Origin of the sequence: Mesorhizobium sp. WSM3860 (assembly GCF_002294995.1) — a bacterium.
GTDB lineage: Bacteria > Pseudomonadota > Alphaproteobacteria > Rhizobiales > Rhizobiaceae > Mesorhizobium.
In genome coordinates this window covers 1-115,343 of the sequence record NZ_NSGF01000008.1, presented here as the reverse complement: position 1 = coordinate 115,343, position 115,343 = coordinate 1, and the positions used below count along the sequence as shown (strand labels likewise).

General features: G+C 64.7%; 99 protein-coding genes, 5 pseudogenes and 1 riboswitch (1 of these 105 running past the window's edge). Of the genes and pseudogenes, 50 read left to right on the top strand and 54 right to left on the bottom strand.

Features of this window, described 5'->3' with window-relative positions; all coding sequences use genetic code 11:
* A protein-coding gene (locus CK220_RS15295) for an ABC transporter substrate-binding protein (RefSeq protein WP_095812329.1) crosses the window boundary here: on the bottom strand, positions 1-1,025 show its 5' portion. It extends 538 nt beyond the left edge of the window; only the first 1,025 of its 1,563 coding nucleotides appear in the window; the start codon lies at positions 1,023-1,025; its stop codon lies beyond the left edge, outside the window.
* 104 nt (positions 1,026-1,129) lie between these two features.
* Here CK220_RS15295 and CK220_RS15290 point away from each other — a divergent pair, with 104 nt between their 5' ends.
* Positions 1,130-1,945, top strand: coding sequence for a helix-turn-helix transcriptional regulator (locus CK220_RS15290; protein WP_095812328.1), 816 nt, complete (start codon positions 1,130-1,132; stop codon positions 1,943-1,945).
* Here the strand turns inward: CK220_RS15290 and CK220_RS15285 are convergent.
* Positions 1,926-2,054 (bottom strand): annotated as a pseudogene (locus tag CK220_RS15285) (LysR family transcriptional regulator); the annotation flags it as partial. The gene CK220_RS15290 and the pseudogene CK220_RS15285 sit on opposite strands and share 20 nt — an antisense overlap.
* A gap of 169 nt (positions 2,055-2,223) precedes the next feature.
* Complete coding sequence (locus tag CK220_RS15280) at positions 2,224-2,763, bottom strand: Lrp/AsnC family transcriptional regulator (protein WP_095812441.1); 540 nt, start codon at positions 2,761-2,763, stop codon at positions 2,224-2,226.
* 48 nt (positions 2,764-2,811) lie between these two features.
* Here CK220_RS15280 and CK220_RS15275 point away from each other — a divergent pair, with 48 nt between their 5' ends.
* Together CK220_RS15275 and CK220_RS15270 are read left to right on the top strand one after the other, a co-directional pair.
* Positions 2,812-3,993 (top strand): MFS transporter, encoded by a 1,182-nt coding sequence (locus CK220_RS15275; RefSeq protein WP_095812327.1) that lies wholly within the window; start codon positions 2,812-2,814, stop codon positions 3,991-3,993.
* Between the two features lie 59 nt (positions 3,994-4,052).
* Positions 4,053-4,475 (top strand): GNAT family N-acetyltransferase, encoded by a 423-nt coding sequence (locus CK220_RS15270; RefSeq protein ID WP_095812326.1) that lies wholly within the window; start codon positions 4,053-4,055, stop codon positions 4,473-4,475.
* On the opposite strand, the gene CK220_RS15265 is transcribed toward CK220_RS15270, so the two are convergent.
* On the bottom strand, positions 4,472-5,587 hold the full coding sequence (locus tag CK220_RS15265; RefSeq protein ID WP_095812325.1) for an anhydro-N-acetylmuramic acid kinase: 1,116 nt from the start codon (positions 5,585-5,587) through the stop codon (positions 4,472-4,474). The two genes, CK220_RS15270 and CK220_RS15265, sit on opposite strands and share 4 nt — an antisense overlap.
* A gap of 189 nt (positions 5,588-5,776) precedes the next feature.
* On the opposite strand from CK220_RS15265, the gene CK220_RS15260 reads away from it, so the two are divergent.
* From CK220_RS15260 to CK220_RS15250, 3 genes and pseudogenes are all read left to right on the top strand, one after another.
* Positions 5,777-6,466, top strand: coding sequence for an SDR family NAD(P)-dependent oxidoreductase (locus CK220_RS15260; protein WP_095812324.1), 690 nt, complete (start codon positions 5,777-5,779; stop codon positions 6,464-6,466).
* A gap of 25 nt (positions 6,467-6,491) precedes the next feature.
* A pseudogene (locus CK220_RS15255) lies at positions 6,492-6,716 on the top strand (ABC transporter permease); the annotation flags it as partial.
* 230 nt (positions 6,717-6,946) lie between these two features.
* The gene (locus CK220_RS15250; protein WP_095812323.1) at positions 6,947-7,966 is read left to right on the top strand and encodes an isopenicillin N synthase family oxygenase; all 1,020 of its coding nucleotides are present in this window, start codon (positions 6,947-6,949) and stop codon (positions 7,964-7,966) included.
* Positions 7,967-8,216: 250 nt separating this feature from the next.
* Here the strand turns inward: CK220_RS15250 and hpaH are convergent, their stop codons facing one another.
* The 5 genes from hpaH to CK220_RS15220 all read right to left on the bottom strand — a co-directional run bounded on the left by hpaH (position 8,217) and on the right by CK220_RS15220 (position 13,067).
* Complete coding sequence (hpaH, locus tag CK220_RS15245; protein WP_176479098.1) at positions 8,217-9,020, bottom strand: 2-oxo-hept-4-ene-1,7-dioate hydratase; 804 nt, start codon at positions 9,018-9,020, stop codon at positions 8,217-8,219.
* Complete coding sequence (locus tag CK220_RS15240; protein ID WP_095812322.1) at positions 9,017-9,892, bottom strand: fumarylacetoacetate hydrolase family protein; 876 nt, start codon at positions 9,890-9,892, stop codon at positions 9,017-9,019. The genes hpaH and CK220_RS15240 overlap by 4 nt, the downstream gene beginning before the upstream one ends.
* A gap of 243 nt (positions 9,893-10,135) precedes the next feature.
* Positions 10,136-11,116 (bottom strand): 3,4-dihydroxyphenylacetate 2,3-dioxygenase, encoded by a 981-nt coding sequence (gene hpaD, locus CK220_RS15230; protein ID WP_095812321.1) that lies wholly within the window; start codon positions 11,114-11,116, stop codon positions 10,136-10,138.
* Between the two features lie 12 nt (positions 11,117-11,128).
* Positions 11,129-12,646 (bottom strand): 5-carboxymethyl-2-hydroxymuconate semialdehyde dehydrogenase, encoded by a 1,518-nt coding sequence (gene hpaE, locus CK220_RS15225; protein ID WP_095812320.1) that lies wholly within the window; start codon positions 12,644-12,646, stop codon positions 11,129-11,131.
* 34 nt (positions 12,647-12,680) lie between these two features.
* The gene (locus tag CK220_RS15220) at positions 12,681-13,067 is read right to left on the bottom strand and encodes a 5-carboxymethyl-2-hydroxymuconate Delta-isomerase (protein ID WP_095812319.1); all 387 of its coding nucleotides are present in this window, start codon (positions 13,065-13,067) and stop codon (positions 12,681-12,683) included.
* A gap of 224 nt (positions 13,068-13,291) precedes the next feature.
* On the opposite strand from CK220_RS15220, the gene hpaR reads away from it, so the two are divergent.
* Positions 13,292-13,696 carry a homoprotocatechuate degradation operon regulator HpaR gene (gene hpaR / locus CK220_RS15215; protein WP_245429218.1) on the top strand — a complete coding sequence of 135 codons (405 nt, stop codon included), beginning with the start codon at positions 13,292-13,294 and terminating at the stop codon, positions 13,694-13,696.
* 5 nt (positions 13,697-13,701) lie between these two features.
* On the opposite strand, the gene CK220_RS15210 is transcribed toward hpaR, so the two are convergent.
* Together CK220_RS15210 and CK220_RS15205 are read right to left on the bottom strand one after the other, a co-directional pair.
* The gene (locus tag CK220_RS15210) at positions 13,702-14,211 is read right to left on the bottom strand and encodes a flavin reductase (RefSeq protein WP_095812317.1); all 510 of its coding nucleotides are present in this window, start codon (positions 14,209-14,211) and stop codon (positions 13,702-13,704) included.
* Between the two features lie 21 nt (positions 14,212-14,232).
* Positions 14,233-15,768, bottom strand: coding sequence for a 4-hydroxyphenylacetate 3-hydroxylase N-terminal domain-containing protein (locus CK220_RS15205; protein ID WP_095812439.1), 1,536 nt, complete (start codon positions 15,766-15,768; stop codon positions 14,233-14,235).
* Between the two features lie 95 nt (positions 15,769-15,863).
* Here CK220_RS15205 and CK220_RS15200 point away from each other — a divergent pair, with 95 nt between their 5' ends.
* A complete protein-coding gene (locus CK220_RS15200) occupies positions 15,864-16,736 on the top strand; it encodes a helix-turn-helix domain-containing protein (RefSeq protein WP_095812316.1) in 873 nt (290 codons plus the stop codon).
* A 56-nt stretch (positions 16,737-16,792) separates the two neighbouring features.
* Here CK220_RS15200 and CK220_RS15195 read toward each other — a convergent pair whose 3' ends face one another.
* From CK220_RS15195 to CK220_RS15180, 4 genes are read right to left on the bottom strand one after another with little or no spacing between them, the layout of a single operon-like run.
* A complete protein-coding gene (locus CK220_RS15195; RefSeq protein WP_095812315.1) occupies positions 16,793-18,148 on the bottom strand; it encodes an aminotransferase class III-fold pyridoxal phosphate-dependent enzyme in 1,356 nt (451 codons plus the stop codon).
* A 24-nt stretch (positions 18,149-18,172) separates the two neighbouring features.
* Positions 18,173-18,838, bottom strand: a complete 666-nt coding sequence (locus CK220_RS15190; protein WP_095812314.1) for an HAD-IA family hydrolase — start codon at positions 18,836-18,838, stop codon at positions 18,173-18,175.
* Positions 18,835-20,094 carry a Tm-1-like ATP-binding domain-containing protein gene (locus CK220_RS15185; protein WP_095812313.1) on the bottom strand — a complete coding sequence of 420 codons (1,260 nt, stop codon included), beginning with the start codon at positions 20,092-20,094 and terminating at the stop codon, positions 18,835-18,837. Before CK220_RS15185 ends, CK220_RS15190 begins: the two co-directional genes overlap by 4 nt.
* 27 nt (positions 20,095-20,121) lie before the next feature.
* Entirely contained in the window at positions 20,122-20,889 is a 768-nt protein-coding gene (locus CK220_RS15180; RefSeq protein WP_095812312.1) for an IclR family transcriptional regulator, read from the bottom strand.
* A 177-nt stretch (positions 20,890-21,066) separates the two neighbouring features.
* Between CK220_RS15180 and CK220_RS15175 the strand changes: the two genes are divergently transcribed.
* The 4 genes from CK220_RS15175 to CK220_RS15160 all read left to right on the top strand — a co-directional run bounded on the left by CK220_RS15175 (position 21,067) and on the right by CK220_RS15160 (position 25,798).
* Positions 21,067-22,512, top strand: a complete 1,446-nt coding sequence (locus CK220_RS15175; RefSeq protein WP_095812438.1) for an APC family permease — start codon at positions 21,067-21,069, stop codon at positions 22,510-22,512.
* A gap of 60 nt (positions 22,513-22,572) precedes the next feature.
* A complete protein-coding gene (locus CK220_RS15170) occupies positions 22,573-23,760 on the top strand; it encodes a cytochrome P450 (RefSeq protein ID WP_095812311.1) in 1,188 nt (395 codons plus the stop codon).
* Between the two features lie 2 nt (positions 23,761-23,762).
* Positions 23,763-25,253 carry an aldehyde dehydrogenase gene (locus tag CK220_RS15165; RefSeq protein WP_095812310.1) on the top strand — a complete coding sequence of 497 codons (1,491 nt, stop codon included), beginning with the start codon at positions 23,763-23,765 and terminating at the stop codon, positions 25,251-25,253.
* A gap of 158 nt (positions 25,254-25,411) precedes the next feature.
* Complete coding sequence (locus CK220_RS15160) at positions 25,412-25,798, top strand: VOC family protein (RefSeq protein WP_095812309.1); 387 nt, start codon at positions 25,412-25,414, stop codon at positions 25,796-25,798.
* A 168-nt stretch (positions 25,799-25,966) separates the two neighbouring features.
* Here CK220_RS15160 and CK220_RS15155 read toward each other — a convergent pair whose 3' ends face one another.
* Together CK220_RS15155 and CK220_RS32475 are read right to left on the bottom strand one after the other, a co-directional pair.
* On the bottom strand, positions 25,967-26,479 hold the full coding sequence (locus CK220_RS15155; protein ID WP_245429216.1) for an IclR family transcriptional regulator C-terminal domain-containing protein: 513 nt from the start codon (positions 26,477-26,479) through the stop codon (positions 25,967-25,969).
* A 131-nt stretch (positions 26,480-26,610) separates the two neighbouring features.
* A pseudogene (locus CK220_RS32475) lies at positions 26,611-26,712 on the bottom strand (helix-turn-helix domain-containing protein); the annotation flags it as partial.
* Positions 26,713-26,873: 161 nt separating this feature from the next.
* Here CK220_RS32475 and CK220_RS15150 point away from each other — a divergent pair.
* From CK220_RS15150 to CK220_RS15125, 6 genes are all read left to right on the top strand, one after another.
* Positions 26,874-28,265, top strand: coding sequence for a transaminase (locus tag CK220_RS15150; RefSeq protein WP_095812308.1), 1,392 nt, complete (start codon positions 26,874-26,876; stop codon positions 28,263-28,265).
* 174 nt (positions 28,266-28,439) lie between these two features.
* Positions 28,440-29,840, top strand: coding sequence for an SWIM zinc finger family protein (locus CK220_RS15145; protein ID WP_095812307.1), 1,401 nt, complete (start codon positions 28,440-28,442; stop codon positions 29,838-29,840).
* Positions 29,837-31,282, top strand: coding sequence for a DUF5691 domain-containing protein (locus tag CK220_RS15140; RefSeq protein WP_095812306.1), 1,446 nt, complete (start codon positions 29,837-29,839; stop codon positions 31,280-31,282). The genes CK220_RS15145 and CK220_RS15140 overlap by 4 nt, the downstream gene beginning before the upstream one ends.
* A gap of 19 nt (positions 31,283-31,301) precedes the next feature.
* Positions 31,302-32,381: an AAA family ATPase gene (locus CK220_RS15135; RefSeq protein ID WP_095812305.1), complete on the top strand. Its 1,080-nt coding sequence runs from the start codon at positions 31,302-31,304 to the stop codon at positions 32,379-32,381.
* Between the two features lie 3 nt (positions 32,382-32,384).
* Positions 32,385-34,643, top strand: a complete 2,259-nt coding sequence (locus CK220_RS15130; protein ID WP_095812304.1) for a DUF5682 family protein — start codon at positions 32,385-32,387, stop codon at positions 34,641-34,643.
* Entirely contained in the window at positions 34,636-35,868 is a 1,233-nt protein-coding gene (locus CK220_RS15125; protein WP_095812303.1) for a VWA domain-containing protein, read from the top strand. The genes CK220_RS15130 and CK220_RS15125 overlap by 8 nt, the downstream gene beginning before the upstream one ends.
* Before the next feature lie 23 nt (positions 35,869-35,891).
* Here CK220_RS15125 and CK220_RS15120 read toward each other — a convergent pair whose 3' ends face one another.
* From CK220_RS15120 to mtnK, 5 genes are all read right to left on the bottom strand, one after another.
* Positions 35,892-36,554, bottom strand: a complete 663-nt coding sequence (locus tag CK220_RS15120) for an MgtC/SapB family protein (RefSeq protein ID WP_245429214.1) — start codon at positions 36,552-36,554, stop codon at positions 35,892-35,894.
* A gap of 242 nt (positions 36,555-36,796) precedes the next feature.
* Positions 36,797-37,861 (bottom strand): class II fructose-bisphosphate aldolase, encoded by a 1,065-nt coding sequence (fba, locus tag CK220_RS15115; protein ID WP_095812301.1) that lies wholly within the window; start codon positions 37,859-37,861, stop codon positions 36,797-36,799.
* A gap of 158 nt (positions 37,862-38,019) precedes the next feature.
* Positions 38,020-38,487, bottom strand: a complete 468-nt coding sequence (locus CK220_RS15110; RefSeq protein WP_095812300.1) for a 6,7-dimethyl-8-ribityllumazine synthase — start codon at positions 38,485-38,487, stop codon at positions 38,020-38,022.
* Positions 38,488-38,564: 77 nt separating this feature from the next.
* A riboswitch (FMN riboswitch) is annotated at positions 38,565-38,713 on the bottom strand.
* Positions 38,714-38,868: 155 nt separating this feature from the next.
* Positions 38,869-39,963, bottom strand: coding sequence for an S-methyl-5-thioribose-1-phosphate isomerase (gene mtnA / locus CK220_RS15105; protein ID WP_095812299.1), 1,095 nt, complete (start codon positions 39,961-39,963; stop codon positions 38,869-38,871).
* Positions 39,960-41,228, bottom strand: coding sequence for an S-methyl-5-thioribose kinase (gene mtnK, locus CK220_RS15100; RefSeq protein ID WP_095812298.1), 1,269 nt, complete (start codon positions 41,226-41,228; stop codon positions 39,960-39,962). Before mtnK ends, mtnA begins: the two co-directional genes overlap by 4 nt.
* Positions 41,229-41,365: 137 nt before the next feature.
* Here mtnK and CK220_RS15095 point away from each other — a divergent pair, with 137 nt between their 5' ends.
* The 3 genes from CK220_RS15095 (at position 41,366) to CK220_RS15085 (ending at position 45,044) form a co-directional block, all read left to right on the top strand.
* Positions 41,366-42,877, top strand: a complete 1,512-nt coding sequence (locus CK220_RS15095; RefSeq protein ID WP_095812297.1) for a sugar ABC transporter ATP-binding protein — start codon at positions 41,366-41,368, stop codon at positions 42,875-42,877.
* 78 nt (positions 42,878-42,955) lie between these two features.
* Positions 42,956-43,951, top strand: coding sequence for an ABC transporter permease (locus tag CK220_RS15090; protein ID WP_095812296.1), 996 nt, complete (start codon positions 42,956-42,958; stop codon positions 43,949-43,951).
* A gap of 40 nt (positions 43,952-43,991) precedes the next feature.
* On the top strand, positions 43,992-45,044 hold the full coding sequence (locus tag CK220_RS15085) for a substrate-binding domain-containing protein (protein WP_095812295.1): 1,053 nt from the start codon (positions 43,992-43,994) through the stop codon (positions 45,042-45,044).
* A 348-nt stretch (positions 45,045-45,392) separates the two neighbouring features.
* Here the strand turns inward: CK220_RS15085 and CK220_RS15075 are convergent, their stop codons facing one another.
* The 4 genes from CK220_RS15075 to CK220_RS15060 form a co-directional block, all read right to left on the bottom strand.
* Complete coding sequence (locus tag CK220_RS15075; RefSeq protein WP_095812294.1) at positions 45,393-46,469, bottom strand: D-alanine--D-alanine ligase family protein; 1,077 nt, start codon at positions 46,467-46,469, stop codon at positions 45,393-45,395.
* A 17-nt stretch (positions 46,470-46,486) separates the two neighbouring features.
* Positions 46,487-47,101, bottom strand: coding sequence for a hypothetical protein (locus CK220_RS15070; protein ID WP_095812293.1), 615 nt, complete (start codon positions 47,099-47,101; stop codon positions 46,487-46,489).
* A gap of 216 nt (positions 47,102-47,317) precedes the next feature.
* On the bottom strand, positions 47,318-49,372 hold the full coding sequence (locus tag CK220_RS15065) for a bifunctional aldolase/short-chain dehydrogenase (protein ID WP_095812292.1): 2,055 nt from the start codon (positions 49,370-49,372) through the stop codon (positions 47,318-47,320).
* Between the two features lie 84 nt (positions 49,373-49,456).
* Positions 49,457-50,422: a sugar-binding transcriptional regulator gene (locus tag CK220_RS15060; protein WP_095812291.1), complete on the bottom strand. Its 966-nt coding sequence runs from the start codon at positions 50,420-50,422 to the stop codon at positions 49,457-49,459.
* Between the two features lie 202 nt (positions 50,423-50,624).
* Here CK220_RS15060 and CK220_RS15055 point away from each other — a divergent pair, with 202 nt between their 5' ends.
* The 5 genes from CK220_RS15055 to CK220_RS15035 all read left to right on the top strand — a co-directional run bounded on the left by CK220_RS15055 (position 50,625) and on the right by CK220_RS15035 (position 59,128).
* The gene (locus tag CK220_RS15055) at positions 50,625-52,265 is read left to right on the top strand and encodes an acyl-CoA synthetase (RefSeq protein WP_095812290.1); all 1,641 of its coding nucleotides are present in this window, start codon (positions 50,625-50,627) and stop codon (positions 52,263-52,265) included.
* A gap of 175 nt (positions 52,266-52,440) precedes the next feature.
* Entirely contained in the window at positions 52,441-53,547 is a 1,107-nt protein-coding gene (locus CK220_RS15050; protein WP_095812289.1) for an IS481 family transposase, read from the top strand.
* A 360-nt stretch (positions 53,548-53,907) separates the two neighbouring features.
* Positions 53,908-54,513, top strand: coding sequence for a TetR family transcriptional regulator (locus CK220_RS15045; protein ID WP_095812288.1), 606 nt, complete (start codon positions 53,908-53,910; stop codon positions 54,511-54,513).
* 55 nt (positions 54,514-54,568) lie between these two features.
* Entirely contained in the window at positions 54,569-55,735 is a 1,167-nt protein-coding gene (locus CK220_RS15040; protein ID WP_095812287.1) for an efflux RND transporter periplasmic adaptor subunit, read from the top strand.
* 243 nt (positions 55,736-55,978) lie between these two features.
* Positions 55,979-59,128 carry an efflux RND transporter permease subunit gene (locus CK220_RS15035; protein WP_095812286.1) on the top strand — a complete coding sequence of 1,050 codons (3,150 nt, stop codon included), beginning with the start codon at positions 55,979-55,981 and terminating at the stop codon, positions 59,126-59,128.
* Positions 59,129-59,229: 101 nt separating this feature from the next.
* On the opposite strand, the pseudogene CK220_RS15030 reads toward CK220_RS15035, so the two are convergent.
* Both CK220_RS15030 and CK220_RS15025 read right to left on the bottom strand, forming a co-directional pair.
* A pseudogene (locus CK220_RS15030) lies at positions 59,230-59,816 on the bottom strand (sarcosine oxidase subunit gamma family protein).
* A 199-nt stretch (positions 59,817-60,015) separates the two neighbouring features.
* A pseudogene (locus CK220_RS15025) lies at positions 60,016-60,636 on the bottom strand (XRE family transcriptional regulator); the annotation flags it as partial.
* A gap of 10 nt (positions 60,637-60,646) precedes the next feature.
* On the opposite strand from CK220_RS15025, the gene CK220_RS31935 reads away from it, so the two are divergent.
* Positions 60,647-60,859, top strand: a complete 213-nt coding sequence (locus tag CK220_RS31935; protein ID WP_176479095.1) for a hypothetical protein — start codon at positions 60,647-60,649, stop codon at positions 60,857-60,859.
* 78 nt (positions 60,860-60,937) lie between these two features.
* Here the strand turns inward: CK220_RS31935 and CK220_RS15020 are convergent, their stop codons facing one another.
* From CK220_RS15020 to CK220_RS15000, 5 genes are all read right to left on the bottom strand, one after another.
* Entirely contained in the window at positions 60,938-61,723 is a 786-nt protein-coding gene (locus tag CK220_RS15020; protein WP_095812285.1) for a glucose 1-dehydrogenase, read from the bottom strand.
* Between the two features lie 12 nt (positions 61,724-61,735).
* On the bottom strand, positions 61,736-62,500 hold the full coding sequence (locus CK220_RS15015) for an SDR family oxidoreductase (RefSeq protein WP_095812284.1): 765 nt from the start codon (positions 62,498-62,500) through the stop codon (positions 61,736-61,738).
* Between the two features lie 108 nt (positions 62,501-62,608).
* Entirely contained in the window at positions 62,609-64,117 is a 1,509-nt protein-coding gene (locus CK220_RS15010; protein ID WP_095812283.1) for a sugar ABC transporter ATP-binding protein, read from the bottom strand.
* Between the two features lie 26 nt (positions 64,118-64,143).
* Positions 64,144-65,082, bottom strand: a complete 939-nt coding sequence (locus CK220_RS15005) for a sugar ABC transporter substrate-binding protein (RefSeq protein WP_095812282.1) — start codon at positions 65,080-65,082, stop codon at positions 64,144-64,146.
* Between the two features lie 113 nt (positions 65,083-65,195).
* Entirely contained in the window at positions 65,196-66,182 is a 987-nt protein-coding gene (locus CK220_RS15000) for an ABC transporter permease (RefSeq protein WP_095812437.1), read from the bottom strand.
* A gap of 239 nt (positions 66,183-66,421) precedes the next feature.
* On the opposite strand from CK220_RS15000, the gene CK220_RS14995 reads away from it, so the two are divergent.
* Entirely contained in the window at positions 66,422-67,384 is a 963-nt protein-coding gene (locus CK220_RS14995; RefSeq protein WP_095812281.1) for a sugar-binding transcriptional regulator, read from the top strand.
* Here the strand turns inward: CK220_RS14995 and CK220_RS14990 are convergent.
* From CK220_RS14990 to CK220_RS14955, 8 genes are all read right to left on the bottom strand, one after another.
* Positions 67,374-68,873, bottom strand: a complete 1,500-nt coding sequence (locus tag CK220_RS14990) for an FGGY family carbohydrate kinase (RefSeq protein ID WP_095812280.1) — start codon at positions 68,871-68,873, stop codon at positions 67,374-67,376. The two genes, CK220_RS14995 and CK220_RS14990, sit on opposite strands and share 11 nt — an antisense overlap.
* Positions 68,874-68,996: 123 nt before the next feature.
* On the bottom strand, positions 68,997-70,319 hold the full coding sequence (locus tag CK220_RS14985) for a homoserine dehydrogenase (RefSeq protein ID WP_095812279.1): 1,323 nt from the start codon (positions 70,317-70,319) through the stop codon (positions 68,997-68,999).
* Between the two features lie 323 nt (positions 70,320-70,642).
* Positions 70,643-72,664, bottom strand: a complete 2,022-nt coding sequence (locus tag CK220_RS14980; protein WP_245429211.1) for an ABC transporter ATP-binding protein — start codon at positions 72,662-72,664, stop codon at positions 70,643-70,645.
* A complete protein-coding gene (locus CK220_RS14975; RefSeq protein WP_095812436.1) occupies positions 72,657-73,541 on the bottom strand; it encodes an ABC transporter permease in 885 nt (294 codons plus the stop codon). Before CK220_RS14975 ends, CK220_RS14980 begins: the two co-directional genes overlap by 8 nt.
* Positions 73,538-74,476: an ABC transporter permease gene (locus CK220_RS14970; RefSeq protein ID WP_278055482.1), complete on the bottom strand. Its 939-nt coding sequence runs from the start codon at positions 74,474-74,476 to the stop codon at positions 73,538-73,540. Before CK220_RS14970 ends, CK220_RS14975 begins: the two co-directional genes overlap by 4 nt.
* Positions 74,477-74,561: 85 nt before the next feature.
* Positions 74,562-76,226, bottom strand: a complete 1,665-nt coding sequence (locus CK220_RS14965; RefSeq protein ID WP_095812276.1) for an ABC transporter substrate-binding protein — start codon at positions 76,224-76,226, stop codon at positions 74,562-74,564.
* Positions 76,227-76,548: 322 nt separating this feature from the next.
* Positions 76,549-77,652, bottom strand: coding sequence for a mandelate racemase/muconate lactonizing enzyme family protein (locus tag CK220_RS14960; protein WP_095812275.1), 1,104 nt, complete (start codon positions 77,650-77,652; stop codon positions 76,549-76,551).
* 27 nt (positions 77,653-77,679) lie between these two features.
* A complete protein-coding gene (locus tag CK220_RS14955; protein ID WP_095812274.1) occupies positions 77,680-78,372 on the bottom strand; it encodes a GntR family transcriptional regulator in 693 nt (230 codons plus the stop codon).
* A gap of 14 nt (positions 78,373-78,386) precedes the next feature.
* Here CK220_RS14955 and CK220_RS31930 point away from each other — a divergent pair, with 14 nt between their 5' ends.
* Positions 78,387-78,548, top strand: a complete 162-nt coding sequence (locus tag CK220_RS31930; protein WP_176479097.1) for a hypothetical protein — start codon at positions 78,387-78,389, stop codon at positions 78,546-78,548.
* On the opposite strand, the gene CK220_RS14950 is transcribed toward CK220_RS31930, so the two are convergent.
* The 3 genes from CK220_RS14950 to CK220_RS14940 are packed head-to-tail and all read right to left on the bottom strand — an operon-like array spanning position 78,532 to position 83,131.
* The gene (locus CK220_RS14950; RefSeq protein WP_095812435.1) at positions 78,532-79,689 is read right to left on the bottom strand and encodes an efflux RND transporter periplasmic adaptor subunit; all 1,158 of its coding nucleotides are present in this window, start codon (positions 79,687-79,689) and stop codon (positions 78,532-78,534) included. The genes CK220_RS31930 and CK220_RS14950 overlap by 17 nt on opposite strands.
* Positions 79,690-79,703: 14 nt before the next feature.
* On the bottom strand, positions 79,704-82,898 hold the full coding sequence (locus tag CK220_RS14945) for a multidrug efflux RND transporter permease subunit (protein WP_095812273.1): 3,195 nt from the start codon (positions 82,896-82,898) through the stop codon (positions 79,704-79,706).
* Positions 82,892-83,131 (bottom strand): hypothetical protein, encoded by a 240-nt coding sequence (locus tag CK220_RS14940; RefSeq protein WP_095812272.1) that lies wholly within the window; start codon positions 83,129-83,131, stop codon positions 82,892-82,894. Before CK220_RS14940 ends, CK220_RS14945 begins: the two co-directional genes overlap by 7 nt.
* A 252-nt stretch (positions 83,132-83,383) precedes the next feature.
* Here CK220_RS14940 and CK220_RS14935 point away from each other — a divergent pair, with 252 nt between their 5' ends.
* Positions 83,384-83,965 (top strand): TetR/AcrR family transcriptional regulator, encoded by a 582-nt coding sequence (locus tag CK220_RS14935; protein ID WP_095812434.1) that lies wholly within the window; start codon positions 83,384-83,386, stop codon positions 83,963-83,965.
* Positions 83,966-84,375: 410 nt separating this feature from the next.
* Here CK220_RS14935 and CK220_RS14930 read toward each other — a convergent pair whose 3' ends face one another.
* The 5 genes from CK220_RS14930 to CK220_RS14910 all read right to left on the bottom strand — a co-directional run bounded on the left by CK220_RS14930 (position 84,376) and on the right by CK220_RS14910 (position 89,698).
* Complete coding sequence (locus CK220_RS14930) at positions 84,376-85,398, bottom strand: LacI family DNA-binding transcriptional regulator (protein WP_095812271.1); 1,023 nt, start codon at positions 85,396-85,398, stop codon at positions 84,376-84,378.
* Positions 85,399-85,456: 58 nt separating this feature from the next.
* Positions 85,457-86,251, bottom strand: coding sequence for an ATP-binding cassette domain-containing protein (locus CK220_RS14925; protein ID WP_095812270.1), 795 nt, complete (start codon positions 86,249-86,251; stop codon positions 85,457-85,459).
* A 4-nt stretch (positions 86,252-86,255) separates the two neighbouring features.
* Positions 86,256-87,242: an ABC transporter permease gene (locus CK220_RS14920; protein WP_095812269.1), complete on the bottom strand. Its 987-nt coding sequence runs from the start codon at positions 87,240-87,242 to the stop codon at positions 86,256-86,258.
* A gap of 96 nt (positions 87,243-87,338) precedes the next feature.
* The gene (locus tag CK220_RS14915; protein WP_066988900.1) at positions 87,339-88,271 is read right to left on the bottom strand and encodes a substrate-binding domain-containing protein; all 933 of its coding nucleotides are present in this window, start codon (positions 88,269-88,271) and stop codon (positions 87,339-87,341) included.
* A 269-nt stretch (positions 88,272-88,540) separates the two neighbouring features.
* On the bottom strand, positions 88,541-89,698 hold the full coding sequence (locus tag CK220_RS14910) for a fumarylacetoacetate hydrolase family protein (protein WP_095812268.1): 1,158 nt from the start codon (positions 89,696-89,698) through the stop codon (positions 88,541-88,543).
* 195 nt (positions 89,699-89,893) lie between these two features.
* Between CK220_RS14910 and CK220_RS14905 the strand changes: the two genes are divergently transcribed.
* The 6 genes from CK220_RS14905 (at position 89,894) to CK220_RS14875 (ending at position 96,046) form a co-directional block, all read left to right on the top strand.
* The gene (locus tag CK220_RS14905; protein WP_095812267.1) at positions 89,894-91,177 is read left to right on the top strand and encodes an FAD-dependent oxidoreductase; all 1,284 of its coding nucleotides are present in this window, start codon (positions 89,894-89,896) and stop codon (positions 91,175-91,177) included.
* Between the two features lie 104 nt (positions 91,178-91,281).
* Positions 91,282-92,169, top strand: a complete 888-nt coding sequence (locus CK220_RS14900; RefSeq protein ID WP_095776234.1) for an ABC transporter permease — start codon at positions 91,282-91,284, stop codon at positions 92,167-92,169.
* Complete coding sequence (locus CK220_RS14895; RefSeq protein ID WP_095812266.1) at positions 92,166-93,017, top strand: ABC transporter permease; 852 nt, start codon at positions 92,166-92,168, stop codon at positions 93,015-93,017. Before CK220_RS14900 ends, CK220_RS14895 begins: the two co-directional genes overlap by 4 nt.
* Positions 93,014-94,084, top strand: a complete 1,071-nt coding sequence (locus tag CK220_RS14890; protein ID WP_095812265.1) for an ABC transporter substrate-binding protein — start codon at positions 93,014-93,016, stop codon at positions 94,082-94,084. The genes CK220_RS14895 and CK220_RS14890 overlap by 4 nt, the downstream gene beginning before the upstream one ends.
* A gap of 278 nt (positions 94,085-94,362) precedes the next feature.
* Entirely contained in the window at positions 94,363-94,971 is a 609-nt protein-coding gene (locus CK220_RS14880; RefSeq protein WP_095812264.1) for a cupin domain-containing protein, read from the top strand.
* Entirely contained in the window at positions 94,961-96,046 is a 1,086-nt protein-coding gene (locus CK220_RS14875) for an ABC transporter ATP-binding protein (RefSeq protein ID WP_095812263.1), read from the top strand. Before CK220_RS14880 ends, CK220_RS14875 begins: the two co-directional genes overlap by 11 nt.
* Positions 96,047-96,055: 9 nt before the next feature.
* Here the strand turns inward: CK220_RS14875 and CK220_RS14870 are convergent, their stop codons facing one another.
* A complete protein-coding gene (locus tag CK220_RS14870; RefSeq protein WP_176479096.1) occupies positions 96,056-96,757 on the bottom strand; it encodes a GntR family transcriptional regulator in 702 nt (233 codons plus the stop codon).
* A gap of 222 nt (positions 96,758-96,979) precedes the next feature.
* Between CK220_RS14870 and CK220_RS14865 the strand changes: the two genes are divergently transcribed.
* The 9 genes from CK220_RS14865 to CK220_RS14825 all read left to right on the top strand — a co-directional run bounded on the left by CK220_RS14865 (position 96,980) and on the right by CK220_RS14825 (position 106,026).
* A complete protein-coding gene (locus CK220_RS14865; RefSeq protein WP_095812261.1) occupies positions 96,980-98,020 on the top strand; it encodes an ABC transporter substrate-binding protein in 1,041 nt (346 codons plus the stop codon).
* Positions 98,021-98,097: 77 nt separating this feature from the next.
* Complete coding sequence (locus CK220_RS14860) at positions 98,098-99,177, top strand: ABC transporter ATP-binding protein (protein WP_095812433.1); 1,080 nt, start codon at positions 98,098-98,100, stop codon at positions 99,175-99,177.
* Positions 99,174-100,097, top strand: a complete 924-nt coding sequence (locus CK220_RS14855; RefSeq protein ID WP_095812260.1) for an ABC transporter permease — start codon at positions 99,174-99,176, stop codon at positions 100,095-100,097. Before CK220_RS14860 ends, CK220_RS14855 begins: the two co-directional genes overlap by 4 nt.
* The gene (locus CK220_RS14850; protein WP_095812259.1) at positions 100,094-100,894 is read left to right on the top strand and encodes an ABC transporter permease; all 801 of its coding nucleotides are present in this window, start codon (positions 100,094-100,096) and stop codon (positions 100,892-100,894) included. The genes CK220_RS14855 and CK220_RS14850 overlap by 4 nt, the downstream gene beginning before the upstream one ends.
* Before the next feature lie 24 nt (positions 100,895-100,918).
* Positions 100,919-102,505 carry a gamma-glutamyltransferase gene (ggt, locus tag CK220_RS14845; protein ID WP_095812258.1) on the top strand — a complete coding sequence of 529 codons (1,587 nt, stop codon included), beginning with the start codon at positions 100,919-100,921 and terminating at the stop codon, positions 102,503-102,505.
* Positions 102,506-102,555: 50 nt separating this feature from the next.
* Positions 102,556-104,085, top strand: a complete 1,530-nt coding sequence (locus tag CK220_RS14840; RefSeq protein ID WP_095812257.1) for an acyl--CoA ligase — start codon at positions 102,556-102,558, stop codon at positions 104,083-104,085.
* Entirely contained in the window at positions 104,085-105,077 is a 993-nt protein-coding gene (locus CK220_RS14835; RefSeq protein WP_095812256.1) for a 2-dehydropantoate 2-reductase, read from the top strand. The genes CK220_RS14840 and CK220_RS14835 overlap by 1 nt, the downstream gene beginning before the upstream one ends.
* 116 nt (positions 105,078-105,193) lie before the next feature.
* Positions 105,194-105,547, top strand: a complete 354-nt coding sequence (locus CK220_RS14830) for a SnoaL-like domain-containing protein (RefSeq protein ID WP_095812255.1) — start codon at positions 105,194-105,196, stop codon at positions 105,545-105,547.
* A gap of 125 nt (positions 105,548-105,672) precedes the next feature.
* A complete protein-coding gene (locus CK220_RS14825; protein WP_095812254.1) occupies positions 105,673-106,026 on the top strand; it encodes an ArsC family reductase in 354 nt (117 codons plus the stop codon).
* A gap of 223 nt (positions 106,027-106,249) precedes the next feature.
* Here the strand turns inward: CK220_RS14825 and CK220_RS14815 are convergent, their stop codons facing one another.
* The 3 genes from CK220_RS14815 to CK220_RS14805 all read right to left on the bottom strand — a co-directional run bounded on the left by CK220_RS14815 (position 106,250) and on the right by CK220_RS14805 (position 108,884).
* Positions 106,250-106,606 (bottom strand): DUF488 domain-containing protein, encoded by a 357-nt coding sequence (locus CK220_RS14815; RefSeq protein WP_095812252.1) that lies wholly within the window; start codon positions 106,604-106,606, stop codon positions 106,250-106,252.
* Positions 106,607-106,628: 22 nt separating this feature from the next.
* Positions 106,629-107,885: an aminopeptidase gene (locus CK220_RS14810; RefSeq protein ID WP_095812251.1), complete on the bottom strand. Its 1,257-nt coding sequence runs from the start codon at positions 107,883-107,885 to the stop codon at positions 106,629-106,631.
* An 84-nt stretch (positions 107,886-107,969) separates the two neighbouring features.
* Positions 107,970-108,884 carry a LysR substrate-binding domain-containing protein gene (locus CK220_RS14805; RefSeq protein WP_095812250.1) on the bottom strand — a complete coding sequence of 305 codons (915 nt, stop codon included), beginning with the start codon at positions 108,882-108,884 and terminating at the stop codon, positions 107,970-107,972.
* A gap of 98 nt (positions 108,885-108,982) precedes the next feature.
* Between CK220_RS14805 and CK220_RS14800 the strand changes: the two genes are divergently transcribed.
* The 3 genes from CK220_RS14800 to sbmA all read left to right on the top strand — a co-directional run bounded on the left by CK220_RS14800 (position 108,983) and on the right by sbmA (position 111,794).
* The gene (locus CK220_RS14800; protein WP_095812249.1) at positions 108,983-109,180 is read left to right on the top strand and encodes a hypothetical protein; all 198 of its coding nucleotides are present in this window, start codon (positions 108,983-108,985) and stop codon (positions 109,178-109,180) included.
* 71 nt (positions 109,181-109,251) lie between these two features.
* On the top strand, positions 109,252-110,412 hold the full coding sequence (locus CK220_RS14795; protein ID WP_245429210.1) for a YbfB/YjiJ family MFS transporter: 1,161 nt from the start codon (positions 109,252-109,254) through the stop codon (positions 110,410-110,412).
* A 122-nt stretch (positions 110,413-110,534) separates the two neighbouring features.
* Positions 110,535-111,794, top strand: a complete 1,260-nt coding sequence (gene sbmA / locus CK220_RS14790; RefSeq protein WP_095812248.1) for a peptide antibiotic transporter SbmA — start codon at positions 110,535-110,537, stop codon at positions 111,792-111,794.
* A gap of 81 nt (positions 111,795-111,875) precedes the next feature.
* On the opposite strand, the gene CK220_RS14785 is transcribed toward sbmA, so the two are convergent.
* Positions 111,876-112,880, bottom strand: coding sequence for a polysaccharide deacetylase family protein (locus CK220_RS14785; RefSeq protein WP_095812247.1), 1,005 nt, complete (start codon positions 112,878-112,880; stop codon positions 111,876-111,878).
* 202 nt (positions 112,881-113,082) lie between these two features.
* On the opposite strand from CK220_RS14785, the gene CK220_RS14780 reads away from it, so the two are divergent.
* Both CK220_RS14780 and der read left to right on the top strand, forming a co-directional pair.
* Entirely contained in the window at positions 113,083-113,748 is a 666-nt protein-coding gene (locus CK220_RS14780) for a tetratricopeptide repeat protein (RefSeq protein WP_095812246.1), read from the top strand.
* 6 nt (positions 113,749-113,754) lie between these two features.
* Positions 113,755-115,185, top strand: a complete 1,431-nt coding sequence (gene der / locus CK220_RS14775) for a ribosome biogenesis GTPase Der (RefSeq protein WP_095812245.1) — start codon at positions 113,755-113,757, stop codon at positions 115,183-115,185.
* The last annotated feature ends 158 nt before the right edge of the window (positions 115,186-115,343 follow it).

The window sequence follows — 115,343 nt, the reverse complement described above, 5'->3', positions numbered from 1 at the left end:
CGCTGCTCTATGTCGGCAGGCGCGAGAGCATAGTTGGCGTTGATCGGGTAATCGTTGCCGATGGTGCCGAACCCGCCCAGAACCCGCTTGAGGATACCCTCGCGGTCCACCGCATATTTGAGCGCCAGACGAAGATCGTTGTTGTCGAACGGCGCGGTGTCGCAATGCATCAGGAAGGAGTAGAATCCTTTGCCAGAGGCGCGCAGGATGTTGACACCCGGAACCCGCTCCAGAAACGGCACGATCTTCGGCTCGACAGTGCTGATGAAGTCGACCTGACCGGACCGCAGGGCGTTGGTCCGGGCAGTCAGGTCATTCGTTACGGTAATGAGGACGCTGTCAACGTAGCCCCGGTCCTGATGCCAGTCGTGAGTGTTCTTTTCGAAGGCGGCGCGAATGCCCGGCTCGAACGCAACCAGTTTGTAGGGGCCAGTGCCAATTGCGGCGGCCGGTTTTTCCATCCCGCCGCCTGGCTGGATCTGAAGATGATAGTCCGTAAATATCAGCGGTAGGTCGGCATTGGCCTCCTTAAGAGCCACCACCATGTCGCCCGAGCGTTCCTCGATGCGGTCTATCCCGGACAGCAGGCCAAACGCGCCCGATTGCGATTTCTTCCCGGCGTGGCGACGCAACGTCTCGACAGCATCGGTAACGGTAAACTCCTTGCCGTCGTGAAAACGAACGTCCTTGCGCATCTTGAACGTCCACTCCTTGGCGTCGGCCGACGGGGACCATGATTGAGCCAGCGAGGGAACCGCTGCGCCCGTCTCGGGATCGGATTCGACCAGCGTATCGCCCCAGCAATGCGCGATCACAAAACTGACGCTGCCGGACGCCAAAGCCGGGTCAAGCGTATCGGCTGAGCCGCCGCCATCGAGTCCCAGCCGCAACTGTCCGCCGCGCACCGGCGTTGCCGCCACGGCCGGCGGCGCCAGAGAGCCGGCGGCTGCGACAAGGCCCAGAGCGGCCCCCGCTTGAAGGAGATCACGGCGTGAGAGACTCGATAACCTGCTGGAAGCGCTCATTGGGTTCCCCTTGGGGTGAAGCCTTTCGGCCCGATACTAGGCTTAGCCCGGGGCAGCGCAATTTCGTCGCTTGAAGCGTTTTTAAGCGAGTTTATACTGTCTCCATGAGCAAGCCATGCGCCAATTTCAGCAACAACCTGAACCTTGCCTGCAGCACCCACAGATCGGTGTCCGATTTGTGTCGCACCATCGGCATCAACCGGCAACAGTTCAACCGCTACCTCAATGCAGGAACCCTTCCTTCCGCTCATAATCTTCTGACGATCGCGGCAGCTTTCGGCCTCGAACCAGCGGATTTCGACCTTTCCCCGGGCGTCTTTCGCGGCAAATTGGACGAGCGGCGCCGACAAACCGCCCTGCAATGGCCGTTGGCCGACGCCTTTCCAGGTGACCTGCATGCACTCGGACCATATCTCGGATTCTACCAGGCATGGCACACGTCGTTGTCCTGGCCTGGCCGGATCGTCTGCGCCTGCTCTCACCTGCGCGAGAGCGGCGGACAAATTCTGGTTTCCACGCTTGAGCGCATCGAAGATGCCGAAAACGGCATCGTGCAGCGTTCACGCTATACGGGGCTCGCGGCGTATCGCCACCAGCGCATCTTTTTGACGGAACTGACGCGCGGTGAGGCACCAACCTTTGGACAGACGATCCTCATGCCATTCGAAACGTATCAGCGGCGCTACCTGCGGGGCGTCACCATGGGTATATCGTGGCGCAACAACAACCTGCCCTACGCCACCCGCACCGTCTGGCACTTTCTGGGGAAACGTGTCGACAAGAGAAGTCTCATATCGCGTTGCGGCATCTATGCGCTCAATTCCGCAGCGCTACCCTCCGCCGTGCTGTCTTTCCTGACCGAGGCCCAGCCGGTCACTGCCGCGCCTGTGCAGGCATTAAGTCGCCGAGCGCCTCCCTGAGCCGCGACAGGGTGCGGCTCATCGCCGAGGTGCTGATCGCTGCCAAAGTCACGCTGCGTTCCTGGAGCAGGACATCGGGGGCGATGAGCAGATTCAGATCGATGTCCAAGCATAGCGCTTAACGCAAGGTCAATTGAGTTCGTTGCGTCTGGCGCAATTTCAGGCGGCGCCACATCAGGACGGAGCAACAAAGGAAAGCTGCCATATCTCAGACGATATTTGAACCCTATGGCCTTCTATCTGCTAGAGCGTTCCAGGCGCCATCAGTTGGCGGCGCCCTAATACATGGGGGTCGCCATATGCTTCGGCGTCGGCCACTCGCTCGTTATCTCGGGCTGCACCGGCCGTTCGAGATAGGTCGACAGCACCACATAGCTGCGCGTCGAGACCACGCCCGGCGTCTCGTAGATACGCGACAGCAGGCCTTCGAGCGCCCTTGTGTCCTCGGTGCGTACCTTGAGCAGCATGCAGGTGTCGCCGGCGACCGAATGGATCTCTTCCACCTCCGGGCATTCCGAGATCGCCATCAATTCCGGCGTCTTGCCCCAGCCCCTTGTGTCGATATGCACGAAGGCGAGCAGCGGCTTCTTCATGGCCTTCGGATCGATGATCGCCGAGGTGGCGCGAATGGCGCCGCTGCGCCTGAGCCGCTTCACCCGCTCATGCGCCGCCGGCGGCGACAGGCCGACGCGATCGCCGAGCTCGGCATAACTGATGGTCGCATCGTCCACCAGAACGCCTAATATCTTTCGGTCGATCGGGTCGACCTCACGGGTTGGCTGCTTGTTCCGCTGAACGTCATCTGTTTCTGCGTCCATATGGAAATTCTCCATTGATGCTGAATTCAATTCGGCCATTATGGAGATATGTCGAACAGTGATCAATCAGCAATTCTGACCGCGGTGGCCCGTGCACCGATCCCGGCGGCAGCCTACCTGCTCACCGGCTGCATTGCCGTCATCGGCTCCAACTCGCTGGTTCTCGGGCCGATTGCACCCGCCGTCGCGGCATCGTTCGGGGCCAGCGTGCCGGCCGTGATGACGGCCGCCGCGGCCTTCGGCCTCGGCACCTCGGCGAGCGCGCTTTTCCTTGCCCGTTATATCGACCGGATCGGCGCCCGCCGCATGCTCCAAGGCGCATTGCTGTTGCTTGCGCTGGCGCTGGTGGGCAGCGCGCTCGCGCCGACGGTGGCGGCGCTGGTCGCGGCCCAGCTCGTCGCCGGCATCGCTGCTGGCGTCGCCATGCCGGCGATCTACGTCAGCTCCGCGGCGATCGCGCCGGCTGGCCGCGAAAGCGGAACGATCGGCGTCGTGCTGACCGGCTGGACGCTCTCCATGGTCGCCGGTGTGTCGCTATCGGCGGTGCTTGCCGATCTCATCCATTGGCGGGCGGTCTTCGCCGCTGTCGCGCTTCTCGCCGGAACCGCCGTCGCCGGCCTGTCGGTCAGCTCGCTGCGCGACACCAGGAAAAGCGGTCCGGCGCCGTCGCCGCTCGGCGCGCTGACTGTGCCCGGAATCCTGCCGCTGCTGATCGCCTGCGGCGCCTTCATGACCGCCTTCTATGGTGTTTACGGCTATCTCGGCGATCATCTCCATGCAGGTCTCGGCGAGCCGGTCAGCGCCAACGGGCTGGCGGCGATCGCTTACGGGCTCGGCTTCGGCGCGGCGGCGCTGCTCGACGGCGTCATCGATCGTCTCGGCGCCCGTCGCGTCATGCCCTTTGCCTATCTGCTGGTTGCCGTCGTCTACGTCGCGATGGCCTCGGCCAGCGGCAGCTTCGGCCTGCTGATGGCGACGATCGCCGTCTGGGGCCTTGCCAACCATTTCGGGCTGAACGTTCTGGTGATGCGGCTCACCGCGCTCGACCCCGCGCGGCGCGGCACCATCATGGGCCTGAACAGCGCAGTCACCTATCTCGCCGTAACCGTCGGCACCGCCGGTTTCGGTCCGCTCTACACGGACCTCGGCTTCGCCAATTGCGCCCTGATCGCCGCCATGCTGATGCTGGTGGCGGCATCGGCCGCGGCATGGCGATCTGCCCGGCAATAAGCTTGCGTCCCGCTTCGCTCCCCGGCTAAGGCTGGCTTCCGAACCGTACCGGAGCCACCATGCAGACGACGCTCGAGATCACCGCCGAGCCCTTGCCGCAGGATCTCGCCCGTGTCGGCGAGGGCCTGTCGGCCTTCAACGACGGCGATGTCGGCGCTTCGGGCAGGAAGACGCTCGCCGTCTTCGTTCGCGACGACGCCGGCGCGATCGTCGCCGGCATTTCCGGTTACACCGCATGGGGCTGGCTGTATGTGCAATGGCTCTGGGTCGACGAAACCCTGCGTGGCCGGCGCATCGCCGCCAGCATGCTGGACGCGGCCGAACGGGAAGCGCTGGCGCGCGGCTGCCAGGCCGCGTGGATCGACACTTTCAATCCGACCGCGGCCAAGGTCTATCAGCGCCAGGGCTACCGGCCGTTCGGCACGCTCGCGGATTTTCCGGTCGGCCGCAGCCGCATCTTCCTGCAGAAGAAGTTGTCTTAACCCGCGAGCTTTCCGCCGCGCATCGGCTGCGGCACCCCGGTGGTGCTCGGAAAGCTGATCGGCAAGCCGCGCAGCACGCGCACCGCGAGGAACGCGAAGCATTCCGCTTCGACCGCGTCGCCCTTCCAGCCGAGCGCCTCGGCTTGCACCACTTCGACGCCGGCGCGCTGGCCAAGCATCGCCATCATGGTCGGGTTGCGGCGGCCGCCGCCGCTGACCGCCAGTCGTCTTGGCCGGCGCGGCAACAGATCGAGCGCCTTGCCGACCGCCGAGACCGTGAAAGCCGTCAGCGTCGCCGCGCCATCCTCGGCGCCGAGCCCGTCCGCCATGGCCTCGCTGAAGTCGAAGCGATCGAGCGATTTCGGATAGGGTTTGGTGAGATACGGATGCTGCAGCAGCCGCTCTAGCCTTGCCTCGTCGACCGTGCCGGCGGCAGCCAGTCTGCCGTCGCGATCCATCTCGCCGAGGCCCTTCGCCTTGATGAAATCATTGACCGGCGCATTGGCCGGCCCGGTGTCGAAGGCGACAATATTGTCTTTGCCGTCCCACCAGGTGATGTTGCCGACGCCGCCCAGATTGAGCACCGCGGTGTCGCCGCTGGCATCGGCCTCTTTGAGCAGCGCCGCATGGTAGGCGGCAGCGAGCGGCGCGCCTTGTCCGCCGGCCGCCACATCGGCCGTGCGGAAGTCATAGGCGATCTTGGTGCCGAGCAGGGCGGCCATCAGCTCGCCGTCGCCGAGCTGGCGCGTGCGGCCGATCCGTCCCGGCTGCGGGGCGCGATGCAGCACTGTCTGGCCGTGGAAGCCGACGACGCCGATGTCCCCCATGCTCATGCCCTGGCTTACGACCAAATCCCTGACCGCCGCCGACTGCGCGCGCGTCAGCGCCTCCTCCGCCTCGCGAAAAATCGCCGGCTGCGGCCCCTCGAAATTCCAGACGCGTGCCTGGCGCAGCGACTCTTCGAGCAGCGCGCGGATCGATTGCGGGTAGGGGGCCAGTTTGTATGTGCCGGTGTCGGCGATGCGCTCGCCGTCGGTTTTAATCAGCGCCACGTCGATATTGCCGTCAAGCACCGTGCCGGTCATCAGGCCGACGGCCCAGATTGGTTCCATGGTCGTTCCTCGAATCGCCGCTGGACCACGTGTCGGACGGATCGGTCCGGCAGGCAAGTCTTTCACCCCACCATTGCTGGCCGCCTTTTGCGCCAAATGGCTAAAATCGAGCAACCACGTTCTTGCCTCTTGTCACCGAAGGCGCGAGCCTGCGGGCTGGAAATCAAAGTATTTCAAGGAGGAAACGGCATGGCCGCCAATGTCGCAGTGATCGCAGGCGCTGGAGCTGGCCTCAGTGCTTCGCTGGCGCGGCTCCTCGGCAAAGAGGGTTTTCGCGTCGTGCTCGCCGCCCGCAATGTCGACAAACTGGCCGCGCTGGTCAAGGAAACCGGCGCGTCGTCCGTGGAAACAGATGTGTCGGACGCTGCCTCCGTCGAGCGGCTGTTCGAAGCGGCCGATAAGGCCGGCGCCCTCGAAATAGCCGTCTTCAACGCCAGCGGCCGCACGCGGGGCCCGATCGGAGAGCTCGATCCCGAGGCGGTCAAACAGGCCTTGCTCGTCGGCGCCTATGGCGGCTTCCTGGTCGGCCAGCAGGCGGCGTGCCGGCTTGCTGAGCGCGGCTCCGGCTCGATCCTGTTCACCGGCGCCACCGCGAGCCTCAAAGGCTTCTCCGGCTCGGCCGGTTTCGCCATGCCGAAATTCGGGCTGCGCGGGCTGGCGCAGTCGATGGCGCGCGAGCTAGGTCCGAAGAACATCCATGTCGCCCATTTCATCATCGACGGCCAGATCGAGCCGCCTGGACAGGCGGCCGAGCCAGACCGGCCGGATCGCCGCCTCTCGCCCGACGCGATCGCCGAGACCTATCTCGCGGTCCACCGCCAGCATCGCAGCGCCTGGAGCTTCGAGGTCGAGCTGAGGCCCTGGGTCGAGACGTTCTGACGATCCGCGCCGAGGTGGCGAGTCGGGCATCGTCGCCGGCTTCACGGTGACACTGGTCACGCTGGCCGGCGCCTCGGCCATGGCCGGCGCCATCGGCGCCGGCGGTCTCGGCGATCTCGCCATCCGCTACGGCTACCAGCGCTTCGAGACCAGCGTCATGGTTGCCGTGGTCGCGGTGCTGATCGTGCTGGTCTGCGGCATTCAATGGGTCGGCGACCGGCTCGTCGTGCGGCTGGACCATCGCGGATAAGCGAAGCGCGAGAAGCGGTGGGCGAGTGGAACGCAATTTGCCGCAACGGCCGGGAATTGAGCGGTGGCTTGCTCCGTTTGCAACGAGATTGGTCGGCCCGTTTCTTCACCTGCAATAACGCGCATGTCATCGTGCGGCGGGGTCGCCAGAGCAATTCCAGGAAAAGTGCGCAGCGGTTTTCCGTCCGGACTTACGAAAACCAAAGAGTTACCGCCAAGAGGAAGCTGTCCATGGCCAGAATAATTCCGGTGCTCGATCTCGACCGCCTGGAACAGGGCGAGTCGGAACTGCGGCCTTTCTTGTTTGATCTGCGCACGGCCGCCCGCGACATCGGCTTCTTCTACCTCAGCGGCCACGGCATTACGCAGCCGGACATCGACGCGGTGCTCGATGCGGCGCGACGCTTCTTTGCTCTGCCGGAAGCCGACAAGCTTGGCATCGAAATGGCGAAGTCTCCGCAGTTCCGCGGCTACACGCGCGCCGGCGGCGAGCTGACCAGGGGCAAGGCCGACTGGCGCGAGCAGCTCGACATCGGCGTCGAGCGCGCGACCATTTCGCAAGGGCCGAGCGTGCCGGCCTGGACGCGGCTGCAAGGCCCGAACCAGTGGCCGGCTGCGTTGCCCGAACTGAAGCCGGCGCTGCTTGCCTGGCAGACCAAGGCGACGGAGGTGGCGATCCGGCTCCTCAAGGCCTTCGCGCTGTCACTCGCTCAGCCGGAGGACGCCTTCGACCCGATCTATCGCGGCGAGCCCAACCACCGCATGAAGATCGTGCGCTATCCCGGCCGCGACGCCGCCGGTGACGACCAGGGCGTCGGCGCGCATAAGGACGGCGGCTTCCTCACCCTTCTGCTGCAGGACGAGAACAAGGGGCTGCAGGTCGAATATGATGGCAGCTGGGTGAATGTGGATCCGATTCCGCAAACGCTCGTGGTCAATATCGGCGAGCTGCTCGAGCTGGCTTCGAACGGATATCTGAGGGCAACCGTGCACCGCGTCGTCACGCCGCCGGCCGGTGTCGAGCGGATTTCGGTGCCGTTCTTCTTCAGCGCCCGGCTCGACGCGACCATTCCGCTGCTCGATCTGCCTGAGGAACTGGCGGCCGAAGCGCGCGGTCCGGCGAGCGATCCCGACAATCCGCTGTTCCGCAATGTCGGAACCAATGTGCTGAAGAGCCGGCTGAGATCGCATCCGGACGTGGCGCGCCGGCACTACGCCGATCTGCTGGAAAAAGCAGCGGCCACCCGCTGAACATTTGCACTGCCTGAGCGAGATTTTTTCACGTTTTGCACAGATTTTGGAATTCTGTTCGTCGCAAACCGACCGGCCAAAGCCCACATAACGAACATCGTCCGGTGTTTTCCTCCCATTGCGCCGGGCGATGTTCCCCTCTGAAGGTTATGACCTTCATTTCTTGGCCGGGCCGCTTTCGCGCCCGGCCTTTTTCTTTTGGGACATCGCAGCCGCGCAGCTTGCAAATTCGCGAAGCGAGGATTGCCGGTTAGGCGAAAGCGATGCGGATCGCACCAAAGAGCCCGAAATCCGAGACGATTCGATCGCCATGCCGGCATTCGACCGGCCGTATGAAGGAGCCCGACAGCACCACCTGTCCGGCCTCGATTTGCATGCCGTATTGATGCAGCCGGTCGGCGAGCCACACAATGCCCTTGGCCGGATGATCGAGCACGCCGGCACCGAGCCCCGTCTCCTCCACCTCGCCGTTGCGCGACACGATGGCGCCGATCCAGCGCAGGTCTGCCTCGCGCGGGCTGGCGGTGCGGCCGCCGACGACGATGCCGGCATTGGCGGCATTGTCCGAGATCGTGTCGAAGAATGTCCTGATCTTGCCCGTCTCTTTGTTCGCCCGCTCGATGCGGGTGTCGAGGATTTCCAGCGCAGGGGTGATGTAATCGGTGGCGTCCAGCACGTCGTCGATCGACAAGTCGGGACCGGCGAGCGGCGCCTTCATGACGAAAGCGATCTCGGCCTCGATGCGCGGCTCGATGAACCGGCCGGCCGGCACCGTGCCGCCATCCGCGAAGAACATGTCGTCGAACAGAATGCCGGAATCCGGGATGTCGATGCTGAGCGCCGACTGCATCGCTTTCGAGGTCAGGCCGATCTTCCAGCCTTTGACCGTGAGCCCTGCTGCGACCTTGCGCTTCACGAGTGCTGCCTGCACGCGATAAGCGTCGTCCATCGTCGCTTGCGGAAAGTCGAGACTGAGCAGCCTGATCTGGCGGCGGTCGCGCTCTGCCTCGAACAGCCTGCGGGCCGCGTCCTCGACTTCGCTCTCCGTCATCATCGGTGAGCCCCTTCGTCGACCACGCCATTGCGCAGCAGGCCAATCCCTTCGGCCTCGACCTCGATCATGTCGCCCGGCTTCAGCCAGACCGGTGGGTCGAAGCGGGCGCCGGCGCCGGTCGGCGTGCCGGTGACGATGACATCACCGGGTTCCAGCGTGGTGAAGGTCGAGATGTAGTTGATGATCTTGCGGAAGGAAAAGATCATGCGGCTCGTGCGGTCCTGTTGGCGCACCTGGCCATTGACGCGTGTGACAAGCGAAATGTCGGCGATCTGCGCCTCGTTCGTGAACGGCACCAGCCACGGCCCAATGGAACCGCTGCGGTCGAAATTCTTGCCCTGTGTGACATTGAACTTGGCGTGCCGCACCCAGTCGCGGATGGTGCCTTCGTTGCAGAGCGACAGCGCCGCGATATGGCCCAGCGCGTCGGCCTCGGCGATCCGCCGCCCGCCTTTGCCGATGACGATGACGATCTCGCCTTCATAGTCGAGCTGCGGCGATTCCGGCGGCCGCACCAAGGGCGCGCCGTGGCCTACAAATGAGCGCGGGAAGCGGATGAACAGCGACGGGTTGGCGGGCGCTGCCTGCCCGTCCTTGTACTCCTCGTTGCGGTCCGGATAGTTGACGCCGACGCAGATGATCTTTTCCGGGAAGGGGACCGGGATCTCGTAAGCGATGTCCTCGACGCGGAAGTCGGCGGTGAAGCCTTCGGCCTCTTCGGCGAGCTTCATGAGCGCGCCGGCCTCGATCACCTGGCGCAGCGTCGTCCATTCGCTGTGGCGCGCCGAAAGGTCGACGACGCCCTTGTCGGTGATCGCGCCATAGCGTGTCTCGCCGCCGGCGATGAAGGTGGCGAGACGTCCCGCGCTCATGCTGAAACTCCGCGATCGGTTCTGATGGCTAACCGGAAGCGTCGAGCTCTACGGCGCCCCCCTCTGTCCTGCCGGACATCTCCCCCACAAGGGGGGAGATTGGCCGGCCGCGCCGCCGGCGCTTGCCTTGCAACATTGAAGATTGGCGAAAGTCGGCGTGACGTCTGATCTCCCCCCAAGTGGGGGAGATGTCCGGCAGGACAGAGGGGGGCGCGAAGGAACGCTATCATCGGAATATCAGGCTCAAGGCGCCACGATCGGCGAGGCCGCCAGATCCGACTGGCGCGGCTCCACGCCGGCAAAGACGCTGCCTTCCTCGAACCAGCTTCTGGGCGCGGGCGCGCCCCACAGCGTCTGGCGCTGCGGGTCCTTCAGGTCCCATTTGATCGGTTCGAGATCCGGGTCGACCGTCTGGTAGTCCGAGCAATAGATCTCGATGCGATGGTTGTCGGGATCGCGGATGTAAAGGAAGAAGGCGTTGGAGATGCCGTGCCGGCCAGGGCCGCGCTCGATGTTGCCGACATAGCCGGTGGTCGCCATCAGGTCGAGCAGGTCGATGATGTTGAGCGGTGTCGGTACCCAGAAGGCGACATGGTGCAGGCGCGGGCCGAGCCCGTTGGTGAAGGCGATGTCGTGGACGCCGCCCTTGCGATGCGTCCAGGCGGCCCACAGCTTCCCAGTCTCGGCGTCTTCGGTGTATTCGGTCACGCGGAAGCCGAGCTCGTTGTAGAAGGCCACCGATTCATCGACATTCGGCGAGAAGCAGTTGAAGTGGTCGATGCGCAGCGGCTTCACGCCCTTATAGAGCGCGTATTTCTGGTGGATCGGCGGCAGCCGCTCCATCCTCGAATAGAATTCGAGTGGAATGCCGTGTGGGTCGCGGGTGCGGAAGGTGCGCGACTGATAGGGCCGCTCGACCCACTCCACAGGCAGGTCCTTGCCCTTGAAGAGATGCGCCGCCTTGTCGAGGTCCTCGTCGGAGAAAACCTTGAAGCCGAGGTCGCGGGCCTCGGGCGTCGTGCCCTTGCGCAGCACGATGCAGTGATGGCCGCGCTCCTCCAGCGCGCGCAGATAGATCGCGTCGCTGGTCTCGTCGGTCACCTGCAGGCCGAGCGTGTCGACATAGAACGCGCGCGATTTCGCCAGATCCGTCACAGCCAGTTCGACATGGCTGAGCCGCACGATGTTGAAGGCAGGGTAGAGGTTGGGTTGGGGCAGGGCCATGAATGTCTCCGGTCAGCCGCCGAGCTTTTGGATCGAATGCGGCGCCGTGGCGAACGCGATGTTCTTGGTTTCCATGTAGAAGTCGCACGACCAGTCGCCGCCGTCGCGGCCGATGCCCGAGCTCTTGACGCCGCCGAAGGGGGTCGGCAGGTGGCGCACATTTTCCGAATTCACCCAGATCATGCCGGCGTCGAGCGCGTCGGTAAAGCGCAACGCGCGGGTCACGTCCGAAGTCCAAAGGTAACCGGTCAGGCCGTATTGCGTGTCGTTGGCCAGAGCCAGGGCCTCGGCCTCGTCCTTGAACGGAATGGCGGTCAGCACCGGGCCGAAGATTTCTTCCTGGGCAATGCGCATCTTGTTGGTGGCGCCGACGAACAGCGTCGGCCTGACATAGCAGCCGCCGCCAGGACCGGCGAACTTGGCCCCGCCCGCGGCGACCACCGCGCCTTCCGACTTGCCGATCTCGATGTAGGAAAGCACCTTTTCTTCGTGCACCGGATGGATCAGCGGCCCGACCACGGTTTCAGGATCGAGTGGATGGCCGATCCTGATGCGCTTGGCCTTCTCCGCCACCAGATCGGTGAACTTGTCGTGCACGGACGCCTCGACCAAAAGGCGCGACGACGAGGTGCAGCGCTCGCCGTTCAGCGAATAGATCATGAAGACGGCAGCGTCGGCGGCGCGCTCCAGATCGGCGTCGGCGAATACGATCACCGGGTTCTTGCCGCCGAGCTCGAAGTGCACCCGCTTCAGCGTTTCCGCGCCTTGGCGCATGATCATCGAGCCGGTGCGGCTTTCACCCACGAAGCCGATCGCCTTGATATCGGGATGCTCGGTCAGCGCGCGACCGGCATCCTCGCCAAAACCGTTGACGAGGTTCCACACGCCCTTGGGAAGACCCGCCTCCTCGGCGATCTCGACCAGCAGCCTTGCGGTGAGTGGCGACAGCTCCGCGGGCTTGTGCACGATCGTGCAGCCTGCTGCGAGCGCCGGCGCGATCTTCCAGGTCGACAGCATGAAGGGCGTGTTCCACGGCGTGATCACGCCGACCGGGCCGATCGGCACGCGCGTCGTCACATTGAGCTGGTTTGGCGCTCTCAGCGAGCGGCCGTCACGCGCCTCCGGCGCGCGGTCGGCATAGAAGCGAAAATTCTCGGCACCGCGCAGCGCAGCCTTGGCCATGAACTTCAGCGACTGGCCGGTGTCCATGCATTCGACGAAGGCGATCTCCTCGGCACGCGCGACGATGGCGTCGGCGATCTTGTGGAGCAGCTTCTTGCGCGCCTCACCCGGGATCGCGGCCCAGTCCTTGAACGCGGCCTTGGCAGCCTTGGCGCCGCGATCGATGTCGGCTGCCTTGCCGCGTGCTACCGCGGCGAGCGGCTTGAGGTCGACGGGCGAGAGCGTCTCGAACGTCGAACCGTCCGCGGCAGGCGCGGCCTCGCCGCCGATCTGGTTGAGCACGCCGTCCTTTCGAAAGCGTTCGAGATAGGCCTCGGCCTTCCTCAGGTTGTCGTCCACAGCCGCCATGATTTTTCCCGTTCCAGATCGTTTGTCGCGCCCGTTACTTGCTGCGGAGTCGCGGATGGATGGCGTTCTTCTTCCAGCTCAACTCGGCGTCGATCTCGCGGATCTCCAGCGACAGCGCAAAATGCGGCGTGGCGAACAGCGATGCGAGATGATCCGTGACTGCCGTGAAGATCGCCTCGCCGGCGCGCTCCTTCTCCTCCGTGCTGCGGCCCTTGCCGATGCGGAAGTTCATGTCGATGAAGCTGTTCTCGGGGAGCCGGTCCGCGATCGCATAGGCATCGGCACGGACGGCGCGCACCCGCACGGCGCCTGGCTCGAACAGGCCGGTTTCGAGGATGATGCGTGAAACCAGCGCGCAAAGCTCGCTCATCTCGACCTTCGCGTCGAGATTCGCCGAATACTCGATCGCCATGTGGGGCAAGGTTTCCTCCCTCTTTTAGTTAACATGTGAATTACATCTTGACGACCAAATGTCAAGCGCTCGTTCTCCTGTCGACGGGGTCGTCGGAGGCGGGATTGCCGCTCTCGGCAAAATCGCGGATATAGCTGCGATCCCGAGCGTTGTTTTTTGTTGCGAGTCGTACTGGACTGGAATTTTTCGGAGACTTGGTTTTGCTGCCGCCCAGCACCCGCCGTTCCCTGCCCATGGCTCTGCTTCGCGCCCGCGAAGTGATCATGGCGCATTTCCGTCCGATGCTTGCTCGCCACGACATCACCGAGCAGCAATGGCGCGTGCTGCGTGTGCTGGCCGAGACCGGTCCGCTGGAAGCGACCGAACTCGCCAACCGCGCTTCGATCCTGCCGCCCAGCCTCACCCGCATCATCAAAGCGCTGGACGAGCGCGAATTCATCACCCGCAACAAGGTCAAGGATGACGGCCGCCGCGCTCTGCTCGCCATCAGCCCGGCCGGCGTGGCGCTGATCGAGGAGCTGGCGCCTGAGCGCACCGCCATCTACGATGCCATCGAGAAGCGTTACGGCGCCGCGCAGCACGAGCGCCTGCTGGACATGCTGGAAAGCCTGATCGAGTCGGAGTCAGCGCCGGACTAGCCCGACTAGCCGCCGAAACTCCCCAGCGCGCTGGGCTGCATGTAGTTGCGTCCGACATAGAGCAGCGCCGCCTCGTCGCTGCCGTGGCGGATGTCGACGACGCGGCCGAACATCACATTGTGCGTGCCGACCTTGTTCACCGCGCCGATCTCGCAGTCGAAGCTGACGATGGCATCGAGCAGTGCCGGCATGCCGGACGGCATGGTCTGCCAGCGCGCCGCGCTGTAACGCTCGGTCATATCGCGGATCGCGCCGGCGAATTTTGCCGCAAGATGCATGTGCGACTGGGTCAGCACGTTGACGCAAAAACGCTGGTTGTCGAGGAACATGCCGGTCTGCGCCGAGCGTTCGTTCATGCACACGAGCAGCGTCGGCGGATCGTCGGACACGCTGCACATGGCGGTCGCGGTGAAACCGCCGCGCCCCGCCGGACCGTCGGTGGTGACGATGTTGACCGGCGCGCAGACCCGCGCCATGGCCTCGCGAAATTCCAGCCTCGCAACCTGCGCCTCCATGCCGGCCCCTCGTCAGTTGGCCTAGGCGGCAAGCGGCGGCAGCCAGGTGTCGCCGGTCCAGCCCTTTTCGTCATAGTCGGCCATGCATTGGTCGACGAGTTCCTCCATCTGCTTCAGCCGGCCACCGCGCTCGGCGCCCTTCAGCACCTGCAGCCTCACCTCTTCCGGCGCGCCGGCATAGTTGAGCTCGTAGAGCGCGTGGCGGCCGCCGAATTCGGTGCCGGTGGCGTCCCAAAGGAGCTTCATGATCTTGATGCGCTCGACATGGCCCATGTCGTTGGAGCCGCGCACATATTGTGCGAGGTAGCGATCAACCTCCGGATTGTCGAAATCGCGCGCCGAGGAGGGCAGATAGATGAGACCCGAGGCGATCACCCGGCGCACCGTGTCGATGACGCGCGGATAGGCCTCCGACATGAAGGTCCGGTAGGCGAGCGCGGCTTCGAGATTGGGCAGCACCGCGCCGTTGGCCCATGGAATGGGATTGTGCGCCATCGCATTGGAAAAGCTCCAGAACATATGCCGCAGCGCAATCACCTCGCCGAGTGCTGCCTGGTTGCCGCGGAAGGCATCGCCGCCGGTCGCGCGCAATGCCTTGGCGAGCAGGCCGGCGAGGAAGTCGAGCTTGACGGCAAAGCGCGTGCAGCCCTGGAAGCAATAGCCATGCATGAAGCCGGACGCCGGATGGAAGGACAGGATTTTTTGCGCGTCGCGCAGCACCAGCACGTCCTCCCAGGGGATGAAGACATTATCCAGCACCAGGATCGCGTCGTTCTCGTCGAAGCGCGACGACAGCGGATAATCGAAGGGATGACCGACGCTGTTGGCTGTCTGCTCGTAGGAGACGCGGCAGAACATCTTTATCCCCGGCGCATTCATCGCCACGATGAACATCACCGACAGCGAGGGGTCTTCGGTCACGGTCGCCGAGCTCTGCGCCAGGAAATTGTAGTGGGTGAGGGCCGACGACGTCGCCACCACCTTGGCGCCCGACACCCAGATGCCGGCATCGTTCTCCTTGGTGATGTGCACGAACACGTCCTTCACCTGCTCGGCCGGCTTGTGGCGGTCGATCGGCGGGTTGACGATCGCGTGGTTCATGAACAGGACGGCTTCCTGCGCGCGTTTGTGCCAGGCGCGCGCATTGTCCTTGAAGGGACCGTACCATTCGGCATTGGCGCCCAGCGTGTTCATCAGCGCCGCCTTGTAGTCGGCGGTGCGGCCCATCCAGCCATAGGTCATGCGCGCCCAGTGCGCGATCGCGCTCTGCTGTGCTGCAAGCTCGGCGGCGGAATGCGCGACGCGGAAATATTTGTGGGTATAGCCGCCCGAGCCGGTATCGGTGGACGAGGTGAGAACCGCTTGCTGGGCGCGATCATGCAGCGCGTCGTAGAGACGCGCCAGCGAACGCACGGAATTGCGCATCGCCGGATGGCTGGTGACGTCGGCCACCCGCTCGCCATTGATGTAGACCTCGCGCCCGTCGCGCAGGCTCGCCAGATATTCGGCGCCCGTGAACGGCCGCGACTTGTCGGCCCGGAAATCTTCCGATCGCATCATGATCCTCCCTTGGATTGGTAGAGAGTAGCCGCAAGCCGCTTGATGGTTTATGGACGAAAGCGCAAAACCGCTTGGACTTTTTCCGGCACTCCATGAGCCAGATCGCCATTCCGGAATTCTTCGTCTACGGCGAGCCGGCGCGGGCGCTCGACGTCGGCTTCCTGCATGTCGAGACCGTGCAAGCCCGTGCTTCCGTGCATCGCGGCCGAGTCCTCGCGCACAAACATCCGCAAATGGCGCAGATCACTTTCTGGACAGGCGGACAGGGTGTCTACCGGATCGAGGACAGGACATGGAGTTTTTCGGCGCCGACGGTGAGCTTCATGCCGAGCGGTGTCGTGCATGGTTTCGACATCGAGCCGGGCACTGACGCCATCGTCGTTTCGGTCGCGGACGCGGCGCTTGCGGCGATCGCGGAGCATTCCGCGCTGCCGCTCGAGCAGCCGGTCTTCGTCACGGGGCGGGGCGAGGCAGCGCTTTGGCAAAGGCTTGGCGATACGATCAGAATGATCCAGATGGAATATGCCGAAGCGCAGGCCGGCGCGGAGAGGATCCTGCCGTCGCTGATCGCAGTGGCGCTGTCAGGCATCGCCCGGCTCGACGCGCAATCGCATGCGGTGACGGTGCCGGCCGCGGTCGCGCTCGGGGGCCGGCTGAGGCGGCTGATCGATCGGCATTTTCGCGAGGATTGGCCGGTCGAGCGCTATGTCGAGGAACTCGGCACCACGCGCCATCTGCTCGACAAGGCTGCGCATCAGGTGCTGGGTTCCGGGGTGCGCCAGGCGATCGGTGACAGGCGTTTGGTCGAGGCCAAGCGCCTGCTGCTGTTCACCATCCGCACGGTCGAAGACATCGCCTATGAGACCGGCTTCAACGATCCGGCCTATTTCTCGCGCTTCTTCCGCCAGGCGGTCGGAATGGCGCCGGCGGCATGGCGGAAGGAAAGGGTGAATGGTGAATGGTGAATGGAACCATTGATCGAGTGCGGTTTACAAGGCTCCTACCATTCACCATTCACCATTCACCGCGCAGCAGCCGTCAACCCCGCATCCAACCCATCCGCGATCTTGGCCACATCCGCCGCCGAGATTACCAGCGGCGGCGACAGGATGATGTTGTTGCCGGAGACGCGCAGCATGACGCCGGCGCCGTAGGCGGCATCGGCCACTGCCGCCATCGTCTTCTTGTCTACCGGCTTCTTGGCGGCGCGGTCCGACACCAGCTCAAGCGCGGCCATCAGGCCCTGGTAGCGCACGTCGCCGACCAGCTGATGCTTCGCCTTCAACGCCTCCAGTGCCTTGCCGAGCTCGACGCCGCGCGCCGCGGCGTTCTCGTTGACGGCGAGCCGCTTTGTCTCGGCCAGAGCCGCCAGACCGGCCGCGCAGCCGACCGGGTGGCCCGAATAGGTATAACCATGGCCGATGGCGCCGAAGCTCGTCTTGTCGGCCTCGAAGACATCGGCGACCTTGGCGCCGATCAATGTCGCGCCGAGCGGGAAATACCCTGAGGTGATCGCCTTGGCGATGGTCATGAAATCCGGCTTCGTGCCGGAGAGCCGCGAGCCTGCCCAGGCGCCTGTGCGGCCGAAACCGGTCACCACCTCGTCGGCGATCAAGAGGATCTCGTGACGGTCGCAAATCGCCCGCACCATCGGCATGAAACTCTCATGCGGAACGATGACGCCGCCGGCGCCAAGTACCGGCTCCATGACGAAGGCGGCGATGGTGTCGGCGCCCTGGAAGGCGATCTCGTCCTCGATCGCCCGGGCGCAGAGTTTCGCGAGCTTTGCCGGATCGGTCTCGTCGAACGGGTTGCGGTAGGTCCATGGCGCCGGCGTGTGGAAGACGCCGGGCAGCAGCGGCTCGTAGTTGCGGCGGAAATTGGCGTTGCCGTTGACCGAGGCGCCGCCGAAATGCGTGCCGTGATAGCCCTTCTTCAGCGCCAGGAATTTCGTGCGGTCCCCCTGACCGCGGATCTTCCAAAATTGCCGGGCGAGCCTGAGCGCCGTCTCGACCGAGTCCGAGCCGCCCGAGGTGAAGAAGGCGCGCACCATGCCTTCCGGCGCGAACCATTCGGTGAGCTCGTAGGCGAGCTCTATCGATGGTCCGGTCGAGGTGCCGCGAAAGCCGGAGTAGTAGGGCAGGGCGTCGAGCTGAGTTGCCATCGCCTGCTTGATCGGATCGCAGCTGTAGCCGAGGTTGACGTTCCACAAGCCGCCGACAGCGTCGAGCACGGCGCGGCCTTCGGCATCGGTGACCGAGACGCCTTCGCCCTTCATGATGATCCTCGGCGGCACCGCCCGCATCTCGGCCGGATGGGCCATCGGATGCCAAATCGGCTTGGCGTTGTTCTCGGTGAGGAAGTTGATGTCACGCATCGGGAAGGACTCCGGGTTTTCCTGTCATGAGAGCCTCAGGCCGAAATGGCCGAGCGCCTCGGCATAGCTTTGCGCCGGTCGGGCGACGTCGAAATGAACCGTGAGCATGCCGGCCGCAATCGCGCCGTCGACATTACGCTTCTGATCGTCGACGAAGGCGCAGGACGAAAGCGGCAGGGTCAGCGCCTCGCCGACCATCGCATAGGCGCGAGCATCGGGCTTAAGGATTTTGGTATAGGTCGCGTCGACGATCGTTTCGAACAGCGCAAGCAGCGGCAGCCGCTCGCGGAAGGATTTGCCGTAGAACAGGTCGAGCTCGTTGGAGAGGACGGCGAGCCGCACGCCGGCTTCATGCGCCGCGCGGATCGCCTGCTCCGCTTCGGGCCTGATCACGGCCTGCGGGTCGGCGCCGCGCGCCCGTTGCACGAAGGTCGACATATCCTGCCAGTCCTCGCCGACCAGCCGGCCGACCTCCCGCGTGCGCGTCTTCCAGTAGTCGCGTTCGCTGATCTCGTCGGCCTGCATCGAGCGCCAGAGCGCATCGGAGGCGGGGTCGAACGGCCCGCGCCAGCCGAGCGTGCCGTGCTCGAGCCCGAGCGCCTGCTCGGTCAACGCATGTGTCTCGAACAGCGTGCGGGTGACGACGCCGCCGAAGTCGAGCACCAGCGCCTGCGGCTTCGCTCCGCTCATGCCGCTTGCCTACCAGTCACGCCCGGCGGAACGATGCCCTCGGCCACCCAGCGGTCGAAGATTTCCAACGCCTTGGCGCAGAACGCGGCGTCGTTGATGTGGCCGGCGATCTCGTGCAGTTCGGCATTCTGCGGCACGTTTGCGCGCATCTCCTCGATAAAGGCCGAGAGCGCTTCCGGCTCGTAAAGCGGCTCGCCTTCCCGGTCCCATTGCTGGATGCCGCCGGCCGGCAGGATGAAGGCGGTCGGGCCGGTCGCCGTGCTTAGCTTCTCACCAATGGCGCGCGCGATTTCCTGGCGTGTCGCGCCGTCCGAAGTCACTGAGGCGAGCAGCCGGTTATGCGCGTGGTAAGGCCGCTCGCTGAAGCGGGACGGCACGGCCTGCCAGGTCGGGAAATCCACCATGTCGACGGCGCCGGGCGCGACGATCTGCGGGATGCCTTGCCGGCCGGCGTTCTCCAGCCGGTCGGTGCCCGAATTCACCACCGAGCCGGTGAGCTGGTTGGCGAGTTCCTGCAGGCTGAAATCGAGCACTGCGACGAAGCCCTTCTGCGCCGCGATCGCCTCGAGCGCGCGTCCGCCCATGCCGGTCGTGTGGAAGACGATCACCTCGTAGCCGCGCTTTTCCAGTTCCGGCTTCAGCGTCACCATATAGTGCAGGCAGCTTTTCCCCAGCGAGCTCATGCCGATGCGCGGCTTCGCCAGGTCCGGCTTGACGACAGCGCGCGCGGCGCCCACCACCGCGCCGCAAGCCTGCGACAGCACCGCCTTGCAGGCGCTGTTGAGGCCATAGAGGCCACCCGCCCACAGGATCATCATCAGGTCGGCGGCGATGCGCTCCGGCGGCAGGAGATGCGAATAGGCGATCGTCGAGACGACGAATTTCGGCACGCCGAGCGGCAACGCCAGCGCCACATCGAGCGCAAGGTCGGTGCCCATCGAGCCGCCGAGCGCGATGACGCCATCGATGTCGCCCTTGTCGTGGAGCGAGCGGGCAAGCCGCGCGGCGCCGAGCGCCATCAACGTCATCGCGGTATTCTCGTCGCCGCTGGCGATGATCGCCTCAATCGTCGTGTCGGCCGCCCGCGCCAGGGCATGCCTGTCATGCTCCGGCTTGTAAGGCGGGTCTCCGAGCACGCTGACGTCCATCATCACCGCAACGCCGTCGACCGCCTCGATGCGCTCGCGCATGAACAGCAGCTCGTCGGCCTTGGTGTCGCCGGTGCCGATAACCAGGATTCGGCGTTTCTCCTCCACGTCAGTCTCCTCGCTGTCGCTTGTTGGTTATGATGCCCGCTTCTGGCCGGGCTGCCGCCCGAACAGCCGCTCGCCGATCTCGCGCGCCGCGACGATCACGCTGGCGCCATGGCGCTCGATATCGCCTTTGTGGATGCGCACCCGAGGCGCGGCGATGGCGATGGTGCCGATGGCGAAACCGTCGGCGCCGAGGATGGGAGCGGCGACGCTGAGCACGCCTTCCTCATACCCTTGCGAGCCGGTCGAATGGCCGCGGGCGCGGGCTGCGGCGACATGTTCGGCGAGTGTGTCCACGTCGGCGATTGTATAAGGCGTGAATGCTGGCAGCGGCCCGGCGAGAATGCCTTCGCGCACTCGCTCTTCGGTAAAAGCCAGGAAGGCGATGCCCGAGGCCGTCGCATGCATCGGCAGGACATCGCCGAGCTGCACGCTGACACGGTTGGCCTTGGCCGATTCGATGACCTGGACGGTGATCAGGCCGCGCTTCGAATATTCCGAGAGATGCACGGTCTCGCCGGTCTCTGCCGCCAGCGCCTCGACCACCGGCGCGGCCATGCGCAGGAACGGAAACTGCGCTTCGCGCATCAGCGCCAGTCGCGCGATCCCGGCGCCCAGCCGGTAGAGACGCGTGGTCTCGTCCTGCTCCACCAGCCCATGCGCAATCAGCGATACCAGCAGCCGCCGTGTCGTCGCCTTGTCGAAACCGGCGCGCCGGGCGAGATCGGCAAGCGCCGTCTCGGGCGCGCCATGGCCCAGCAGTTCCAGCAGCGAAACGGCCTTGGCCACCGTGCTCATCGCGTCTCCGCTCCTCCCTGAGATAGTTAACGTGCGAATTAACTTGACAGCAAGTCGATTCCTTTGCAAGTCTAATATCGAAATGAGGTTGCAAATAATGAAATGCACATAGGCCCGCCAGAAGGCCCTCGGCATCTCAGGGACACTTGGTTTCCGCGGCGCGGAATGGAGGGAAAAATGACCATTGTTGAAGCCGGTGAATTGAACCGGCTGAGGAAGAACAGCCTTGGCATCGGCGCCATCACCTTCATGGTGATTTCTGCAGCCGCGCCGCTCACGGCTGTCGCCGGCGGCACGCCGCTCGGTATGCTGATGGGCAACGGCGCCGGTTTTGCCGGCACCTATCTGATCGTGACACTTCTGCTGCTGCTGTTCGCGGTAGGCTATGTCGCTATGTCGCGCCACATCGGCAATGCCGGCGCCTTCTATGCCTATGCCGCGCGCGGTCTGGGCGGCCTCGCCGGCGGCGCCACCGCGCTGATCGCCATCCTCTCCTACAACGCCATGCAGATCGGCGTCATGGGCCTGCTCGGCGCCGCGACTGCCGGGCTGTTCGCCGGCTGGGGCATCACGCTGCCCTGGTGGGTGTGGAGCTTCATTGCCATCGCCATCGTCGCCGTGCTCGGCTACCGCCAAGTCGACCTGTCGGCCAAGATCCTGACGGTTCTGGTACTCGCCGAATACATCGTCGTTTTGATCCTCGATCTCACCATCCTCAAGACCGGCGGCGACAGTGGCCTGTCGGCCGCTCCCTTCAGCTGGAGCCAGATCACCAGCGGCGCGCCGGCCATCGCTATCCTGTTCTGCTTTGCCGCCTTCATCGGCTTCGAGGCGACGACGATCTATGCCGAGGAGGCGCGCGACCCCAAGGTCACCATTCCGCGCGCCACCTATTTCTCCGTCATCCTGATCGGTCTCTTCTACATGATCACCGCCTGGCTGATGGCGGTCGGCGCCGGGGTCGACAAGCTCTTGCCGTCGCTGCAGGCGCTGCAGGATCCGACCACCTTCCTGTTCGGCCTCTCCGACCGTTATGCCGGAACGCTGCTCACCCACGCCATGAGCATCCTCTTTGTCTCCAGCCTGTTCGCCGGCGTCCTGGCCTTCCACAACGCAGTCGCCCGCTACATCTACGTCGCCGGCCGGGAAAAACTCCTGCCGCACACCATTGGCGTCACCCATTCGGCGCATCAGAGCCCGCATGTCGCCTCGGTCATCCAGACGGGGCTCGCCGTTGTCGTCGTCGGGCTTTTCGCCGTGCTCGGCCTCGATCCGGTGCTTGCGCTGTTTTCGTGGCTCACCAACGTCGCCACGCTCGGCGTCATCGTGATGATGGCGGTGGCTTCGCTCGCGGTCGTGATGTACTTCCGCGCCAATCCGTCGCGCCAGGAAAACGCGTTGAAGACTACGATCCTGCCGGGCCTGACCTTCGTCGCCTTCGTCATCATCATCTACCTGATCGTCATCAATTTCGGCAGCCTGTCGGGCGCCGGCGGCTTCCTCGGCGTCTTCCTGCCGGCGCTGGTGCTGATCGCAGCCGTGGTCGGGCTGGTGCTGGCAGGCGCCCTGAGGAGCCGCGATCCGGTCGCGTTCGAAAGGCTCGGCCAGCCACTGAAGGATTGATGGACAGAAGGGGCCGGCGGCTGCGCTGCCGCCCCTTTTTCACCCAACGGGAGCAGCGGCATGAACTTTGCCGAGAGCATCACTGTCGAGGCGCTTGAGGCCGATCCGTATCCGATCTATGCGGAACTGAGGCGCAGCGCCCCGGTCGCTTTCGTGCCGGCAGTCAATCTCTGGTTCGTCACCCGCTGGAAGGATGTCGAGAGCGTCGCGAAATCGCCAGACATTTTCTCGGCAGTTGTCGGCACCTCGCCCGTCGAGCGTTCCTTCGGCAAGCCGACCATCCTGACCACGGATGGCGAAGTCCATAAGGATCTACGCCAGGGCGTCGATCCGAAATACCGGCCGCGCACTGTCGCCTCCTACGCCGGCGACCTCGTGCGATCGATCGCCGAACCCTATCTTGACAAGATCGCCGAGCACGGGTCGGCGGAGCTGATGGCAGACTATTTCGAGCCGGTATCGACGCTGAGCCTGGCGCGCTCGCTCGGGCTCGCCGACGTCGACATGCCGACCTTGCGGCGATGGTTCTACGGCCTCGCCCAGGGCGCCATCAATTTCGAGAACGATCCGAAGCGGCAGGAGATCGCCGACGCGATCAGTGCCGAGGTCGGCGCCGCTGTCCGTCCGACGCTGGAGCGGCTCACCCGCGAACCCGACGACTCGGCACTATCCCACATGCTGCATGATGGCATGCCGGAGGGCTCCACCCGCCCGATCGAGTTCCTGATGCCGACCATCAAGGTCATCCTGCTCGGCGGCATGCAGGAGCCCGGCCATGGCGCCGGTTCCATCCTCGCCGGCCTGCTCACTCATCCCGCTCAACTGCGTCAGGTGCTGGGCGATCTGGACACCTTCGTGCCGAAGGCGGTCGACGAGGGCCTGCGCTGGGTGACGCCGATCGGCACGCAGACGCGCCAGACCACACGCGACGTCGAGCTTGGCGGCGTCACCATTCCCGCCGGCGCGCCGGTCGCGGCATTGGTCTCCTCGGCCAGCCGCGACGAGAGCCGTTTTTCCGATCCCGACCGCTTCGACATCACTCGCGACGAGGGCAACCACGCGGCGTTCGGCTTCGGCCATCATTTCTGCTCGGGCCGCTTCTTCGCCCGCGAGCAGATGTGTCTTGCGCTACGATTGCTGCTGGAGCGCTTTCCGGACCTGAGATTGGTGCCTGGCAAGGAACCGGTCTTCCGCGGCTGGGAGTTCCGCGCGCCGGCGGCGCTTGACGTAGCCTTTGGAGGCAATTGACGATGATCGCCCAGGACACCATCGACACGCTGCGCAAGGCGGAGGTCGGCGCGCGGCATCTGTTCATCGATGGAATGCAGGTGGATGCGCAGAGCGGCGCCAGCCTGCCGGTGATCTCGCCGATCGACGGCCGCCCCTTCGCCAGCATCGCCGATGGCGGTGCTGCCGATGTCGACCGCGCCGTCGTCTCGGCACGCCAAGCGTTCGCGAAGGGCTCCTGGTCGCGCGCAGCACCGGCCTTCCGCAAGAAAGTGCTGACGAAATTTGCCGAGCTGGTCGAAAAGCACGCCGACGAACTCGCCGTGCTCGGGGTGCGCGACAACGGCACCGAGATCAACATGGCTTACAAGGCCGAGCCGCTCTCTGCCGCCGGCACCATCCGCTACTACGCCGAGGCGATCGACAAGGTCTATGGCGAGATCGCGCCGACGGCCGACACCGTGCTCGGCCTGATCCACAAGGAGCCGCTTGGGGTCGTCGGCGTCATCGTGCCGTGGAATTTTCCGCTGATGATCGGCGCCTGGAAGATCGCGCCGGCCTTAGCTGCCGGCAATGTAGTCGTCGTCAAGCCGCCGGAGATCGCCTCGCTCACACTGCTGCGCCTGGCCGAGCTCGCCGCCGAGGCCGGGCTGCCGGAAGGTGTCTTCAACGTCGTCACCGGTCGCGGCTCGGTCGCCGGCGAGGCGCTTGGCCTGCATATGGATGTCGATGCGATTGCCTTCACCGGCTCCGGGCCGGTCGGCCGCCGCCTGCTGGAATATTCCGCCCGCTCCAACCTGAAGCGTGTCTTCCTCGAGCTCGGCGGCAAGTCGCCCAACATCGTCTTCGCCGATGCGCCGGACCTGAAGCAGGCGGCGGTCGTCTCGGCCAACGGCATCTTCCGCAATTCCGGCCAGGTCTGCGTCGCCGGCTCGCGGCTGCTCGTCCAGGCCTCGATCTACGACCGCTTCATGGGCGAGCTTCTCAAGGCGACGACGAAGCTGAAGGTCGGCGATCCGCTCGATCTCGCTAGCGACATCGGCGCCGTGTCGAGCGCCGAGCAGCTGACCAAGAATCTCGGCTTCGTCACAAAGGCAGCGGAGGAGGGCGCCCGCCTCGTCACCGGCGGCGAGCGCATCCTGACCGAGACCGGCGGCAGCTACATGGCGCCGACGATATTCGAGAACGTGACCGAGACAATGCAGCTTGCCCGCGAGGAAGTGTTCGGGCCGGTGCTCGGCGTCATGCGCTTCGATACCGAGGAGGAGGCGGTGCGCCTCGCCAACGCCACCGTCTACGGTCTCGCCTCCGCCGTGTGGACGTCGAACCTGTCGACCGCGCATCGCATGGTGCGCGACATCAATGCCGGTATCGTCCACGTCAACACCTATGGCGGCGCCGACATCACGGTACCGCTCGGCGGCTTCAAGCAATCCGGGTTCGGTCGCGACAAGTCACTCCACGCGATCGAGAAATACACTGACCTCAAGACCGCGTGGATTTCGCTCGGATAACCCTCCCGCTTGAGGGCGCTTGAGGGAGGGTGGCCGGACTTTGTGGGAAGATGCTTGCCCAACCCGGCAAGGCCGGTGTCGGCACCTAGTTGCGTCAAGGCATACCCGATGCGACTGTGCTGCATCGCCGTTATCGACGCTTACGTGAGGCCAATTTGATGCTCCTGGCTGTCCATCATGTCGCAATCATCTGCAGTGACTATGAGACCTCCAAGCAGTTCTACACGAACAAGCTCGGTTTCGTCGTTCTTGCCGAAAACTGGCGCCCCGAAAGGCAGTCTTGGAAGTGCGATTTGCGCCATGGCCCCATCCAGCTCGAGTTGTTCAGTTTCCCAGATCCGCCAAGCCGGCCCAGCAGGCCCGAAGCCTGTGGATTGAGACATGTTGCATTCGCGGTCGCCTCGGTAGAGGCAACAGCTGGGCTGCTTCGGTCACGAGGCGTCGAGGTGGAGCCCATCCGAACAGATCCCTACACGGGACGATTGTTTACCTTCATCGCCGATCCCGATGGACTCCCGATCGAACTTTACCAGGACGGTGTTTGACGGTGAGGAATTCGACCGCGAAATCCGCCGGGCTGCGGAACGCGAAGCAATTCGCGGAGGAGGCAGATGGTGAAGTCGGGCTCGGAGAAGCTGGGCCACGACGCCACCTGCCATGGGGACCACGCCGGCAGCAGCTGATCATTTTTTCGCCGCAACGGTGGAAATGAGTTATGCCTCGCCGGTCAGCCGCGCCGAGATCAGCCGCGCCGCCCTGATCGCCGCCTCGCCCTGGCTGGCCGCGACCGCGTCGTCGACGCGCGAGACAGGGGAGGCGATCGACAGCGTGCCGACCGGCTGGCCGTCAGCGCCGAGGATCGCCGCACCTATGCTGTGCACGCCGTCCTCAAAGCCCTGCGAACTGCGTGAATAGCCGCTTGCCGCGGCAAACGCGATGGCTTTGGCCAGCGTGTTCGGCCCGGTCATCGTATGCGCGGTGAAGGCCTGCAAGGGCTTCTCAAGATAGGCGCCGACCACTTCCAGACGCGACGCGGCAAGGAAGGCGATGCCCGATGCCGTGCCGTGCAGCGGCAGCACCTGGCCGACATCGACATTGACACGGTTGGCCTTGGCCGACAATTCGACAAGCACCGTGAGCAGCGCGCCGGCGCTGAATTCAGACAGATGTACCGTCTCGCCGGTCTCGAGCGCCAACTCCCGGACCACCGGCGCGGCGAGCCGCACGAAGGGAAATGCGCATCGCGGATGCGCGCGAGCCGCGACAGGCCGGCGCCCAGCCGGTAGCGGCGGCTCCCCGGTTCCTGCTCGATCAGCCGATGGGCGGCAAGCGCCATCAGGAGGCGCCGGGTGGTAGCCTTGTCGAGGCCGGCGCGGCGGGCGAGGTCGGAGAGCCCGATCTCCGGCTCGCGCAGCGTGAAAAGCTCCAGCAGCGACACCGCCTTGCCCACCGTGCTCATGGAACATCCGCCGATATACTTCGCATGTGAATTAACTTGACAGCCGCCAATCCAGTCTACAGTCTGACTATAGCATGCAAAACAAAGGTTCAAATAGTGAACCGGCATAAGAGCGGTTAGCGCCCGGATTTTTGCGGCGCAATGGAGAGTTCAGCGCTGTGATGGCTGCCAGCAAAAACGATTTGCAAACCAGCACGATTGAGCATCTGCTCGACCGGGAGCAGGCGCGATTCCTCGACACGCACCCGCACTCGGCGGGGGCGTGGGAGCAGGGCAAGAAGCACTTCCTCTATGGCGGGCCGTCGCACTGGATGCGTCGCTGGGCCGGCGGCTTCCCGGTCTATGCCGCGTCGGCGCGCGGCGCGCATATCCGCGACATCGACGGCCACGACTATGTCGATTTCGCGCTTGGCGACACCGGTGGGATGTGCGGCCATGCGCCCGAGGCGGTGACGCGCGCGGCGCTCCACCAATTGCAGAACGGCACGACGATGATGCTGCCCACCGAGGACAGTCTCTGGGTCGGCGCGGAGCTCGCGCGGCGCTTCGGCCTGCCTTACTGGACGCTGACCACCTCGGCCACCGACGCCAATCGCGGCGCCATCCGCATAGCCCGCATGATCACCGGGCGCGACAAGGTGCTGGTCTTTTCCGGCTGCTATCACGGCGGTGTCGAGGAGGCGCATGTCGAGATCCGCGACGGCCGCATCGGCATGCGCAACATGATCCACCCGAACGGCGTCGACCATGCCGCTGTCTCCCGGGTGGTCGAGTTCAACGATGTGGCGGCGCTGGAAGAAGCGCTTTCGCATGGCGACGTTGCCTGCGTTCTGGCCGAGCCGCTGATGACCAATTTCGGCATGATCCAGGTCGCCGAAGGCTTTCACACCGCACTGCGCGAGATGACGCGCCGCACCGGCACGGTGCTGATCATCGACGAGACGCACACCATCTCCAGCGGCCCCGGCGGCTACACCGCGCTGCACGGGCTGCAGCCCGACATGCTGGTGGCCGGCAAGGCGATCGCCGGCGGCATCCCGGCCGGCATCTTCGGCGTCTCGCAGGAGATCGCCGAGCGGCTCTGGAAGATCGTGCCGATGGTCAATCCGCGCGTGCGCCAGTCAGCGCATCTCGGGATCGGCGGCACGCTGGCCGGCAACGCGCTGACCGTCGCCACCATGCGCGCGGTGCTGGAAGAGGTGCTGACGCCGTCGAACTTCGACCTGATGATCGCCAACGCTACGCGGCTGGCCGAGGCCGCGCGCGGCATCATCAGCGCCAACAGGCTGCCCTGGCATGTGACGCAGGTCGGCGCCCGCGCCGAGATCATGTTCATGCCGAACCCGCCGCGCAGCGGCGCCGATGTCATTGCCGGCCGCCGCGGCGACCTCGAGACGCTTTTGCACGCCTTCTACATGAACGAAGGCATCCTGGTGACGCCGTTCCACACCATGTTCCTGATGTGCCCGGCGACATCACCGGCCGATGTCGACCGCCATACGGACGTCTTCCGGCGCTTCGTCGATCTCGTCCGTGGCGCGGGCGCCGTCTGAGCGGAACCGGCGTCACCATGCGAGCCTGATCGTGGGGTCCACGCCTGACGACGAACAGGGCAACGCAACGTTAGACAAGGCGCCAACTTTTCAGCGGCTGGAGCTACACCAGCGCGCCGCAAACAGGTATCTATCGTCGCGACGTCATGCTTCGGGGGTCATGAGGGGAGCGGCTTGCAGCTGGATTTGAAAACAATCGAGGCGCTCGCGCCCGACCAGGCCTCGCTAGGCGCCGCCGCCAAGCTGACCAAGCGGTCGAACTGGCCCCGCCTCGAGACAAACGAACAGCTGGGCCTGATCTGGGGCGAATGCCAGGGCTCGGGATCGAATCCCTACCGCGTCGCATTCGATACCCGCGACCACGGCTACAAATGCACCTGTCCATCGCGAAAATTTCCGTGCAAGCACATACTAGGGCTGATGTGGATCGGCGCCACCGCGCCCGCCAGCTTCGATCGCGTCGACCAGACGCCGGAATGGGTCAATGACTGGCTCGGGCGACGCCGCAAGCCGGGCCAGCCGCCGACGCCAGCGCCGGCAGGCGCTGAAGGCAAAAGCATCGACGAGGCCGCACGGCCCGAGCAAAGCGCCCCGATCGAAGACGCCGCGGCCGCCGAACGCCGCGCGGCGGCGCAGCGCAAGCGCGCCGAGGACACGCGAAGTGCTGTGTCGGCAGCGCTCGACGAATTGGATCAGTGGCTTGCCGATCAGCTTCGGCTCGGCCTCGCCGGATTTGTCGACGCCAGCAGCGAACGCTGCCGCCGCATCGCGGCACGGCTTGTCGACCTCAAGGCGACCGCTTTGGCCGGGCGTATCGACGAGCTGCCCGCGAAACTGATGGCGCTGCGCAGCGAAGAGCGGCCCGACGCCGCGATCCGGGAACTAGGCAAGCTGGTGCTCATCGCCAAGGCGTGGCGTGCCGCGCCCGACGATGCCGAGCTGAAGCGCCTGGTCTCGACATCCGAGACACGCGACCAGATCCTTGCCAATCCGGATGCCGTCCAGGTCGAGAGCGACTGGGAGGTGCTGGGAGAGAAGATCGAGACGCGCCGCGACGGCCTGGTCAGCCACGCCACCTGGCTGCTCGACCTGAAAAGCCCAACTCCACGATTTGCCGTCCTGCTCGATTTCTTCCCGGCCTCGGCCGGGCGTCGCTCCGGCGCCTTCGCGCCGGGCGACCGCTTCAAGGCGAGGCTCGTCTTCTATCCGTCCCGAGTTCCGCTTCGCGCACTAGTCGCAGAACGCTTAGGCGATGCGTCGCCCGGCAATTGGCCCGATTTCGCACTGAACGCTGCCGGCGATCCGCTGGCCGCCTATGCAGCTTTCCAGGACGGCGCGCCGTGGCTGTCCGACTGGCCGATCCTCCTGCCGGCGGGCGCGATCGCGCTGGATGAGAAGGATGGCGCCTGGTGGCAGGCGGCGAACGATCCGCATGGCATCGCCCTGCCTGTCGCAGGCTCCGTCAACCAGACCTTGCTTGGCCTCGATTTGGAAGTCACGGCAGCGCTGTGGAACGGCGCCAGGCTCGAGCTTCTGGCCTCGCAAAGCAACATCGGAAGGCTCGATCTCTCATGAACGAGCTCGAGCAGGCAGGGCTGGCGAGGCTGCGCGACGGCTGGATATCGGGCGGCGCCGCTTTCGAATTGGCTCCCGTCGAATGGAAGGAATTCGCGGCTGCCTCCAACTCGGACGAGCAGGAACGTCGGCTCTTGGCGATCGCCGCGCAAGCGCTGGATGTCGCGCTTCGGCCGGCGGCGCCCAAAACCTTGAAACGCCGTCCGCCACTGCCGGTGCTCGCGCTGCCGATGCTTCCTGATCGGCTGCGGCCGCTGCTGCGTGCCGCATTGAAATACGCCGCTGATGCGAGGCTCAAGGCCCGCGTGGCCACACTCGTCGCCAGCCGAGGCTTCGTGCTGCATCCGATGGATTGGATGCCCGCTGCGTCGGATCAGGAAAGCCCAGACATCTATGCTCCCTGGGTCGACTGGCAAGCAGGCGCGGATGGCGACAGGCAGTCCCGACGAGGACAACTCACCGCTGAAACCTGGGATGATTTTTATCCTGCCGCGCGCCGTGCAGCTTTGGTCGAATTGCGGCGCACCATGCCTGCCTTGGCGCGGACGTTGATTGACACCAAGGGAGCAAGCGAGCCGGCGGAGATCAGGCTTGCGCTCGTGGAACTGATGCGCTTCGGCTTGAGTGCCGATGACGTTCCGTTTCTGAAGAACCTGTCCGCCGATCGCTCAGGCAAGGTGCGCGAAATGGCCGGCCGGCTCCTGGCAAGGTTAGGTGAACGTGGCACTCAAGCGGATGGCGGGTCGGAAGATCCGATAGCCGAGCTCGCCGGTTTCATCGAGGAGGGCAAATCAGGATTTATCCGCCGCCGCACCACCTACACCCCTATAAAACCCAAGTCGCCTGCGCAACAAGCGCGTCGCGCCGACCTGTTCGCATCCTGTTACTTCGGCGATCTCGTTGCTCGCTTCGGCAAGACAGAACCCGATTTCATTGGCGCATGGCAGTTCGGCGTCGATGACGGTGCCGATCTCTTTCTGGTTCGAATGATCGCAGTGTCCGGCAGCGATGCGGCGGTGGCCTGTCTGGCGGATTTGCTTGTCGCGGCTGGCGGCAGGCTGGCGCTTCGCGTCCTCCAGCTCATGTTGCGTCTGGACGGCGGCAGGAAGCGTGTCCTGATCAGGCAGATCCTGGATGACGGGCAAAATCTGGCAGCGCTCAACCTGGTCGAAGGCGCGGAAGCAGGCTGGCTGGAATGGAGCGACCTCGCAAAGAGCAAGACGATTCCAGCGCTGCGTTCGGCCATCTCGGGTGACAACGACGTCATGAAACGAAGCGCCGAGCAGTCTCTCGAAACCATAGGCTTTCTGGCCAATCCGGAGACGGCGGAAAATTTGATCGACGAGGTGGTCGCCGCCGGCCTGTCGCCCGCGTCCCCATCGCTCGGTCTGCTGCGGCTCAACGCGGCGCTGGCCGGAAACCCTTCCCAATCCGACAGATGATCAACCCGGAGAAGATCGCATGAACGCAGCCATCCGCCTTCCGGCCGAGCAGGTCTATGCCTCCGAACTGCAGGCGCTCGCGCGCGACGACGACCGCCAGAAGCCTGCCGGTTGGAGCTTGTCGCCCAAGGCCGTCCTCACCTACCTGATGGGCGGCAAGGCGAGCGACGGCACGCTTATCACTCCGAAATATGTCGGACGTCGGCAGTTGATGGAAACCGCGGTGGCGACCCTCGCGACCGACCGGGCGCTGCTCCTGCTCGGCGTGCCGGGAACGGCGAAGTCCTGGGTCTCGGAACATCTCGCCGGCGCCATCATGGGAAACTCGACCCTGATCGTGCAATGCACGGCCGGCACCGACGAGAACCAGATCCGCTATGGCTGGAACTATGCGCAGCTCCTGGCAAAGGGGCCGAGCCAGGAGGCGCTGGTGCCGACGCCGCTCTACCGCGCCATGCAGGAAGGCAAGCTCTGCCGCCTCGAGGAACTGACGCGCATGGGCTCCGATGTGCAGGACACGCTGATCACCGTGCTGTCCGAAAAGATGATGCCGGTGCCGGAGCTGAACACCTCGATCTACGCGCAACGCGGCTTCAACATCATCGCCACCGCCAACAATCGCGACAAGGGCGTCAACGAACTCTCCTCGGCGCTGAAGCGCCGTTTCAATGTCGTGGTGCTGCCGCTGCCGGGGGACATGGCGGAAGAGGTCTCGATCGTGTCCCGGCGCGTCGGCGAGATGGCCGGCGGACTGGACCTGCCGGTGCCGAAAAACGTCGGCGAGGAGATTGCGCGGGTGCTTACCATTTTCCGTGAGCTGCGCTCCGGCGCGACCGCCGACGGCAAGGTGACGCTGAAGACGCCGTCGGGCTCGCTCTCCACCGCCGAGGCCATCGCGACGATGATCAGCGGCCTCAGCCAGGCGGCCTGGTTCGACGGCGGCAAGCTCCACGCCGAAGGCCTGGCGCCGAGCCTGGTCGGCGCCATCGTCAAGGACCCGGTCCAGGACAAGGTCGTGCTCGAGGAATACCTCGAGACGGTGCTGAAGAAGCGGCCGGACTATGCCGGTTACTACGCGGCCCTCAACGCAGCCATTTGAGCCATGACGCAAGGCGGCATCAGCTATTTCGGCATTCGCCATCACGGGCCGGGCTCGGCCGCGAGCCTGGTTGAAGCGTTGCAGGAGTTGCGGCCGGCCGCCGTGCTGATCGAGGGGCCGGTGGATGCCTCGCCCTTGCTGCCGCTGCTTGCCAGCCCGGACATGAAGCCGCCGGTGGCGCTGCTTTGCTATCCCGAGGACGATCCCGCCGCGACGCGTTTCTGGCCCTTCGCCGAATTCTCTCCCGAATATCAGGCGGCGCTGTGGGCCGTCGCCAACAAGGCGGCGCTGCGTTTCATCGACCTGCCATCCGCCGCGCGGCTTGCCGACCAAGGGCCCGAGGGGTCGACCGACGCCGATGCGGACGAACCGGAGGCCACCGAAGAGCAGGGCGAAGTAAGCTCGCGGATCCTTGATCCGATCGGCACCTTGGCGCGCGCCGCCGGCTATGAGGACGGCGAAAGCTGGTGGTCCGATATCATCGAGCAGAATCCCGCGCCCGGGCCGATCTTCGCTGCCATCGCCGACGCGATGACGACGCTGCGCGACGGCGAGACGGCCATTGGCAAATTCGAGGCCATGCGCGAGGCGCATATGCGGCTGGAGATCGCCGCTGCGCGGAAAGAAATCTACGGGCCGCTGGCCGTCGTCTGCGGCGCCTGGCATGTGCCCGCCCTGCAAGCTGCGCATACGCAAAAGAGCGACCAGGCACTGCTCAAAGGCATCGGCCGGCGCAAGACCACGATGACCTTCGCCCCATGGACCGGCCCGCGGCTGGCGCTGGGCTATGGCTATGGCGCCGGTGTCGTCGCGCCGGGCTGGTGCAAGCACCTGTGGCAGACGCGTGGCCAGGATGACGCTTCGGTGCTGTGGCTCGCGCGGATCGCTTCGGTTCTCAGGGCGAAGGGCCATATGATTTCAACCGCCTCGCTGATCGAGGCGGAGCGTCTGGCGCGGGCGCTTGCCGCCTTGCGCGAGCGCCCGAAGCCGGGTTTCGAGGAACTGCGCGAGGCCTCCATCGCGGCGCTTTTCAACGGCGAGGCCTTGCTGTGGAAGATGGTCGAGGCCGAGCTGCTGCTCGGCGCCGATGTCGGCGAGATTCCAGCCGACACGCCGCTCGCGCCGCTGATCGACGACCTGCAGCGCAACCAGAAGGCCGCGCGGCTCAAGCCTGAAGCACTGGAGCGCGAGCTCTCGCTCGACCTGCGCAGCGAAAGCGGCCTCTTTCGGTCGACGCTTCTGCACCGGCTGAACGTGCTCGGCGTGAACTGGGGCAGGCTGACGGACGTCGGCCGTAGCCGCGGCACGTTCCGTGAGCGCTGGATGCTGGCCTGGCAGCCGGAATATGCCGTGCGCCTGGTCGAAAACCTGATCTACGGACCGACAATCGAGAAGGCCGCCAACGGCCGCCTTGTCCAGATGATCGGCGCCGCTTCGACGCTCGATGCTCTGGCCACGCTGGTGCAAAGCGCGATCACCGCCGCCTTGAGCGAGGCGTCCGCAGCCGGCCTCGCCGCGCTTGAGGAGAAGGCGGCGCATAGCAGCGAATGCCAGGAGCTCCTGGCGTCGGTGCCGCCGCTTGCCGACATCATCCGCTATGGCGAAGCGCGCACGACCGAGACGCAGCGCCTTGCCGGCCTCTTGGAGCGGCTGGTCATCGAAGGCGCGATCGCGCTGCCTTACGCCGCGCGCGATCTCGACGCGCAGGCCGCCGCGGCGCTGATGGCGGCGCTGCGCAAGGCCGACGAGGCGATCAAGCTGGTCGAGCCGGACGAGCATGTCCTGGATGCCTGGCGGAACGGCCTTGCGGCCGTGCTCGATTCGTCGCGCTCGACGGCGCTCGTCGCCGGCTGCGCCGCACATCTGCTCTACGAGGCCGGGCACCTCTCCGCCGAGGCCACGGCCGACCTCTTGGCAAAGCGGCTGTCGCCCGGAACGCCGGTCATCGATGCCGCCGCCTTTTTCGAAGGCTTCTTCAGCGGCGCCGGCCAGAGGCTGATCTATGACGAGGGGCTGCGCGGTGCCGTCGATGCCTGGCTGGCATCGCTGGACGAGGAAGCCTTCGTTGCGCATCTGCCGCTGCTGCGCCGCGTCTTTTCCAATCTCGACAGCATGGAGCGCCGCCGCCTGATCGAGGCCGTGCTCGGCCGAAGGGCGAGCCTGCCCGCTGGTCTGACGCCGGCGCCCGATGGCGGCGAGGCCTGGCGCCGGCATTTTGGTCTCCTCGGCAAGCTGCTTACGGGGGAGCCCAGCCATGGATGATGAAACGATCGGGCCGGACCTCGATCCTGCGGAGGGGAAGCGGGAGCGCCGGTGGCGCCTGGCGATCGGCGCCGACGATGAGTCCTCCTCGGCGCTGTCGACGGAGGATCGCCGGCTTTCGGCTGCGCTCGACGCGCTCTATGGCGATGGCAGCGGCGACGCCGGCGATCCGCGCAAGCGGCGTGGCGGGCTCGGCCGCTCGGCGCCGCGCGTCGCGCAATGGATGGGCGATATCCGCGCCTTCTTCCCTGAGCAGGTGGTCCAGGTCGTGCAGAAGGACGCCTTCGAGCGGCTGAACCTGAAGCAGATGCTGATGGAGCCGGAATTCCTCAAGGCGATCGAGGCCGACGTCAATCTCGTTGCCGATCTGGTCTCGTTGCGCTCGGCGATGCCGGAAAAGACCAAGGACATCGCCCGCTCGATCATTTCCGACATCGTCGCCAAGCTGATGCAGCGTCTCGAGCAGAAGACCGCCGAGGCGATCCGCGGCGCGCTCGACCGTTCCAGGCGCACCAACCGGCCGCGGCAGCGCGACATCGACTGGCCGCGCACGATCGCGGCGAACCTTCGCCATTACCAGCCAGACCACAAGACCGTGGTGCCGGAAAAGCTCGTCGGCTTCATGCGCCGCCAGCGTCGGCTGGTCGACCTCGACGAAGTGACGCTCTGCGTCGATCAGTCCGGCTCGATGGCAAGCTCGGTTATCTACGCCTCGATCTTCGCGGCCGTGATGGCCTCCTTGCCGGTCGTGCGCACCAAGCTCGTCTGCTTCGACACCGCGATCGTCGACCTGACGGAAGAGCTCAGCGATCCGGTCGAAGTGCTGTTCGGCGTCCAGCTTGGCGGGGGAACCGACATCAACCAGGCCGTCGCCTATTGCGCCGAGCGCATCGAGCGGCCGACCAAGGCGCATTTCGTCCTCATCACCGACCTCTACGAAGGCGGCAACGGCCAGGAACTGCTTCGTCGGCTGGCTGCGCTGGTGCGGTCGGGCGTCAATGTCGTTGTGCTTCTGGCGCTCACTGACCAGGGCCGTCCCGGCTACGACTCCTCCATGGCCGGCTCGGTTGCGGCGTTGGGCGTCCCGGTCTTCGCCTGCACGCCGGACCATTTTCCCGACATGATGGCGGCGGCGCTGCGCCGGGAGGACATCGGCGCCTGGGCTGCCGGCGCCGACATCAAGCTTGTTCGCGCCGACGCCGAAACGCCAGGCGCGGCCGAGTGAATTTGCTGAAGTGGCGGCGTCGCTCAGGACGGCTTTTCGCTGATCACCTCGAACCGCTCGACCGTGCAGTGCTCGCCGACAAGCGCCAGTGCGTCCGTCGAAGGTGAGATCGCGTCAGGCTGTTTCCATTGAACCATGAAGGAATACACAAAGCGATCGCGGTCGGTGTCGTGTTCCATGCCCATGAAGCGTGCCGAATAGCCGAGCGGGCGTACCATCTCCTGAAGGTCCGGCGGTGAATTCTTGGCCCACGAGACCGAGATGACCGCCTTGTGGTCACGCGAGATATTGAGATCGACCCATTTCAGGGCCTGCAGTGTCACCAGGGTCAATACCGTCGCAATCGCGCCGAGACCGAACTGGCCGCCGCCGAAGGCCAGCCCGATCATCGTCATGACCCACATGGTGGCGGCGGTGGTCACCCCGGTGACGAGATCGCCGCGCCTGAGGATGGCGCCACCGCCGATGAAGCCGACGCCGGTGAGCACGCCGAGCGGGAAGCGCATCACATCGATGCGCACGAATGAGTCCGGTCCCTTGCCGGCAATGTCGAGCAGCATGTTGGCCTGGACCATGGCGACGCATGCCGCGAGGCCGACCAGGATGGTCGTCCGCAGGCCCGCGGAATGGCCGCGCGCCTCGCGATTCAAGCCAATGAGGAAGCCCGCGACCAGTGTCAGCAACATCCGCGCAACGAGATCCGGCCAGGTTGGATGAAGCGGCATGTCGCAGCAGAGCGGCTCGAGCATTTCCCGTCGGCGACGCCGGTCGGCGCACCCTCCATTGCGTCAGGACAGTTCAACTAAGCTCGGCCATGGATGGTTCCTTGACCGATGCCGATGACATGGAGTTCCGCCGAATTGCTGCTGTGGGGGAGGGCGGGCGTGCTCCCGCGACCGGCTGGAACCCGGTCGCGGGAGGAGTTGGCTCAGCCGAACTTCGGGTCGAGGCTGCCGGACTTGTAGCGCTTGGCCATGTCCGACAACGGGATCGGCTTGATCTTCGGCGCGTTGCCGGCTGTGCCGAACTGCTCGAAGCGCTCCTTGCAGAGCTTCTTCATCGCCGCCATCGCCGGCGTCAGATATTTGCGCGGATCGAACTCGGAAGGGTTTTCGATCAGCACTTTGCGGATCGCGCCGGTCAGCGCCATGCGGTTGTCGGTGTCGATGTTGATCTTGCGCACGCCGTGCTTGATGCCACGCTGGATCTCTTCCACCGGCACACCCCAGGTCGGCTTCATCTGGCCGCCATATTTGTTGATGATCTCCTGCAGTTCCTCCGGCACCGAGGATGAGCCGTGCATGACCAGGTGCATGTTGGGCAGGCGGCGATGGATCTCCTCGATCACGCTCATCGCCAGCACTGCGCCATCGGGCTTGCGCGAGAATTTATAGGCGCCGTGGCTGGTGCCCATGGCCACCGCCAGCGCATCGACATGGGTGTCGCGCACGAACTGCTCGGCCTGCACCGGGTCTGTAAGCAACTGATCGTGGCTGATGGCGCCTTCGACGCCGTGACCGTCCTCCTGCTCGCCGCCGCCGCTCTCCAGCGAGCCGAGCACGCCGATCTCGCCTTCCACCGAGACACCGCCCCAATGCGCCATATCGACGACGCGGCGCGTGATGCCGGAATTATAGGCGTAATCCGCCGGCGACTTGCCGTCCTCCTTCAGCGAGCCGTCCATCATCACCGAGGTGAAGCCGTACTGGATCGCGGTGACGCAGGTCGCTTCGTTGTTGCCGTGGTCGAGATGCATGCAGACCGGAATGTCGGGATGGATCTCGACCAGCGCGTCGATCAGCTTGGCCAGTACGACATCATTGGCGTAGGCGCGCGCCCCGCGGCTCGCCTGGAGGATGACCGGCGACTTGGTCTCCTCGGCCGCCTCCATGATGGCGAGGCCCTGTTCCATGTTGTTCATGTTGAAGGCAGGCACGCCATAGCCGTGTTCGGCGGCATGGTCGAGCAATTGTCTCAGTGTGATGCGAGCCAACGAATAGTCTCCCGTATCTGGTTCTAGCCCGTGTTTGAAAAGACCGCCCGGGCGGGCGGCCCCGTTGCTTCTGGCCGGATTTCTAAGCTACCGCAACCTTTTGAAGCCTTTTCGGCCGCAATTCTTATTGCAGGGCTGAAATCCGGCCCAGATCGAGCCTAAGCGGCGATCCGCTCGCGCGCGGCAAGGATTTCGACGCAGGCCTTCGCCGCTTCCTTGCCCTTCACCAAAAAATGCTCGTGGAAGAAGCGGCGGTGCTCGGCGCTCTCATGGTAGTTGTGCGGCGTGAGCACGTCCGAGAGCACCGGCACGCCCGTCGCAAGCTGCACGCTCATCATGCCGTCGATGACGGCGCTCGCAACGAAGTCATGCCGGTAGATGCCGCCGTTGACGACGAAGGCGGTGCCTAAGATCGCGGCGTAGCGGCCGGTTTCGGCGAGCGTCTTGGCGTGCAACGGGATTTCGTACGCTCCCGGTACGTCGAAGATCTCGACGGCAAAGCCGCCGAGAGCGGCAAGCTCCGTCTCGAAGGCGGTCACGCACTGGTCGACGATGTCGGCATGCCAGCGCGCCCGGATGATGGCGACGCGGCGGATTTCTTTGCCTTTGGGGAAATGCTGATTCATGGGTCCTTCCTTCCGTTTCGAACCAGAATCAGGACGCACGACGCAAAAACCGGCCCGCCCGAGCGGACCGTCCTTGCATACGTTCTCTTCCATCCGGACTGTAACCGTCGGCTCCGGAATCGCACCGGATCTGCTGACCCTCCCGTTGCCGGGAGGCGCTCGCGGGCTTGAGGCACCAAGTGCTCTTACCGCCGGTGGGGACTTTCACCCCGCCCTGAGAACTTAACGCGGTTTGTATGAAGGGACGGACTATTGATGTCAATTGGCGCCGTCTATGGAGCGCTGATCTCCCCCCTTGAGGGGGAGATGGCCGGCAGGCCAGCCCAGTCGAACCGACCCCCTCTGTCGCCTTCGGCGACATCTCCCCCTCAAGGGGGGAGATTATCCCCGCTCGGGAAACATCGCCTTCAGCCCCTCGCGCGAAGCCTTCGCCACGCCGCGCTCGGTGATCAGCCCTGTCACCAGCCGAGCCGGCGTCACGTCGAAGGCGGGGTTTGCCGCCGGCGTTGCGTCGGGCGAGACGCGCACCTGCGCGACCTTGCCGTCGGCCGTCTTACCCCACACCAACGAAACCTCGTCACTGGCGCGCTCCTCGATCGGGATTTCCGCAAGCCCGTCGGCGACCGTCCAGTCGATGGTGGGCGAGGGGAGCGCGACATAGAAAGGGACGTCGTTGTCGGCGGCGGCTAAAGCCTTGAGATAGGTGCCGATCTTGTTGCAGACATCGCCATTGGCCGTCGTGCGGTCGGTGCCGACGATCACCATGTCGATGTCGCCATGCTGCATCAGATGCCCGCCGGCGTTATCGACGATCAGCGTATGCGGTACGCCGTGGCCGGCCATTTCCCAGGCGGTCAGCTGGGCGCCCTGGTTGCGCGGCCTGGTCTCGTCGACATAGACATGCACGGGAATACCGGCTTCCGTCGCCAGATAGATCGGCGCCGTGGCGGTGCCGTAGTCGACCGTCGCCAGCCAGCCGGCATTGCAATGGGTGAGAATGTTGACTGTCTCGCCCGGCTTCTTCTTCGCCGCGATCTCCTTGATGATGGCAAGCCCGTTCTCGCCGATGGCGCGATTGAGCCCGACATCCTCGTCGGCGATCTCGGCGGCGCGCCGGTAGGCGGCCTCGGCCCGCTCTCCCGGCGCCAGCGGTTTGAGAAAGCGCCGCATCTCGTCCAGCGCCCAGCGCAGGTTGATCGCCGTCGGTCGCGTTTTGTGCAGCGTCTCCCAAACCGCGTCGAGCGCTTCGTCCGATGGATCATCGGTCATCTGGATGGCGACGCCGTAGGCGGCGGTGACGCCGATCAGCGGCGCGCCGCGCACCCACATGTCGCGGATCGCGGTGGCGATGCCGGCAACGGTTCCGATCGTCTCGATGCGAAACTCATGCGGTAGCCAGCGCTGGTCGATGATCTCGACCGAGCGTTTGTCGTCGCTGAGCCAAATTGTGCGGTAGTGGCGTTCGCCGACGTTCAAAGGCTCTTCTCCTGTTCGATCAGCGCGGCCAATGCGTTGACCTCGTCGATGCTGTGGATCTGACGCCGGTTGACGGCGATGTGGCGGCCGAAGCGCAGCGCCTTTGCTTCACATTTGGCGCGCAGGTCTGCGTCGGCAATGGTCTCGAAATCGGCATTGTGGGCGAGGCCTAGGATACGCCGGTGCACCTCGATGCCGGCGAAGCCGAGCAGGTCGGTCCAGATGCCGGAAAGCATGTGGTCGAGCGCCTGTTCGGAACCGAGCAGGTCGCCCTGATCCTCGAACAGGCTCTTCTGGTAGAGGATGCCGGTGCGCTCGGTCCGCCACAGATGCGAAAACTCGGCGCGGAACACCGCCCAGCTCTCGGCCGTGACCTTAAGCAGGTAGGCGCGCATCGAATCCCGGCTACCTTTCTGCTCATGGCCGCACTGCGAAAAGAAGGCCATCCAGAAATTGGCGAGCAGCATGCCGACGTCGAAGGCGATCGGGCCGTAGAAGGCGAATTCCGGATCGATCATCCGGGTCTCGGTGTCGGTCACCATGATCGAACCGGAATGCAGGTCGCCATGCAGCAGTGTTTCGGCATTGGCGGCGAAGAGGTGCTTCAGCCGCTGCGCCTCGACCTTGAGGTCGCGGTCGGCGCGCAATTCGGCCACCAGGCGGTCGAGTTGCGGGCTGGTATGCCGGTTCATCTCGGCGTCGAAATAAGGATCGGAGAACACCAGGTTCTCGGTGATGTCGCAGAGCTCGACATTGTCGGCGAACAGCGCGAGATCGGCCTTGCGCTCTCTTGTCATCATTGAGAGGTCCGAGCCGCGGAACAAAGTGCGGGCCATGAACAGGCCGATGTCGCGCGCAATGTTCGGCAGCTCGCTGCCCTCGATCAGCGCGCGCCGCAGAATGATGTAGGGCGGCGCCAGATACTCCATGACAATGAGCGCCTGGTCCTCGTCGAAATGATAGATCGCCGGCACCGAGCCTGGCGCTCGGCGCTCTTGCCTCCTCAGCGCGTGATACTCGAAGAAGGAGCGCTTCAAAGGCAGCGGCCAGCTGTCGCCGACCAGCCGCACATAGGGCAGCGCCTGCTTGACCACCGCCGCGCCCTGGTCGCCCTCGACGATGAAAACGAGGTTCAGATTGCCGTCGCCAACCTCGCGTACTTTCCAGCGGCTGGCGTTCTTGCCAATGCGCTCGGTTAGCGCCGTGGTCTCGCCGAGGCGCTTCGGCAGCGTCCCCACCGACAATGCTTCGAACTTCCCGGTCATCCTCTCCCTCCTGCGCGTGGTGTCCAACGATAGCGGAGCCACGGCGGCGGGGCCAAGCTAGGGAGCGCTCTGGCAATTGTCAATCGTGTTGACAATTGCCGAGTGAGCCCATAGCGTCATGGATCAGGGAGGAACGAATGGGCGCAGATGCCGTGTTCCGTGTGGAGGGCCTGAGGAAATCCTTCGGCCAGAACGAGGTGCTTGGCGGCATCTCGCTGGACCTCTATGCGGGCGAGGTCACCGTGCTGATGGGTGCCAACGGCGCCGGCAAATCCACCTTGGTCAAGATCATCAGCGGCGTTTACGCGCGCGGCGGCGGCACGATGCGGCTCGCCGGCCAGGCCTTCGATCCCGGCTCGCCGGCAGAAGCGATCCGCGCCGGCGTCGTCACCGTTCATCAGAACATCAATGACGGCGTTGTCGCCGATCTCGACGTCGCCACCAACCTGACGCTCGACCGGCTGAGCGGCAAGGGCGCATCGCTGCTGTTCAAGCCCGCCGAGGTCCGCGTCGAAGCCAGGGCCGTCGCCGACCGCATGGGGCTTACGATCGATCTTAGGGCACGCGTCGCGGACCTCTCGCTCGCCGATCGTCAGATGGTCGCGATTGCCCGCGCCATGGCGCACCGGCCGAAAGTGCTGATCCTCGACGAGCCGACCTCCTCGCTGTCGAGTGCCGAGGCCGACCGGCTGTTCGCGCTGATCGACAGGCTGCGCGGGCAGGGTGTCGCGATCCTCTATATCTCGCATCGCATGTCCGACATCAGGCGCTTGGCAGACCGCATCGTCTCGATGCGCGACGGCGTCGTCTCCGGCGTGTTCGACCGGAAGCCGCTCGACTATGAGGGCGCTGTCAATGCCATGCTCGGCCGCAAGATCCTTCTCGACCGGGTCATTGCCAGAAGCTCGGCGCGCGCGGTCTTCACCGCCCAAGGCCTGCAACTGGCACACGGCGCCAGACCGATCTCGATGACGCTCGGCGCCGGGGAGGTGGTGGCGATCACCGGCCTGGTCGGCGTCGGCAAGACTGCGCTCGCCGAAACTTTGTTCGGCGTGCGCAGGCCGCTCGCCGGCACCATGCATATGGACGGCAAGCCCTACGCACCGGGATCCGCGCGCGAGGCGATCGCTGCCGGCGTCTTCCTTGTGGCCAAGGACCGCGCGATGAGCGGCATCGTCGGCGGCTTCAACATCGAACGCAACATCAGCCTGCCGTTTCTCAAGCGCATGTCCGGCTTCGGTGTCATGAAGAAGCGGGCAGAGCGGGCTGCCGCACGCCGCCAGATCGACGAGTTCGGCATCGTCTGCCGCTCCGAGAAGGACGAGCTTTCCGCGCTTTCGGGCGGCAACCAGCAGAAGGTGATGGTCGCGCGCTGGATGTCGCAGGCCTCGCGCCTGTTCATCCTCGACGAGCCGTTCCAGGGCGTCGATATCTCGGCTCGGGGCGACATCGCAACCAAGCTCAGGGCGAGCGCCGACGGCCGCGCCACACTGCTCTTCGTCACCGAAATCGACGAGGCCCTGGAGACCGCCGACCGCATCCTGGTGATGTCGGAGCACGCGATCGTCGGCGAGCACAGGAACGATGACATCGATCTCGATCGGCTGCTGGCTGAAGTGGCCGGCGGGCCGCTCACCAGCGCGGCGTGAGATCGTATGGATGACGAGGTTTGGAGTGCAGGCATGAGTTCCAGTTTGGCGGAGAGGGCAGCAGCGCGGGAGCGTTCGATGACATTGCGCGACTATGCTATCCGCTATGGTTTCATCGTCCTGCTGGTCGGGCTGATCGCCTATTTCGCGATCGCCGCCGACGGCTTCGCCTCGCCGCAAAGCGCCGTCTTCATCTTCCAGTCGGTCGCGATCACCGGCGTGCTGGCACTCGGCGTCACCGCGACGCTTGTCGTCGGCGGCTTCGATCTGTCGATCGGCTCGGTCGCCACCAGCGCAATGATGGCGGCTTCCTATGCCATGGTTGTGCTGGAGCAGAACGCCATCGTCGCCGTCATCGCCTGCCTGGTGATCGGCGCGGTCGTCGGCCTGATCAACGGCTGGCTCATCGTCTACATGCGCGTGCCGGATCTGCTCGCGACGCTCGGCATGATGTTCCTGCTGCTCGGCCTGCAGCGCATTCCGACCGAAGGCCGCTCGATCGCCACCGGCATGACGATGCCCGACGGCTCGGTCGCCAATGGCAAGTTCAGCGAGACCTTCCTGGCGCTCGGCCGCCACCGCATCGACTTCTTCATTCCGAACCTGATCCCGGTCTCGGTGGTGGTGCTCATCGTGCTCGCCGCGCTCATCTGGTTCTTCCTCGAATACACCCGCTTCGGCCGCATGATGTATGCCGTCGGCAGCAACGAACGCGCCGCCGAGCTCGCCGGCGCCCCTGTCAAGGCATACAAAATCTGGGCCTACGTGATTTCGGGAGTTTTTGCCTCGATCGGCGGAATTTTGCTCGCTGCCCGGCTTGGACGCGGCGACATCGCCTCGGGTAATAATCTCTTGCTCGACGCAGTAGCCGCGGCGCTCATCGGTTACGCGGTGCTCGGCGCCGCCAAGCCCAACGCTTTCGGCACGGCCGTCGGCGCGGTGTTCGTCGGTGTCCTGCTGCAGGGCCTGACGATGATGAACGCCCCTTACTACACGCAGGATTTCGTCAAGGGCGCGGTGCTCGTCGTCGCCCTTGTCTTCACCTTCGCCCTTTCCGGCAGGGGCAAGAGATAGTTTCGACCGGGGCATTGAGAACAAAACGGAGGAAGACGAAGTGAGCATCACAAGAAGACTTTTGGGGAAGGCCGCACTCGGCCTCGCGGGCGCGGCGCTGCTAATGCAGGGCACAGCATTGGCGGCGGACCGTCCGGCGCCATTCGACAAGCCGGGCGTCAAGATCGCGCTGGTGCGCTATCTCTCCACCGGTGACTTCTTCCAGGCCTATCTCTCCGGCGTCGAGGCGCAGGCCAAGGCGCTCGGTGTTGATCTGCGCGTGCTGGACAGCCGCCAGGACGCGGCACTCCAGGCCGACATGGTCGACCAGGCGATCGCGCTCGGCGTGCAGGGCATCATCATCCAGCACGGCCTGACGGAATCGATGAAGGACGCCGCCCAGCGCGCGGTCGACGCCGGCATCAAGGTCGTCGCCTTCGACGTCAACGTCGACAATCCGAAGATCCCGCAGATCGAGCAGTCGGACCGCGATCTCGCCCGCCTCGCGCTCGAACAGGCGGTCAAGGACAATGGCGACGCCTGGAAGGCCGGCTATGTCTATGTCGCCGGCATCGCCCCGCTCGACCGCCGCAACGAGACCTGGGTCGACGTGAAGAAGAAACATTCAGGCATCAGCGAAGTGGCCATGTTCGGCACCCTCGACAATCCGATCGCCAATTCCGTCGCCAACCAGGCGCGCTCGGTGCTGCAGGCGCATCCCGACATCAAGGTCATGTTCGCGCCCTATGACGAGTTCGCCAAAGGCGTGAAGATCGCCGTCGACGAGGCCGGCCTCAACAAGGGCATCAAGATCTACTCGGCCGACATATCGACGTCCGACATCGCCGCGATGCGCGAGCCGGACAGCGCCTGGGCAGCCACCGCCGCCACCAACCCGGCCGTGGTCGGCCAGGTCTCGGTGCGCGCGCTGGCGCAATTGCTCGCCGGCGAGGATCCCGGCCACAACGTCATCGTGCCGCCGACGCTGATTACCCAGAAGGAGCTCATCGACAAGGACATCAAGAACATGGAGGACCTGTCGGCCAAGCTGCCGCAGTTCGCCCATGCCGATGTCGCCATGCCGGCCTGGATGCCGAACCCGAACGCGAAGTAGGCTGGCCTGAAGCGCGTCGCGCGGCGCACTAGTGGCAGCATTGGAAACGTCGGCGCTGCCCCTCATCCGCCTGCTGGCACCTTCTCCCCGTATAGTGACGGGGAGAAGGGTCCTGTCCGCAGCCGCATCGCCATTCTTGCACCGCCGGCGATAGGCGAAACCATCGATGACGGCATCTTTCTCCCCGTCACTATACGGGGAGAAATGCCCGGCAGGGCAATGAGGGGCAGCGCCGACGGACGAAACATGATCAGAGCGCCTCGCGTGAGGCGGTTTCAGCGCGACGCGCTTTGGTGCTCTGAGAAGGAGCGGCTCTCAAGGCCGCCCGTTCGTGTGTTCTTCCGTCTATCAGATCGACCGGGCGGCACGCGCCAGCCCATGCGCCACCAGCCGGTCGATGACTTCCGGGTAGCTGATGCCGCTTGCCGCCATTGCCTTGGCGTACATGCTGATGTCGGTGAAGCCCGGAATGGTATTGAGCTCGTTGATCAGGAACGTCATGTCCGGTCTTACGAAGAAGTCGACGCGTGCCATCGCGTCGCAGCCCAGCGCGCGAAACGCCTTGGCCGCGGTCTCGCGGATCTCGCTTTCGATCGTGTCGGGCAGTTCGGCGGGCACCTTAAGTGCTGCTCCATCCTTGTCGATATATTTGGCATCATAGCTGTAGAAGCCGTGGCTTTCGGCCGGCACGATCTCGCCGGGACGGGAGACGAAGAGGCCAGCTTCCGTGTCCTCAAGCACGCTGCATTCGATCTCGCGGCCACGGATGAATTCCTCCGCCAGCAGCTTGCCGTCGTGCCTGAACCCTTCGGCGAGCGCTGCCTGATAGCCGGCTTCATCGGAGACCTTGCTGACGCCGACGGAAGAGCCCTGGCGGGCCGGCTTGATGAAGACCGGGAGTCCGAGCGCCTGCTCGATCTGCGCGAAGCCAGGCGCGGCCTCGGCCAGGATCGTGATGGACCGTGCCGTGGGCAGGCCGGCCGCCCTCAGCAGCCGCTTGGCGATATCCTTGTCCAGCGCTGTTGCGGAACCGAGAATGCCGCAGCCGGCAAGCGGCACGCGCGCCACCTCCGCCAGTCCTTGCGCGGCGCCGTCCTCGCCATGCAGGCCGTGCAGGACGGGAAACAGAATATCGATCGCGGGCAGCTCGTACGGCGGCCCTTTGGCCGGAACGGCCAGCATTCGTCCATGCCCGCCCGGCACCAGACAGACCTCCGCTCCGTTCGACGGTTTCGCCAGCGCGCCGTCCTCGAAGCGGCTGAGCAGCCATTGCCCTTCGCGGGTGACGAAGATTGGAACGGCATCGTATTTCGCCGGCTCCAGCGCCCCCATGACATTGGTCGCCGAAAGCACCGACACGTCGTGCTCGGCGGACCGCCCGCCAAAGAGCACACCAATACGCAGTTTTTTCTCGGCCATCGACATCTCCACAATGCTCAGGATCAGAAACCGACGGCGATGCCGCGCCGGGCGAAAAAGCGGTCGAAACTGGCGAGCGGCAGCGTGACGTCCGCTTGGCTCTGCCGGTCGTGCCCGGAAGGGTTGTGGAAGCGGATTTCGCCTGGCGAGGCCGCAGTCACCAGCACCAGATGCCCGCCCTTCGACGGCGGCTCGCGCTCGGGCCAGCGGATGCCTGGATGAACCGAGGCAATGAAGTAGCGCCACTTGGAAAGAAGTCCGGGCACCGCGGCCATCTCGACATTCGTCGTCGTTTCGGCGAACAGACCGAAACGTTCGCGCACGAACCGGACGAAGGGCTCGTAGATCAGCCCCTTGATCGTACCGTCCCCTTCATTGACGACATAGCCGCCATAGGCCGTACAGGCGCGGGCGAGCTCGAGCGTCGGATGAATTTCGCCGCGTGCGGCAAGGATCATCTTCAGGCAGGCCATGCCGCAGACATTGACGGCCCAGCGTGCATAATCCTCAATCGTCTCCGCGCCGGAATTGCGCCACAGCGGGTCGCGGTGCAGAGCCGATGGTCCCTCGGCCAAAAGCGGCAAAGTCATGCCGGGCGATTCCCACTGGCTGAAATAAGGCACTTCCCTGGATTGCATACCGGCTCCAGCCTTGTGTCTCGCAAGCGAGGCGCAAGGCATCCCCTTAAAGCTGTTCGAGCAATAAGCAAAAGATTTGAGCGGATTTTGACCGGTTGGAGCAGTTTTCCAGCAGACGTGAAACGGGCTTCAGTCCTGACCTGCGTCACGACACGGAGAGAGCGGTCCGTCGTTCCAGGAAAGCGACGGGCCGCTCAGGGAGATATCCTTGTTTCTTCAGCGCAGCGCCGCGGCGATATTGCCGCCGTCCACCGTCGTCACATCGGCCGTGGTGCGTTCGGCCAGCGCCTGATGCAGAAAAGCTTGCGCCACGTCTTCGGCCGTCACTTCCTGGCCGAGAAGATTGCCGGACATGTATTCCTTTTCCGAGACGCCGCGCGCGCCCGAGCGGCTGGCAATCATGGCGTCGGTCAAAAGCCCGGATCGGATGCGGTCGGCGTTGACCGCGTTCGAGCGGATGCCGTGCGCGCCGTAGTCCAGGGCATATTGGCGCGACAGGAACAGCGTCGCCGCCTTGGGAAGGCCGTAGGCGCCGAATTTCGGCCCGGGATTGACGGCCTGCTTGGAGGTGTTGAACAGAAGCACGCCGCCCGTGCCCTGTTCGAGCATGATGCGCACCGCGTTCTGTGCCGCCGACTGGTGAGCGAAGAAGTTGAGCTCGAAGCTCTTGCGCAGAAGCGCATCGTCGATCTCGCCGATCCGGCCTTCCCAGGCCGCGCCTGCATTGGAGACCAGGATGTCGACGCCGCCATAGACCGCGACCGCCTTGTCGAAGGCGGCGCGCACCTCGGCCGGGCTGGTGATGTCGGCGCCGACGCCGATCGAGTTGTTGCCGGCCGCCTTCGCCGCTTCCGCGGCTTTGGCGTGATCGAGGTCGACGATGACGGCATGGGCCCCGTTTGCGGCGAACAGCTTCGCCGTCGCGGCGCCGATGGCGCCGGCGCCGCCGGTGATCAGCGCCACCTGGCCGGTCAGCGGCTTCGGCTTGTTCGAGGCGAGCTTGGCCTGCTCCAACGACCAGTATTCGAGCGGGAAGAGGTCGGCCTTGGAGAGCGGCTGGAAATTGCCGATGGCTTCCGCGCCGCGCACCGCCTCGATCCACATCTCGCCGACGTCGGAGGCGATTTTCGCGTCCTTCAGCGTGCGACCGTGGCCGAACATGCCGAGTCCCGGCACCAGTGTCAGCCGCGGCATCGGGTCGAGCATGGTGCGCTTGACGTCATCCAGCGCGTCGTTGGTCTCGAAATAGGCGCGGTAGTCCTTGGCGAAAGCCTCGACATGGCTGCGGATGACGGCCTTGTAGTCGCCGAGCTTGTCGGCGTCGGGAGCCGGAACCGCCATCGGCCCGGTCTTGATGCGGATCGACAGATCGGGCGTCGACACGCCGCGTCCGGCCAGCTCGGCGATCCTGGCCGAATTGATGAAATCGACGATCGCATCCGAGGTGCGGAAATCGCTGATCATGCGGTCGAAGCGGCCTTCGCCGCGCGCCACCGCGACAGCGCCGCGCAGCGTCGGCGCGATGTCGCTCGCCTTGGCGAGCTTAGCCGGCAGCGCCGCCTTGGCCGCCTGCGGCTTGCCGTTCTTGGCGACATAGTCCTCGGCGATGGTCACATAATGGATCATCTGGTCATAGGCCTGCCTGGCGTCGTCGCCGAAGGTGAAGATGCCGTGCTTGTCGAGGATCAGGCCTTCGACGCTGGGGTCGGCGTCAAAAACGTCCGCCGCGACCTTGGCGAGCTCGAAGCCCGGCTTGATGTAGGGCACGTAACCCATTTTGTCGCCGAACAGCGTCTTCACCAGCGCCTTGCTGTCCTCCTGGTCGACGATGGCAAGGATCGCGGTCGAATGCGTATGGTCGACGAATTTGAGCGGCAGGAAGGCGTGCAGCAGTGTCTCGACCGATGGATTCGGCGAGGCGGGATCGATGAGATTGGAGCGCTGCAGCGCCACCATGTCCTCGTCGGAGAGCGTGTCCAGCGAGCGCGCCTTGAGCAGCGCGCCCATCTTCACCGCCGGCAAGCCTTGCGGCTCGATGACGGCCATGTCCCAGCCGCTGCCCTTGACGCAAAGGACGTCCCATTCGTCACCGACCAGATCGGTGGCCTTGGTCTTGCAGGAGGTATTGCCGCCGCCATGCAGCACCAGCCGCGGCTCGCCGCCGAGCAGGCGGGTCGTGTAGACGCGCAGCGCAAGGTCGCGGCCGACGCCCTTCTTCGCGTAGTCGGCAACCATCTTTTCCGCGTCGGCGTCGTTCCAAAGGTTCTTCATGTCGTTCCGTCCGATTCCGTATTTTATCTGCTCATGAACAGGCAGCCGCGACGTCTTGATGACAGAGGCGGCGAGGGTGGTTTCCTACGAGGCCTTTTTGCTGACCGCGCCGGCGTGATCGAGAAGGCGCCCCGCCATATGTGCGCCGACCACAAGATGCGTGCAGAGTCCGCCGGCGATAGCGGCAAGCAGCGGCTCGAACTTGCTGTCCTCCTGCACCACCATCAGCCGCTTCCCGATTGCGCGCAGTGAGGCAATCTCGGCAGAAATGACCCGCCGATTGTAGCTGCAGTCGAGCGCCTCGCCGTTTGCATCGATTATCTGCCCGGCGATGACGCCGGCCGCGCCTTGCTTGCGCAGCGCAGCCATTTCGGCCGGCGTAAGCGCGCCGCATTTGACCAGATGGCTGTTGGCATCCACGGCGCCGACGGAATAGAGCGCGAGATCGCAGTCGCTGATGCCGGCAAGCTGGTCGCGGATCACCGGCTCGGCGCGCAGGCCCTCTGCCAACTCTTCCGTGGACAGCACCAGCGGCGCGTAAAAATTCAGACCCTTGGCGTTCAGCCGCCGCGCGATCTCCATCGTGCACTGATCGGGTCGGTAGGAATAGGGCGCGCCGAGATTGCCGCAGAGCTGCACCACGGTGACGTCCTGCAGGTCGGCATAGGACATGATGTCGGCGATGGTATAGACCGTGCGGCCCCAGGCGACGCCGATGCGGTCGCCCTTACTCACCAGTTCGAGGAAGACGCTCGCCGCCAGTACAGCGATGTCGGTCGACGGGTCGGCGACATAGGCGTTTTCCGGCGCGATCCAGACGGCATCAAGTTTGAAGGCGTCCTCCAGCCTGCGCGCCATGACATCGTCGGTGAAAAGCTGCGTCGAGGTCGAGATGTTGACGATGCCGGTCTCGCGCGCTTTGCGCAGATACATGGCGACCGATGCGCGCGAAATCTTGAGCTGGATCGCCACTTCGTCCTGGCGAAGGCCATGCGCATAGTAAAGCCAGGCGGCCTTGTGGATGAGCTGTTCTGCCGGTCGGATCGCCATGCCGCCTCCTCGGCTGACATTAGTCACGGCTCTCGACAAAAGTCAAATCTAGCTGGCTGGGTTATTCGTCCTCCGGCGCGGCATGATCCGAGCAGCCATTCTACCGAGCGCTCATGTCAGAGCATTTTCCGGTCGTTCAAGGGGATGGCATGATCGCGAGCCTGCGGTTAGAAAGCTCGAAAAGACTTTTGGGGAGGATGGGATGGCCAATCCCTACGAACAGGATCTCGACCGCAACGCCGCCAACCACCAGCCGCTGACGCCGGTCACCTATCTCGAGCGGGCGGCCAAGACCTATCCCGACCATGTCGCCATCATCCACGGCAGCCAGCGCATCTCATATCGCGATTTCTGGCGGCGCTCGCTGAAGCTCGCCTCGGCGCTGTCGAAGCACGGCATCGGCAAGGGGGATACGGTAACGGTGATGCTGTCGAACACGCCGCCGATGCTGGAGGCGCATTTCGGCGTGCCGATGGTGAAGGCGGTGCTGCATTCGCTGAACACCCGCCTCGATGCCGCGGTCATCGCCTTCCAGCTCGACCATGCCGACACCAAGGTGCTGATCGTCGACCGCGAGTTCTCGGGCGTGGTCAGGGAGGCGCTGGCATCGGCCAAGGCCAAGCCATTGGTCATCGACTATGATGACCCCGACTACGCCGCCGATGCGCCCTATCCGAAGGGCGAGCGGATCGGCACGCTCGACTATGAGGATTTCGTCGCCGGCGGCGACGAGGCTTTTGCATGGTCGATGCCCGACGACGAGTGGGACGCCATCTCGCTGAACTACACCTCCGGCACGACGGGCAATCCGAAGGGTGTCGTCTACCATCATCGCGGCGCCGCCCTGATGGCCTACACCAACACCATCCATGCGGGCATGGCCAAGCACGCCGTCTATCTCTGGACGCTGCCGATGTTCCACTGCAACGGCTGGTGCTTTCCCTGGACGCTCGCCGTGCAGGCCGCCACCCATGTCTGCCTGCGCTGGGTGCGGGCAAAGCCGATGTATGACGCCATCGCCGACCATCGCGTTACCCATCTTTGCGGCGCGCCGATCGTTATGTCGGTGCTGATCAACGCGAAAGACGAGGACAAGCGCCAGTTCGCCCAGACAGTCACCTTCAACACGGCCGCCGCGCCGCCGCCCGAGGCGGTGCTTTCCGGCATGGCCGATGCCGGCTTCGCCGTCACCCATCTCTACGGCCTGACCGAGACCTATGGGCCGGCGGTTGTCAACGAATGGCACAATGAGTGGGACGAGCTGGAGAAGGGCCCGAGGACGGCGAAAAAGGCGCGCCAGGGCGTGCGCTATGCCGCGCTCGAAGGACTCGCCGTGATGAACCCCGAGACCATGGTCGAAACGCCGGCCGACGGCGAGACCATCGGCGAGGTCATGTTCCGCGGCAACATCGTCATGAAGGGCTATCTGAAGAATCGCAAGGCGACCGACGAGGCTTTTGCCGGCGGCTGGTTCCACTCCGGCGATCTCGGTGTCATGCACCCGGACGGCTACATCCAGCTCAGGGACCGCTCCAAGGACATCATCATCTCGGGCGGCGAGAACATCTCATCGATCGAGGTCGAGGACGCGCTCTACAAGCATCCGTCCGTCGCCTCCTGCGGTGTGGTTGCCCGCGCAGACGAGAAATGGGGCGAGGTACCTGTCGCCTATGTCGAGCTGAAGCCCGGCAAGGCTGCGACCGAGGCCGAGATCATCGAGCATTGCCGTGGGTTGCTCGCCCGCTTCAAGGTGCCGAAGGCGGTGGTGTTCGCCGAGATTCCGAAGACGTCGACGGGGAAGATCCAGAAGTTCAAGTTGAGGGAAATGGCGAAACAGGCCTAGCACCAATATGCGTTAGGTCGAGTTCCCGCCCACCCCCCTCTGGCCTGCCGGCCATCTCCCCCGCAAGGGGGTGTATGGACTGGGGACATCGCGAACAGGTGTGCGAAGACATCGCGAACAGTTTCGTGCGTTTTGCGCGGGGAGGTTCGGGGTGCCATTCGAGGCCAGAAGCGTGATGAGCCAGAAGGAAGAGTTTGTCAGATTGGCGCTTGCGCCGGACGCCAATGTGAGCGCGTTGTGCCGTCGCTTCGGGATCGGGCGAACGTGCGGGCACAAGCTGCTGGCGCGCTTCCGGGCGGAAGGCGACGGTGGGCTCGCGGCGCGTTCGCGGCGGCCGCGGTCGAGCCCGCGGCGCAGTCCGCCGGAGCTGGAAGCAGCGGTTGTGTCGCTGCGCAAGGATCATCCGGCCTGGGGCGGTCGCAAGATCGCCGGCGTTCTCGCGCGCGATGGCGTAGGCGGCATTGCGCCTTCGACAGTGACCGACATCCTGCGCCGCAATGGTGTCGAGCTGGGCCTGCATGGCGGCGGCGCCCAGCCCTTCATCCGCTTCGAGCACGAAGCTCCCAACGATCTGTGGCAGATGGACTTCAAGGGCCATGTGCCTCTGCGCCAAGGGCGGCTGCATCCGCTCACCGTGCTCGACGATCATTCGCGCTTCTCGCTGGTGCTGGAAGCCTGCGCCGACCAGACGACCGAGACCGTCAAGACACGGCTGATTGCCGCCTTCCGGCGCTATGGCCTGCCGTGGCGCATTGCGACCGACAACGGCCCACCCTGGGGCGATGGCGGGCGCAACAATTTCACCGCACTTGGTGTCTGGCTGATCGAGATCGGCGTGAGCGTCGGTCATTCCAGGCCATGCCATCCCCAGACGCTCGGCAAGGAGGAACGCTTCCATCGCACCCTCAAGGCCGAGGCGCTTCAGGGGCCGCCCTTCGAGAGCCTCCAGCAGGCCCAGCATGTCTTCGACCGCTGGCGTCACCTCTACAACACCAGGCGTCCGCACCAGGGCATCGGCGGCGCCGTGCCATTCGATCGCTACCGGGCTTCCGGCCGCGACTTCTGCGAGACCGTTGCGCCTTTCGAATACGCCGTCGGCGACAACTTGCGCAAAATCCAGCAGAAGGGTGCCACCTCCTTGTTCGGACGCGCCTTCAAGATCTGCAATGCCTTTGCCGGAAAGACCGTCGCCTTCAGACCGACCGAGGCCGACGGCGTCTTCGATGCCTACTTCCGGCACCAGAAAATCCAGACCATCGACCTCAATACGATCCGCCGATAGCATGGGAAACTGTTCGCGATGTCTTCGCACACCTGTTCGCGATGTCCCAGTCCATACAGGGGGGAGATCAGATGTCGTGCAGGCTTTCGCCAATCGCTGACATCGCAGAAAAGGCGTCGGCGACGGAGCTGCCAATCTCCCCCTTGCGGGCCCCTTGCGGGGGAGATGTCCGGCAGGACAGAGGGGGGTGCGAAGGATCGCTACGCCAGAAGTTAGCATCCTCGTCACCCAGCCAAACTCTCGCAACTGTCACCATCTGTCACCAAGTATACGCGTACGTCGATTCCCCGTTGACTCTTGGCTGCTTTCGATTTACGACTGACGAAAATTGAAATTCGTCACTCATCAAGCGAAAGCACCATGTCAGAAGCCGCCAACATCGTGGCCGACCCCGCCAGACAGGAGAATGTGACGCGCATTCTCGACTGTGCCGAGCGCCTGTTCCGGCACTACGGCTACGGCAAGACCAACGTTGCCGACATTGCCCGCGAGCTCGGCATGTCCCCGGCCAACATCTACCGCTTCTTCGCCTCCAAGGTCGAAATCCACCAGGCGGTCTGCGGCCGCATGCTCGGCGCCAGCTACGCGATGGCCTACGAGATTTCGCGCCTGCCGATCAGCGCCGAGGAGCGGCTGCGCCGCTACGTGCACGCCCAGTACAAGATGACGCTGGAAGTCATGCTCGACGACCAGAAGGTGCATGAGATGGTGATCGTCGCGCTCGAGCGTGACTGGGGCGTCATCGACAAGCATGTCGACCGCATCCACGACCTGCTCGCCGACGTCATCCGCGACGGCATAGAGGCCGGCGAGTTCAGGAAGCAGGACCCGGTGATCGCCTCGCGCTGTTTCGGCGCTTCCACCATCATCCTGTGCCATCCGCAGATGGTCGCGCAGTGCCTTGCCAAGACCAACCGGGCAATGCCGGACGATCTCATCGACTACGCAATCAGAGCCTTGAAATAGCCGCTGCCCCGCCGGGTCGCCGGTCCACGTTTATCTCCAGTTCGGGAGTGCTAAGGTGTCTTTGTCCAGTTCCATCCTCCGCAGGCTGCCGGCCGCGGGCCTCCCAGTCGTCGGCGTCGTTGTCGCGGCGCTCGGGCTTGCCGGCTGCAGCCAGGAGAAGGCAGCGGTCGTCCAGGAAGCCGTCCGTCCGGTGAAGGTCGTCGAGATCGGCGAGGCCGAGACCACGCGCCAGCTCGACTATTCCGGTTCGGTGCGCGCCCGCACCGAGATGAATCTCGGCTTCCGCATCGCCGGCAAGGTCACCGAGCGTCTCGTCGACATCGGCCAGCATGTGAACGAGGGCGACGTGCTCGCCCGCGTCGACCCTTCCGACTACGAGCTTTCGGTGAAGAGCGCTGAGGCGAACCTCGACGCCGCCGAGCGGCAGGTCGAGACCGTCGATCTCGCCAGGAAGCGCGCCGAGCAGCTCTATGCCAAGAACTTCGCGCCTAAGTCGCAGCTCGATCAGGCCGTTCTGAGCTATGATCAGGCCGTGGCGACGCGCGATGCCGCCCGTTCGACCCTGGCCCAGGCGCAGAACCAGGTCCATTACACCGATCTCAAGGCCAGCAAGGCCGGCATCGTCACCGCCATCTCGGCCGATATCGGTCAGGTAGTGGGGGCCGGCACGCCGGTCATGACGGTTGCCGTCGACGGCGAGAAGGAAGTGCTGATCGCGGTGCCGGAAATGGACATCGCGGGCTTCCGGCCGGGCAAGGAGGTCAAGGCGAGCTTCTGGTCCGACGAGGCGCTGACGCTTGACGGCAAGGTCCGCGAGGTGGCCGGCAGCGCCGATCCGCAGTCGCGCACCTTCGCGGTCCGGGTGTCGCTGCCCAACGATCCTCGGGTGCTGCTCGGCATGACCGCCAATGTCGCGGCAACCGTCGGCAGCAAGGCGCAGCTGGTGTCTATCCCGCTGACCGCGATGGCTGAGAAGGACGGCAAGCACATCGTATGGACGGTCGACCGTGCTTCCGACACGGTGCATCCGCGCCCGATCAAGGTGGCGAACTTCACCGCCGACGGCGTTGCCGTTGCCGAAGGCCTGAAGCAGGGCGACGTGGTGGTGGCCGCAGGCACACAGTTCATGACCGACAATCTGAAAGTGAAGCTTTCCGGCGATGCCGCCCAGCAGTCCGCCTCGGCGGAGGATGACATCGCCGCCACCAGCAGCCTGCGCTAACCAGGCGTAACGAACGCCTTTCCCGACCTCGCTGCGCGAGCCGCGAGCCGGGGAGGGCATGGGTTCCGGGCGGCGAAATCGCCCGATCGACGAGGCGCGGCATTGGTATCCCCCGCTCCACGGCCGCGTCGAGCGCGATTGCGAGTCTCTCTCCGCTTGAGGTGCTCGCCGCCCGGAAGCCCACCGAGAACTCATGAGCCGCAAGGCAAGCTGCCTTGCCGCCAATTGGACTGGACCTGCGCCATGACCACGGACAGCAGCACTGAAAAGCAGCCCTTCAACCTCTCGCGCTGGGCGATCGGGCATCCGAGCATCGCGCGCTTCCTGTTCGGCCTGATCATCGTGGCCGGCGCGCTCGGGCTGATGCGCATGGGCCAGAAGGAAGACCCTGACTTCACCTTCCGCGTCATGGTCGTGCAGGCAGTCTGGCCGGGCGCCTCGATCCAGGACATGGAAGACCAAGTCGTCAACAAGATCGAGCGCAAGCTGCAGGAGACGCCGCATCTCGACTTTGTCCGCTCCTACACCCGCGCCGGCAGCGCCATCATCACGCTCCAAGTGAAGGGCGACACCAACGCCGAGGAGGTGAAGGATGCCTTCTACCAAGTGCGCAAGAAGGTCGGCGATATCGCCAACGAGCTCCCGCAGGGCCTGCTCGGCCCCTATTTCAACGACGAGTTCGGCGACACCTTCATCACGCTGCATTCGATCAGCGGCGACGGCTTCACCTATCCCGAGCTGAAGAAATTCGCCATTCAGGCGCGCGACATGCTGCTGGCGACGCCGGGCGTCGAAAAGGCCGTCATCATCGGCGACCAGCCCGAGAAGATCTATATCGATGTCTCCTCCAAGGCGCTTGCCGAGCGCGGCCTGACCGTCCTTGACCTGCAGAATGCCGTAAAAGGGCAGAACGCCGTCGATCCGGCGGGCTCGGTCGATACCGGCCTGCGCTCGGTTCGCATCTCGGTCGAGGGCGACGTCACCAAGGCCGCCGATATCCGCGAGCTGAGGCTGCGCGCCGGCAATCAGGTGACGCGTCTTGGCGACATCGCCACGGTCTCTTCTGGCCTCGAGGACCCTTATGAGCGCAAGTACCGCTTCAATGGCCACGAAAGCGTCCAGGTCGGCGTCGTCATGGCCAAGGGCTTCAATGTCAGGGACGTCGGCAAGGATGTCGAGGCCACCTACAAGCGCTTCGAGGAAGGTCTGCCCTATGGCGTTGCGGTCGACCAGATTTCCGACCAGCCCGAAGTGGTCAAGGATGCCGTCAACGAGTTCATGGAGGCGCTCGGCGAAGCGCTGCTTATCGTGCTCGTCGTCTCGTTCCTGTCGATCGGCTGGCGCTCCGGCCTGGTGATCGCGATCGCCATTCCGCTGGTTCTAGCCGCCACCTTCGCCATCATGTACGAGATCGGCATCGATCTGCAGCGCATCTCGCTCGGCGCGCTGATCATCGCCCTCGGTCTGCTGGTCGACGACGCCATGATCGTCGTCGAGATGATGGAACGAAAGCTGGAGGAGGGGCTGGTCAAGATCGAGGCGGCGAGCTTCGCCTATTCTTCGACCGCCTTCCCGATGCTGACCGGCACGCTGATCACCACCGCCGGCTTTATCCCGGTCGGCTTCGCGGCCTCCACTGCGGGCGAGTATGTGCGCACGCTGTTCTATGTCGTCGGCATCGCACTGGTCGTGTCGTGGTTCGTCGCGGTCTATTTCACGCCGTGGCTGGGCTACATGATCCTGAAGCAGCGCAAGCACGCCGGCACACACCACGACGTCTTCGACACCGGCTTCTACCGGCGGCTGCGCGCGACAGTCACCTGGGCCGTGCGCCACCGCATCATCGTGCTGGCGATGACGCTGGTCACTTTCGGCACCAGCCTCTGGGCCTTCCAGTTCATCCCGCAGAACTTCTTCCCGCAGTCGTCACGTCCGGAAATCCTGGTCGATCTCTGGCTGCCGGAAGGTACCTCTATCAAGGAGGTCGAGAACCAAGCCAAGGCGCTCGAAGCGAAGATGATGGACGACCAGGACAAGCGCTTCATCGCCACCTATATCGGCGAGGGCGCCCCGCGCTTCTTCCTGCCGCTCGACCAGCAGCTTCGCAATCCGAACTTCGCCCAGCTTCTGGTGATGGCCAAGGATGAGCCGGCGCGCGAGCGGCTGATCGTCAAGATGCGAGGTATCCTCGCCAAGGACTTCCCGTCGATCCGCGCCAAGGTCGATCGTTTGTTCCTCGGTCCGCCGACCGGCTGGCCGGTGCAAATGCGCGTAATGGGTCCGGATCGCCAGGAGGTGCGCCGCATCGCCGACGAGGTGAAGGCAAGGTTCGAAGCAAACCCGCTGCTCGGCGCCGTCCATGACGACTGGCTGGAGCCGGTGCCGGCGATGAAGCTGGTGATCGACCAGGACCGAGCCCGGGCACTAGGCGTCACATCGCAGCGCATTCGCCAGATGCTGCAGGCAACGATGTCCGGTGCGCCGCTCGATGATTTCCGCGACGGCGAAGAGACGGTCTCGATCGTCGCCCGCGAGCCGGAGGCGACCCGTCATCTGCTTTCCTCGGTCGATTCCGTCTATATCCCGACCGACTTCGGCGGCTCCGTGCCGCTGTCCCAGGTGGCGAAAGTGGTGCCCGTGATGGAGCAGGGCATCGAGTGGCGGCGCGACCGTCTGCCGACCATCAGCGTGCGCGCCACGCTGCCGGATGGCGTGCAGTCGAACGACGTCGTCACCAGGATGTACAATGACATGAAGGACCTGCGCGCCGGCCTTGCCCCCGGCTACAAGATCGAGATCCAGGGCGGCGCCGAGGACTCGGCCGAAAGCCAGGCCTCGATCGCGGCCAAGGCACCGATCATGCTGGCCGTCATCGTCATCTTGCTGATGGTCCAGCTGCAGCATTTCGGCAAGTCGATGCTGGTGCTGGCCACCGGTCCGCTGGGCATCATCGGCGCCGCGGCAGCCCTTCTGATCAGCGGCGCGCCGTTCGGCTTTGTCGCCATCCTTGGCGTCATCGCGCTGCTCGGCATCATCATGCGAAACTCGATCATCCTGGTCGACCAGATCGACCAGGATATCGCCGCGGGAATGGATCGATCGGAAGCGATCGTCGGCGCTGCCGTGCGCCGCTTCCGCCCGATCATGCTGACGGCGCTGACCGCGGTGCTTGCGTTGATCCCGATCTCGCGCGCCGTGTTCTGGGGGCCGCTGGCCTACGCCATGATGGGCGGCATTCTCGTCGCCACCGTGCTCACCATCCTGGTGCTGCCGGCGGGCTATGCCCTGTTCTTCGGCCGCGAGCCCAAGAAGGCCAAGACCGACGAGCAGGCGCCGGAGCCGGAACAGGTCGAAGGCATCGAAAGACCGCAGTTGGCGCTGGCTGCGGAATAAGAAGGTGGCACCTCAAATCATCCGCCGCCGGCGAAAGCCTGCGGCGGATGATGCGCATCGAAAGAACGCCTCTCGCCGCCGCGACGCGCTCGGCGAGGCGCCTACGCCAATTCCCCGGAATGCGCGATCGTCGCGCCATACCCCGCGGCCGAGTCGAGCATCGTGTGCCACAGGCTCTCGGCGAAGGTTGCGAATACCAGGAGGTTGAACACGGCCTGGCGGTCTTGCCGGTCCTTGCCGCGCCAGAGCGTCACGCTGGTATGGTCGATCGAGGTGGCGGCTGCCGTGCCGATGGGGAACACATCGCGGTGCAGGTCGATGGACGACAGCTTGGCCAGCATCGTGCGCGCTTTGGCGCCGAAAATGCTGATCAGCGCTCGCGCATGCGATTGATCGGAGAGCGAGGCCGAACCGGCAACACCGGGGCAAGCGTCTCGATCGTATGCTTGCCGCCATTCGACAGCACGAGGAACTGGTCCGGTCCTGACCAGATCAGCGTCGCGTCGCCGCGAAGGCGCGCTTCGGCGTTGACCGTCTCGGCCGCCTTGCCGCGCCGCGCCATCACCTGGACGAGGTCGAAATTGCGGATCTCGTTCAGCGACACGCCGGCTTCGCCCGGCGCGCCATAACGGGCGGCGACCAGGGCGCGCTCAAGCGGACTGCGTGTATCCCAGGAAAACTCAGCCACGCTGGCGCCCTCCGTCCGGATCGTAGAAGACGGGATTGCAGAGCTCGACATCGTACTCCTCGCCGCGCAGCGGATCATGCGCGCGCACGATCTCGCCGATGCGCTCGCGTCCGCGCTCGACGAGCCCGAGCCCGATCCACTGGTCGAGGTCCGAACCCTCGACGAATGCGTCATTGAACGAGGGTCGGCGTTCGGGCGGTCAGCTCGTGCTGTTCTGCGGATAGCAGATGATGGAGAGATAGCGCATCGGCAGCTGTGTCAGCTCTTCCGGCCCATGCGGCGCATCGGCGTCGAAGAACAGGCTGTCGCCCGGCTTCATCGGATAGAGATTGCTGCCGTGCCGGTACACGACCTCGCCCTCGAGCATATAGAGGAACTCCATGCCCGCATGCTGGAAGGTCGGGAACACGTCGGAATCCTCGGTCAGCGTGATCAGATAGGGCTCGACGACCACGCCGCTGGTGTTGGCGCCGATATGGCCGAGCAGATTGTACTGGTGGCCGGCGCGCGTGCCGCGCCGCTCGACGTGGACGCCTTCGCCGGCCTTGACGAAGACGGCGGCGCGCTCCTCCTCGAAGCGGCGGAAGAAAGCGGTGACCGGGACCCCGAGCGCCCGCGACAGCGCCTGCAGCGTGGTCAGCGACGGCGAGGTGATGCCGTTCTCGATCTTCGACAGCATGCCCAGCGAAATGTCGGTGGCGGCCGCGAGATCGGCGACGGTGATACCGAGCTTCTTGCGGAATGCGCGCACCTCATGGCCGATCGCCACCTCCAGCACTTTCTCGCGCGTGTCGCGGACGGCGTGCGGATTCTGCGTCAGCGGCGCGCGGATGGTTCGCACGGTTCACCCGTCCGCCGAGACGCTCTTCGGCAACGGCTTGGCTTGGGCGCTCGCGCCGGAAGGCTTGGTGTCGGTCGTCGTCTTCGCCATGGCGCCCCTCAACTTTCCGCCGATTTATTTCACTCGCGGTGAACATATTCGGTTCCGATACAAGAGCGCAATGATGGCGGCAAGCCATCTTATGTCGCAGAGCCTGCGATGAAATCGGCTGGTGCGATCCCGCTGCCCTGGGTCGCAGGCTAGGCTGGCGCCTCACGCACTCAACGCCTCGCAGGCCTTCTCACGACATGATCAGGCCGCCGTCGACATTGATCGTCTGTCCGGTGATGTAGGCCGCGTCATCACTGGCGAGAAAGCTGACGAGGCCCGAAACATCCTCGCCGCTGCCCGCGCGACCCATAGGGATATTCTTCACCCATTCTGCCATCAGCTCGCCCGGCTTGTAGTCGCCGAGCAGCTTGCCCCAGGCAGTGTCGTTATAGGTCCACATGTCGGTGTCGATGATGCCGGGGCAGATGGCATTGACGGTGATCTTTTCCTTGGCCACCTCCTTCGCGAGGCTCTGCGTGATGCCGACGACGCCGAATTTCGACGCCGCGTAATGCGGCGTGTAGATGAAACCCTGCCGCGCCTGGCCGGACGCGGTGTTGATCAGCCGGCCGCCTTGGCCGTGCTTGCGCATGCGCGCGATCGCTTCCTGGCAGCACAGGAACACGCCTTTCGTGTTCACCGCCATCACCTTGTCCCACTCGGATTCCGTCATCGCTTCGATTTTCGCGATGGTGATGACGCCGGCGTTCTGCACCGAAATGTCGACCCGACCGAATTCCTTCTCCGCGAGATCGTAGAGCGCTTCGACCTCGTCCTTCTTCGTCACGTCCATGCGCATCGAGGCGACCTTCGCGCCCGCAGCCTTCAGACCGGCGGCAACCTCGTCGACGCCTGGATCGATGGCGCTGATCACGACCGCCGCACCTTCCGCCGCGAAGCGCTTCGCCATGGCCGCACCGATGCCGCCGCTGGCGCCTGTGATGATTGCTGTCTTTCCTTCGAAACGCTTCTGCACTTTCTCTTTCTCCTACCAGCAGACGAAGCCGCCATCGACGATGAGGTCGATGCCGGTGACGAAACTCGCGGCCCGGCTCGCCAGGAATACGGTCGGCCCGATCATTTCCTCCGGCGTCGCCATGCGGCCCATCGGCGTGTCCCGCTCGAAGATCTTGACCTGCTCGGCGACCTCCGGCCGCTTGTTCATCGGCGTCAGCGTGTAGCCGGGGCTCACCACATTGACGCGCAGGCCGCGATCGGCCCACTCCATGGCGAGGCTCTTCGACATGTGGATCACCGCCGCCTTGGACGAATTATAGTGCGCCTGCGTCAGGCCGCGGTTGACGATCGAGCCGGACATCGAGGCGATGTTGATGATCGAGCCGTTGCGGCGGGGCAGCATGACGCGCGCCTCGGCCTGGCAGCACAGGAACACGCCGTTGACATTGACGTCGTAGATCTTCTGCCACTTCTCCATCGGCAGCGTCTCGGCGGGCTCGGCACCGGCGACGCCGGCATTGTTGACCGCGATCGTCAGCGCGCCGAGTTCCTTTTCGATGCGTTCGACCGCTGCCGCGAGATCGCTCGCCGATGTGACGGTTCCGGTCAGCACCAGCGCCTTGCGGCCGAGCGCCCTGATCTTGCCGGCCGTCTCTTCCAGCCCGCCCTTCGAGCTGTGGCCGAAGCAGGCGACATCGGCGCCGGCTTCCGCAAGACCGATGGCGATCGCATGACCGATGCCGCTGCCGGCGCCCGTTACCAGCGCCACGTCGCCATGAAGATCGAAAAGTTTCATCTTTCTCCCTCTCCCTGAAAGAAGGGGCGCCAGCCCTGCTGGCGCCCCGCGCGGTCCGGTGCTTGGGAGGGTATCACCTGCTGCGCTTTGTTCCCATCTGCCGTGCCCTCAGCTCGTGGCGAGCTCCATCACGGCGACATTGCTTGACTCGTCGCGATCGAGGATGCCGCGCTGGCGGCCGCGGCTCAGCACCAGCACGCGGTGCGAAAGCCCCAACACTTCCTCGAGATCGGAGCTCACCACCACCACGGCCATGCCCGAGCGGGCGAGGTCGGCAATGACATCGTAGATCGCCGCGCGGGCGCCGACGTCGATGCCGCGCGTCGGCTCATCGAGGATGAACACCTTGGGCGGCCGCGACACCCATTTGGCGATGATCACCTTCTGCTGGTTGCCGCCGGATAGTTTTGAGACCGCCTGGTTCGGCCGACCCTTGACGCCGAGCCTCGATATGCCGGTCTCGGCGAACCTCTGCACCGCTTTGGGAAACACCCAGCCCTTCGGCGCGACATGGTCGAAATTGCCGATCGCGAGGTTCTCGCCGATCGTCTGTTCCAATACGACGCCCTGTTCCTTGCGGTCCTCCGGCACCAGCACGACGCCGGCCCTGATCGCCGCCGCCGGGCCGCTGAGATGGACAGGCTGATCCGCGACGCGCACCACGCCCGACGAGATCGGATCGGCGCCGGCGATCGCCCTGACCAGCTCGGTGCGGCCGGCGCCGATCAGCCCGGCGATGCCCAGGATTTCGCCCGATTTCACCGAGAACGATACATTGTTGAAGCTGCGCTCCGGCGAGGACAGGTTCTCGACCTCGAGCAGCGTCTTTTCGCCAGGCGGCGACAGCTTCGGGAACATCCGTTCGACGCTGCGTCCGACCATCTGCTCGACGACTGTGCGCACCGGAATGTCGGCGCGCTCGTGCCGGGCGACGATGCGGCCGTCGCGCATAACCACCACGCGGTCGGCGATCTGCGCGATCTCGTCCAGCCGGTGGCTGATATAGATGAAGGACATGCCTTCGGCCTTGAGCTTGCGGATTTGCTTGAACAGCAGCTCCGTCTCCTCGCCGCCGAGCGCGGCAGTCGGCTCGTCGAGGATCAGAAGCTCGGCATTCAGCGTCAGCGCCTTGGCGATCTCGACCTGCTGCTGCGCCGCCACGCGCAGCGTGCGCACCTTGCGCTCGGGCGAGACGTCGAGGCCGAGGCGCTTCAACTGCGCCGAGGCCTTCGCGTTCATGGTGGCGCGGTCGATGCGGCCGCTCCGCATCGGCAGGCGGCCGACATAGACATTCTCCGCCACCGAGAGATCCGGCAGCAGCTTCAATTCCTGATGGATCATGCCGACGCCGGCCTCGATGGCCGCGGCGGGGTTGGCGGGGGAATAGGGCTTCCCCCGCCAGATGATGGTGCCGGCGTCCGGCTTGATCGAACCGGCGATGATGTTGGACACCGTCGACTTGCCGGCACCGTTCTCGCCGAGCAGCGCCACGACTTCGCCCGGCCGCACCTCGAAGCTTGCATCGGCCAGGACCTGCACCGGTCCGTAGCTTTTGCAGAGGCCGTTGACGAAGAGCCCGTTATGAGGACTTTCGCTTTGGCGAGGTTCAGCGGACATCGTGGCGCTCTCTCAGGGTTGCCGCCTTAGGGATGCTTCTCGATGAACTGCGCGACGTTATCCTTGGTGGTCAGCGTCGCGTCTTGCAGTTGCTCGGCCGGCAGCTTTTCACCCGCCACGATCTTGATCGCCGAGTCGACGGCGAGCCGGCCCATGCCCTGCGTCTGCTGCGTCGCGGTGACGTCGAACACGCCGTCCTTCAGCGCCTTGAGCGCCGCAACGTCGCCGTCGAAGCCGGCGATCCAGACCTTGTGGTCGGGGTTGGCGACCTTGACCGCCTGCGCGGCGCCCAGAGCCAGCGCGTCGGCCTGGCCGAAGATGATCGAGACATTCGGATGGGCCTGCAGCAGGTCCTGCGCCAGCTTGAAGCCTTCATCCTGGTGCCACTGATCGCTCCAGAGCTCGCCGACCACCTTGATATCCGGATAGGCCTTCAGCGCTTCGCCGCAGCCCTTGGAGCGGTCGACTTCCGGCGTCGTGCCCTTCTGGCCATGGATGATCACCATCTCGCCTTTGCCGCCGGCCTGCTTGGCGATGTAGTCGCACACGCCCTTGGCCGAGTTGACGCTGTCGGTGGCGATGAAGGTGTCGCCGGGCGCCCCCTCGGCGTTGCGATCGACATTGACCACGGGAATGCCGGCGGCCTTCGCGGTCTTGGTCGGCACGGTCGCGGCAGTGGCGCCGGCCGGGATATAGATCAGCGCGTCGATGTTCTGCGTCACGAGATCCTGCACCTGGCTGACCTGCGTTGCCGAATCGCCCTTGGCGTCGACGGTGATGACCTCGATGCCCTTCTCCTTGGCATAGGCTTCGACCGACTGCTTGATCTGGTTGAAGAAGTCCGCCTGCAGATTGGCGACGGCGAGGCCGAGCTTCTTGGCGTCCTTGGCCGAGGCGGCATCGGACAGGCCGAGCAGCGGGACGATGGCCGCGACCGCAAGCAGCAGTGAACGTTTCGTCAGCATGTTTTTCCTCCGTTGGTGTTCAATCTGTCCGCCTGCGCATCGCGGCGCCCTCGGCCGGACAGTCCCAGTCTCGGATCGACCGATCCGTTCCGCCCGGACGTCCGGGCGAATTCCTATTGCCTGCGCCGCCGCCAGGTGTCGGTGGCGACCGCCAGCGCGATCACCACGCCGATCACCACCTGCTGAATGAAGGGCGACACGCCGAGCAGGTTGAGGCCGTTGCGCAGCACGCCGATGATGAGCACGCCGATCGCTGTGCCGCCGATCGAGCCGATGCCGCCGGAAAGGCTGGCGCCGCCGATCACCACCGCGGCGATCGTGTCGAGCTCGTAGCCGACGCCCGAGCTTGGCTGCACGGAATCAAGCCGCGCCGCGAGCACGATGCCGGCCAGCCCGGCGAGAAGTGCGCAGATTGCGTAGACCCAGTTGGTCAGCGACTTCACTGGAATGCCGGAGAGGCGGGCAACCTCGGCGCTGCCGCCGATCGCATAGAGGCTGCGGCCGGTGGCGCGATAGTTGAGGAAGATGGCGAAGACGATCGCCAGCACGATCATCAGCCCGACGGTGACCGACAGGAAACCGAAATGGCGCACGATCGAGAGGTTGGTGAACCAGTCGGGAAAGCCGACGATCTGCGAGCCGTCGGTGATCATGTTGGCGAGGCCGCGCGCCACCGACATCATGGCAAGCGTCGCGATGAAGGGCGGCAGCTTCGTCACCGTCACCAGCAGGCCCGAGACCAGGCCGCAGAGGGCGGCGACCATGAGCGCCGCGACGATGCCCACCGGGACGCCGAGGTTGAGATAGTCGGGATAGGCGACATAGCCCATCACCATCGCGGCCAGCGCCAGCACCGAGCCGACGGAAAGGTCGATGCCGCCGATCAGGATGACCAGCGTCATGCCGATCGCCATGATGCCGAGCACGGTCACTTGGTCGAGCACGTTGAGGATGTTGCGGACGGTCAGGAAGGTGTCGGTGGTCAGCGCCAGCGCCAGGCACAGAAGCACCAGCCCGATCAGCGGTCCCATCGTTCCGGCAAACAGCGCCGAAAGCTTCGCACCCGAAGCGGCCTGCGCGGCGCCGGTGCCAGCCTTCAACTCGCTCGTCTCGTTGCTCACGGCCACTTCGTCTCCTCCGTCAGCGACCGGCGGTGGCCCGCCGGCTGCTCTTGTTCACCAGGCATCCTCCCTTGTGAACAATTTATCTTTGATCTGCAATTTTGTTCAGCTAAAACGTTCATCAGAAAATTGTCAAGTGCCGCGCAGCCATTCGGCGGCAGTTTGCGTGAACCGACAGTTTGCCATAGGGAAGTCGAGCGCATACGGGAGGCATAAGCATGGCGGCGATCGAGAACGACAAGGTCTCGCGTTTTCCGGATGCCGAGCTCAAGGCCCGAGCCGCCTGGCACTATTATGTCGAAGGGCTGACGCAGGAGCGGATCTCGGAGATCCTCGGCGTTGGCCGCATCAAGGTGCACCGAATTCTGTCGGCCGCACGTGAGGAGGGCGTGGTCCAGTTCCGCATTCGCGACAGCGTCGTCGAATGCGTGCAGCTGGAGGAAGGCCTGAAGCAGCGCTTTGGCCTCAGCCAGGCGGTGGTCGTGCCGTCGGCCGCCGACCGGAGCAACGCGCCGCTGATGATCGGCCACGCCGCCGCCGCCTATCTCGCCGACAACGTCAACCCTGGCGACGTCATCGCGCTGGGCTGGGGCAGGACGCTGAAATTCGCCATCAACGAATTGCCCAGGCGGCCGATTGCCAGGACCACGGTGGTCTCGATGCTTGGCGGCCTCACCCACGCGCAGCCGCTCAATCCGACCGAGAGCGCTTGGGAATTCGCCGAGAAGATCGGGGCCGAATGCTATCTGCTGCCCGTGCCCGTCTATGCCGACAGGCCGGAGCAGCGCGATGCTTTCATGAGCCAGCGCAGCGTCCAGGATGTGGTCTTTAGGGCGCGGCGCGCCAACATCGCCGTGCTCAGCGTCGGCTCCTTCTCCAGCGACAGCCCGATCGCCAATTACGGCTTTATCAAGCCGAGCGAGCTCGAGGAATTGCAGGCGGCCGGCGCGGTCGGCGATATCCTCTGCCACTTCATCGATGCCGAGGGTCGCATCGTGGACCACGAGGTCAATCGCCGCGTCTGCGCCTACCCGCTGCAGGATCTCTCCGACATTCCGACGACCATCCTGGTGTCGGGCGGGCGGGAGAAGATCGCCGTCATGCATGCGGCGCTCGCCAACACCAAGGTCTCGGTGCTGATCACCGACGAAGACGCAGCCAAGGGCTTGCTTAGCCGGTAGCTCCGATAATCGCGCCGAGCCGCGCATGGATGTCGCGTGTCGCGTGATAGAGGTCGCGATAGATTTCTTTGCGGGCGCGGTAGGCCGGAACCAGCGCCTCGATAGGATCGACCTGCCTTGCCGGCTGTGCCGCCATCGCCTTTGCCGCCTCCTCCGGCGAAGCGAACCAGCCGATTGCCGAGGCCGCGAGCATGGCGGCCCCCAGCGCCGCCGCTTCGTTGACCGGCGAGACGAAGAGCGGCCGCTCGAGCACGCTCGCCATGATTTCCATCAGCAGCGCGCAATTGGTTCCGCCGCCGGCCGCGATCATCGCGTCGGCCTTGCCGGTCTGTTCCTCCATCGCATCGGTCGCGATCGCCTGCTCCAGCGCTATGCCTTCCAGCACCGCGCGGAAGAGATGCTTCGGCTCGTGATCGAGCGACAGGCCCACGATGGCGCCGCGCGCCGAGCCGTCCCAGTAAGGGCTCATGACGCCTGCCCAATAGGGCATGACCAGCAATCCGTCGCTGCCTGGTGCGACATCCTTCGCAGCCTTCTCCAGCACCGCGGCCGAAGCCGCGCCGGTGGTGCGCACGATCCAGTCGACCAACTGCATGCCGGAACGCAGCACGGTCTCCAGCATGAAGCCGGAGCCGGTCGGCGAAACGAGCGTGCGGAACGCATCCGATGTCGTGACGGTGTCGGAATAGTTTCCGCTGACGATGCCTGAACCCAGCGACAGATAGCTTTTGCCGGGACCGTAGACTCCCATGCCGAGGCCCATCGCCTGGCCGTCTCCGGCGCCCGCAATAACCGGCGTGCCTGCCTTCAGGCCGATCATCGCCGCGACACTTTCCGACAACGTGCCGCAGACCGCGCCCGGGGCTGCGAGCTCCGGCAGTTGTTCCGGCCGCAGGCCCGCCGCCTCGACCAGCCTTGGGTGCCAGGTGCAATGCGCGATATCGAGCAGGCCGAGCGGATCGGCGCTCGCCGTGCTGGTGATGAGCCGCCCGGTAAGCCGGTGGACCAAGAAGGCGTGCACGTCGACCAGCGCGGCCGCTTGCGCCAACGCGTGCGGCCGGTGCTCCATCAGCCAGACCAAAGCGTAGAGCGCCGGCGTCGGGTCCGGCGGCTTGCCGCTCCAGTCGCGGATCGCCTCGCGGCCAAGTTCTTCCGAAAGCCGCGCCACCTGGCGGCGGGCGCGTTCGTCGAGCCACAATATGGCGGGGATGAGCGGCCTGCCGGCGCTGTCGATCAGCGTGAAGCTCTCGCGCTGGTGGGCGATCGAGATCGCCTTCACGCGCCCCGCGCCGACCTTGTCGGCGACTTGCTTCAGCACCGACAAAAGGGCGGTCCACCAATGCTCGGCGTCCTGCTCGAAGTGGCCGGGCGCCGGATTGGACAGCGGGTAGGTCTCGCGTGCCTGGAAAAGCTCCGTGCCGTCGCGCGCAAAAGCGATCGCCTTCACGGCGGTCGTCGAGGCGTCGATCCCGATTACGACATCGTCCATCAGGCTGGGATCCAGAGGGTTGGTGCATGTCGCGCAAAAGTGTGCAGCGGTTTTGCGAAAACGACATGCATAAAAACAAAGACCTAAAGCGCGTCGCCTGGATCCGTTTCAGCGCGACGCGCTTTAGGCCGCGTTGGTTACGAACCGTCCGTCCGACTGGTCGAGACGACGGCGGATCTGGGTTATCACCATCGAATCGTCGGGTACACAGTTTTCATAGGTCAGGAAGTCGCCGGCCTTGACCGGCTTCACCACCTTGGCGCGTTCGGCAAGCCCGAGCGGCAGAGCGCCCTTGGCGCGCGCGTCCTCCCAAGTCATGGCGAAGCCGCGATAGTCGTTCTCGCCGATCATGCCGAGCGACTGGCCGGTGCCGAGATTGGTCTTGGCCACCGCCACCGCCTCGGCCACCGGATGGTCGAGCGGCTCCATGTCGGCGCGCCTGTAAACCACGGCGCGCGCCGCCGAGAGCGGCACTTCCAGGCTGGTGAGGTGATAGGGGCGGAAGATCGTGAAATAGGGGCCCTTGCCGACCTTGAGGTCGATCATGCGCTCCAGCACGCGCGGATGCTTGGTTTCGATGATGCAGAACACGCCGGGCGCCACGCCCTTGCCGATCGAATAGTCGACAACGCCCTTGCGATGGAGCACGCCGCCATCCTCGCGCGGGCAGAGCACGCTGGCTAGTTCTTCAAGCGTCGCGGTCGGGCCGTGCATGCCCGGCACGTCGGGCACCAGTCCCGTCGCGTTGGCGATCGCCACCATCTCGATTGCCGTCTTCGAGCCGTCGACGAACTCGACCAGCATGCGCGCATTCATGTTGCGCTCGGCCGCCTCCTTCTCGTAGTCGGCCGGCACGGCGTCGAACTTCAGCGGATTGTTCTTGCCCTTGCCGGCGGCAACGATGTTGAAGCCGAGGCTTTTGGCGAAGCCGATGATCTCCAGCGTGCAGGCAGGCTCGTCGCCGGCAGCACCTGTGTAGACGACGCCGGCCTTGCGCGCCTCTTCCTTCAGGAAGCGGCCGATGGTGATGTCGGCCTCGACATTGAGCATGACGATATGCTTGCCGTTCTTCATCACTTCGAGCGCGAACAGCGTGCCGATATTGGGATTTCCGGTTGCGTCGATAATGACGTCGATGCGGCCGGCGGCGGCGAGCGCATGCAGGTCTTCGGTGACCGCGATCTTGCCGGCCTCGATGGCCCGGTCGATGGCCGAGGCATTGGCCGCCTGCACGATCTCGGAACGGTCATGGCCGGCAAGCAGCGCCGCGTCGATCGCCACCTGCGGCCTGACCTCCGAAATGGCGCCGATGCGCATGCCCGGCATGAGTGCGACCTGAACGACGATATCCGTTCCCATCTGTCCGGCGCCGGCGAGACCGATGGTGATCGGCCCTTGTTTCTCAGCGCGCTGCAGGAGTTCCGCTGCGAATTGCGGATGGGACATGTCGCTTCCTCCGGTCCTTGGCGCGCCAGTGCGCCGCGATCACCTTTTGAACATTCCTATTTGTATTTGAAAAATATTTCAACCGGGATTTCGGTGGTCTGCTCAGGAAACAGCCGGGCGAAGACTCCGAGACAATGCGGGGCGGGTGATGTCGGGCAGCATAGAGAGGCGCAAGGACCCCTACGGACGGTTCGAGACGAGGTTGCCGCCCGGCAGGCGTTGTAGACGTCGCTAAGGGAGGAGCGCGACAGTGTCAGAGCGCTGCCGCCCTGCGCCGCCGTCGGCGCAGCCAATCCAGCAGACGCGCCGCATTCTGGCGGCGATCACGCCGGCTCCACGGCCTTCGGCTTCTGCAGCCTTGCCAGTTCCGCAAAAGGAATATGGCAGCGGATGGTGTGCCCGGGCTCGGCCTCGGAAAGTTGCGGCTCCTGCGTCTCGCAGATCGCGCCGATCTTGCGCGGGCATCTCGTGTGGAAGACGCAGCCCGTCGGCGGGTTGGCGGCGCTCGGGATTTCGCCGTCGAGGCGGATGCGCCCGCTCTCCATGCGATCGAGTTTCGGTACCGCCGACAGCAGTGCTTCGGTGTACGGGTGGTGCGGGCCGGAAAACACCGCTTCCGAGGGCCCCAACTCCATGATGCGGCCGAGATAGAGCACCGCGATCTTGTCGGAGAGATAGCGCACCACGCCGAGGTCGTGCGAGATGAAGATGTAGCTGACATCCTGCTTCGACTGCAGGTCGGCCAAAAGGTTGAGGATCGCCGCCTGCACCGACACGTCAAGCGCCGAAGTCGGCTCGTCGCAGACGACGATGCGCGGATCGCCGGCGAAGGCGCGCGCGATCGCCACGCGCTGCTTCAGCCCGCCCGAGAGCTGCCGCGGCTTGACCGCGAGATGCCGGTCGGTGAGCCGCACCGAGCGGACGAGTTCCTCGAGCCGCGTGTCCAGCGTCTTGCCGGTGAGCCCGCCCAGCCGCTTCAAAGCGCGGCTGAGAATATGCCGTATCGAATGCGAGCGGTTGAGCGCCGAGTCCGGATTCTGGAAGACGATCTGCACCGCCTTGACCTGGTCCTCCGAGCGGCTGGCGAGCCGCGGCGCCAACTGCTTGCCCTCGAGTTCGATGCTGCCGCCTTCGTCCGGCGGCACCAGGCCAAGCAGCAGCCTCGCGAAAGTGGTCTTGCCGCTGCCGGATTCGCCGACCAACCCGAGCGTCTCGCCGGGCCGCAGGCTGACCGAGACATCCTTCACCGCCCTCAGCGGACGGCCATGGCTGGCATAAGTTTTGTTCAGCCCCTCGACCTGCAGCACGGGCGGTGCCTGCTTCGGCGCGACGGCGGCAATCTCGGCGGGTGTCGCGCGCGGCAGCGACTGCGCCTTGTCGTGATAGTGGCAGCGCGACAGCCGGCCGCCTCCAAGCTCATAGAGCGGCGGCGCCTCGCTGCGGCAGCGCTCCGTCGCCAGCGCGCAGCGGTCGGCGAAGGCGCAGCCGACGATCGTAGCGCCGATGCCGGGCAAGAAGCCGGGGATGGTGTCGAGCCGGCCCTGATCCTTGCGCTGGCCGCCACGCGGCAGGCAGCGCAGCAGCGCCACCGTGTATGGATGGCGCGGATCGTTGAACACGTCCTTCGTCGAGCCTTCCTCGACCAGCATGCCGGCATAGAGCACGCCGACCCGGTCGCACATGTTGGAGACCACGGCGAGGTTGTGGCTGATGAACAGGATTGAGGCTGAAAGCTCGCGGCGCAACTGCGCGATCAGGTCGAGCACTTCGGCTTCGACCGTGGCGTCGAGACCGGTCGTCGGCTCGTCGAGGATCAGCATCGAAGGATCGTTGGCCAAGGCCATGGCGATCGCCACGCGCTGCTGCATGCCGCCGGAAAGCTGGTGCGGGTAGCGCTGCATGACGCTGGCCGGATCCGAGATGCGCACAAGATTCAGCATCGCGATCGCCTTGTCGCTCGCCGCCTGTCCCGACATGCCGGCAAGCTCGAAGATCTCGGTCAACTGGCGGCCGATGCGCAGTGACGGATTCAGCGCCTTTCCGGGATCCTGATAGACCATGGAGACGCTTTCCGCGCGGGCGCGTCTGAGCGCCTCGGCATCGAGCTTCATCACATCCTGGCCGTCGAGCGCGATCGAGCCGCCGGTGATCGAGCCGTTGCGCGGCAGGTAGCGAACCACCGACAGCGCCGCGGTGGATTTGCCGCAGCCGGATTCGCCGACCAGCCCATAGGCCTCGCCGCGGCCGATCTTGAAGCTGACATTGCGCAGCACCGCCCGGTTGCGGCCGCCGACGCGATAGGCGACCGAGAGATCGTTGAGCTCGAGCGCGTTCCTGTCAGTCATTGAACGCTCCATGGACGCCGTCGGCCACCAGGTTGACCCCGATCACCAGCGAGGCGATCGCCAGCGCGTCGAACAGCACCGTCCACCAGAAGCCGCCGCCGATCATGCCGTAATTGCTGGAGATCGAGAGCCCCCAGTCGGGCGAGGGCGGCTGGATGCCGAAGCCCATGAAGGAGAGCGTGGCAACGGCGAAGATCGCATAGCCCAGCCGCACCGTCGTCTCGACCAGGATCGGCGGGATGACGTTGGGCAGGATCTCGACGAACATCGTGTGCAGCGCGCCTTCGTGGCGAAGCTTTGCTGCCGCGACATAGTCCAGCTCACGCTCGGCCAGCACCGCCGAACGCACGGTGCGGGCGATGATCGGTGCGAAGCTCAAGCCGATGACGACGATGACGGTGATCTTGGAGGTGCCGAGCGCGACGATGGCGAGCAGTGCGATGATCACCACCGGGATCGCCATGAAGGCTTCAAGCACGCGGCTGACGACGTCGTCGACGATGCCGCGGAAATAACCGATGAGGAGGCCGAGCGCGGTGCCGGCGATGGTCGCCAGGATGGTGGCCAAAGGCGCCACCGTCAGGATATCGCGCGAGCCGACGATGACGCGCGAGAAGACATCGCGGCCGATCTGGTCGGTGCCGAACCAGTGCTCGGCCGACGGCGGCGCCAGCGCGTTGATGATGTCGTCGGCAAGCGGATCGTAAGGCACGAAATGCTCGCCGAACAGCGCGCAGACGATCCAGAACAGGACGATGCCGAGCCCGGTCAGGAAGGTTCCCGATCGCAGCAACGAATGCAGCACCTCGCCCCAGGGGCTGCGCTGTGTCGCGGCGTCCGGCGTTGGCAGGTTCGCGGGTGTGTCTGTAGCGCTCATTGCTCCGCTCCCAGCCGGATGCGCGGATTGAGCACCGAATAGAGGAAATCGGCGATCAATGTGGCCACCGCATAGACGATGCCGATGGTGAGGATGCCGGCCTCGAGCATCGGAAAATCCTTGCCGCGCGCGGCGGTGAAGATCAGCGAGCCGATGCCCTGGTAGCGGAACAGCGTCTCGATCACGACAAGGCCGCCGATGAGATAGCCGGTCTGGGTTGCGATGACGGTGATGGTCGGCAATAGCGCGTTGCGCAGCACATGGCGCCAGATCACCGTGCGCCACGGCAGACCTTTAAGCACCGCGGTGCGCGTATAGTCGGAATCGAGCGCCTCGATCATCCCCGACCGCGCCATGCGAGCGATATAGCCGAACAGCACCAGAAACAGCGGCAGCGACGGCAGGATGAGATAATAGAGCTGGGTGAAGAAGCCGGCACCCTTCGGCCAGGCCGCCGCGATCGGCAGCCAGCGCAGCCAGACGCCGAAGATCAGGATCAGGATGATGCCGGTGACGAACTCCGGCAGCACCGTCACCGACAATCCGCCGAGACTGATGATGCGGTCGAGCGGCCGGTTGAGGTTGAGCGCGGCGATCACGCCGCCGAGGATGCCGATCGGCACCACCAGCACGAAGGCGACAAGCGCCAGCTTCATCGAATTGCCCAGCGCGTCGATGACGAAGGGCGCCACAGGCGCGCGAAAAATGTAGGACGTGCCCATGTCGCCATGGAGGAAGTTCCAGATCCAGCTTCCGTATTGGACGAGCAGCGGCCGGTCGACGCCGAGCGAGTGGTTGAGCGCGTCGACGGCACGCTGGTCGGCAAACGGCCCCAATATCGCGCGCCCGACATTGCCGGGCAGCACCTGGCCGCCCAGGAACACCATGACGCTGAGCAGGAACAGCGTCACGAGCGACAGAGCCAGGCGCCGGATGAGGAAGCCGAGGATGGCGAATACTCCTATTGGAGCCGGCCCTCCGTCGAGAGCCGGCTGTCACGGATAAGCTTGCTCTCTCGCGTCAGCCTTTCGAAGCCTTTTCGAGGAACAGCTGCGACATGGCGGTGGGCTGCACGCCCGCCACGCCTTTCGCCGTAGCCGTCAGGTAGTCGTAGAAATAGCCGAAGATCACCGGCGTTTCCTCGAGCAGCAGCTTCTGGATCTTGCCGGCTGCAGCCTTCTGCGCCTCGAGGTCGAGGGCCGCGATGTAGCTGGTCGCCAGCTGGTCATAGTCCTTGTTCTTGAAATGCGCGGCATTCCAGGTGCCCTCGCTCTTCAGCGGCGCCGCGAGATAGACGTTCGGCACGCCGCGGTGGCCGTAGTCGGTGATGCCCATCACCGAATCCAGCCAGTTCGATTTGCCGAACACCGCATCGCCGTAATAGGCGCTCTGGTCGAGGATGTTGAGCTCGAGCTCGATGCCGATCTCCTTGACCCAGTTCTGGATCAGCTGCGCGTATTCGGGGATTTCCAGATAGCGCTCGGTGGTCAGCGTTATCTTGAACCCCTTGCCGGCGCCGGCCGCCTCCATCAGCTGCTTGGCCTGCGCGATGTCCTGCTCGCGCTGCGGCACGCTGGTATCCGTCGACGGATAGACCCCGGCGAACGGGCTGTCATTGCCTTCCTGGGCACGGCCCTTCATCAGGCCGGCGACCAACTTCTTGCGATCGATGCTGAGCGCAATGGCGCGGCGTACCCGCGGATCCTTCATCGGACCGTCGTCGCAGCGCAGATGCAGTTGCTGATGCGCGGACGATTTCAGGCTGAGGACGTTGACGTTCGGATCGTTGAGGACGGCGACGCCCGCCAGCACCGGCATCTGATTGATGATGTCGATCTGGCCGCCCTGCAGCGCCAGGATCTGCGGCTGGATGTCGGTGAAGAAGGTGAATTCGGTGCGCTCCGGCAGGGCCTTTTCGCCCCAGTAGTTCTCATTGCGAACGAAGGAGGCGCCGACTTTGGGCGTGTACTTCTCCAGCTTGAAGGGTCCGGTGCCGTCGAAGCTCTTTTCGTAATCGCCCTTGTAGCTCGCCGGGATGATGACGGCGTTGTAGTTGTCGGACGACAGCATGTAGGGGAAGTTGCCGTTCGGCGCGTCGAGGTGGAATTCCACCGTGTAGTCGTCGACCTTCTTGCTGGCGCCCTTCGAGAGGATGCCGCTGAACACCGAGAGCGCGTTGGAGGAGTTGGCGGGGTCGGCAAGCCGGTCGATGCTGGCCACCACGTCCTCGGCCTTCATCTCGCCGCCTGAGTGGAACTTGACGCCCTTGCGCAGCGTGAAGGTCCACACCGAGCCATCGGCATTCGGCTTCCAGCTTTCGGCCAGCGCCGGCTTGAGCACCAGGTCGGGACCGTCGACGCAGAGGAATTCGGCGACCTGCTGCATGACGAGCAGGCCGCCGGCGTCGGCGATGGTGACCGGGTCGATCGCTGCGGCCGGCACGCTGCTGCCGACGCGGATGGTGGCGCCCGGCGCGCCCTGGGCGCGGGCAAGCGAGGGCGCGGCACCGAAGCCGGCGGCCACGCCGATGCGGCCGAGAAGCGGCAGCGACAGGCCGAGCAGGCTGCCGTGGCGCACGAAATCGCGGCGGCTGACGCGGCCGTCGATGAGGCCGTCGATGAGGTGATTTTCGAGCGGCGTGCGGTTGCGCCGGATTAGATCGAGAACGCGGTAGTTCTTGCTCATGGGTCTAAACCCTTTCCCCAGTTCTTGTGGTTGGCGAGTGCATTCCGGTTGACGACGTTCCGTGGAGTTCTCCGGTCCCGGCCATCGTCAAGAATTCAGTCGAACGAACTGTAACATGCAGTTTGGTCCGGTCCATCCGCTCCTTGAAGCGGAAAGGTCAGATTTTCTTGATGCATGCCCAACTCGGTCGTGCGGTCCCGATCGAAATCGTGGCCGCCTCGGATATTTGCCGGTCTCCTTTCCTTTTGACGATCTCCCAGTTCAGGTCAGCGAAAAGCCTGCTAGCCCGATCGGCGTTGCCGCGCTGCTCCCGATCTTCATCTCAGCCGATCTCGAAGAAGGGCTTGCCGAGCAGGTCCGGCACGACTTCGATGCCGAGCCCGGGGCCGTCGGGAATGCCCATGCGGCTGCCCGCGACCGGCGGTTTGTTGGCGGCGGTGCGCACCGTCACCCATTCGTGGAAGGCGATGGCATGCAGACGGCGCTCCTCCGGTGTCGACAGCGACAGATGCGCCATCGCGGCGGTGTCGATCTCCGCGCCGCCGGTGTCCTCGACGGTGATCATGAAACCGAGATCGACGGCGACGTCGCGGATCAGCCGCGTCTGCGTCACGCCGCCGAGGCGCGAGATCTTCAGCGTCAGCCCATCGGCCGCGCCACGGCGATGGATTTCCAGCATCTCACCCAGCGAGGTGACGGATTCGTCGAGCACCATCGGCTTGTCGAGCATGCGGCGGACCGACATATTCTCCTCGATCGTCGTGCAGGGCTGCTCAAATGTGTAGTCGATGCCGCGTGTGGCATCGGCGAACTGGCGCGCCTGATAAGGCGTCCAGCCGGCATTGGCGTCGCAGAAGATCACCGTGCCCTTCGGCACGGCTGATGCGACGGCGCTCACTCGCTCGATATCGTCGCGGACATTGCCGCCGACCTTGACCTGCAGGCGGTGGTAGCCTTCGGCAACGATGCGCTTGGCAAGCGCCGCCATCTGGTCAACCGTGCCGTGGGTCACGACCCGGTAAAGTTCCGCCGTCTCGCTCTCGCGGCCGCCGAGCATCGTCACCAGCGGCACGTCGGCTGCGCGGGCGGCGAGATCCCAGCACGCCATATCAAGCGCGGCTTTGACGTAGGGATGGCCCTTGAACACCGTGTCCATCAACCTGACGACGCCGGCCAGCCCGCGCGGGTCATGGCCGATGAGATGCGGCGCGATCTCCGGCACGCCCGCGCGGGTTCCCGCCGGAAACGCGGCCGAGTAGAAATTACCGAGTGGCGCCATCTCGCCCCAGCCGGTCACGCCTGTGTCGGAAGTGACGGCGACGATCACCGCATCGAAACAGTCGGCGACCCGCCCCTTGGACATGCGGTAGGGCCCGTCCACGAATGGCTGCACGACATGGTAGGCTTTTATGCTCTTGATCTTCACGTTTGTGTCCGTTTGTCCGCGGGTTTGTCAGGCGCCCTTCGATGCGCGCTTTTCGAGGCTGCGCGCATAGGCAAGAAGCGCCTCGAAATCGTTGTCGATATGCTCGCGGGCATGGCGCTGGGCGGCGCGCATGTCCTTGCCCTTGAGCAGCGCCACATAGGTTTCGTGCAGGTCCTCGGCCGGCACCGGCTCGTTGCGCGCACGCTGGTGCAGGGCAAAATACATTTGCAGCCGGCTGGTCAGCCGCTGCCAGGTTTCCAGCAGCACCGAATTGTCGGCCCACTCGTAGACCAGCCCGTGCAGCTGCAGGGCCGTCTCGATCTGGCGCGTGGTGTCGAGCGCCCGCGTCGCATGCTTCACCGCGTCGTGGCGGCGGTCTAGCTCGTCGAAGAAGCGCTGGTCGCGCTGCGGCCAGGCGAGCTCGATGGCGAAGTCGTCGAGCACCTTGTTGAGGGAATAGGCGTCGACGATGTCCTTGGCGGCGACGTCGACGACGAAGGTTCCGGCATAGGGAATGCTGGTCAGGATGCCTTCCTGCACCAGCTCGCGCATTGCCTCGCGCAGCGGCGCGCGGCTTACCCGCATCTGCTCGGAGATGCGGAGTTCGTTGAGCTTCTGCCCAGGCTCCAACTGGCCGGTCAGAATGGCGCGCCTGAGCAGCGCGACGATCTCGGCCCTGCGCGTCGTATCCGCGATCGGACTGAAATCCAGCTTCGCCATTTGTGCCACTCCGGATGAACCGGCTGCAAGACAAGCAGATTGTCGACAATCCAACAAGAGGGTGGCTATCGATTTTTTCCGGGTTGCAGGCGCGCAAAGAAAACGGCGCCCTCGATGTGGGTGTCGAGGGCACCGTCGGACCGGGACTGATGGGGATTATCAGCTGGCCGGTTTGAGTTGTTGCGGCAAGGGAGAAACCGGCATTCCGGGTCCGATCTTCTGCAAATTGCCGGTGATCACCTGGTCGCTCTCGGAGATGCCTGAGGTGACGGAGATCAGGTCGCCGTTGGTCGGGCCGAGCGACACCAGCTTCTGGTCTACGGTATTGTCTTTGCCGAGGACGTATAGGTATTTGCCGAGCTGGCTGGAACCCAGCGCCACCTGCGGCACCATCAGCGTGTTGGGCTGCTCCTTCAAATGCAGCCTCACGCGCACATACTGCCCGGGCAGCAGCGTGAACTTGGCGTTGCCGATCGTCGCCCGCGCCGTGATTGTGCCGGTCGAATGGTCGATCGTGTTGTCGATGAAGGTGAGCTGGCCCTTTTGGCTGGGCTCGGTCTCGCCGGGCAACAGCACGTCGACCGCGATCGGACCGTTGGCCTTGGCCTGCTCGATCTGAACGAGGTCGGTCTCGCTCGGATTGAAGGTCACGTAGATCGGGTCGAGCTGCACCAGCGTGTTGAGAACCGTGCCGGCGACGCTCACCAGGGTGCCGACCGAGGCTTGGTTGCGGCCGATCCGCCCGGAGAACGGTGCCTTGATTTCGGCGTAGCCGAGATTGAGCTCGGCCGTCCGCACCGCCGCCTGGTCGACCGCAAGGGCGGCTTCGGCCGTGCGCAAGTTGCTGGTGCGCTGGTCGAAGCTGTCCTTGGCGAGGTACCCGGCCTTGGCAAGGTCGGTGCCGCGGCCGAGATTGGACCGCGCGTATTCGAGCGCTGCCGCGTCGCGCTGCACCTGCGCCTTCGCCTGGTCAAGCGCTGCCTGATAGTCCTCGGGCGCGATCCGGTAGAGCAGGTCGCCCTGCTTGACGTCGCTGCCGTCCTGCGCCGTCTGCTCTTGCAGATAGCCGGGCACGCGCGCCTGCAGGGTGATGCTGCGGATCGGCTCGACGCGCGCGGCGTAGTCGAGATAGATCGGCAGCGTCTTTTTGACCACGTTCACCACCGGCACCGGCATGACGAAGGCCTTGGGTGCAGGTGCCGCACCCGCCGTGTTGGCGCTGAGGCTGAGATTGCCCATGTCGAGCAGGTGCACGCTTGCCACCGAGATTGCGCCCAGCGCGACCGCCGTTCCCAAAGCGATTTTCCATTTACGCATGTTGGTCTCCAATCCTATTCGGCCGCCTGGGCGAGCCGCACGGGCTCCGCGGTCGGTTCAATCTCTTGTTGGTGCGGGGCATGGTGAGGCCCCGCGGCAGGTTCGTTCTCGCCGCCGCGCTCGCGGAATTTCTCGATCACCGCGTAGAAGACCGGCACGAAGACCAGCGACAGGATCGTCGCCGCGACCATGCCGCCGAAGACGGTGGTGCCGATCGACTGCCGGCTGGCGGCACCCGCGCCGGTCGCGAACATCAGCGGCAACACGCCGAGGATGAAGGCGAAAGCCGTCATCAGGATCGGCCGGAGCCTCAGCCTCGCGGCTTCCATCGCCGCCTCGACGATGGTCAGGCCTTCCTCGCGCCGCCGTCGGGCAAACTCGACGATCAGGATGGCATTCTTCGCCGCCAGGCCGATCAGCATGACGAAACCGATCTGCGAGTAGACGTCGATCTGCATGCCGCGCAGCAAGAGCACGACGAAGGCGCCGAACAAAGCGAGCGGCACGGCAAGCAGCACCATGAACGGCATAGCCCAGCTTTCATACTGTGCCGCCAGGATCAGGAAGACGAACACGATCGCCAGGCCGAACACGATCGAGGCGATCGATCCGGCCTTGAGCTCCTGATATGTGATGCCGGTCCATTCATAGCCGAAATCCCGCGGCAGCACGTTTGCCGCCGCCCGCTCCATGGCCGCCACCGCTTGTCTGGACGAGAAGCCGGGCGCAGCGCCGCCGTTGATGAGCGCGGATGCATTGTTGTTGTAGTGCGGCACCGTCTCGGGACCGACGATCGGTACCAGCTTGCCCAACGTGCTCAGCGGTACCATGCCGCCGGACGCATTGCGCACGTAGAGGCGCGAGATGTCGTTCGCGTTTCCGCGCGCGTCCTTGTCGGCCTGGATCGTCACCCGGAAGGTGCGGCCGAACAGGTTGAAGTCGTTGACGTAGAGCGAGCCGAGATAGATCTGCAGCGTGTTGAACACGTCGGGCAGGTTGAGGCCGAGCAGCTTCGCCTTGCTGCGGTCGAGGTCGTAGTTGAACTGCGGCGTCGATGTCGAGAAGGACGAGAACAGCTGCTGCGGATTGAGCTCCGGCTGCTTGCGTGCTTCCGCGATCAGCGCCTGCGTGACCTCGTTGAGCGCGGCGCTGCCGCGGCCCGAAAGGTCCTCCACCTGGAATTCGAAGCCGCCGGTCGTGCCAAGGCCTGGGATCGAGGGTGGATCGAAGGAGAGCGCAAATGCCTCCGGTATCTGCAGCAACTTGTTGCGCACCTCGGCGACCAGCTTCGAGGCGTTCTGGTCGGGGCCGCGTTCGTCCCACGGCTTCAGGATGGCGAACTCCACCGCCGAGTTCGATTGCGCGGCGCTGGTAAGGAAGTTCAGCCCGCTGATCGAGCCGACGATGTCGACGCCGGGCGTGTTCTGCAGGATCTCGCGCGCCTTCTGCGCCACCGCGTCGGTGCGCTCCAGCGAAGCGCCGTCCGGCAACTGGATGACGACGAAGAAATAACCCTGGTCCTCGACGGGCAGGAAGGTCGAGGGCAGCTTCTGCCAGACGAAATAGGTAGCGACCAGGCCCGCCGCGAACAGGCCGAGCATGGCCCAGCGCAGCCGGATCAGAATGCGCACGCCATGGGCATAGGCGTGCGACAGCCAGTCGAAGCCGGCATTGAACCAGCGGAACAACACGAACTGCGTCTCGCCACGATGGCGCAGGAACGCGGCGCTTAGCGCCGGGCTCAGCGTCAGCGAGTTGAAGGCGGAGATGCCGACCGAGATCGCAACGGTAAGCGCGAACTGGTTGTAGAGCCGTCCCGAAACGCCGGGGATGAAGGCGACCGGGATGAACACCGCCATCAGCACCGCGGTGGTGGCGATGATCGGGCCCGTCACTTCGGCCATTGCCGCGCGCGTCGCGGCGAGCGGCTTCAGGCCGGCTTCCAATTGTCGCTCGACATTCTCGACCACGACGATGGCGTCGTCGACGACAAGGCCGATCGCCAGCACCATGCCGAGCAGCGAGAGCATATTGAGCGAGAAGCCCAGCATGTACATTACCGCCAGCGTCGCGATCAGCGACACCGGGATGGCGATGGTCGGGATGATGGTGGTGCGCCAGCTCTGCAGGAAGATGAAGACGACTGCCACCACCAGCACCAGCGCTTCGCCGAGCGTGACCAGCACGTCATGCATCGAGGCCGAGACGAAGCGCGTCGTATCGTAGTGCATGGCGTAGTGGACGCCCTTCGGGAAGCGCGCCGACAATTCCTGCATCTTGTCCTTGACCCGCTGCTGCAGGTCGAGCGCGTTGGAGCCGGGCATCTGGTAGACGGCGAGCACTACGGTCGGGTCCTTGCCGAAGAAGGCCGATGACGAATATTGCAGCGCGCCGAGCTCGATGCGGGCGACGTCGCGCAGACGCACGAGCGAGCCGTTCTGCGAATCGGCGCGCACGACGATGTCGCCGAATTCCTTCGGGTCGCTCAAGCGGCCGACCGCATTGACCTGCATCTCGAAGGCGGTGCCGGCCGGCGCCGGCGATTGGCCGATCTTGCCCGCCGCCACCTGCACGTTCTGCTCGGAAATGGCGTTCTGCACATCGACGGCGGTGATGCCGAGATTGGCCAGTTTGTCCGGATCGAGCCAGACGCGCATCGAATAGCGCCGTTCGCCAAAGATCTGCACGTCGCCGACGCCCGGCAGCCGCTTCAGCGGATCGACGACCTGGAGATAGGCGAGGTTGCTCAGCGCCACCGGATCGACCGAGCCGTCCGGCGAGGTGAGGTCGACGATCAGAACGAAGTTCGGGTTCTGCTTCTTGATCGTCACCCCGCCCTGGTTGACGATGGCCGGCAGCGAGGATGCGGCCTGCGAGACGCGGTTCTGCACGTCGACGGCCGCGGTGCTGAGCGGATAGCCGACATCGAATGTGATAGTGATGGTCGAGGAGCCGTCATTCGAGCTCGTCGACGACATGTAGGTCATGCCTTGCACGCCGTTGATCTGCTGTTCGAGCGGCGTGGTGACCGTATCGGCCACGACCTGTGCGCTGGCGCCCGGATAATGAGCGCTGACCACGACCTGCGGCGGCGTGATGTCGGGGAACTGCGAGACCGGCAGCAGGAAATAGGCGATCGCGCCGGCGAGCACCATGATGATGGCGATCGCCGACGCGAAGATCGGGCGGTGGATGAAGAAGTTTACCATGACGCGGACGCCTCGCCGAACGGTCTTGCGAAATGGCGCAGGCGCCGGGCCCGGCCGGAACCGGAATCCTCCAGGAAGGATGGCAGGACGTCGTCGTCCGGCGCCTGTTTGGCCGCGCGCGAGCGCAGCATCCGTTCGAAGGCGTTGGGATCGATCCCGTCAGCCTTCATCACCAGCCGGATCATCGGATCCCGGATGGCTTCGTCGATCGTCAGGTCTTTGCGCTTTTGCATAGGAGCGGCTCCTTGCTGCGGCCTGCATCGAATGATCACGGACCGCATTTTTCTCGAATTCACCGGCCGAAGCCGCATGACAGGCAGGTTATTTGTCCTATCTCACTCTGGCAGGGCTATCGGTGGGCCTTGTCGTTTGACGGGGAGTGATATAGGTGTTACCAGTAAGTAACATCTGAAAGTTACAGACCGGTAACACCCTAGTCAAGAGGTGACCCTCGGTTTTTTTGGAAACCATGAAAGGAGAGCATGATGACTGACGGCGTTGCGGAGCGTTCCCGCCCCCGGGATCGGATCCTGGAAACGGCGCAGGACATGTTCCACAAGCACGGCATCAAGGGCGTGGGCGTCGACGCCATCACGGAGGCTGCCGGCACCAACAAGATGACGCTCTATCGTCACTTCGAATCCAAGGACGATCTGATCGTCGAATGCCTGCGCGCCACGGCGTCGAAGGCTTCAAGGATATGGGACGAGTTCGAGGCCAAGCATCCCGGCGATAAGCTCGCCCAACTGCATGCCTGGGTCCAAAAGGCTTCGGAGCTGCTGAGCGCCGACAGTCGCGGCTGCGATATGGCCAATGCAGCCGTCGAGCTCACCGAGACCGATCACCCGGCTCGGCGCGTCATCAAGGAACTGAAGGAAGCCCAGCGCGAAAAGCTGGTTGCGCTCTGCCGCGATGCCGGCATCGGCCAGGCCGAGCTGCTCGCCGATACGCTATCGCTGCTGCTCGAAGGCGCGCGCGTCTCGATGCAGAGCGTTGGCGCCGAAGGCCCGAGCGCGCAGTTCGTGCGCATGGCCGAAAGTCTGATCGCCTCGTTCCGGGCGCGCTGACAACATCCCCTCATCCGGCCCTTCGGGCCACCTTCTCCCCGAGGGGAGAAGAGGTTTGGGCTGGCGCCAACGATCTCCTCTCCCTCGGGGAGGGGTCGGATAGCCCGAATTGCGAAGCAATTCGATTTGACAATCCGGGTGAGGGGATTCTGCAGTCGCCGTCCTCATGCAGGCAAAGAAAAAGCCCGCTGCCGGGAGGAGGAGGCAGCGGGCTTCGATTTCGAATACGGCGCGGGAGGAGGAGCACCGCATTCACCGCCGGTGTCTGGGAGGAGGAAGACATCCGACGCCGCAACAGTTACGATTTGCCCAACCATTCGGCAACTGCGAAACGTGCATAGCTGGTGTGCAGATTTGCGGGATCAATCGTCTGACAAATCAGTGAGGCGCCGGGATGACGCCATTCGCACCTACTGCACCGGCACGTTTTCCTTGAAGATCAGCCGCGGCTCGATGAATTTCTTGGTCAGATAGGGCGCTGACGAGGCGATCGAGCCGAGCAGGCGGATGACAGACTGCTCGGCAATCAGCCGCGCGTTCTGGTCGATGACCACGTCGGCGAGATCGTCGACGAGGTAGCGGCGTGTTTCCCTGGTCAGGTCATGGCAGATGAAGACGGGCTTCCTGCGCGGCTTGGCTTCGAGCAATGCTTTGGCCACGCCGGAGCGTCCGGCGCCGACGCAATAGATGCCAAGCAGTTCAGGTTCGTTGTGCAAGGCCTTCATGGTCGCACTGTAGCTGGCGTCGGGCTCGTCGTTGATCTCGACGGCGCTGGAGACGGTGAGATTGGGGAACTCTTCTGCGAGCACCGAGCGGAAACCCATCTCGCGCTCCTCGTGGCCGCGATAGGAGCGCGAGCCGACGACCATCGCGAGGTGCCCGATCCGGCCGCCAAGGAAGCGGCCCATCAGCAGCGCCGCCGTGCGTCCGGCCACCCGGTTGTCGATGCCGACATACGCCGAACGAGGGGCCGCCGGCACATCGGAAACCAGCGTGACCAGCCGGATGCCGGCGTCGACCAGCTCGCGCAAAATGTTGCGCGTGCGCGGATGGTCGACGGCGATGACGCCGACGCCGTTGGCCTTGAGCGAGAGGTTCTCGATCGCGCCCTGCAGCGCGCCCGGCGAGATCCCGGCGAGATTGTGGATGCGGCAGGAGGCGACCAGCGGCAAGCGCCCTGCATAGTCCTCGATATGATGGGCAAGGTCGGCCATGAAGGCGTTGCTGCCGATCGGCAGGAAGAATTCGAGATGCGCCGGCTTTGACGGCAGCACGACTTGATCGAGCGTCGGCAGATAGCCGAGCTGCTTTGCCGCCTCCAAGACGCGCTGCCGGTTGGCCGCGCTTGCGCCCGGCCTATTGTTGAGCACTCGGTCGACCGTCGCGGTCGACAAGCCGCAGCTTCTGGCGATGTCGGCTACGGTCGCTTTCATGGGTCCGGTCATGGGATGGAATGCGAGCCCCTGTCAGCCAAGTCAACGTCAGGCCAAATCAGCCATGCGGCTGCGGGCCCTCGGAAATCGCATCGCGGATCTCCTTGTCCGACATGCCGGTGATGACGCGTTCGACTTCCGCCACGGTGGTCTTCTTCGGATCGATATCATCGGCCACCACCTTGCCGCGGCGCATCACCACGATGCGGTCGACGACCTGGAAGACATGGTGGATGTTGTGGGCGATGAAGATGCAGGAGTGGCCGGAATCGCGGGCGCCGCGCACGAAGCTCAACACCCCTTGCGTCTCGGCGACGCCGAGATTGTTGGTCGGCTCGTCGAGGATGATGAGGTCGCTGTCGAAATGCATGGCGCGCGCGATCGCCACTGCTTGCCGCTCGCCGCCCGACAGCGAGCCGATCGGCGTCGTCGGCGGGATGTTTTTGGAGATGCCGACCTGCTTGAGCAGGTCGCGCGCCACCGTGTTCATCGCCTCCTGATCCATGCGGTTGAGGAAACGCGGCGGTTTGATCGGCTCGCGCCCCAGGAACAGGTTGCGGGCGATCGACAACTGCGTGACGAGTGCGGAGTCCTGATAGATCGTCTCGATGCCCTCAGCGATGGCGTCGCTGGTGCTGCGGAAATTCACCTTCTTGCCGCGCACGAAAATGTCGCCGCTGGTCAGCGGCACCGCGCCCGACAGCACCTTGATCAGCGTCGACTTGCCGGCGCCGTTGTCGCCGAGCAGGCCGACGATCTCCCGCTCGTTGACGTGGAAATTGGCGTCCACAAGCGCCTGCACGCGCCCGTAGGACTTGCGGATGTTTGTCATGCGGATCAGAGGCTCGGCCATCGTCTTAAGTCCCTGCCTGGTGCCGGCGTTCGAGCCATGAGTGCAGCGCCATCATCCCGAGGATGATCGACCCGATGAAGATGTTGTAGGCGAGTCCCGGCACGCCGATCAGCACGATGCCGTTGCGCATGACGCGCAGGATCAGGATGCCGAGCACCGTGCCGATGATGGTGCCGCGGCCGCCGGTCAGCGCCGTGCCGCCGATCACCACCATGGCGATCACCTCGAGCTCGTAGCCGGTGCCGCTGTTCGGATTGGCCGCCGAGGTGCGTAGCGACGAGATCACGCCGGCGAGCGAGGCCATCACCGCCGACAGGATGAACAGGCCGATCTTGACGCGGCTGACATTGACGCCGCGGGCGCGCGCCGCGTTGGGATTGCCGCCCGCCGCCTGGATCCAGTTGCCGGTGCGGCTTTGCGTCAGCACATAACCGAGCGCGATCGCGGCGCCGATGAACCAGAACAGCGAGGCATAGATGCGGAATGGGCCGATGTAGAAGTCGCCGACCAGAATGTCCGCAAGCCAGCTGCCCTCGGCGCTCCAGGTGCGCTGCGGAAAGCCGTCGGTGACGAACAGCGCGGTGCCGCGCACGACCAGCAGCATGCCGAGCGTGACCAGAAAGGACGGGATCTTGAGCTGGGTGACGAACCAGCCATTGACGAGCCCGATAAGGGCCGCGACCACCAGCGCGATGGCGAAGCCCATCTCAAGCGAGGTGACGCCGCCATTGAACAGCGTCCACATCAGCACCGGCGAGAAGCCGAACAGCGAGCCGACCGAGAGGTCGAATTCGCCCGATGTCATCAGCAAGGTCATTGCCAGCGCGATCAGCCCAAGCTCGACGGTGAAGGCGAGGATGTTCGAGATGTTCTGCGGCGACAGGAAATCCGGGTTGATGGCCCAGAAGATGACGAGTTCGACGATCAGCAGCACCAGCGGCCCGAATTCAGGCCGCGCGATGAAACTTTGGATGAAGGAACGGTTTTCCATTGCGCCCGGATGTGAATGATTGGCGAGCCCGCTGCGCAGGACTCGATGGTCCGGAAGCGATCGCGGCCCGAAAGCCGCGACCGTTGATGTCAGGAACTACTTGCCGGACAGGATCTTGTCGTAAACGCCGGCGGTGTCCTTTTCATAGAGCGCGCCGGTGATGACGTTGAAGCCCGGAGGAATGCCGGCAGACGCCATCGCCGCCATCGAAAGCGCGATATAGCTAGTCGCCTGCGGGTCCTGCCACTGCGCGGCGTTGACATAGCCGTTCAGCACTTCCTGGGTGGTATCGAGTGAGTTGCCCCAGCCGACGACCGGGATCTCGCCCGGCTTGACGCCGACCTGGTCGAAGACGCGCTTGACCGAGCCTGTGACGAGGTCGCCGAGGCCGATGATCGCCTTCACCTTGCCCTTGTGGGCGGTGAGATAGTCGACCATGCGGTTGATCACTTCGGCTTGGTCGAGCGTCGCCTCGGTCACCTCATAGGTGATGCCGAGCGGCTCGAACACGCTCTTGATGCCTTCCTCTTCCTGCACGCCATAAGTGGCGCCGGGCACCTCGACCGGCATCCATACGAAGTCGCCCTTCTTCACCAGGCCCTTGTCGACCAGATACTGCGCCCAGTGCTTGCCGAAGGTGACGTTGTCGCCGCCGACATAGGCGTTGAAGTTGGCCTTCGGGTCGGGCGTGTTGAAGTTGATGATCGGGATGTTGGCCGCACGGGCCTCCTTGACGATCTCGACGAGGCTGCCCGGATCCGGGCTGGTGGTGACGATGCCGTCGGCCTTGGCCGAGATGGCGGCGCGAACAGCCTCTTGCTGCGAGGCAACGTCGCCATTGTGGAACGAGGTGTTCACCTTGTTGCCGGTGTCGGTCGCCCATTGCTTGGCTCCGGCCAGGAAGTAGGTCCAGACCGGATCGGCCGGCCCGCCATGCGAAATCCAGTAGAACGTCTTGGCCTCGGCCATCGCCGGAATGGCGATTGCCGCGATCAAGCCAAGCACGAACAGTCTCAGCCTCGAAAGCATCGATTTCCTCCCATGTTGAAACCACCTCCACATCAGGCGCGATGCGGTCCTCGAGGCCGCACCTCCTGCCCGCGCCGATCGGATGCCCTTTAGAGCATTCCCTTTTTCGGCCGCTGGCAAGCCTCCATCGTCAATGGATGTTGGCACAGGTCCGCACGCCATCAGCAATCCCATCAGATTGCATCAGCTGCGATGATATTTTACGGGCAGACGCCGTTGCGCTCATCAGCCTCCAGCGATGAGCAAGCGGATGCCGCCATGATCCGCTGCTAGATCAGGCCGGCCTTGGCGAGATCGCGCATGAGATGGCTGGCGCCGTAGGTCCAGTGCGGGCAGTCCGGCGAGAGGCGCACCCGGTTGATCAGCGCGCCGAGCTTTTCCGACGAGATGGTGACGATGTCGCCCACCTTGTGGGTAAAGCCCTTGCCCATTTCGCCGCGATCCTTCGACGGCACGAACATCGTGCCGAGATAGAGCGCCAGCCCGTCCGGATACTGGTGATGCGGTCCCATCGCGGCTTTGACCAGCTCTTCCGGCGAGCGGCTGATCTCGGCCATCGAGCTCGCGCCCTCCAGCGAAAATCCGTCCTCGCCCTCGACGCTCAGCCGCACCGTGGCGCGCTTGACGTCGGCGATGGAAAAGGTCTCGTCGAAGAGCCGGATGAAAGGTCCGAGCGAGGCGGAAGCATTGTTGTCCTTGGCCTTGCCGAGTAGCAGCGCCGAGCGCCCCTCGACATCGCGCAGGTTGACGTCGTTGCCGAGGGTGGCGCCGACGATGCGGCCCGAGCTGTCGGCGATCATGGCGATCTCCGGCTCCGGATTGTTCCAGGTGGAAACTGGGTGCAGCCCGACATCGGCGCCGAAGCCGACGGAGGCCATCGGCTGGCATTTGGTGAAGATCTCGGCGTCGGGGCCGATGCCCACTTCCAGATATTGCGACCAGGCGCCGCGCGAAATCAGCTTGGCCTTGATCTCCATCGCTTCCGGCGAGCCTGGCTTGAGCTTGGAGAGATCATGACCGATCAGCCCGGCGATGTCGGCGCGGATGGCGTCGGCTTTTTCCGCCGAGCCGCGCGCCTGCTCCTCGATGACGCGCTCGAGCAGGCTGACGACGAAGGTAACGCCCGAGGCCTTCACAGCCTGCAGGTCGACGGGGGAGAGCAGGATCGGCTTCTCGGCATCGCGCTGAGCTTCGAAGCTGTTGGCTGCGATGTCTTCCAGCGCGCCAATCGCCTTGCCCCGGGCCGAGCGCACGTAGCCGGCCGGATCCTTAAGTTCGCACACATCGCGCACCGTGGGTGCCGTGCTCGACGTGATGTCGATCACCTCGCCCTCGCGCACCGTGACCACCAGCGGATAAGAGGCTTCGCCGGTCCTGGCGCGGCCGACGAAAAGGCCGTCGGCGGGGAGGCGGGTTAAATCGGTCATGGTCTTTTGTCCTCTCGATTGTCGCGCGGCACTTTCCCCGGATTTAATTCAAACGTCCATCCCGTCGATGGCGAGGTTATGAGCCTTTGGCATGCTGTCACATAGCCAAGCGCGGACTGGCCCATCGGGCCCTCTTTCAAGTTCATGAAATCAGCAATAGGATTTTCACGAGCCTCCAGCGCCTCAGGTGACCACTTGCCCGCACCCTTTTCCGATCCGATCTGGCGAAAGCCCCAAACAGCTCCGGCGTTCCAGTCCGAGCTGTCGAGCGGCGGCACGCTCGACGCGGTGATCGTCGGCGGGGGCATCATGGGTCTGTCGACCGCCTTGCATGCGGCCCGCGCGGGTCTTTCCGTCCAGGTGCTGGATGCCGGCGCGATCGGGCAGGGCGCGTCGGGCTTGAACGGCGGCCAGGTCATTCCCGGCCTCAAATATGATCCCGAATGGCTGATCGAGCACTTTGGCAAAGAGCGCGGCGAGGCCCTGGTCGACTTCGCCGCTTCGACGGCCGACGCGGTGTTCGATGTGATCCGCGACGAGAAGCTTGCGGTGCCGTTCACGCGCAATGGCTGGATCCAGGCCGCGCACACTGAAACCGCCTTGAAGGCGATGGCCAGCCGCGACCGGCAATGGCGGGCGCGCGGCGCCGACGTCAAGCTGCTCGACCGGGCCGAGATCGCCGCGATGACCGGCGCCAAGGGCTATCTTGGCGGCTGGCTCGACCGCCGCGCCGGCGTCATCGATCCGCTGTCCTACACGCTGGAACTGGCGCGCGTCTCGGCAAGCGCCGGCGCCAAGATCGCCGAACGGCAGCAAGTGGTGAAGCTCATGAGCGAAGCCGGCCTGTGGCGGGTTCTGCCCCAGAGCGGCACCGAACTGCGCGCCAAGTCGGTCGTGCTCGCCACCAATGCCTATACGGACGGCCTGCTCCCTGGGCTTGCCCGGACTATCGTGCCGCTGCATTCCTTCCAGATCGCCACGGCACCGCTGCCGGCGGAGCTTGCCGCAAGCATCCTGCCCGGCGGGCAGGCCGTTTCCGATTCCCGCCACATCTTGGTTTATTACCGCAAGAGCCCTGATGGCCGGATGGTGTTGGGTGGACGCGGCCGCATGGCCCTGCCTTCAAGCGCGGCCGACTGGGCGCATTGCGAACGCGCGCTGCTGCGCCTCTATCCGGCGCTTGACGGCATCGCGATCGAAAAGCGCTGGTTCGGCCGCGTGGCGATGACCCCGGATCATCTCCCGCACCTGCATGAGCCGGAAAAGGGTCTGCTTGCCGTGGTCGGCTGCCAGGGCAGGGGCGTCGGCCTGATGAGCGCGTTGGGCAAGCGCATCGCGGGTTACCTCGCGACCGGCGATGTCAGCCAATTGCCTTTCTCGCTGTCGCCGATCCGGCCGATCCCGTTCCATGCCTTCCGCCAGATCGGCGTTGCAGCCACCATCACCTGGTATCGGATGCTGGATGCCTTCGAGCGCTAAAAGGTCAACGTGTGCAGCGCACAACCGATTCAGCTTGACAATTTCATAAGCATGAAAATTGATTAGCTGATTTCAAAAATGCGATGAGGCCAACAGGCAGTCAGATGTCGACCATCGTTGCAGCGCGGCCATCGCCGGAAACCCGCATCTCGCCGGTCTTCCGCTTTGCCATGTTGTTGCCGGGCGGGCTGGTCACCTTCTTCCTGATCCTCTTCGCGCTCGGCCTGGTGCTCTTCCTTGCCTTCAGGAGCAATGACGGCTCGCTGCTCGGCGCCGGCCTGACGGCAGCAAACTTCGTCACCGTGGCCACCGATCCGCTATACTGGACGGTGACGCTGCGTTCGCTGGTCATCGCCGGCCTGGTGACGCTCGCCACCGTCGCTACTGCATATCCGGTCGCCTACTATCTCGCCTTCCATGCCGGCCGCCGGCGCAACCTGCTGCTCTTCCTGGTCACGCTGCCGTTCTGGACCAGCTACCTTTTGCGCGTCTTTGCCTGGAAGATCGTGCTTGCCTATAACGGCGTGCTGAACTCGGCTTTCATCGAAAGCGGTCTCTGGTCCGAGCCGACGCTCGCCTTCCTCAACACGCCGGCCGCGGTGGTGGTGACGCTCGCGCACGCCTACGCCCCTTTCGCCATCCTGCCCATCTACGTGGCGCTGGACACCATCCCGAAATCGCTGCTCGAAGCCGCCTCCGACCTCGGCGCGCGGCCGTTCACGTCGTTCCGCCGCGTCGTGCTGCCCAATTCGATGCCGGGCGTGCTGGCGGCGGCTCTCGTCGTCTTCGTGCCGACCGTCGGCGACTATGTCACGCCGGCCATGGTCGGCGGTCCGGCCAGCACGATGATCGGCACGCTGATCCAGTCCCAATTCGGCAAGGCCAATGACTGGCCGTTCGGCGCGGCCCTCTCGGTCTGCGTCATGCTGGTCATCCTGTGCGTGGTGCTGGTCGCGCGCGGCGCCGACCGCCGGTTTGGCAGCCGTACATGAGCGCGGCACGCAAAGCGGCAAACGCGGGCGGCCGCTGGCTCGGCCTCTATGTGCTTGCCTATCTGGTATTCCTCTATCTGCCGATCCTTTTGATCCCGCTGTTTTCCTTCAACGACTCCGTCCAGGCGGCGTTTCCGCTGCAGGGCTTCACGCTCGGTTGGTACGAGACGCTCTACGGCAATCCGGCGCTCTCCGGTGCTTTGGCCAACAGTCTCGTCATCGGTGTCGTTGCTGCCTCAGGGGCGACACTTTGCGGCATCACCGTCTCCTATATGGACCTCTACGGCCGCTCGCCGCTCGCGGCTACCATCAGCGCCCTAGCCCGGCTGCCGATCCTGATCCCCGGCGTCATCGTCGGCATCTCGCTCTTGATCCTGGTCAACCTCATCGGCCTCGGGCCGTCACGCGTCGCCATTGTGCTCGGCCATATCCTGGTGGCGTTGCCGACGACGGTGGTGGTGATGCGCAGCCGCTTCGCCGCCATTCCGAAAACCATCCGCGAGGCGGCGCTCGATCTTGGGGCATCGGACTGGACAACGTTCCGGCGCGTCATGCTTCCGCTCAGCCTGCCGGCGGTGCTGTCGGCCTTCATGCTCGCCTTCCTGACCTCCTTCGACGAGTTCATCGTCGTCTTCTTCCTCGCCGGCACCGAGCCGACGCTGCCGCTCTACATCTGGAGCCAGTTGCGCTTCCCGCGCTCGCTGCCGACCGTCATGGCGCTCGGCACGGTGATCCTCACCATATCCTTCCTCATCGCCACCCTCGCCGAGATCCTGCGCCATCGCGGCCTCGCGCCGCGCGCCGCAATCCAGCCTGAACCACAACAAAGAAGAGGAGAACGAAAATGACAGTCCACCTGAAATCGATCACCGGACACAAGGCTCGCGCGGGCCTAGCCGCACTCGCCCTGGCGCTGTCGTCGACCGTCCCTTTGGCCGCCGACAAGCTGCAATATTTCACCTGGTCGGGCTATGAGCTGCCCGACTTCAACAAGAGCTTCCTCACCGCGCATCCGGATGGCGTCGAGGCGACGATCTTCGGCGACGACGACGATGCCTTCACCAAGGTCAAGGCAGGCTTCCGGCCCGACATCGCCCATCCCTGCTACGACAAGGTGGCGCGCTGGAACAAGGAAGGCCTGCTGCAGCCGATCGACACCAAGCGTATCAAGAACTGGGATTCGATCTTCCCGGTGTTCAAGAACCTTCCCGACCTGCAGGCCGGCGACGGCAAGGTCTGGATGGTGCCGTGGGACTGGGGCAACACCTCGATCCTCTACCGCACCGATCTGGTGAAGAACCCCGAGGCGAGCTGGAACCTTTTGTGGGACAAGCAATATGCCGGCCGTATGGCGACCATCGACGCCGTGCACGACACGCCGATCGTCGCGGCACTTCTGGCGGGCGTGAACCCCTTCGACATGACGCCGGAGCAGATGGAAAAGGTCGCCGCGAAACTGCGCGAGCAGCGGCCGCTGTTGTCGAGCTACACCACCGACATGACCTCGGTCGAGCAGGCGCTTGCCAGCGGCCAGCTGGTCGCCGCCATGACCTGGAACGCGTCGGCAACATCGCTGAAGAAGCAGGGCGTGCCGGTCGAGTTCATGAAGCCGAAGGAAGGCATGCTCACCTGGGCCTGCGGCTTCGTCATGCTGAAGGACGCCAAGAACGTCGATCTGGCCTATGACTTCATCAACAGCCGGCTCGACGCCGACTCGGGCAAGTACCTCATCCAATCCTACGGCTATGGCAGCTCACTTTCGACCGCCTTCGCCGGCGTGTCGAAAGACGAGCTGGACAAGCTGCAGCTGCCGGCGGATCCCGACGTGATGCTGAAGAGCACGATCTTCACCGGACCGATGAAGCAGAATGACGACGTCGCCAAGATGTTCGAGAAGGTGAAAGCTGGGGGTTGAGGGCCAATTGCCGAAGCTGGTGCTGCCCCTCACCTGCCTGCCGGCATCCTCTCCCCGTATAGTGACGGGGAGAGGGGCGCTGTCATCGCAGATTTCGCCAATCGCCAGCGTTGCAGTAAAAGAGCCGCCGCTGGGCCAGCCCCCTTCTCCCCGTCATTATACGGGGAGAAGTGCCCGGCAGGGCGATGAGGGGCGGCGCCGGCGTCTGGCAAGATAAGACCCGATCATGAGGCGGCTTGGTCAGAAGCCGGCCTGATTGAATGCAACAGGACGAGCGAATGGATATACTCGACGAAGCCGCGGAAAAACCGAAGGACGACGCCGACATACGCGTCGGCCGGCGCGTGCGGGCGCTGAGGCTCGAGCGAAAGCAGTCGCTGGCCGATCTCGCCGCCAAGGCCGGCATCTCGATCGGCGCGCTCAGCCAGATCGAGCGCGGCATGTCCTCGCTGCGCGTCAAGGTGATCTGGCCGCTGGCCGCCGCCCTCGACATCGAACCCTCGGCGCTGATCGCCGACGGCGATGAAGCGGTCAACGACCTCTATTGCGTGCGTGCCGACAAGCGGCGCGCAATCCCGGTCAGGTCCGAGGGCATCGCCAAGGCGTTGCTGTCGCCGCCCGCCGCCACACTCACCGGCATGCTGGTGACGGTCGAGGCCGGCGGCGGCACGACGGAAGCCTATGCCCATGCCGGCTACGAGTTTGGCTTCGTGCTCTCGGGCGAGGCCGAGCTGGTGGTGGATGCCACGACCTACCTGCTCAAAGCCGGCGACAGTTTTGCCTTCAAGAGCACGCTGCTGCATGCGTTTCGCAATCCCGGCGCCGAGCGCTGCCGGATCCTGTGGGTCAACACGACAAAACCGTCCGAGGTGCGCGATGGCGCCTGACGCGCTGGTTCGTCTAGAGAACGTCTCGAAGGTCTTCCCGGGCGGCGTGGTCGGCCTCGATGCGGTCGATCTCGACATTGCGGCGGGCGAGTTCCTGACCCTGCTCGGCCCCTCAGGCTGCGGCAAGACGACGAGCCTGCGCGTCATCGCCGGCTTCGAGAGCCCGACCAGCGGCAACGTGCTGCTCGAAGGCAGGGACATCACCGGTCTGAGGCCCTTCGACCGTCCCGTCAACACCGTGTTCCAGGACTATGCGTTGTTCCCGCATATGGACGTGGCGGCGAATGTCGGCTTCGGCCTCTCGCTGCGCAAATTGTCCAGCACCGAGCAGGCCAAGCGCGTCGGTCAGGCGCTTGACATGGTCGGGCTCGCCGACAAGCTGCGCGCCCGCATCTCCGAACTGTCGGGCGGTCAGCGCCAGCGCGTCGCGCTTGCCCGCGCCATCGTCTGCGAGCCGCGTGTGCTCCTGCTCGACGAGCCGCTGTCGGCGCTCGACGCGCATCTGCGCGAGCAGATGCAGGTCGAGCTCAAGCGGCTGCAGTCCCGGCTCGGCACCACCTTCGTCATGGTCACTCACGACCAGACCGAGGCGCTGTCGATTTCCGACCGCATTGTCGTCATGAACAAGGGCCGCATCGAGCAGATCGCGCCGCCGGCAACCCTTTACGACCGTCCGGCGACGCGGTTCGTCGCCTCCTTCATCGGCACCATGAATCTCCTGCAGTCACGCTTTGTCGGGCGCGACGGCGAGCGGCTGCGCTTTACCGCCGGCGAGCTGCCGCTGGAGGCCATACCGGAAACCGGCGAGACACCGGCCGTCGGCGACGCACGAACCATCGGCGTTCGTCCGGAGGATCTTCTGGCGGCCACCGAGGCCGCCGAAGGCACCGCGCCGGCGCGGGTGAGCGGCATCGTCTTCCACGGCCGCACGCTGCGCCTTCACGCCGAACTGGGGCAGGGGACTGCAATCGTCATCGATGCCCCACGCCGCGCCGACGGTTTTCGATTCAGCATCGGCGACATAGCGCACATCAGCCTGCGGCGCGGCGCCAACTGCCCTGTCCTGTCGAACTGATCGCCAGCCTCACGAAGCCTTGGCGAAAAAGCCCTGATAATCGGATTTCGCCTGCAGCAGGCGCAGGATGTTCTCGCGCGAGCCGCGCACATGGGCGCGGGCGCGCTCGCCGGCCAAAGCGACATCACCGGCGCAGATCGCGTCGACGATGCCCGAATGCTCCTCGCGGGTAAGCTTCCACTCGTCGAGCCACAGAAGCTCGGTCCACACATATTGCTGGCATTTGTCGAGAATGCCGCAAAGCATGCCGTGCAGCATCTCGTTGCCGCTGATCTCGGCGATGACCCGGTGCAGATCGATGCCGACCTGCAGCTCCTCGAACTTTTCTCGTGTGCTGCGGTCGGGGATTGCCGCCAGCCGTTCGCATTCGGCAAGCATGTCGCGCAGCCGCGCCTTGTCGGCGGCGGTCGCGTTCGCCGCCGCCAGCTCGGTCGCGCGTCCGTCGAGCAGCTCACGAATGTCGAAGGCCTCGCGAAACATGGTCAGGTTGAACTCGGCAACAATATAGCCCTGGCGCGGACGCCCGATCACCAGGCCGTCGCGCTCGAGACGGTTGAAGGCTTCGCGCACCGGCGTGCGGCTCACCTTCAGGCGCTCGGCGATCTCGTTCTCGGTCACCCGGCCGCCCGGCGGGATCTGGCCGGTGATGATCAAGGCCTTCAGCTTCTCGAACACCGAATCGCGCAGCGTGTTCTTTCTCTCCTTGCTCAAGCGTCCCGCCTCCAACGGTCAGTCATGGATTCGCAGTCTAGTGCCTTTTAGCTCCTGCTTGAAACAGGGCCGTATCAAACGCTCCGACCCGAGCCTCAACTCGTCGCCGCCAAAAAGCGCTCGGCACATGTTGACATCGGCTTCCGGCGAATTACACTCAAAATTGTATACAAATTCGCATACCAAATCAAGATAACGGGAACACGGGTTGGAGAAGCGAAAATGACGAAGAGACTTTGCATCCACGGGCTGGCCGCAGCCGGCCTGCTGGCCTCGGCCGCCGTTCCGGCCTCGGCCGCCGACACCATCACCGTTGCCTCATGGGGCGGCACCTATCAGGAAGCGCAGACCAAGGCCTTTTTTGATCCGACAGCCAAGGAACTCGGCATCACCATCAAGCAGGACACCACCAACGGTCTCGATGATGTCCGGCTGCAGGTCACCGGCAATGCCGTCAAATGGGACATTACCGAACTCGGCGCCGACGAATGCGCGCGCGGTTCCAAGGAAGGCCTGTTCGAAAAGCTCGACTACAACGTCATCGACAAGAGCGGCATCAACCCGAAGCTCGTCCATGACGACTGGGTCGGCATCTCCTATACCTCAGTCGTGCTGATCTATCGCACCGACGTTTTCGGCGACAAGGGACCGAAGACCTGGGCCGATTTCTGGGACGTGGAAAAATTCCCGGGCCGGCGGGCGCTCTCCGGCAGCCAGGCGACGGAGACGCTGAGCGTCGCAGCGCTCGCCAAAGGCACTCCGATCGACAAGGTCTATCCGGTCGACATCGACGGCGCGCTGCAATCCGTCGACAAGGTCAAGGGTCACATCGACGCCTGGTGGACCTCCGGCGCGCAGGCAATGCAACTCGTCAAGGACGGCGAGGTCGATATGGCGAGCATCTGGAACGGCCGCGCCGGCACTTTGAGGAAGGAGGGCGCACCGGTGAGCTTCTCCTTCGACCAGGGTGTGCTCACCGCCGACTGCATGGTCATCCCGAAGGGCTCGAAGAACAAGGACCTCGCGATGAAAGCGCTGGCTAGGTTCGTCAGCCCCGACCTCCAGGCCAATCTGCCGCTCTATGTCGACAACGGCCCGGCCAACGAGAAGGCCTTCGAGACCGGCAAGATCCCGCAGGAGCGCATCAAGGACATCAACTCCGCGCCCGAGAACGTCAAGAAGCAGGTGCTTCAGGATCCCGAGTTCTGGCGCGACAACCTCGTCGAGGCGACCGAGAAGTTCAACAACCTGATCCAGCAATGACGACTGCGGCCGGAGCGGCGCGCAGAGGCGCGCTGCTCCGCCCCGCTATCAATGATCCGGAGTTGAAGGAGATGCTCTTGTCTCTTGCGCCGTCCGTGCTTCCCATCGGCATCCACGGGATCGAGAAGCGCTTCGGCGCGCTATCCATCCTGAGCGATCTAAGCCTCGATGTCGCGGCCGGTGAATTCCTGACGCTGCTCGGTCCGTCCGGGTCGGGAAAGACCACGCTGCTGATGATCCTGGCCGGCTTCGTGCGAGCCAATGCCGGCTCGATCAAGGTCGGCGGCGAAGAGATCATCACCATGCCGCCGCACAAGCGCAACATCGGCATGGTGTTCCAGAACTATGCGCTCTTTCCCCACATGAACGTCTTCCACAACATTGCCTTTCCGCTGAAGCAGCGGCGCGTATCGGCGGCGGAAATGGCCGAGCGTGTCGAGCGGGCGCTGGACCTGGTGCAGCTGAAAGATCTCGGCGAGCGCCGCGTCGACCAGCTTTCCGGCGGCCAGCGCCAGCGCGTGGCTTTGGCCCGCGCCATCGTCTTCGAGCCGCGCATCGTGCTGATGGATGAGCCGCTGTCGGCGCTCGACAAAGGCTTGCGCGAGCATATGCAGATCGAATTGCGCAACCTGCATCGGCGGCTCGGCATGACGACGGTCTACGTCACGCATGACCAGCGCGAGGCGATCACCATGTCGGACCGCATTGCCGTCATGAATGCCGGGCGTATCGAGCAGATCGACCAGCCCGAAGCCCTCTACGCCAGGCCGCAGACGAAGTTCGTCGCCGGCTTCATCGGTGAATCCAATTTCATCCCGGTCGAATGCCGCAATGGCAGCGTCTGGTATGCGGACAGGAAGCTGCGCATGAACGATCCGGCGCCGTCCGCCGGTCGGCACTTGATGGTGGTGCGGCCGGAGAAATTGCGGCTGCTCGCCCATGCGGATCAGGCAGGCATCAATGCACTGCCCGCGACCGTGGGCGACGTCATTTATCAGGGCGACAGCTTCATCTGCTACGCGACGCTCCGCGACGGCCGCCAGGTGACGCTGCGCGACTATTGCCGCTCCGACGTGCTGGCGAAGCTGCCGGCGCCGGGCGAGCCGATCACGCTCGGCATCGACGCTCAGGACGTCGTCCTGGTGGCGGATCAATGAGCATCGGGTCCGCCAGTTTATCGAATATCGGCAGATCGGACGGCGTGCTGAACGCCGATGCGCTGCGCGCCGATGCCAGGCGCCAGGCGTTGGGGTTGCTGGCGCTGCTGTCGCCCGGACTGTTCCTTGTCTTCGCCGTCATCATCGTGCCGATCGGCTGGCTGTTCTGGCTCTCGCTGTTCGACGAGACCGGCCAGCTCAGCCTCGCCAACTACGCGCGCTTCTTCGAGCAGGCGTCCTACATCAAGACCTTTGCCACGACCTTCAAGGTCGCGTTCGTCGTCACCGGCACTTGCGTGCTGTTCGGCTATCCGCTGGCCTACATGCTGGCGCAGCTGCCGCGCCGTGCCGCCTCGGTCTGCCTGATCTTCGTCATCCTGCCGTTCTGGACCTCGGTGCTGGTGCGCACCTATGCCTGGCTGGTCATCCTGCAGCGCAAGGGGCTGATCAACAATTGGCTGATCGATCTCGGCCTCATCGGCCAGCCGCTGCCGCTCGCCAACAATTTCGCCGGCGTCGTCATCGGCATGACCCACATCATGCTGCCCTTCCTGGTGCTGCCGCTTTACGCTTCGATGAAGACCATCGACGTCGACTGCTTGCGCGCCGGCATGAATCTCGGCGCCAGCCCCGCCGCCACCTTCCGGCAGATCTTCTTTCCGCTGTCGCTGCCCGGCCTGGCCTCCGGCGTGGTCATCGTTTTCGTGCTTTGCCTCGGCTTCTTCGTCACGCCGGCGCTCATGGGCGGCGGCAAGGTCATCATGTGGGCGATGCGCATGGAGCAGGCGACCAGCCTCTATTCGAACTGGGGCGCGGGTGCTGCCCTCGGCGTCGTGCTGCTTGCGGTCACGCTGGCGCTGCTCGGCTTGTTCCAGTGGCTGCTCGGCGCGCGCGCCACCGGCGTTTGGAGCCAACGATGAGCGCCGAAAACAGCCTGCCTATAACGCATTGGCAACGCCTCTGGCTCTATCTGCTGGGCGGCCTCGTCATGCTGTTTTTGATCGCGCCCTCGGTGATTATCGTCATCATGTCCTTCTCCGGCTCGACGCTGCTGCAGTTCCCGCCCGAGCAATGGTCGCTGCGCTGGTATGAGAGCTATTTCGGTTCCGTCGAATGGCGCGACGCCACCATCGTCTCGGTAAAGGTGGCGGTGATGACGGCGATCGTGGCGACGCCGCTCGGCACGGCCGCTGCCTATGCCATCAACGCCGGCACGCTCAGGCTGACCGGCGCCATGAATGCGCTGCTTACGGCGTCGCTGATCATCCCGGTCATCCTGATCGGCATCGGCACCTTCTTCCTCTATGCCCGCATCGGCCTCAACAACACGCTGACCGGCCTCGTCATCGCCCACACCGTCCAGGCGCTGCCGCTGGTCGTGCTCACCGTCCTGTCGGGGCTGCGCTCGTACGACATGAACCAGGAGATGGTGGCGCGCAGCCTTGGCGCCGGCCGCTTCGCGGCCTTCTTCCAGGTGACCATGCCGCAGCTGCGCTTCTCGATCGTCTCGGGCGCGCTCTTTGCCTTCATCACGTCCTTCGACGAGGTGGTGGTGTCGCTCTTCATCTCGGGCGGAGAGACCACGACGCTGACGCGCCGCATGTTCAATGCGCTGCGCGACCAGATCGATCCGACGATTGCCGCCATTTCGACTTGCCTGATCGTGCTATCGATCGTCTTGTTGTCCGCCGCCCAGCTTTTCGGCCGCGGACGTTGAGAATACAGGGATACCTCAAACAGAATGCGTGATTTTCAGTTTCCAGGCCGCTCGCCGGTCCGCGCCACCGAGGCCATGGCCGCGACCTCGCATCCGCTCGCCACTCTTGCCGCCATCGACATGCTGCGCTCCGGCGGCAACGCCATGGATGCGGCCGTCTGCGCCGCGGCCGTCCAGGCGGCGGTCGAGCCGCAATCGACCGGCATCGGCGGCGACTGTTTTGTCCTCTACTGCCCGAAGGGACAGGGCGAGGTGATAGCATTCAACGGCTCGGGTCGCGCGCCCCAGGCGGCAACGGTCGACTGGTATCTGGAGAGAGGCTTCAGCGAGCTGCCGAAGCAGGGCGCGCACGCGGTCACGATTCCCGGCGCCGTCGACGCCTGGTGCCGGCTGCTGGAAGACCATGGCCGCAAGGGAATAGCCGATGCGCTCGCTCCCGCCATCCATTACGCCGAAAACGGCTATGTCGTGCACGACCGCGTCGCCTTTGACTGGGAGGATCCGGAAACCGACCTGTCGGCCGACGATGTGGCGGCGCGCATCTTCCTGCCGGGCGGCAAGCCGCCGAAGGCCGGCGATGTGCATCGCCAGCCGGAACTGGCGGAAACGCTGCGCATCATCGCGAAGCGCGGCCGCGCCGGTTTCTATGAAGGCGCTGTTGCGGAAGACCTTGTCGGCCGGCTTCGCCAACTCGGCGGCCTTCATACGCTGGACGATTTCGCTGCGACGACGGGCGACTACAAGACGGCGGTCAGCACCTCCTATCGCGGCCATGCCATCCATCAGCTGCCGCCGAACAACCAGGGCCTGACCGCGCTCCTGATGCTGAACGTGCTCTCAGGCTTCGACCTTGCCCCGCTCGACCCGAATGGCGCCGAGCGGCTGCATCTGGAGATCGAGGCAGGCCGGCTGGCCTATCGCGATCGCGACAACCTGCTCGCGGATCAGGATCACGTTGCGGTGCCGGTGAAGGAACTCCTCTCCATCGCCTATGCCGACCGGCTGCGCGCCGAGATCGACCGGGAACGCGCCATGACGCATTTGCCACGCGTCGATTTGCCGGGCAGCGACACGGTCTACATCACCGTCGTCGACCGCGACCGTAACGCGGTGAGCTTCATCAACTCGACCTATTATTCCTTCGGCAGCGGCGTCGTCGGTCCGAAGACCGGCGTCGTGCTGCAGAACCGCGGCACTTCGTTCCGGCTCGATCCAAAGCATCCGAACGCAATAGCGCCGGGCAAGCGGCCGATGCACACGATCATGCCGGGCATGATGGTGAGGGACGGCCGTGCCGTGATGCCCTTCGGCGTCATGGGCGGCGGCTATCAGCCCTTCGGCCATGTCCATCTTTTGACCAACGTGATCGACTTCGGCATGGATCCGCAGCAGGCATTGGATGCGGCGCGCGTCTTCTACAATCACGACGTCGTGGAAGCCGAGCGAAGCGTGCGTCCCGATACGGTCGAAGGCCTGCGCCGCCGCGGCCATCGTGTTGTCGAGCCAGACCATCCGCTTGGCGGCGGGCAGGCGGTGCTTATCGATTGGGAAAAAGGCACACTGACCGGCGCCTCCGATCCGCGCAAGGACGGCTTGGCGCTCGGATATTGAGCAGCCCTTTGCTGGACATCGGCCGATCGTTCGAAACATAGTCGGGAACCATGACAACAAGCGAAAATCCCTTTGATCTTGCTCATCGCCTCGCGCCCGGCGCCGAAGTCGCGCCAGCCATCGCCGCGCCCGACCGGACAGCCCTCTCGCATGGCGGGCTGCGCCGTCTGATCCAAGAGACCGTGACCCGGCTCAATACGCTCGGCATCGGCCGAGGCGACCGCGTTGCCATCGTGCTGCCGAACGGCCCGGAGATGGCAACGGCCTTCATCGCGGTCGCTGCCGCTGCTTCCACCGCGCCGCTCAATCCCGCCTATCGCGCCGACGAGCTCGATTTCTATCTCAGCGACATCGGCGTCAAGGCGATCCTTGTCGGCAAGGACGAGCAAGGGCCTTCGGTCGAAGTTGCCGAACGCCTCCGCATTCCGGTGCTGCGGCTGGTGGTGCCCGAAGGCGCGCCGGCCGGCATCTTCGCCATCGAGGGTGACCCGGTCGGGTCGCCGGTTGGCTCCGGCTTGGCCGAAGACAGCGACACGGCACTTCTTTTGCATACATCAGGCACTACATCGCGTCCGAAGCTGGTGCCGCTCAGCCACGCCAATCTTGCAGCTTCGGCCGCGCATATCGGCGCCACACTCGGCCTGGCCCCGGCCGACCGCTGCCTCAACATCATGCCCTTGTTCCATATCCACGGACTGATCGCGGCGGTGCTGTCGTCGCTGGCCGCCGGAGGCAGTGTCTTCTGCACGCCGGGCTTCAACGCCCTGCGCTTCTTCCAGTGGCTCTCCGAAGCGAAGCCAAGCTGGTACACGGCGGTGCCGACCATGCATCAGGCGATCCTGCCGCGCGCCGCGCGCAACGCCGAGCAACTGGCCGACGCAAATTTGCGCTTCATCCGCTCGTCCTCGGCTTCGTTGCCGGCGCAGGTGATGGCTGAACTGGAAGCAACCTTCGGCTGTCCGGTGATCGAATCCTATGGCATGACCGAAGCCGCGCACCAGATGGCGTCCAACCGCCTGCCGCCGGGCCAGCGCAAGCCGGGCAGCGTCGGCGCCTCGGCCGGACCGGAAGTGGCCGTCATGGCGCCGGATGGAAGGCTGCTCAAGCCCGGCGAGATCGGCGAGATCGTCATTCGCGGGCCGAACGTCACCGCCGGCTACGAGAAGAATCCGGACGCCAACGCCAGCGCCTTTGCGCATGGCTGGTTCCACACCGGCGACCAGGGCGTGCTGGACGAGGACAACTACCTGCGCGTCACCGGCCGGCTGAAGGAGATCATCAACCGCGGCGGCGAAAAGATCTCGCCGCTCGAGGTCGACGGCGTGCTGATGGATCATCCGGCGGTGGCGCAGGTCGTCACCTTCGCTATGCCGCACGACAAGCTCGGCGAGGAAGTGGCTGCCGCTGTCGTGCTGCGCGAAGGCCAGAGCGCCAGCGAGGCCGACATTCGCGGCTTTGCCGCGATGCGGCTCGCCGATTTCAAGGTGCCGCGCAAGGTGGTGATCCTGGATGAAATCCCGAAGGGTGCCACCGGCAAGTTGCAGCGCATCGGTCTCTCGGCAAAGCTCGGTTTGGGCTGATGCGCATTACAGTCTTCGGCGCCGGCGCCATCGGCGGCTATCTGGCCGCCAAGCTGGCGATTGCCGGCCGGACCGATCTGTCGATCGTGGCGCGCGGCGCGCATCTCGAAGCGATCAAGGCCGATGGCCTTCGCCTGATCGAGGACGGCAAGGAGACGTTCGCGCGCGTGAGGGCAGCGGCCACGGCCGAAGAACTCGGCATTCAGGATTACGTGGTGCTGGCGCTGAAAGCGCATTCTCTGGCGCCGGCGCTGGGCGAGATTGCACCGCTGCTGGGCCAGGGGACAGCCGTCGTCACGATGCAGAACGGCGTGCCCTGGTGGTACTTCTACAAGGCCGGCGGCGCGCTCGAAGGCACGCGGCTTGAGGCGGTCGATTCCGGCGGAAGGATCTGGGAGACCATCGGGCCCGAGCGCGTCATCGGCTCCGTCGTCTATCCCGCCGTCGAGGTCGATGCGCCAGGCCTGATCCGCCACGTCGAGGGCACGCGCTTTTCGCTCGGCGAGCCTTCTGGCGAAAAGAGCGAGCGGGTGAGTGTGCTGGCGCGCGAGATGGTCAAGGCCGGGCTGCAGGCGCCGGTCCGCGAGGACATACGCTCGGAAATCTGGGTGAAGCTTTGGGGCAATCTTTCCTTCAACCCGATCTCGGCGCTCACCGGCAGCACGCTCGCGGCGATCGTCGCCGATGAAGGCACCCGGGCCGTCGCCCGCGCCATGATGCGGGAGGCGCAGGCAATCGGCGAGCGCCTCGGCGTGCGCTTTCCCATCCCCGTCGACCGGCGCATCAAGGGCGCCGGCGATGTCGGCGAGCACAAGACCTCCATGCTGCAGGATCTCGAGCGCGGCCGTCCGATGGAGATCGACGCGCTGGTCACGGCGGTGCAGGAACTCGGGCGCCTTACCGGCCAGCCGACGCCCGCCATCGACACCGTCCTGGCGCTGGTGCGGCGGCTGGCGATCGAGCGCGGGTGTTACGACGCGGTCGTCATGTAAGCGCCCGTTCGCCAGCGCGCGCATCCTGACATGAATTGTCACCTGACGAGCGGGCCGACGGTGGCAGGCCGGCTGTCGTCACCCTACCTGCAATCCGTCTGGAACAGGAGAAAGATATGACCATCGCCGATATTGCCAGGGACTTTACAGAGCTTCTCAAGCAGGGCAACCACGATGGTGCCGCTGCAAAATACAATGCCGACGACATCGTCAGTTACGAGGCGATGGAGGGACCGATGGCTGTCAGCCGCGGCAAGGATGCCCTCAAGCAGAAGGGGCAGTGGTGGCAGGAAAACCACGAAGTTCATGGCGGCTCGGTCGAAGGCCCCTATGTCAACGGCGACCAATTCGCCGTTCGCTTCACCTTCGACATAACGCCCAAGGCCACCGGTGAGCGCGTCACCATGGACGAGGTCGGCCTCTATACGGTCAAGAACGGCAAGATTGCCGAAGAGCGCTTCTACTATTGACGCGGGGCGCGAACGCGGCTTCGCGCGCCGGCCTCACTTCGTAGCATTTCCGTCGATCCGCTGGCCATGAATAAGCGGGGGTTCTACGGTGCCGGCGAATCCAACGTCGGCCCGAGGAGCATCTGTTGACCATCACCATGTACGGCATCACCGCCTGCGACACGATCAAGAAGGCGCGCGTCTGGCTGGAGAGCCGCGACGTTGCCTACCGCTTCCATGACTACCGCGCCGAAGGGATCGAGGCGGCAAGGCTGAATGGCTGGGTCGATAAGGTCGGCTGGGAAAAGCTGCTCAACAAGGGCAGCGCGACTTTTCGCGAACTGCCGGAGAAGGACAAGGAAGCGCTCGACGAGAAGAGGGCGAAGAAGCTGATGCTCGCCAAGCCGACGATGATCAAGCGCCCGGTGCTGGAGGTGGGCGATCGGGTGTTGGTGGGGTTCAAGCCCGAAATTTATGAGGAAGCGGCCGGCCGAAAATAAGTGCTATCTTCGGACGTCGCGCTCCTTCGCGCCCCCCTCTGTCCTGCCGGACATCTCCCCCACGAGGGGGGAGATTGGCGGTTTAGGCGCCGCGATCATCCCTTTGACGTTCGTGATTGCCGAAAGCCGGCGCGACATCTGATCTCCCCCCAAGTGGGGGAGATGTCCGGCAGGACAGAGGGGGGCGCTGTCCCGCCAGCACCTCAAAGCTTACCACTCTTGGCTACGAGCGGGACTGCAAATACCCCGCCAGCGCCACCGCATTGTTGTGCGCTTCGTCATGCGCCCCATAGAGCAGCGTCACCTTGCCTTCGCGCAACAGGCTGCGCAGCTGCGCCACCGCATCGCCATTTGCATCGAGCTCGCTCCGATACCGCTTCTGGAACTCAGCCCATCGCTCGGGATCATGCCCGAACCATTTGCGCAGTTCGGTGCTGGGCGCGATCTCCTTCAGCCAAAGGTCTAGCGCGGCGTCCTTCTTGGAGACGCCGCGCGGCCAGACGCGGTCGACCAGCACCCGCTGGCCGTCGCTTTTCGCCGGCGCTTCATAGACGCGCTTCACCGCTATGTCGAAGGCCATCACCCCTCCACTGGCGAGGAGGTTATGCCCACTCGCCCTTGCGCATGACCGGCACGCGGCTGCCATCCTTGCCGACGCCGTCGATGTCGATCTTGTCCGAGCCGATCATCCAGTCGATGTGGATGAAACTCTTGTTGCCACCGCGCTCGGCAATCTCGTCCTGGCTGAGCGAAGCGCCGTTGACGAAGCACTTCGAATAGCACTGTCCGAGCGCGATGTGGCAGGCCGCGTTCTCGTCGAACAGCGTGTTGAAGAACAGCAGGCCGCTCTTCGAGATCGGCGAGGAATGCGGCACCAGCGCCACTTCGCCGAGCCGGCGCGCGCCCTCGTCGGTGTCGAGCACCTTCTCCAGAACATCCTCGCCCTTCGAGGCCTTGGCCTCGACGATCCGACCGCCCTCGAAGCGCACCGAGATCTCGTCGATCAGCGTGCCCTGGTAGGAGAGCGGCTTGGTCGAGGAGACATGGCCTTCGACGCGCCTCGCATGCGGCGTGGTGAAGACCTCCTCGGTCGGGATGTTCGGATTGCAGGTGATGCCGTTCTTGGCGGTCGAAGCGCCGCCCATCCATTCATGACCTTCCGCCAGGCCGACGGTGAGGTCGGTCCCCGGTCCGGTGAAATGCAGCGCGTGGAAATTGTGCTCGTTCAGCCATTTCGTGCGCTCGGCCAAGGCCGCGTTATGCGCCTTCCAGTTGCCGATCGGATCCTCGATGTCGACGCGCGAGGCCGAGAAGATCGCGTCCGCGAGCTTCACCACCGCAACGTCGTCGGGCTCGCCTGGAAACACCTGGCGAGCCCAGGCAACGTCCGGATATGCGACGATGTTCCAGTTGATGTCGAAACCGGTGATTTTTTCCAGCGCCGGCTGGTACGCCATCGAATTCGCCTTGTTGGCGCGCGCCACCTTGGCCGGGTCCTGCGCCGACAGCAGAGACGGATTCTCGCCGCGCACCGCAAGCCGCGCCGCATTGTTGGCGAAGGCTTTCGCCATGCCCTCATAGAGCCAGCCGGCGGCGCGGTCGAAGCCGGCATCGGCGCCGTAGCGGAAGCGCGCCAGCGTGATTTCGTCGTCGTTGAAGATCGGCGTCACCAGCCCGGCGCCGGCCTTGTAGGCATGTTCGACGATACGCCGGGTCAGCGGCAGCGCCGCGATCGACGAAGTCAGCACCAGGTCCTGTCCCGGCTGCAGCTGCAGCCCGACTTTGACGGCGACTTCGGCCAGCCTGTCGAGCTTCACCGGGTCGATTATAGCCGAGACGCCGCGCGAATGTGTGGTCATGATCCTGCCTGCCGTGATGTTGGGGTCTGGTCCTTACATAGACCGCTGCGCCTGGCCTTTCCACCGCGATCGACTGGGCCTGGCTTAGGCGGCGCTGTCGAGCGCCCTGAACTGCGCCATGGTCGCCTCGATTTCTTCGCGAACCCAGACCTTGAAGTCGCGCACCTTGCGGCTTTCGGTTTTTGTGGCTGAGGTAACCATCCAGTAGCCGAGCCCGCTTTCAGCTCGCACGCCGAAGGGGGCGACCAGCCGGCCATCGGCCAGCGCATCGGCGGTCAGCAATTGCCAGGCGAGCATCACGCCATGGCCGGCGATTGCAGATTCCAGGCAGAGCATCGGATCGGTGAAGCGCGCGCCTTTTTGGAAAGTGACCGGCTCGACGCCGGCCGCCTTGAACCAACTGTCCCAGCTGATCATTGCCCGCTCGTCGGTGATGGCGCAGGTCTGCGCCAGATCCTCGATGGACTTCAGCTTGGCCGCGATCGCTGGTGCGCAGACCGGAAACACTTCCTGCGCCAGCAGCAGTTCCGCCTGCACTCCCGGCCAAGCGCCGTCGCCCATCCGAATCGCAATGTCGATGTCGGAATGGTCGAGATCGGCGAGCCTGCCGGAAGCGTCTATGCGCAAGAGCACGTTCGGATGGCGGCCGAAATGCCGCGACAGCCTTGGCAACAGCCATTTCGAGGCGAAGGCCGGCGCCACCGACACGACCAGCGTGCATTCCGTTGCCTCGTCGGCCAGCGCCACCGCTTGCGCGAGCTCGCGGAAACCCGCGCTCAATCTAGTCGTGAAGACAATGCCGAACTCGGTCGGCACCAGCCCGCCGGGCGTGCGCTCGAACAGCGCCTGCCCGAGCTGTTTTTCCGTGCGCTTGATCTGCTGGCTGACGGCGCTGACCGAGACGTTGAGTTCGGCCGCCGCGGCGGCGAGCGAGCCCAGTCGTGCAACGGTTTCGATGGCGCGCAGGCCGTTGAGATGGACGCGGTTCAGCATAGCCATTCAGTTTTTCTAAACTCGTTGGGCCGAAATCTCAATTGAAACTTGGCAAGGAAAGCCCGATTTTATTGAAGTACCGACCCGACCTTGGAGGCAATCCGATGAAGATTTCATCTTTGCTGAGGGAGCTTTCCGGCGCCGTGCCGATGAAGAGCCGGCATGATGACGGAGAGATCGCCCGCTGGGTCGTCGATCCGCTGTCGCATCCGGTGCTCGACGCCATGTCGGAGCGCGAGCTCGGCGATATGCCGTTCCGGCTGACCGCCGGCCGCACTGTGTACGAGACGGCTTGCCGCTGAAGGCGGCCAAGCCGACCTGGCCCAACGCAAGCGCATTGTTTCACCTGCGCACACATTTATGTTGCGCTGCAATGAACGCTGCTTTGCCATCTCCCTTGCGCCTTGCCCTCGCCGGCATGACGGCTCTCGCCGTGGCCATGGGCATCGGCCGCTTCGTCTACACGCCGATCCTGCCCGGCATGATGGAAGAGTTGCGCCTGACGCCGGCAGACGCCGGCTGGATCGCTTCCGCCAACTACCTCGGCTATCTCATCGGCGCTCTCGCCGCGGCCGGCGGCTGGGCGCATGGGCGCGAGCGTCTGCTGATGTTCGCAAGCCTTGCCGCCAGCGCCGTGCTGGCGGCTCTGATGGGACTGAACGAGACGATGGCCGCTTTCCTCGTCATCCGTTTTCTCGCCGGCCTGGCCAGCGCCTTCGTCATGGTGTTCATGTCGTCGATCGTCTTCAGCCATCTTGCGAAGGCAGGCCGTGGCGACCTGCAAGCGCTGCATTTCGGCGGTGTCGGCCTGGGCATTGCGGCGTCCTCGGCGCTGCTGGCCATCCTCGTCACCGCCCATGCCGGCTGGCCCGCAGGCTGGCTATGGTCGGGAGCGATTTCCGCTGTCGGCCTGCTCCTCGTCGCGCTGCTCGCTGGCTCCGCCACGCCCGCCAATGGCGTCGACGGGCCTGAACCGGCATTGCCGAAGGATAGAGCGCTGACGAAGATGATCCTTGCCTATGGGCTGTTCGGCTTTGGCTATGTGGTGACGGCGACTTTCCTGGTCGCCATCGTTCGCCAGGACGGCGGCGGACGTGTCTTCGAGGCCTCGGTCTGGATGATCGCCGGTCTTGCCGGCTTCCCCTCGACCTGGTTTTGGCAAAAGCTCGCCGGCAGGATCGGGCTTTACACCGCCTATGCCGTGAGCTGCCTGGTCGAAGTGGTCGGCGTAACCGCCAGCGTCGTCGTCAAAGGTTTCAGCGGGCCGCTTCTGGCTGCCATCCTGCTCGGCGGCACGTTCATCGCCATCACCGCGTTCGGCCTGCAGGCGGCAAGGCAGCTTGCGCCGCAGGCGCCGCGCCGCATCTTCGCGGTGATGACCGCCGCCTTTGGCCTCGGCCAGATCATCGGTCCGATTGCCGCCGGCCTGCTCGCCCAGGCCTCGGGCAATTATGTGCTTGCCTCGATCATGGCGGCCGCCGCTCTGCTGGTCTCCGGCGTCATTGCCTGGTCGGCTGCACCAAAATCGCCATGATTTGTGGTCTTGTTCGGTGCCGGGCGCCGGGCAGGGCATTTTCTTTCCCACTAATGTGTGACCTTATGCCCGCCGAACAGCAACGCCGCTGAATTGCGGTCAGACCGAGGAAACCCGCCACAGTGTTCGTATCCTTCTTCCCGCAGCCGAAGCTTTTCTTCACCTCGGCCGCCCTCTGGAGCCTTGCCGCGATTCTGTTCTGGTTCTTCGGCGGCGAACAACTGGGCGCCGTTTTCGGCATGCCGCCGGCGGCTGCGGGTGTGCCGCCCATCATCGGCATCGCGGTTCTATGGTCGAAGCCGTTCTTGTGGTTCTACATGTATTTCGTGGCCTGTGTGGCGATCTTCTACGCGTTCTGGAGCTGGTATGCTCCGCATCCGTGGCAGAACTGGTCGATCCTGATGACCGCCGTCATTCTCTTCTTCATCTATTTCAACGTTCAGGTCAGCGTCGCCGTCAACAACTGGTACGGTCCTTTCTTCGACTACGTCCAGGGGCTGATGTCGGGAACGACAGCATCGACTGACATCGAGTTCTACAAGGGCCTGGCCGACTTCTCCTGGCTGGCGCTGGTCGGCATGAATGTGCAGGTGGTCAACGCCTTCATCGTCAGCCACTGGATCTTCCGCTGGCGCACGGCGATGAACGACTACTTCATGGCGAACTGGGGCCGGCTGCGCCACATCGAAGGCGCTTCGCAGCGCATCCAGGAAGATACGATGCGCTTCTCGCAGATCATGGAGGACTTAGGCTCGAGCTTCGTCCAGTCGATCATGACCCTCATTGCCTTCCTGCCGGTGATGATCCAACTGCAAGCGCACATCACCGAGTTGCCGATCCTAGGCGCGGTGCCGCAGCCCCTGGTCGTTGCCGCGCTGGGCTGGTGCATATTCGGCACGGCCTCGGTGATGCTCGCCGGCATCAAGCTGCCGGGCCTCCAGTTCCGCAACCAGCGCGTCGAGGCCGCCTATCGCAAGGAACTCGTCTACGGCGAAGACCATCCCGACCGGGCGCAGCCGGCGACGACGACGGAACTGTTCGCCAATGTGCGCCGCAACTACTTCAGGCTCTATTTCCACTACATCTATTTCAACGTCGTCCGGTACACCTACCTGCAGGCGGACAACATCTTCTCGCTGCTGATCCTCGGGCCCTCGCTGGTTGCGCACAAGATCACCTTCGGTGCGCTGAACCAGATTTCGAACGCCTTCGGCAAGGTGACGAATTCGCTGCAGTTCCTGTTGAATTCCTGGTCGACCATTGTCGAGCTGCAGTCGGTGCACAAGCGCCTGCGCGCCTTCGAGGCGACGCTGGAAGGCGAGCCGCTGCCGGACATCGACCAGCGTTACCTAGCTCGGCAGAGCGCGGAGGATCCGGCCTGAACTCGGAGCAATTGCAGGAAAAATGCGGAGCGCTTTTCCGTCCGGAATCACGCCAAAGGCAAGAGATTGGAAGTGGACGGCTCAGCCGCCGACGGCAACCCGTTTTTCGTCAGAGCGCTGGCGCGCCACATAGTCGCGGAAGCTGATGCACTCGACCTGCTGCATGACGCAGACCTCATCCGCGAAGCGCTCAAGCGCGTTCCAATAGGCGCCCATGTTCATCTGGGTGAAGTGGAAGCCGAGCTCCAACGGAAGGCGTTTGCCGTTGTACTGCGCATCGAAGGCGGCGCGAAACGCCCGATAGGCGCGGTCGGCGAACGCGCCCGCCATCGACGGCCTCTCGAAGCCGCCCGAATGGCGGACATAGAGATTGTAGTCCATGGCAACCACCCGCTTCGATTTCGGCCCTTCCGGAATCTGCGGCAATGCAAAGCGGGTGGTGCCGTTCTTCGTCGGCGGCAGGGCAGGGCCGTTCGAGACACCGCTCGCGTCATATTGGAAGCCGGCCTCTGGCAGCGCTTCGTAAAGCGCCTTGTCCGTCGAGAGGTACGGCGCGCGGAAACCGATCACGGCATCGCGGGCGAAATCACGCCAGCCACGCGGCTCCGGCGAAATGCCGTTGATCGCATAGGCATTTTCGAGGATGCGGCGGAACGCTGAGAACTCGGCCAGCCAGTCTGCCTTGCTCCAGCCCTTGCCGTCGAAATGTCCGCAGGCATGACTGCCGATATCGTGACCTTCGGCGGCCGCGAGCCGGATCTGTTGCAGCCGGTCCGCCACCTCCTGCCCGGAGGCGGCGAAGCCGATCTTCGCTTTACCGGCGCCCTTGCCGGGCGCGACGTACTCGGCGCGCGTTTGCGGCGAAAGCAGGAAGACGCAGGACAGAAAATAGGTGAAATGCGCGCCCGTGCGCTTTGCCAGCGCGCGGCTGCGCTCCCATTGCGAGATCTCGCGTGCGCTGTCGAAGGAGATAAGCACGATCTGCTTTGGCTTCGCCGCCACCGGTTTCGGCGGATCAGCCAGCGCCGTTGCAACGGAGCCAACCCAGGCGAGGCTGAACGCAAGGACGCGGAACGAACGTGGCACTCTGGCAACCTTTTGGGCAACCTTTCGGGCTGTAGGAAAGCCGTCTATCGCCCAAATGTGGCGTCGATGCGTTCCGGCACGGCCTGTGGGCACTGGGAGGCTCCGCCGATTTTCCGGCGATCCCCCTTCCATGCCGACAAAATTTCGCTAAAACGCGGGGCTCAAGAAGCGCTCCGTTCCGGGGCCGCAATGGTTTTGATTGATGTCAGACGACAGTTTTATCCGCGAAGTCAACGAAGAGATTCGTCGCGAGCAGGCGCAGGCGCTGTGGGATCGCTTTGGTCCGGCCCTGCTCGGTGCCGCGATCCTGATCGTGGTGGCGACTGCCGCCTTCGTCGGCTACCGCTACTGGGACGAGACCCGCGCCAACCGGTCGGGCGATGCCTTCTCGCAGGCGCTTAAGCTCGCCAATGACGGCAAGAACGACGAGGCGATCGCCGCCCTCGATCAGCTGGAAAAGGATGGCTATGGCGCCTATCCGCTGCTCGCCCGCATGCGGGCCGCGACCGTCAAGGCCGACAAGGGAGACGTCGACGCCGCCGTCAAGGATTTCGATGCGGTCGCCGCCGACAGCGCCATCCCCTCCGGCATCCGCGACATGGCACGGCTGAGAGCGGCGCTGCTGCTGGTCGACCACGGCTCTTTTGCCGATGTTTCCAGCCGTGTCGAGGCGCTCACCGCCGACACCAATCCGCTGCGCAGCTCGGCGCGTGAGGCGCTCGGCCTTGCCGCCTGGAAGGAAGGCAAGTCCGCGGATGCGCTGAAACTGTTCGACCAGATCGCTTCGGATGACGGTGCCCCGCGCAATGCGCGCCAGCGGGCGCAGTTGATGTCCGAGCTGATCCGCGGGTCGGGCAACGCTTCGTGACTTCGGATGACCTTCAAAGTCGCCATCATCGGCCGGCCTAACGTCGGCAAATCGACTCTTTTCAATCGGCTGGTGGGAAAGAAGCTGGCGCTTGTCGACGACACGCCGGGCGTGACGCGCGACCGTCGCGTCCATGCCGCCAAGCTTTACGATCTTCACTTCGACGTCATCGACACCGCCGGCTTCGAGGATGCGGCGGCCTCGACGCTGCCCGGCCGCATGCGCCAGCAGACCGAGATCGCTATCCGCGAGGCCGACCTGATCTTCTTCACCGTCGATGCCAAGTCGGGCCTGATGCCCGACGACCGCACCTTTGCCGACGTCGTCCGCAAATCCGGCAAGCCGGTGGTTCTGGTGGCCAACAAGGCCGAAGCCCGAGGCGCGCAAGGCGGCATGCTGGAAGCCTGGGAACTCGGCCTCGGCGAGCCGATCCCCGTCTCGGCCGAGCACGGCCAGGGCATGCCCGATCTGCGCGACGCGGTGATCGCGGCGCTCGGCGAGGAACGCGCCTTCGGCGAGGAGGAGGAACAGCCGGGCGACGAGATCGCCGTGAGCGAGGTGCTGATCGGCGAGGACATCGCCGATCCCGACGCCGAACCCGCCTATGACGACACCAAGCCGCTGCGCATTGCCGTCGTCGGCCGCCCCAATGCCGGCAAGTCGACACTGATCAACGCGCTGATCGGCGAGGAGCGGCTGCTGACCGGACCCGAGGCCGGCATCACCCGCGATTCCATCTCGGTCGACTGGGACTGGCGCGGCCGCCGGATAAAGCTGTTCGACACGGCCGGCATGCGGCGCAAGTCGAAAGTCCAGGAAAAGCTCGAGAAGCTTTCGGTGCAGGACGGCCTGCGCGCCATCCGCTTCGCTGAGATCGTCATCATCGTGCTCGACGCCACGATCCCCTTCGAGAAGCAGGATCTGCAGATCGCCGACCTGATCATCCGCGAGGGGCGCGCGCCGGTGATCGCCTTCAACAAATGGGACCTGATCGACAACCAGCAGGAACTTCTGGCCGAGCTGCGCGAAAAGACCGAGCGGTTGCTTCCCCAGGTGCGCGGCATTCAGGCGGTGACGGTCTCTGCCGAGACCGGCCGCGGCCTCGATCGGCTGATGGACGCCGTCATCAAGACACACAAGGTCTGGAACAGCCGCGTCTCGACCGGCAAGCTCAACCGCTGGCTGGAAGGCATTCTGGCGCATCATCCGCCGCCCGCCGTCGCCGGCCGCCGGCTGAAGATCAAATATGTCACGCAGGCAAAAACCCGGCCGCCGGGTTTCGTCGTCTCCTGCTCGCGCCCGGACGCGATGCCGCAATCCTATGTCCGCTACCTGTCGAACAGCCTGCGCGAGGCTTTCGACATACCCGGGGTGCCGATCCGCATGGCGCTGCGCACCTCGGAGAATCCTTTCGCGGGCAGGGCGAAAAAGCGCTGACTACTGAAGATAAGCGCCGGCGCTGATCCCTCGTCATCCACGGGCGAAGTAAGGAGCGAAGCGACGCGCGTTGACCCTAGGATCCTGTGTGTTGGTTCCGGTGTATGGTTGAAGTGGGAAGGAGACCGAGTGGATCCTGGTCGTCCTTTCGGACAGGC

Coding starts and splice junctions, on each gene's coding strand:
- CK220_RS14985 (WP_095812279.1), bottom strand. CDS start 70,319: ATGTCCCATCCGCAATTCGCAGCGGAACTCCTGCAGCGCGCTGAGAAA.
- CK220_RS14915 (WP_066988900.1), bottom strand. CDS start 88,271: ATGCTTTCGAGGCTGAGACTGTTCGTGCTTGGCTTGATCGCGGCAATC.
- CK220_RS15140 (WP_095812306.1), top strand. CDS start 29,837: ATGAACGAGCTCGAGCAGGCAGGGCTGGCGAGGCTGCGCGACGGCTGG.
- mtnK (WP_095812298.1), bottom strand. CDS start 41,228: ATGACCGGGAAGTTCGAAGCATTGTCGGTGGGGACGCTGCCGAAGCGC.
- CK220_RS15200 (WP_095812316.1), top strand. CDS start 15,864: ATGAGCCAGATCGCCATTCCGGAATTCTTCGTCTACGGCGAGCCGGCG.
- CK220_RS14930 (WP_095812271.1), bottom strand. CDS start 85,398: ATGAAAGCGACCGTAGCCGACATCGCCAGAAGCTGCGGCTTGTCGACC.
- CK220_RS15055 (WP_095812290.1), top strand. CDS start 50,625: ATGGCCAATCCCTACGAACAGGATCTCGACCGCAACGCCGCCAACCAC.
- CK220_RS15125 (WP_095812303.1), top strand. CDS start 34,636: ATGGATGATGAAACGATCGGGCCGGACCTCGATCCTGCGGAGGGGAAG.
- CK220_RS14805 (WP_095812250.1), bottom strand. CDS start 108,884: ATGGCTATGCTGAACCGCGTCCATCTCAACGGCCTGCGCGCCATCGAA.
- CK220_RS15005 (WP_095812282.1), bottom strand. CDS start 65,082: ATGCTGACGAAACGTTCACTGCTGCTTGCGGTCGCGGCCATCGTCCCG.
- CK220_RS15280 (WP_095812441.1), bottom strand. CDS start 2,763: ATGGACGCAGAAACAGATGACGTTCAGCGGAACAAGCAGCCAACCCGT.
- CK220_RS14900 (WP_095776234.1), top strand. CDS start 91,282: ATGTCGACCATCGTTGCAGCGCGGCCATCGCCGGAAACCCGCATCTCG.
- CK220_RS15065 (WP_095812292.1), bottom strand. CDS start 49,372: ATGAAGAACCTTTGGAACGACGCCGACGCGGAAAAGATGGTTGCCGAC.
- CK220_RS14890 (WP_095812265.1), top strand. CDS start 93,014: ATGACAGTCCACCTGAAATCGATCACCGGACACAAGGCTCGCGCGGGC.
- CK220_RS14995 (WP_095812281.1), top strand. CDS start 66,422: ATGGCGGCGATCGAGAACGACAAGGTCTCGCGTTTTCCGGATGCCGAG.
- CK220_RS15050 (WP_095812289.1), top strand. CDS start 52,441: ATGAGCCAGAAGGAAGAGTTTGTCAGATTGGCGCTTGCGCCGGACGCC.
- CK220_RS14975 (WP_095812436.1), bottom strand. CDS start 73,541: ATGAGCGCTACAGACACACCCGCGAACCTGCCAACGCCGGACGCCGCG.
- CK220_RS15275 (WP_095812327.1), top strand. CDS start 2,812: ATGTCGAACAGTGATCAATCAGCAATTCTGACCGCGGTGGCCCGTGCA.
- CK220_RS14875 (WP_095812263.1), top strand. CDS start 94,961: ATGGCGCCTGACGCGCTGGTTCGTCTAGAGAACGTCTCGAAGGTCTTC.
- CK220_RS14920 (WP_095812269.1), bottom strand. CDS start 87,242: ATGGAAAACCGTTCCTTCATCCAAAGTTTCATCGCGCGGCCTGAATTC.
- CK220_RS14940 (WP_095812272.1), bottom strand. CDS start 83,131: ATGCAAAAGCGCAAAGACCTGACGATCGACGAAGCCATCCGGGATCCG.
- CK220_RS15110 (WP_095812300.1), bottom strand. CDS start 38,487: ATGAATCAGCATTTCCCCAAAGGCAAAGAAATCCGCCGCGTCGCCATC.
- CK220_RS14990 (WP_095812280.1), bottom strand. CDS start 68,873: ATGGACGATGTCGTAATCGGGATCGACGCCTCGACGACCGCCGTGAAG.
- CK220_RS15035 (WP_095812286.1), top strand. CDS start 55,979: ATGACCACGGACAGCAGCACTGAAAAGCAGCCCTTCAACCTCTCGCGC.
- CK220_RS14840 (WP_095812257.1), top strand. CDS start 102,556: ATGACAACAAGCGAAAATCCCTTTGATCTTGCTCATCGCCTCGCGCCC.
- CK220_RS31935 (WP_176479095.1), top strand. CDS start 60,647: ATGGTTCGCACGGTTCACCCGTCCGCCGAGACGCTCTTCGGCAACGGC.
- CK220_RS14795 (WP_245429210.1), top strand. CDS start 109,252: ATGAACGCTGCTTTGCCATCTCCCTTGCGCCTTGCCCTCGCCGGCATG.
- CK220_RS14810 (WP_095812251.1), bottom strand. CDS start 107,885: ATGACCACACATTCGCGCGGCGTCTCGGCTATAATCGACCCGGTGAAG.
- CK220_RS14830 (WP_095812255.1), top strand. CDS start 105,194: ATGACCATCGCCGATATTGCCAGGGACTTTACAGAGCTTCTCAAGCAG.
- CK220_RS15260 (WP_095812324.1), top strand. CDS start 5,777: ATGGCCGCCAATGTCGCAGTGATCGCAGGCGCTGGAGCTGGCCTCAGT.
- CK220_RS31930 (WP_176479097.1), top strand. CDS start 78,387: ATGAACCGGCTGCAAGACAAGCAGATTGTCGACAATCCAACAAGAGGG.
- hpaR (WP_245429218.1), top strand. CDS start 13,292: ATGGCTCTGCTTCGCGCCCGCGAAGTGATCATGGCGCATTTCCGTCCG.
- CK220_RS15015 (WP_095812284.1), bottom strand. CDS start 62,500: ATGAAACTTTTCGATCTTCATGGCGACGTGGCGCTGGTAACGGGCGCC.
- CK220_RS14800 (WP_095812249.1), top strand. CDS start 108,983: ATGAAGATTTCATCTTTGCTGAGGGAGCTTTCCGGCGCCGTGCCGATG.
- CK220_RS15270 (WP_095812326.1), top strand. CDS start 4,053: ATGCAGACGACGCTCGAGATCACCGCCGAGCCCTTGCCGCAGGATCTC.
- CK220_RS14925 (WP_095812270.1), bottom strand. CDS start 86,251: ATGGCCGAGCCTCTGATCCGCATGACAAACATCCGCAAGTCCTACGGG.
- hpaE (WP_095812320.1), bottom strand. CDS start 12,646: ATGGCGGCTGTGGACGACAACCTGAGGAAGGCCGAGGCCTATCTCGAA.
- CK220_RS15250 (WP_095812323.1), top strand. CDS start 6,947: ATGGCCAGAATAATTCCGGTGCTCGATCTCGACCGCCTGGAACAGGGC.
- CK220_RS15075 (WP_095812294.1), bottom strand. CDS start 46,469: ATGTCGATGGCCGAGAAAAAACTGCGTATTGGTGTGCTCTTTGGCGGG.
- CK220_RS15160 (WP_095812309.1), top strand. CDS start 25,412: ATGCTCCTGGCTGTCCATCATGTCGCAATCATCTGCAGTGACTATGAG.
- hpaH (WP_176479098.1), bottom strand. CDS start 9,020: ATGATGACGGAGAGCGAAGTCGAGGACGCGGCCCGCAGGCTGTTCGAG.
- CK220_RS15120 (WP_245429214.1), bottom strand. CDS start 36,554: ATGTTGCTGACACTGGTCGCGGGCTTCCTCATTGGCTTGAATCGCGAG.
- CK220_RS14950 (WP_095812435.1), bottom strand. CDS start 79,689: ATGCGTAAATGGAAAATCGCTTTGGGAACGGCGGTCGCGCTGGGCGCA.
- CK220_RS14780 (WP_095812246.1), top strand. CDS start 113,083: ATGTCAGACGACAGTTTTATCCGCGAAGTCAACGAAGAGATTCGTCGC.
- CK220_RS15175 (WP_095812438.1), top strand. CDS start 21,067: ATGACCATTGTTGAAGCCGGTGAATTGAACCGGCTGAGGAAGAACAGC.
- CK220_RS14910 (WP_095812268.1), bottom strand. CDS start 89,698: ATGACCGATTTAACCCGCCTCCCCGCCGACGGCCTTTTCGTCGGCCGC.
- CK220_RS15210 (WP_095812317.1), bottom strand. CDS start 14,211: ATGGAGGCGCAGGTTGCGAGGCTGGAATTTCGCGAGGCCATGGCGCGG.
- CK220_RS15170 (WP_095812311.1), top strand. CDS start 22,573: ATGAACTTTGCCGAGAGCATCACTGTCGAGGCGCTTGAGGCCGATCCG.
- CK220_RS15150 (WP_095812308.1), top strand. CDS start 26,874: ATGGCTGCCAGCAAAAACGATTTGCAAACCAGCACGATTGAGCATCTG.
- CK220_RS15205 (WP_095812439.1), bottom strand. CDS start 15,768: ATGCGATCGGAAGATTTCCGGGCCGACAAGTCGCGGCCGTTCACGGGC.
- CK220_RS15290 (WP_095812328.1), top strand. CDS start 1,130: ATGAGCAAGCCATGCGCCAATTTCAGCAACAACCTGAACCTTGCCTGC.
- CK220_RS15165 (WP_095812310.1), top strand. CDS start 23,763: ATGATCGCCCAGGACACCATCGACACGCTGCGCAAGGCGGAGGTCGGC.
- CK220_RS15070 (WP_095812293.1), bottom strand. CDS start 47,101: ATGCAATCCAGGGAAGTGCCTTATTTCAGCCAGTGGGAATCGCCCGGC.
- CK220_RS15135 (WP_095812305.1), top strand. CDS start 31,302: ATGAACGCAGCCATCCGCCTTCCGGCCGAGCAGGTCTATGCCTCCGAA.
- CK220_RS15060 (WP_095812291.1), bottom strand. CDS start 50,422: ATGGCGATCCGACCGGCAGAACAGCTCATCCACAAGGCCGCCTGGCTT.
- CK220_RS15095 (WP_095812297.1), top strand. CDS start 41,366: ATGGGCGCAGATGCCGTGTTCCGTGTGGAGGGCCTGAGGAAATCCTTC.
- CK220_RS14980 (WP_245429211.1), bottom strand. CDS start 72,664: ATGACTGACAGGAACGCGCTCGAGCTCAACGATCTCTCGGTCGCCTAT.
- CK220_RS14955 (WP_095812274.1), bottom strand. CDS start 78,372: ATGGCGAAGCTGGATTTCAGTCCGATCGCGGATACGACGCGCAGGGCC.
- CK220_RS14945 (WP_095812273.1), bottom strand. CDS start 82,898: ATGGTAAACTTCTTCATCCACCGCCCGATCTTCGCGTCGGCGATCGCC.
- CK220_RS14815 (WP_095812252.1), bottom strand. CDS start 106,606: ATGGCCTTCGACATAGCGGTGAAGCGCGTCTATGAAGCGCCGGCGAAA.
- CK220_RS15190 (WP_095812314.1), bottom strand. CDS start 18,838: ATGAGCGGAGCGAAGCCGCAGGCGCTGGTGCTCGACTTCGGCGGCGTC.
- ggt (WP_095812258.1), top strand. CDS start 100,919: ATGCGTGATTTTCAGTTTCCAGGCCGCTCGCCGGTCCGCGCCACCGAG.
- CK220_RS14835 (WP_095812256.1), top strand. CDS start 104,085: ATGCGCATTACAGTCTTCGGCGCCGGCGCCATCGGCGGCTATCTGGCC.
- CK220_RS15240 (WP_095812322.1), bottom strand. CDS start 9,892: ATGAGCGCGGGACGTCTCGCCACCTTCATCGCCGGCGGCGAGACACGC.
- CK220_RS14850 (WP_095812259.1), top strand. CDS start 100,094: ATGAGCGCCGAAAACAGCCTGCCTATAACGCATTGGCAACGCCTCTGG.
- CK220_RS14895 (WP_095812266.1), top strand. CDS start 92,166: ATGAGCGCGGCACGCAAAGCGGCAAACGCGGGCGGCCGCTGGCTCGGC.
- CK220_RS15265 (WP_095812325.1), bottom strand. CDS start 5,587: ATGGAACCAATCTGGGCCGTCGGCCTGATGACCGGCACGGTGCTTGAC.
- CK220_RS15180 (WP_095812312.1), bottom strand. CDS start 20,889: ATGAGCACGGTGGCCAAGGCCGTTTCGCTGCTGGAACTGCTGGGCCAT.
- CK220_RS15130 (WP_095812304.1), top strand. CDS start 32,385: ATGACGCAAGGCGGCATCAGCTATTTCGGCATTCGCCATCACGGGCCG.
- CK220_RS15010 (WP_095812283.1), bottom strand. CDS start 64,117: ATGTCCGCTGAACCTCGCCAAAGCGAAAGTCCTCATAACGGGCTCTTC.
- CK220_RS14880 (WP_095812264.1), top strand. CDS start 94,363: ATGGATATACTCGACGAAGCCGCGGAAAAACCGAAGGACGACGCCGAC.
- CK220_RS15090 (WP_095812296.1), top strand. CDS start 42,956: ATGACATTGCGCGACTATGCTATCCGCTATGGTTTCATCGTCCTGCTG.
- CK220_RS15045 (WP_095812288.1), top strand. CDS start 53,908: ATGTCAGAAGCCGCCAACATCGTGGCCGACCCCGCCAGACAGGAGAAT.
- CK220_RS14865 (WP_095812261.1), top strand. CDS start 96,980: ATGACGAAGAGACTTTGCATCCACGGGCTGGCCGCAGCCGGCCTGCTG.
- CK220_RS14935 (WP_095812434.1), top strand. CDS start 83,384: ATGACTGACGGCGTTGCGGAGCGTTCCCGCCCCCGGGATCGGATCCTG.
- hpaD (WP_095812321.1), bottom strand. CDS start 11,116: ATGGCCCTGCCCCAACCCAACCTCTACCCTGCCTTCAACATCGTGCGG.
- CK220_RS14965 (WP_095812276.1), bottom strand. CDS start 76,226: ATGAGCAAGAACTACCGCGTTCTCGATCTAATCCGGCGCAACCGCACG.
- CK220_RS15195 (WP_095812315.1), bottom strand. CDS start 18,148: ATGCGTGACATCAACTTCCTCACCGAGAACAACGCCAAGCCGATTTGG.
- der (WP_095812245.1), top strand. CDS start 113,755: ATGACCTTCAAAGTCGCCATCATCGGCCGGCCTAACGTCGGCAAATCG.
- CK220_RS14855 (WP_095812260.1), top strand. CDS start 99,174: ATGAGCATCGGGTCCGCCAGTTTATCGAATATCGGCAGATCGGACGGC.